The sequence below is a fragment of the Saccharothrix australiensis genome (assembly GCF_003634935.1).
GTDB classification, from domain to species: domain Bacteria; phylum Actinomycetota; class Actinomycetes; order Mycobacteriales; family Pseudonocardiaceae; genus Actinosynnema; species Actinosynnema australiense.
The window spans coordinates 5,405,192-5,520,534 of the sequence record NZ_RBXO01000001.1; the positions used below are offsets into that span (position 1 = coordinate 5,405,192).

The window sequence follows — 115,343 nt, forward strand, 5'->3', positions numbered from 1 at the left end:
TCCCAGGTCGCGCCGCCGCCCAGCGCGGGGTCGTACCGGGTGCCGTCCGCCGCGGTCGTCCGCCCCGCGAACGCGGCCCGCACCACGCGGAGGTCGCCGATCACGCCCGAGGCCAGCAGCTCCGCCACGCGCCGCTGCTGCGGGTGGCAGCGGTACATGTACGCCTCCATGACCGTGCGGTCGCCGGCCGCCCGCCCGATCCGCGCGACGTCCTCTTCGGACAACGCCAACGGCTTCTCGCACAGCACGTGCTTCCCCGCCGCCAGCGCCCGCAGCGTCCACGGCACGTGCTCCGAGTTCGGCAGCGCGATGTAGACGGCGTCGACCCCGTCGTCCGCCAGCAGGGCGTCGAAACCGTCGTGCGCGGTCGCGCCGAACGGCTCGGCGAACCGGGCCGACGCGGCGAGCCTGCCGGGCCGCGCGGCGACCGCCGTGACCGCGTTGCCGGGCGTGCGGTGGATCGCCGGCGCGACGCTGCCGCTGATGCGGGCCGTCGCGCCCAGCACGCCCCAGCGCAGTTCCAGGTCGGTCACGTGCCCTCCTCGTCGCGGCACAGCCTAACCGCGGGCCGGGGCGCGGACGACCGGGTCCGCGAGCCGCGCACCGACCCGGCACCCGGCGGCGGCCGACCACCCGATCCGGCGACCCACCGGAACGCGGGCCCGACGCCGGCCGGGACCACCGCGCCGATATCACGAGCGGGCGCGCGGCGGCAACGCGCCCGCGCACCCCCCTCACCGAGCGGTTCACGGGCGATCAGCGAGACTTGACACCATGACCGCCGATGCTCCCGACGACGACAGGACCAGCTTCGCAGACCTCGGGCTGCGCCCCGAACTGCTGCGGGCGCTCTCCGGACTCGGCTACGAAGAGCCCACCCCCATCCAGCGGGAGGCCATCCCGCCGCTGGCCGCCGGCCGGGACCTGCTCGGGCAGGCCGCCACCGGCACCGGCAAGACGGCGGCGTTCGCGCTGCCCGTGCTGGAGCGGATGGGCGAGGGGGGCCGGGCCGAGCGCGCGCCGTTCGCCCTGGTGCTGGTGCCCACGCGGGAACTGGCCGTGCAGGTGTCGGAGGCCGTGCACCGGTACGGGCGGGAACTCGGCGCGCGGGTGCTGCCGATCTACGGCGGTCAGCCCATCGGGCGACAGCTGCGGGTGCTGGAGCAGGGCGTGGACGTCGTCGTCGCCACGCCCGGCCGCGCGGTCGACCACCTCAACCGGGGCACCCTGAACCTGGACCAGCTCCAGGTCGTCGTGCTGGACGAGGCCGACGAGATGCTCGACATGGGCTTCGCGGAGGACCTGGACGCCATCCTCGCGGAAGCGCCGGCCGAGCGGCAGACCGTGCTGTTCTCCGCCACCATGCCGCCGCGCATCGACCGGCTGGCCCGCCGGCACCTCACCGACCCGGCGCGGATCACCATCGGCCGCGAGCAGACCGAGCCCGGCGAGGCGCCGCGCGTGCGGCAGAGCGCCTACGTCGTGCCCCGCGCGCACAAGCCCGCCGCGCTGGGCCGGGTGCTCGACGTGGAGGCGCCGACCGCCGCCATCGTGTTCTGCCGCACCCGCGACGAGGTGGACCAGCTCACCGAGACGCTGAACGGGCGCGGCTACCGCGCGGAGTCGCTGCACGGCGGCATCAGCCAGGAGCAGCGCGACCGGGTCATGGGCCGGTTGCGCAACGGCACCGCCGACCTGCTGGTGGCCACCGACGTGGCGGCCCGCGGCCTGGACGTGGAGCAGCTCACGCACGTCGTCAACTACAACGTGCCGTCCGCGCCGGAGTCCTACGTGCACCGCATCGGGCGGGTCGGGCGCGCGGGCCGCGAGGGCGTGGCCATCACGCTGGCCGAGCCCCGCGAGCACGGGATGCTCAAGACCATCGAGCGGGTCACCAAGCAGCGCATCCAGGTGGAGAAGGTGCCCACCATCGCGGACCTGCGGGCCCGCCGGCTCGAGCTGACCCGCGCGGCGCTGCACGAGAGCCTGCTGGAGGACGACCTGGAGGGCTTCCGGGTCGTCGTCGAGACGCTGGCCGACGAGTTCGACGTGATGGAGGTCGCGCTGGCGGCGGTGAAGCTCGCCCACGAGGCGAGCGGTGCGGCGGCCGACGAGGAGGAGATCCCCGAGGTCGTGCCGCGCGGCGACCGCCGCGGCGGCGAGCCGCGCCGGGAGCGCAAGCCCCGCCGGCCGACGGCGGGCATGACGCGGCTGTTCGTCGGCGCGGGCCGCAGCGCGGGCATCCGCCCGCAGGACCTGGTCGGCGCGATCGCGGGCGAGGCGCGGCTGCCCGGCCGGGAGATCGGCGCGATCGAGATCGCCGACCGGTTCTCGCTGGTGGAGGTGCCGGACGGGTCGGCGCAACAGGTGATCACGGCGCTGCGCGGCGCGACCATCAAGGGCCGCAAGGTGACCGTGCGCCGGGAGCGCGACGACCCGCGCTGACCCGACCAGCGCCGCCCCCTGCCCGCGCCGACCCCGGCCGCCGCATCCGGGCCACGCCGGCACCGGGCCGCGCGAATGCCGGCCGCGCGGACGCGCGTCACGGGCGCGGGTGCGGGGCCGCGCCGGCCGGCGTGCCGAACGCGAAGGGCACGTCGCCCGCGTGCCAGGCGGGCGGCCGGGTGAACCTGGCCGGCCGCGCGCCGTGCCGCTCGGCCGGCCTCGTGGTGGGCTCGGCCAGCACGTGGTCGCCGAGCAGCCGCACGTGGGCGTCGGCGACGGTCGGGAACAGCGCCCGGTAGCCGGCCGGGACGTGCGGCGGCAGCCCGGTCGCGCGGCCGAACCGCGCGTACTCGTCGGCGGCGCGCACGGGCCTCAGCGCGCCGACCCGCTCGAACAGCCGGTGCTCGTCGGCGGTGTGGCACAGCAGAGCGCGTCGACGCCGTCCGGCAGGGCGGGCAGCCGGTCCGCGACCGGGCCGAACAGCACCGGGTCGTAGGCGAGCGGGCCGCTGGTCTGCGCCCTGGCCGGCGCGTCGGCCGAGGCGACCGCCGAGGCGGGGCCGGTGGTGTCGACCCACCGCGCGACGCGGCGCGCGAAGCCCTCGGTGTAGCAGCGGTTCGGGACGCTGTGGGCGATCACCCGGCGCACCGCGCCCGGCGCGGCGGCGGCGAGGAACAGCGCCGAACCCGCGCCCGCCGACTGGCCCGCGACGGTGATCCGGTCCGGGTCGCCGCCGAACACGGCGATCTCGTCGCGCACCCAGTGCAGCGCGGCGAGCTGGTCGAGCAGCCCCCGGTTGCGCGGCCGTCCCCCGACGTGCCCGAACCCCTCGAACCCGAGCCGGTGGTTGCAGGTGACGACGACCAGCCCGGCGCGGGCCAGGGCCGTGCCGTCGTAGTCCGGTCGGGCGGACGAGCCGAACGCGTACGCCCCGCCGTGCAGGAAGAGCAGCACCGGGAGGCCGTCCGCCGCCGACGGCGCCCAGACGTCGAGGCTCAGCACGTCCTCGTCGCCCGGTCGCCAGACCGGCGCGCCGGGCAGTTCGGCGGACCGCGGCGCGACCGGTCCGAAGTCGAGGCAGTCGCCGACGTGGTCGACCCGCGTCAGCGCGTGGAGCCGGCGCGGGCCGAACGGCGGTTCCGCGTACCGGATGCCGAGGAACGCGTCGACACCGCCGGCCGTGGCCCTGCCCCGGAAACGCCCACGTCGTGCCATCGCCGACTACTCTGCCACGATGGGTGACCCGTTGATCTCACGTGACGACGCCGCCGAGGCGCTGGGGATGGTGGCGCGGGCGGCCGGCCCGTACCTGGACGCGTTGCCGCACCTGCCGGTGCGGGACCCCGCGCACGAGCACCTGTTGGAGCAGCTCGACGGTCCGCTGCCGGAGGACGGCGACGGGACGATCACGGCCGTGGCCGACCTGCTGCGCATCGGGACCAAGGCCGCCACGCACTCGTCGGGGCCGAGGTTCTTCCACTTCGTCGTGGGCGGCGCGACGCCTGCCGCGCAGGCGGGCGACTGGATCACGTCGCTGCTGGACCAGGCCGCCGGCCTGTGGCTGACGTCACCGCTGGCGGCGCGCGCCGAGACGGTGGTGCTGCGGTGGCTCAAGGAGATGTTCGGGCTGCCGGCGTCCTACGGCGGCGTGCTGACGCCGAGCGCGACGTTCGCGAACCTCACCGGGCTGGCGTGCGCGCGGCACTGGTGGGCGGCGGAGCACGGCGCGGACGTGACGGCGGACGGCCTGGCCGGGCTGCCCCGGATGCCGGTGTTCTCCAGCGGCTACGTGCACGCCAGCAGCCGGAAGGCGTTGCAGCTGCTGGGGTTGGGGCGCGACGGCGTCCGCACGCCCACTCGGGACGACGCGGGCAGGCTCGACCTGGACGCGCTGGACCGCGAGCTGGCGCGGTCCGGGCCTGCGGTGCTGATCGCGAACGCGGGCGAGGTCAACGGCGGGGACTTCGACCCCGTGGCCGAGATGGCGGACCTGGCGCGGCGGCACGGCGCGTGGCTGCACGTCGACGGCGCGTTCGGGTTGTTCGCCGCGCTGTCGCCGCGCACGGCGCACCTGGTGCGCGGGATCGAGCGGGCCGACTCGGTGGCCGCCGACGGGCACAAGTGGCTGAACGTGCCGTACGAGAGCGGGTTCGCGTTCGTGCGGGACGCGTCGGTGCTGGGGCGGGCGTTCGGGTCGTGGAACGCCGCCTACCTGCCGGCGCCGGACGAGGAGTTCGTGAACTACAACAACCTCGGCCCGGAGTCCTCGCGGCGGGCGCGGGCGCTGCCGATCTGGGCGACGCTGCGCGCGTACGGCCGGGACGGTCACCGGGCGATGGTGGAGCGGCACCGGAACCTGGCCGTCCACCTGGGACGGATCGTCGAGCGGTCGGCGAACCTCGAACTGCTCGCGCCGGTGACCCTGTTCGTCGTCTGCTTCCGCTACCGGCCGCCGGGCGTGCCGGAGGCGGAGTTGGACGGGTTGAACCGGCGGCTGGGCGAGGAGCTGGTGGCCGACGGCCGGGTCTACGCGGGCACCACCGTGTACCGGGGCGTGGTGGCGCTGCGGCCCGCGATCGTGAACTGGCGCACCACGACCGAGGACGTCGACCTGCTGGCGTCGGTGGTGGAGGAGATCGGCGCGCGGCTGACGGGCCGGTAGCATCCGGGACGTGCGCAACGCCGTCACCGACGTGACCGGGGTGCGGGTGGGGCACGCGACCCGCGTCGGCGGCGGCGCGCTCACCGGCACCACCGCCGTGCTGTTCCCACCGGGCACGCTGTCCACTGTGGACGTTCGGGGCGGTGGCCCGGCGACCCGCGACACCGCCGCGCTCGACCCCCGCTACGGCGGGCGCGTGGTGGCGGGCGTGGTGCTGACCGGCGGCAGCGCGTACGGGCTGGCGGCGGCCGACGGCGCGGCGCTCGAACTGGGTTCGCCGGTGCCCGCCGCCGCCCTGTTCGACCTGGGGCGGGGAGGCGCGTTCCACGCCCACCCGACGCCGGAGCTGGGCGTCGAGGCGGTGCGGGCGGCCGGGGTGGCGGTGGGCGAGGGCAACGTCGGCGCGGGCACGGGCGCGCTCAACGCCGGGCTGAAGGGCGGCATCGGCACCGCGAGCGCCGCGCTGGGCGGCGGTGTGGTGGTCGGCGCGATCGCGGCGCTCAACGCCGTGGGGCCGTCGGTCGACCCGGCGACCGGGCTGCCGATGGCGGCGTGGACGGGGTGGCCGGGCGAGTTCCCGGAGGCGGGCGGCGACGACCTCGGCGCTCCTCCGCGACCGTTCCGGGACCCGCCGGCCGGCCCGCCGGCCACGCCGCTCCGCGACCCGTCCGGCAAGCCGTTCGACGGGCCCGCCGGTGATCCGTTCAGCGCCGGTGGCCCGTTCGACGGCCCCGGTGGCGGCCAGTTCAACACGGTGATCGGCGTGGTCGTGACCAACGCGCGGGTGCCGCGACTGTTCGCGGTGGCCAACGCCGCCCACGACGGGTTGGCGCTGGCCGTGCGGCCCGCGCACGGGATGTACGACGGCGACGCGGTGTTCGCGGCCTCCACCGGGACGCACGAGGCGCCCGTGGAGGCCGTGCTGGACGCCGCGACGCGGGTCTTCGCGCGGGCGCTGGTGCACGGGCTCCTGGCCGCCGAGTCCGTGACGACACCGCGGGGCCACCTCACGGCCTACCGCGACCGATACCCGCGCACCGCCGCCCACTACCGGAAACCACTCGCGCCACCCGGCGACTGACGGCGCGCCGGACTCCCGCCTCGCACCCACCGGACCACCCGCGCCCACCGCGCCGCCTACTCCACCGCACCGGCCCACACCACCCGGACCGCTCCCGCCGCCCGTCAGGGGTGCCGAGGCCGCGAGCCGTGGCGGACGCGGTCGGCGACCGGCACCGAGATGTACCCCGACAGGTCCAGCACGCCTCCGGTGGTGCGGTCCAGCTCCTTGGCGAACCCCACGATCGCGGCGTCCACGCGGTCCATCAGCCAGGCCAGCAACACCACCACGACGTCCGCCAGCACCCCGACCGGGAACGGCATGTCGTCCCGCTGCCCGGCCGTCACGGCGTGCGCGAAGTCGGTCATGCCGCGCTCGGTCAGCTCGCGCGGCCCGGTCTCGATGGCGCGCTTCATCGAGTCGACCACCAGCGGCACCACGGACGCCCACGTCGCGCGGGGAGCGGTCTCGCAGATCAGCCCACCGCACAGCGCGGTCGTCCACAGCGCCTCCGGGTCGCGCGCCCGCACCGCGCCCACCGCGAGGTTCGGCAGCAGCACCGCGCCCTGCTCCCACTCCCCCTTGGCGACCAGCAGCTCGACCGCGTGCCGGTAGTGCTCCAGCGCCGCCGCGTGCTCGCCGCACGCGGTGAGCACGCGGCCCAGGTCGTCGTGGCAGCGCGCCAGCTCCACCGGCGACCCGAGCCGCTCCGCCAGCGCCACGCCGACCGTCGCGCAGTGCCGCGCGCCCGCCAGGTCGCCGAGGTCCCGGTGGCACGCGCCGAGTTCGCGCAGCGCCGCCAGCTCCGACCGGTCGTCGTGCCCGTCCCGGAACAGCTCCACCGCACGCACACCGGCCTCGACGGCGGCGGCCAGGTCGCCCGCCGCGCGGTGCCGCGCGCACTCGGCCAGCTCGGACGCGGCCTGCCGGGTCCGGTCCACCGGCTCGGCCGCGTCGTCATGGCCCTCCGCGTGGTCCTCCGCGGCGTACCGCGCCGCGGTCGCGTGGTCGTCACCGCTCAGCTCACCCAGCACGCCGATCGCCTCCATCAGCCGCGCCCGGCCACCACCGGCCCGCAGCGCGTCCCGTGCCTCCGGCGCGGCCTGCCGCGCCTCCTCCGGTCCGCCTCGGCGGGCCGACAGCCGCACCGTCCCCGGCCGCACGTCCGCCCGGTCCCGGCACGCGTCACCCCACCCCGCACACCCTGCGAAGTCCGCGAGCGCGGCGTCGTATTCCCCGCGCTCCCCGTGCCGCCGCCCGGTGGTCGCGCAGCGCCGCGCCCAGCGCCCACCCACCTCGGCGTCGGACGTGACATCCGGCGCGCCACCGCGCAACGCCCGCCACGCGGCGGCGGTCAGGTCGGTGCTCCGGGACAACCGCACCGCGGTCATCCCGTCGAACAGGCGTCCGCCGCCACAGCCGAGATCGGTGGGAGCCGGGTCGAGGGCTGCGGGACCGGGGGCGGCGAAAACGGACGCGGGCGTGCCCTCGGAGGGCCCGAACCTGTTTCCGGGTGGTGCACCGAGGCCCACCGACTCACACCCCTCGCGACGACGACTCCACCGGATGATGGTGGCGCGCAGAAACTACGCCACCGACTCCGCTCGACGGCACGACATCCCGCAGGTGGACGAGGTTGTTATCCGGTCGCCGCGCCCCGGCGCCGACGGACGCCGCCACGGACACCGACCGACACCGACACGACACGGACCGACACCGGCACCGGCATCGGCACTCGACAGCGCGCACGTGCACCGCGTGCCTAGGAGCAACTCCGATTCCCAGTGATGTCAGTGACTGACATCAGTCGGAAAAGCACACCCGGTCATGCACTAGGTGCCGGGGTGCTCGGAGCGCGCGGCGGGCAACCAGCGGTTCCGGCGGTGGCCGCCCGCCACCCGCACCTGGTCACGCCCCTGGCGCTTCGCCTCGTAGAGGGCCGCGTCCGCGGCGGCCAGCAGACCCTCCAGGGTGTCCTCCGCCACGTCCGGCCACACGGCGATGCCGATGCTGACGGTCAGGCCGCCCACCGTGCCGCCCTCGCCGTCGTCGGCCACCACCTCGTGCACCTGCCGCCGCATCCGCTCGGCGATGGCCAGCGCCTCGGCCCGCTCGACGGACGGCAGCAGCACCGCGAACTCCTCGCCGCCGAACCGGCCCAGCGCGTCACCCCGCCGCACCACCCCGCCCAGCGCGACGGCGATGCGGCGCAGCACCGCGTCGCCGATCTGGTGGCCGTGCGTGTCGTTGATGTCCTTGAAGTGGTCGACGTCGACCATGAACAGGCCGACGGTCGCGCCGGGCGGCTGCCGCCGGGTGCGGTCGAGTTCCACCCTCGCCTGGAGGTGCCACGCCTCCGCGTTGAGCAGCCCGGTCTTGGCGTCGGTGCGGGCGGCCAGTTCGAGCTGGTGGATCAGCACGGTGCGGTGCAGGGCGACGGCGGCGACGACCATCGGCACCGCGAAGCCCGGCCACGACGCGACCGCGAGCGCCACGAACGCGCCGAGCGCGAGCTGGCCCGCCTCCAGCAGGTTGTCCGAGGGGCTGCCGGCCGCGTCCTTCAGCGAGCGGGGCCGCACGGTGAGCAGGATGACCGCGCCGACCAGGGCGGTGTTCACCAGCCACTGGGCGGTGCCCGCGCCGACCAGGCCGACCAGGTCCAGCCAACCCTCCGGGCGGTGCGCGCCGAGGCGGTCGCGCAGGCCCGTGACGCCCGCCACGGCGCTCGCGGCCAGTGCCGCCAGCACCATCATCGACGTGGTGAACACGTTCCGGTGCGGTGGTCGGGACGCGTCCCAGCGGCCCACGACCCACCACCGGTGCGCGTAGATCGACACCACCAGCGCCACCGCGAGCGACGGCGGCAGGACGATCGCGCCCGCCACGATCCAGATGCTGCACAGGTCGACGTGCGGCAGGTGGCTGTGGTCGCGGCGGATGCGCTCGATCCAGCGGGAGCAGTGCAGGTGCAGGGCGGCGCACCCGGCCAGGACGGCGAACGGCGTCCACGCGTCGGCGGGCACCGGCCACGCGGCGGACGCGACGACCGCGACCACCGCCAGCAGGTCCACCGACAGCACGTACACCAGGGCCCGCCTCGGCAGGGACCATAGTGTCCAGCGTCGGTCACCCGACGACGCCGACCTCGCTCCGCCCATGCTTCTCCACGACTGTCTGATCCGGACTGTGAACGCGCCCGAACGGACCGTCACAGTAATTGTGACCTGCGCGGATGTCAGCCGCTAGCGGGGTGACGCGACACACAGGAGGTGCCGCCGTGCGCGACAAGATCTGGTGAACCCGACCGTACCCCCGGAACCCGCCGGAGACGAGGGAGGTGGCGGACGTGCGCGACAAGATCTGGTGACCGGCGAGCCCGACGCACGCGGACGACCGACGAGCCGGCGCGACCGGCCACGCGCGGAGGGGAGGTGCGCCGCCATGCGCGACAAGATCTGGTGATCTCCCGATCGGGACGGCGCGGTGGCCGCGACGAGCACGCGGCCCCGCGGCCCCGGCCGACCACCCCGGCGAGCGACGCGGTCCCGGCAACAGCGCCCCACCACCGCACCCGGCCACGCCGCCACCGCACCCGGCCACGCCGCCGCCCGCCCGGTCCACGCCGCCGCCCGCCCGGTCCGCGCACCGTCACCCGCCGGCCAACCCGCCACCACGCGGCCGGGTCACCACGCGGCCGGGTCAGCCCTCGCACCGGCACCACACCCGGCCGAGCCATCACCCCTGCCCCGCCACCGCACCGGCCACACCGTCACCCCGCCGAGACAGCCGCCGACACCCGCGACCAGGCGATCGCCACCACCACCGCCAGCAGCACGCCGGCCAGGCCCGACACCGCGATCGCCGCCGTCGCCGAACCGGTGGCCCCGGCCAGCAGCCCTCCCCCGGCGACACCGACGCCCTGCGCCGCCACCAGGCCGCTGCGCGCGAACCCGAGCGCCTGCCCGCGTTGGGCGTCGGGCACGAGGCGCACGAACGTCGCCCCCGCCGTGACCTGGTAGGCGCTGAACGCACCGCTCGACGCCAGCAGCGCCACCGCGCCCACCAGGTCGGGCGCGAGCAGGTAGCCCACCAGCGGCACGGCCGTCGCCACCGCCAGCAGCCCCAGCAGGCGGACCCGGCGCGTGGCGGGCAGGAACCGCAGCAGGACGGTCCCCAGCACCATCCCGGCCGGGTCGGCCGCGAGCAGCACGCCGACCCCCGCCGCGCCCGCGCCCGCCTCCGCCGAGAACGGCGCGGCCAGCCCTTCCGGCACCACGGTGAACAGCGCGAGCCACCCCAGCGCGACGAGCAGCCGCAGCCGCCGGTCGCGCCACACGAGCGCCGCGCCCTCCCGGATGCGCACGCGGGCCCGTTTCACCTCGCCGGGCGCGGGGCGGTGGCGCAGGCCGAACCGCAGCAGCAGCGCGGACGCCGCGAACGTCGCCGCGTCGACCGCCAGCGCGCCGGACGTGCCCAACCACGCCACGACCAGCCCGCCGCCCGCGAACCCGAGCAGCAGACCCGCCTGGTGGGTGATCAGGTGCACCGACTGGCCCGCCTCGTACCGGTCGCCGAGCACGGTCGGCAGCAGCGCGCCCTGGGCGGCGGCGAACGGCGGCTCCGCCAGCTGCGCGGCCACCAGCAGCGCCGCGAGCAGCGGCAACGGCACGCCGGGCACCGCCATGACGGCCAGCAGCGCGGCACGCAGCAGGTCGGCGGCGACCATGACCGCCCGCCGGGGGTACCGGTCGGCGAGCCCGGTCAGCAGGACGCCCGACACGAGGGCCGGGAGCATGGTCAACGCGTAGGTGAGCGCGGTCCACGCGGCCGAGCCGGTGCGCTGGAACACCAGCACCGACAGCGCCACGCGGGCGAGCTGGTCGCCCACGGTCGACAGGGCCGCCGCCGCCCACAGCACCCGGAACTCGGGCACGGTGAACGCGGCCCGGAAACCCGTGCCCACGGCACCTCCGGTGATCTCCGCGAGTGGCGCGGCGTGCGGTCAGGCACGTCACCGTACAAGCCGCGGGGGTGCGCCGAGCGGGCGGCGGTCGCCTTCACCCGGCAGGCCCATCGACCAGGCACACGCTCCCACAGGACCCGACACGGTCCGACACACGACGACACGACACCACACGGCCCGATCCGCACCGGCTCGACACACGCACCGCCCCACCCCGGCGCGGCACCGCCCCGCACACCCCGGCGCGGCATTCCGCACCACCCGACGAAGGCGTCGGCACGGCATCCCGCACCACCCCGCCAGGCGCACCGGCACGGCGCGCGGACCGCCGTGCCGGTGCCGTCCGCTCAGGTCGCGGAACCCGACAGCAGCGACCGCGCCAGCGTCACCAACTCGCCCGGAGCCGTCTCGGGCGACCCGGCGTCGTACGGCGGTCGCGGGTCGTACTCGATGCCGAGCTGGGTGAACATCGCCCGGTCGTCACCCCAGATCAGCCCCACCAGGGTGAGCGCCATGTCGATGCCCGCGGACACGCCCGCGCCGGTGACGACCGACCCGTCCCGCACCACCCGGTCGGTGCTGACCACGGCGCCCAGCTCGGCCAGCCGGTCGCGCACCGCCCAGTGGGTGGTGGCCGGTCGGCCGTCGAGGATGCCCGCCGCCGCCAGCAGCGTCGAGCCGGTGCACACCGACGTGGTCCAGGTGGCGGTCGGGTGCACCTTGCGCAGCCACGCCGCGACCGCCCCGTCCGCCAGCGCGGCCTCCCACACCCCGCTGCCGGGCACCACGATGATGTCGGCGCGGTCCAGCTCGTCGAACGTCACCGTCGGCGTGATCACCAGCCCCGCGTCGCACGTCACCGGGTCCGGCGTCGCCGCGACGAAGTGCGCCGTCACGCCCTCCTGGTGCCCCAGGACCTCGTAGGGGCCGATCAGGTCCAGCGCCGTCATCTTCGGGTAGAGCACGAAAGCCAGGTCCATCGGTGCCTCGCTCCTTCGGTACGGGGCGCGGACCTCACGCCGCGCCCGTGGTGCGGAACCTGTTGCGGTAGCCGCCCGGTGTCACGCCGAGCACCCGGCCGAACGCCCTGCGCAGGGTCTCCGCCGAGCCGAACCCGCTGCGGCGCGCCACGACGTCCAGCCCCTCGTCACCGGTCTCCAGCAGCGCCGCCGCCGCCTCCACCCGCGCCCGCTCCACGTACCGGGCGGGCGGCAGCCCGACCCGGCGCGGGAACACGCGGGCGAAGTGCCGCGTGCTCATCGCCGCGCAGCGGGCCATCTCCTCGACGGTCCACCGCGCGGCCGGGTTGTCGGCGATGGCGTCCAGCACGGCCCGCAGCCCCGGTTCGCGGACCGCGGGCACGCGCGAGCGGACGCTGAACTGCGACTGCCCGCCCGGCCGCTGCAGGAACACCACCAGCCAGCGGGCCACCAGCCTGGCCAGCGCCGCGTCGTGGTCGGTCTCCAGCAGCGCCAGCGCGAGGTCGATGCCCGCCGTGACGCCCGCCGAGGTGGCCAGCCGCCCGTCGCACACGAAGATCGCGTCCCGCACGACCCGCACCGACGGGTGCAGCGCGGCCAGCTCGTCGCAGTACGCCCAGTGCGTGGTGGCCCGCGCGCCGTCCAGCAGACCCGCCGCGGCCACCACGAACGCCCCCGTGCACACGGCGGCGACGCGGCGCGAGACCCCGGCCACCCGGCGCAGCTCCGCCAGCAGCTCGCGGTCGCGCGCCGCCTCCTCGAACCCGGCGCCGCCGACCACGACCACCGTGTCCACCGGACCGGTGACCGCACGCAGATCGTCGGCGCCCAGCGGGATCCCCGAAGCCGTGAACCCACCGCCCACGGCGGCCACCCGCACCCGGTACCCGCCGCGCAGGAGGGCCGCGGCCCGGAACACCTCGACGGGTCCGGCGATGTCCAGCAACGTCGCGTCGTGGTACCCGACGACGACCACTTCACGTTCCACACCGTCCACCTTTTCCACGGCGGGTGAGGGCGGCAACGACCCGTGACCCTCGATTCCCGCCACGCTACGGTCGGGGCGTGCTGAGGATGGAGATCGACGGCGGCACCGCGACCGCCGAGCAGCTCGCGCCCGCCCTGCTCGCCAATTACGGCCACTTCACGGCGATGCAGGTCCGCGACCGCCGCGTGCGCGGCCTCGACCTGCACCTGCGCCGGCTGGACGCGGCCCACCGCGAGCTGTACGGCACCGGCCTGGCCGGCGAGCGGGTCCGCGCGCTGGTCTCGCACGCGTTGGCCGACGACGTCCGCGACGCGGCGGTGCGGGTCGTCGCGTTCGGCCCCGCCGACCCGTCGGTGCTGGTGGCGGTGCGCCCGCCGGCCGCGCCGCCGACCCGGCCGCAGCGGCTGATGACCGTGTCGTACCAGCGGCCCCTGCCGCACGTGAAGCACCTGGGCGGGTTCGGGCAGTCGCACCACCGCAACCGCGCGCAGGCCGCCGGGTACGACGACGCGCTGCTGACCACCCCCGACGGCGTGGTCGTCGAGGGCGCGATCGCCAACATCGGCTTCCTGGACGACGCGGGGATCGTGTGGGCGGAGGCGGACTGGCTGCACGGCACGGCCATGCAACTGCTCGAACGGCGGATCCCGGCGCGGCGGGCCGTCGTGCGCCGGTCGGACCTGCGCTCCTACCGGGGCGCGTTCCTGGCCAACTCGATCGGCGTCGTGCCCGTGTCGGGCATCGACGACGTCGACTTCGCCGTGGACGACGCCGAGATGGCCCGCATCCGGGCCGCCTACGACGCCGGGCCGTGGGACGCGTTCGAGTAGAAACCCCGATGCCCGGCAGGCGGCGGGCGGGAGATCGTGTGCGGGTGATCGACAACCCGAGGGGGGCGCTCCCGGTCGTCCTCCAACTCGCCGCCGTGTGGCTGGTCGCCGTGCTGAGCTTCGCGACCGTCGGCTTCCTGGTGCTGCTGGGGTTCTGGGCGCGCGCCCTGCCGCTGGTCGGGCTCGGCATGGCCACGCCGTTCGTGCTGTTCCTGCTGGTCGGCGCGCTCACCAGGGCCGCGAGCCCGCTCACCGGGACCGCGTGGTGGCGGTCGCTGTGGGCGCTGCTGGTGACCGCGCTCGGGCTGTGCGGCGCGGTGTACTACGCCTGCGTGCTGGAGGCGTTCGGACCGGCCCACAAGCCGTCGCAGGTGCTCCTGCTCGCCGGGATCGGGCTGCCGTTCGCGCTGGTCGCGGGCATTCTGGCGCGCGGGCTGGTGCTGCCACTTGCCTCGGCCGCCGCGACGGTGGCTCTCATCGCGGTGGGCGCCACCGCGCCCAACGCCCTGTCGTCGGACACCCCGGCGGCGCGCGTCGCGCACGCCGGGCTGCCGGGCGGGAAGCTGCTCGTCGCCCGCCCCGCGGGCTACCACCCGCCCACCCTCGCCGTCGCGGACGGGCAGGCCGTCCTGGAGTACGCGGCGACCGGCCCGGACGCGCCGCTGACCGCCGAGGCCAGGCTCATCACCCGCGCCACCCTCGGCGAGGGCCCGCACCTGGCCTACCGCGAGGACCCGGCGCACCACGTCTGGGTCCGGCGCTTCGGCCGGATGGAGGTGATCGCCGTCGCGCGCAAGGAGGCGGACAAGGACGCCGTGCGCGAGTTCGCGCTGTCCGCCGACGAGGCCACCGACGCCGAGGTGATGCGGCTGCTGCCGCCCGCACCGCGGCGCGAGGTCGACGTCGTGGACCGCTTCACCCGCCTCATCGGCTGGTTGTTCCCCTGATCCCCGGCCGGCGGCGAAGGCACGGCCCGTCACGGCGGCGCGCGCACCCCGCGCGCCGACCGCACCCGGTGCGCCCGGTGCCGAACAGCGGCGGGCCGGGCGCGGGCCGACGCGTCAGACGGCGGGCGGACGGTCCTCGTACGGCGTCGACAGCACCACGGTGGTCCGGGTGGACACGTTCGCCACCTCCCGGATCTGCCGCAGCAGCTCCTCCAGCGCCGTCGGCGACGCCACCCGGACGCGGAGTACGTAGGAGGCGTCCCCCGCGACCGAGTAGCACGCTTCGATCTGCGGCAGGTGCTCCAACCGCTTGGGGTAGTCGTCCGGAGCCGACGGGTCGATCGGGGTGAGCGAGATGAACGCGGTCAGCGGCAGGCCGATCTCGTCGCCGTCCAGCCGCGCGGCGTACCCGCGCACCACACCGCGCTGCTCCAGCCGCCGCACCCGCTGGTGCACGGCCGACACGCTCAGGCCCACGCGCTCGGCGAGGTCGGTGAAGCTGCACCGGCCGTCGGCCGCCAGCTCGCGCAGGATCGCCCGGTCGATCGGCTCCAGGTTGGTCACGCCGGCAGCACCACCAGATCGTGGGGCCGGTGGTTGACGCTCTCGACGCCGTCCGCGGTCGCGACCACGATGTCCTCGATCCGCGCGCCCCAGCGGCCGGGCAGGTAGATTCCGGGCTCGACGCTGAACGCCATGCCCGCCTCCAGCGGCAGGTCGTTCCCGCGGACGATGTAGGGCTCCTCGTGCACGTCCAGCCCGATGCCGTGGCCGGTGCGGTGCACGAAGTACTCGCCGAACCCGGCGTCCGCGATGACCTCCCGCGCGGTGGCGTCCACGGCCTCGCACGTGACGCCCGGCCGGACCGCCTCCACGGCCGCCCGCTGCGCGGCCTGGAGCACCGCGTAGGTGTCCCACACGTCCTTGTCGCGCGGCTCGCCCAGCACGTAGCTCCGGGTGGAGTCCGAGTTGTAGCCCTCTGCGACGGGACCGCCGATGTCGACGACGACCACGTCACCGGCCTCGATGACCCGGTCGGACAGGCTGTGGTGCGGCGACGCGCCGTTCGGGCCGGACCCGACGATCACGAACTCGGCCAGCTCGTGCCCCTCGGCGACGATCGCGGCGGCGATGTCCGCGCCCACCTCGGCCTCCGTGCGGCCGGGCCGCAGCCACTCCTCCATCCGCTCGTGCACGCGGTCGATGGCCGCGCCCGCCTTGCGCAGCGCGGCGATCTCCGCCTCGTCCTTGCGCATCCGCAGCTCGCGCAGGACCGGACCGGCCAGCACCTGCTCGCCGCCGATCACCTCGCGCAGCCGCAGGGTGTGCAGCGCGGGCATCATGTCCGCGACCGCCACCCGGCCGGTGCCCTTCAACGCGCCCTTGACCAGGGCGTACGGGTCCTGGTCGTCCACCCACGTGGCGACCTCGACGCCCAGCTCGTCGGTCGGGACGGCCGCGTAGCCAGGCTGCTCCAGCTTCGGCACGACCAGCACCGGCGGACCGCCGACGGGCAGCACCAGGCAGGTCAGCCGCTCGAACGACGAGCCACCCGCGCCGATCAGGTACCGCAGGTCCGAACCGGGCGAGATCAGCAGGGCGTCCACTCCGGCGACGGTCGCCGCGGTGGCGGCCCGGTCCAGTCGCGCGCGGAGGGCTTCCACGTCAATGGGTCCAACATGGGTCGACATGTCTCGGCAGCCTAGTCCTGTCCCCCGGTCCTGTCCCCGTCGCGGCATGCGGGGCAGCCTGATCGACACGGCGGTCGGCGCCGTCTGGCAAGCTGTCCGGGGTGAGTAGCCCGCTCGTCCTCCTGGACGCCGCCAGCCTGTACTTCCGGGCCTTCTACGCGCTGCCCGAGTCGATGACCGCACCGGACGGCACACCGGTCAACGCGGTGCGCGGGTTCGTCGACACCATCACCAAGGTCGTCAACGAGCGCAAGGCGGGCCGGTTGATCGCCTGCCTGGACGCGGACTGGCGGCCGGCGTTCCGCGTCGCCGCGCTGCCCTCGTACAAGGCGCACCGGGTCGCCGCCGGCGGGGCCGACGGCGAGGAGGACGTGCCCGACACCCTCACGCCGCAGGTGCCGATCATCCTGGACGTGCTCGACGCGGTGGGCATCGCGACCGCCGAGGCGGTCGGCTACGAGGCGGACGACGTGATCGGCACCCTCGCGGCCCGCGAGCGGACCGACCCCGTCGAGGTGATCACCGGCGACCGCGACCTGTTCCAGGTCGTGCGCGACGAGCCGACCCCCGTCCGGGTGCTCTACCTGGGCCGGGGCTGGGCGAAGGCGGAGCTGATCGGACCGGCGGAGCTGGCCGCGAAGTACGCCCTGCCGGTCCGGGACGCCGGCCGCGCCTACGCCGGGATGGCGGTCCTGCGCGGCGACCCGTCCGACGGCCTGCCCGGCGTGGCCGGCATCGGCGAGAAGACGGCGGCCAAGCTGATCAGCGAGTTCGGCTCGCTGGACGCGGTGCTGGCCGCGGTGCACGACGGCCGGGACCGCAAGCTGACCACCCGCGCGCGGACCGCGCTGCTCAACGCGCAGGACTACCTGGCCGCGGCGCCGACGGTGGTCGACGTGGCGACCGACGCGGACCTCCTGATCGACCGCCCCGACCCGGTGCCCTCGGCGCCGGCCGACCCGGACCGGGTGACCGAACTCACCCGCCGGTGGGGCCTGGGCAGCTCCCTACCCAGGCTGGAGACCGCGCTGCGGAACCGCCACCCCTGACCCACACCCGACAGGCCCCGGCCCGCCCCCGCAGTGCCCTACACCGCCGTCCCTTCGCCCCCACGATCCGCGGTGTGGCCGCGCCGCGACGGAGTCGCGGCAATCAGAAAAAAGTCCCGCACCAAGGCGCCTGGTCCACCGCGAAGAGGGCGTCCGCTCGGGCCACCGCCTCGGGTGAGCCCGCGGCGAACCGGCCGGCCGCCGCCAGCGCGCCGAACGCCACGTCGCCCAGGTACGCCGCGCCGAGCACGTCGACGTCGACCACGAAGTCCGGCTCCCCCGTCGTCCGGGACGCGCCCGACGAGGTGATCAGGTAGGAGCCCTCGTTCTCCGGCAGGAACCGGTCGCGGACGCCGATCACGACCGACCCGCCGGGGCGGTAGGCGCGCGCGGACAGCGCCGCCTCCACGTCGACCAGCCGCAGCCACGTCTCGTCCATCACGTCCACGACGCGCAGCGCGCGCCGGTCGACCAGCAGCCACTCCAGCGGCTCGTCGACGGGCCGCCCCTCCGCGCCCACCTCGTCCACCAGGTCGATGCCCAGCAGGAACACCCACAGGTCGGCCCACGCGCGCGGCGTCGCCGCCCAGAGGTCCAGCACCGTCAGCACGGCCGGCTTCTCGACGCCGTTCTCGTACGAGTAGGCCGTGACCTTGTAGACCACGTACCCGTCGTCCCCGTCCGGGCCGGAGGCGATCGCGTACCGCTGGTGCGCGCCCTCCTCGTGCAGGACGTTCAGGTTCCACCACCCCTGCCACCGCGCGATGGTGCCCGCCCGACCGGGCGACACGCGCTCGAACAGCGACCCGACCAGGTCACCGGCCGCCGCGGGCTCCACCAGCCGCACCCGGCCCGCGATCGGCTGCCGCGACCGGGCGGTGGCGCGCTTGACGCGGACCTCCCGGACCCGCGTCGCCACCCCGTACCCGAACCGCTCGTAGATCGCGCCCTCCGACGCCCGCAGCGACGCCGCCACGTCGCCGGACTCCCGCATCGCCCGCAGTTGCGCCCGCTGCAACGCGGTGAGCACGCCGCGCCGCGTCCAGTCGGCCCGCACGCCGACCCGGCTGACGGCGGCCATCGGCACGACCGCGCCGCCGGGCACCGCCAGCCGGGACGGGAACGACTGCACCGTGCCGACCAGCTCGTCGCCCGCGAACGCGCCGAACGCGCGACCGGGGTCGTAGGACGTCCGCGCGATCTCCCACCGGTCGTCCGGTGCGGGCGGGTGGTGCAGGGCACCCCGGAACAGGGTGTGGGCAGCGCGGTAGTGGGCGTCGTCGAGAACACGGATGTCCAGATCGGTCACGCCCTCGATGCTCCCCCGCCGCCGACCCGCGCCGCCAGCGAGTTTCCCCTCGGCGCACCCGGCCTGACGGGCGCGCGTTCACCGCGGCGCGCACCGTCACCGCACCCGGACCGGGCACCGACGCCGCGCACGACGGGACCGCGACACGACGCGGCCACGACAGGACGCAGGCACGACACGACGCAGCCGTGACACGACGAGGCCACCCCATGCTCGGGGTGGCCTCGTCGGAGGTGTGCGCGGCGCGCGGTCAGCCCGTGGGCTGCCCGACCTCGTACTCGCCGTCCGCGGTCTTCACCGTGATCTTCACGTCCTTCTCCTTGCCGCCGACCTTCACCTTGCAGGTGAAGGTGCGGTTCGGTTCGACCGGGTGCTCCCCGGTGCAGGTCGCGCCCTCCACGTCGGAGATCTTGTAGTCGTCCTTGAGGATCTGCACGATGCCCGACTGCACGGACCCGTTGTCGAAGATCTTCTTCTTGAAGAAGCCGGGCGTCACGAACCCGGTGATGCCGACCGCCGCGACCACCAGCACGACCAGCGCCACGACGACCCACAGCACCGCGCCGGACTTCTTCGCGGGCGGCTGCTGCGGCCCGAAACCGGGCTGCCCGTAGGGGTTCGGCTGCTGGCCGTAGCCGGGCTGCCCGTACTGACCAGGCTGCTGGCCCCACTGCTGCTGCGCCGGGTCCGGCTGGCCGTAGGGGTTCTGCTGCTGTTGCTGGCTCGGGTCGTACCCGCCGGGGTACTGCTGCGGGTACTGCTGCTGCCCCGGCTGCTGCCCCCACTGCTGCTGTTGCTGCTGCTGCTGCGACGGGTCCGGCTGCCCATAACCGGGCTGCTGAGCGGGGAAACCACCCGACGGCGTGCCGGGGTACCCACCACCGTAGGGCTGCTGGCCCCACTGCTGCTGCGGGTCGTTCCCTCCGGACGGTCCGTACGGACTGGTCATGCTCGGCCTCCGACGGTCGGTCTGGGAAACAGGGTGCAAGGCTTGCGGGCGCGATCAAACCACAGGAGCGGGGGACGCACCCAGCCACCCCGCAAACCTTTCTCAGACCGTGGCCATCGCCACCACCCCGCGGCGCAGCGCGTCGACCGCCTTGCGGGCCGTCGCGCCCACCTGGTCGCCGCCGCCGACCACGTCCCTGATCTGGTCCAGGAAGTCGATCACCTGCCGGCACCAGCGCACGAAGTCGCCCGCGCCCAGCTCCGTGCCGCTCGCCTCCGCCGAGCTGAGCACCTTCTCCAGCGACTCGCCCCGCGCCCACCGGTACACCGGCCACGCGAAACCGGGGTCGGGCTGCCGCGTGCGGTCCAGCCGGTGCCGCCGCTCGTCGTCCTCCAGCTCGGCCCACAGCCGCGCGGTCGCCGTCATCGCGTCGGCGACCTTCCCCGGCGGCAGCCTGGTCTCCAGCGGGCCGTCCCGCCGCGCCTCGTACACCAGCGACGACACGACCGCCGCCAGCTCCGCCGGTTCGAGCCCGCGCCACACCCCGTGCCGCAGGCACTCCGCCGCCAGCAGGTCCGACTCGGAGTACAGGCGGGTCAGCCGCTTGCCGTGCTCGGTCACCTCCTCGCCCGGCCCGCTCTCCTCCTCGTGCAGGTAGCCGCGCTCCCGCAGCAGGCCCCGGATGCGGTCGAACTCCCGCGCCAGCGAGTGCGTCGTCGCCGCGACCTTCCGCTCCAGCTGCTCGGTCTCGGCCAGCAGCCGGTGGTACCGCTCACCCCACCGGGCGTGGTCCTCCCGCTTCTCGCAGCCGTGGCACGGGTGCGCGCGCAGCGCCCGGCGCAGCGTCGCCAGCTCCGCGTCGTCGTCGGCGTTCGACCGGCGCTTGCGCAGCGACGGCGCGACGATCCCCGTGTCGCGCAACGTCGACGCCAGGTCGCGCCGCGACTTCGGCGACCGCGTGTCGACCTGGCGCGGCAGCCGCACGCGGCCGAGCACCTCCACCGGCGCCGGGAAGTCCGCCGCGGACAGCCGGCCCGACCACCGGTCCTCCGTCACGACCAGCGGGCGCGCCTCGCCCAGCGGCTCCAGGCCGGGGTCGACCACCACCGCCAGCCCCGACCGGCGGCCCGACGGCACCGCGATCACGTCGCCCTTGCGCAGCCGCTCCAGCGACGCCGCCGCCTCCGCGCGCCGCGCCGACGAGTTCTGCCGCGCCAGCGCCTTCTCCCGCTCGACCACCCGGCGGCGCAGCGACGCGTACTCGGCGAAGTCGCCGAGGTGGCACGTCATCGCCTCGGAGTACCCGGCCAGCGCCTCCCGGTTGCGCTCGATCCGCCGCGCCAGGCCCACCACCGACCGGTCGGCCTGGAACTGCGCGAACGACTGCTCCAGGATCTCCCGCGCCGCCGCCGCGCCGAGCTGGTGCACCAGGTTGACCGCCATGTTGTAGCCGGGCCGGAACGACGACCGCAGCGGGTAGGTCCGCGTGGACGCCAGGCCCGCGACCGCCTTCGGGTCCACCCCCGGCTGCCACACGACGACCGCGTGGCCCTCCACGTCGATACCGCGCCGCCCCGCGCGCCCGGTGAGCTGCGTGTACTCGCCCGGCGTCAGGTCGACGTGCGCCTCGCCGTTGTACTTGACCAGCTTCTCCAGCACGACCGTCCGCGCCGGCATGTTGATGCCCAGCGCCAGCGTCTCGGTCGCGAACACCACCTTGACCAGGCCGCGGACGAACAGCTCCTCCACGGTCTCCTTGAACGCGGGCAGCAGCCCCGCGTGGTGGCTCGCGATGCCCCGTTCCAGCGCCTCGCGCCACTCCCAGTAGCCCAGCACCATCAGGTCGCCCTGCGGCAGGTCGCGCGTCTTCTCCTCGATGACGTCGCGGATCTCCTCGACCTCCGCCTCGGAGTTCAGCCGCAGCCCGGCCCGCACGCACTGGCCCACCGCCGCGTCGCAGCCCGCCCGGCTGAACACGAAGTCGATCGCGGGCAGCAGGCCCGCCGCGTCGAGCCGCTGCACCACGTCGACCCGCGACGGCGGCTTGAAACCCGACCCGCGCGGCGGGCGGCCCTTGTTGTTCCGGTTCCGGCTCCACGGCACGTGGAACCGCGCCAGGTCCTCGGTGTGGCGCAGCAGCTGCGGGTTGATCCGGGCGTGCCCGTCCGGCGTCTCGCCCGCGAACAGGTCGAGCATCCGGCCGCCGGCCAGCATGTGCTGCCACAGCGGCACCGGCCGGTGCTCGTCCACCACCACCGTGGTGTCGCCGCGCACCTCCACCAGCCACTCGCCGAACTCCTCCGCGTTGCTGACCGTGGCGGACAGGCCCACCAGCCGCACCGACTCCGGCAGGTGGAGGATGACCTCCTCCCACACCGGGCCGCGGAACCGGTCGGCCAGGTAATGCACCTCGTCCATCACCACGTAGGCGAGGCTGCCCAGCGTGGACGAGCCCGCGTAGAGCATGTTGCGCAGCACCTCGGTGGTCATGACGACCACGGGCGCGTCGCCGTTGACGGAGGTGTCGCCGGTCAGCAGGCCGACCTTGCCGGGGCCGTAGCGGGCGACCAGGTCGGCGTACTTCTGGTTCGACAGCGCCTTGATCGGCGTCGTGTAGAAGCACTTGCGGCCCTCGGACAGGGCCAGGTGGACGGCGAACTCGCCGACGACGGTCTTGCCCGCGCCGGTCGGCGCGCACACCAGCACGCCGTGCCCGTCCTCCAGCGCCTCGCAGGCGCGCTGCTGGAACGGGTCCAGCTCGAAGGAGAGCACCGAGAGGAAGTCGGCCAGCTGGGGCCGGGTGGAGCGGCGGCGGAAGTCCGCGTACTGGTCGGCCGGGGACCGCGAAGCTCGTGACACCCCACCAGGCTGTCACAGACCCCCGACAAAAGCGCTCCAGATCCCGGCCGGGCCCGCCGGCGGCGCGCCCGCCCTACGCCCGCGGCGCGGTGACCGCGGTGAGCGCGCCCGACCTGCTCTCCACCTCCACCGGCAGGCCGTGCACCCGCTCGCCGTCGGCGTAGGCGACCCAGGCCGGTCCGGACAGCCGCGCTGACTTGGCCCGCAGGGTGCGCACGGCCGGGTGGTCGACGTGCCGGCCGGTGCGCAGCGTGGGCAGCACCCGCAGCAGGGTCCGGCGCGGCGCGGCCGACACCACGGTGAGGTCGAACAGCCCGTCGGCCGCGTCCGCGTCCGGGCACACCGGGATGCCGCCGCCGTAGCTGGTGGTGTTGCCGACCGCGACCAGCAGGGCGTCCAGCTCCAACCGCTCGACCTCGGTCTCCACGGTCAGCCGCGCGGGCCGCAGCGAGGCCAGCTCGGCCAGGACGGCCAAGTCGTAGCGGCGGGGTCCGGCGGGCCACCGCAGCGCGTTCGCCCGCTCGTTCACCGCCGAGTCGAACCCGGCGCACAGCACCGTGGCGAACCACGTGCCGCCGGCGGTGCGGCCCAGGTCCAGCGACCGCGTCGACCCGGCGCACAGGCCGGCCACCACGTCGTCCACGGACGTGGTGCCCAGCGCGGTGGCGAGGTCGTTGCCGGTGCCCGCGGCCACCACGGCCAGCGCCGTGGGCGTCTCCGCGCACGCCTGGACCGCCAGGTGCGCGCCGCCGTCGCCGCCGAGCACGACCAGCACGTCGACGCCGGCGTCCACGGCCCGGCGCGCCGCCGCGGCCGTGCCCTCGGCCGAGGAGGCGACGTGCAGGTCCAGCGCGTCCACCGCGGTGCGCAGCCGGGCGGCCACCGTGCCCGCCACCCGCGCGGCACGCCCCTTGCCCGCGGCGGGGCAGACCAGCAGCGCGGCGCTCGTCACGTCGCGTCGTCGTAGCGGACCCGGTGCGGCTCCTTCGGCGCGACCGAGCCGGGCGCGGTCTCGGGCTCCTCCACCGCGGACGGCGTGTAGTCGAACGGCGCGGCCTCGTCGTCGGACAGGTCGTCCAGGCCCTGCGCCCTGCGCCGGCGCGCCTCCCGCCGGTCGTGCACCCTGGCGATCTGGATCGCCAGCTCGAACAGCAGGGTCAGCGCGATGGCCAGCGCGACCATCGAGATCGGGTCGGCGCCCGGCGTGGCGAACGCGGCGAAGACGAACAGCGCGAACACGATGCCGCGCCGCCACTTGCGCAGCTTGTCGTAGCTCACCACGCCGACCTGGTTGAGCATCACGACGATCAGCGGCAGCTCGAAGCTGACCCCGAAGATCAGCAGCAGGGCCAGCACGAAGTCGATGTAGTCACCACCGGACAACGCGGTCAGGAACTGGCTGTCGCCGAACCCGACCAGCACCACCAGGCCCTGCGGGACCACGTAGAACGCCAGGGCCGCGCCGATCGCGAACAGCACCGACGCGCAACCCACGAAGACCAGCGCGAACCTGCGCTCCTTGGCGTACAGGCCGGGCGCGATGAACCGCCACACCTGGAACAGCCACAGCGGCGCCGTGATCGCCATGCCCGCGGCGGCGCCCACCTTGAGCTGGATCATGAACGCTTCGAACGGCTTGGTCTGCAACAGCTGGCAGGAGCCCTGGTTGAACCGGTCGCTCTCCGGGATGCCGCAGTAGGGCGCGATGACGATGTCGCCCAGGCTCGGCAGGCCGAAGAGGTGCCACCCCCACCAGAAGAAGCCGAAGACCGCACCGACGGCGATGAACAGCATCGCCAGACCGAGGCGGTGCCGGAGTTCGTACAGGTGGTCCTTGAGCGACATGGTGCCGTCGGGGTTGCTCCGACGGCTCGTCAGCTTGCGGCGCTCCTGGCGCTGCGACCACCACCGGACGGGACTTGCCCCCACGGTGCGGACCGTCCTTCTGGTCTAGTTCTGCTTGTTCTGGAGGTTCTGCGCGGACTGCTCGATCGGCTGCGCCACCTGCGGCCGGGGCGCGGCCTGCGGCTGCTGGACGGCCTGCGGCTGCGCCACCTGCGGCTGCGCCACCTGCGGTTGGGCGGGCGGCAGCGGCTGCGGCGCGGGCTGCTGGGCGGCGGCGTTCTGCTGCGCGGCGGGCGACTGGTCGTCGTCGTCGCGCAGGCCCTTGGTCTCGGCCTTGAGGATCTTGGCCGAACGGCCGAGCGAGCGCGCCATGTCGGGCAGCTTCTTCGCCCCGAACAGCAGGATGATCACCACGGCGATGATGATCAGCTCAGTAGCTCCGAGGTTACCCACGGTAGTCCTCCTTCATCCCCCGGTCCGTCGATGGTACGCGGGGTCCGCCCTGTCGGGCCTGGTCCGGACGCCGTTCGGCGAAGGCCACCCCGAGCGCGGCGATCCGCGCCCGCAGCAAACCGACGCCGTCGCCGACCCTGTCGCCTACCAGAGTGCTTGCGGCGCGGAAACGACGCAAGGCTCCGATGACCTTGACCAGGACGACGATCGAAAACACCATCCCGACCAGCAACAACACCAGGCTCGGCAAGTACGGCACGGCATCACCGTAGCGGGCTCAGGTTGCCGGGAGGTGATCCGCCCGGCGCAACGCCGCCTCCGCCTGCCGGGCGACCGCGGACACCAGCTCGGCAGGCTGCTCCACGTGCGCCTCTCCGCCCAACCCGAGCAGCAGCCGGACCATCCAGGCGGTGTCGGCGTAGCGCATCAGGACCCGCGCGCGGCCCTCGTCCAGCTCGGTGACCGCGTCCACGGGGTAGTACTCGGCCACCCAGCGGGCGTCCGGCTCCAGCACCAGGACGGCGGTGCGCTGGGACGGGTCCGGGCGGAACAACCCCTCCGAGGTGTCCGTCGGTTCGGCGTGCGGCGGCGGGTTCGCCGGCTCCTCCAGCACGTCCACGGCGTCTATCCGGTCGAGCCGGAACAGCCGAACGCCGTCGGCGACCCGGCACCACGCCTCCAGGTAGCTTCGGCCTTCCACCAGCAGCAGCCGCATCGGGTCGACCACCCGGTCGGTGACCTCGTCCCGCGAGGGCGTGTAGTAGCGCAGGTGCAGCGCCCGGCCGCGCCGCACGCCGTCGGACACCGCGTCGCGCACCAGCGCCGTCTCCGGCGCCTCCCGCATGGCGAGCCCGACGGCGACCCCGGCGGGCCGCGCCTGGCCGACGGCGGCCTCGATCTTCGCCACGGCCCGGCGCACGGCGGCCTTGTCCGCCACGCCGGGCGTCTCGGCCAGCGCGCGCAGCGCGACCAGCAGGGCCGTCGCCTCGGCCGCGGTCAGCCGCAGCGGGCGGCTCATGCCCGCGTCGAAGGTGACCGTGACCGTGTCGCCCTCGAACGACAGGTCGATCAGGTCGCCCGGCCCGTAGCCGGGCAGGCCGCACATCCACAGCAGCTCCAGGTCGCGCCGCAGCTGCCGGGGCGTGACCTCGAAGTCGGCGGCGGCCTCCTCGATGGGGATGCCGGGCCGCGCCAGCAGGTACGGCACCAGGGCGAGCAGCCGGGGCAGCCGGTCGGCGGAGCCGTTCACGCGCGCACCCCCGCCCCGCGCAGCGCGCCGACGAGCTTCTCCCGCACCGTCTTGGCCAGCACCTCGGGCTCCAGCACCAGCACGTCCGCGCCGAAACCGGCGAGCCAGCTCGCCGCCGAGTCCGGGAAGCGCAGGTCGATCTCCAGCAGGTCGCCCGGCACGCCGTCGACCTCCTGCCGCCCCACCGGCCTGGCCCGCCGCCGCACGCCCTGCGCCCGGCCCTCGGCCACCCACACCCGCGCCACCGCCACGGGCTGCGCGGACGGCTCGCTGCGGGCGACGAAGCTGAGCAGGTCGACGTCGTCCGGCCGCTGCACGACGCCCGCCCGGCCCTGCGGCCGGACGTCGCCGACGATCCGCGACAGCCGGAAGCAGCGCGGCGCGCGCCGATCGCGGTCGTGGCCCACGAGGTACCAGCGCCCGCGCCAGGCCACCACGCCCCACGGCTCGACGGTGCGCGTGCGCACCTCGACCGGCACCGGGCGGCGGTAGTCGAACTCGACCACGCGGCCCTCCTGCACGGCCGCCAGCAGCGGCGGGAACGCGGGCTCGCTGGTGCGCACCTTGGGCTCGACCGCCACGTGCACGTCCTGGTCGACGTCCACGCCCGCCGCGCGCAGCTTGATCAGCGCGCCGTGCGCGGCCCCGGTGAGCTGCGGCGAGTCCCACAGGCGGGCGGCCAGCGCGACGGCCGCCGCCTCGTCGGGCTCCAGGTCGATGTCACCCAGCTCGTAGTCGCGCCGGGCGATGCGGTACCCGTCCGGGCCCTCGACGCCCGGGTTGCGGCCGATCTCCAGCGGCACGCCGAGATCGCGCAGCTCCGTCTTGTCGCGTTCGAACATGCGGGAGAACGCCTCGTCCGTCGCGGCGTCGGAATAGCCGGGGACGATGGCGCGGATGCGCTCGGCGCTCAGGTACTGCCGGGTGGAGAGCAGACACAGCACCAGGTTGACGAGCCGTTCGGCACGTGCGATGGCCACCCCGGAACCCTAACCCCGAGCGGGCCCGCCGCGGCGGGCATCCCCACCCCGGTCCGACCGGGTGGTCCACTCAGCCGCCACCGGCCAGGAACTCCCGGATCTCGGCGGCCAGCTCGTCGGGGGCGTCCTCGGCGAGGTGGTGGCCCGACGCCAGGCCGCGACCGCGCGGCTCGGGCGTCCAGTCCCGCCACACGTCGAGCACGTCGCCGTAGAGCGCGGGCAGGTCGTCGCCCTCGGCCCACAGCACGAGCACGGGGCAGCCGATCCGCACGCCCGCCGCGAGGTCGGCGTCGTCGTGCGCGCGGTCGACGCCCAGGCCGGCGCGGTAGTCCTCGACCATCGCGTGGACGGTGTCCGGGTCGTGCATCGCCTTGAGCGTGTCGTCGTCCACCGGCCGCTCCGCCGTGTGGTACCAGGCGTCGGGGTCGGCGTTGATCACGCGTTCGGGCACGTCCGGCTGGGCGAGGAAGAACCAGTGCCACCAGCTGCGCGCGAACTCCGGCCCGCACCGGGCCAGGGCGGACCCGATCGGCACCACGTCCAGCGCGACCAGGTGCGTGACGCGGTCCGGGTGGTCGAGCGCGAGCCGGGTGGCGACGTAGCCGCCGCGGTCGTGCCCGACCACCGCGAACCGCTCGTGGCCGAGTTCGCGCATGAGGGCGGCGAGGTGGCGCGCCATCGCCCGCTTCGAGTGCGGCGCGTGGTCGGGCGCGGTGGGCGGCTTGCCGGACTCGCCGTAGCCGGGCAGGTCGGGGCACACGACGGTGTGGTCGCGGGCGAGCAGCGGCGCGACGTGCCGCCAGGTGGTGTGCGTGCGCGGGTGGCCGTGCAGCAGCAGCACGGCCGGCCCGGAGCCACCGGACCGGACCCGCAGCTCGACCCCGTCGGCGTCGACCCTGGTCAGTGCGAAGTCGGAGAACGCGAATTCGGAGGGCACACCGTCTGCTACCCCGCCCGGCCGCGGGGGAAACGATCAGGGCGGCCGGCCTCTCCCGCGCCACGCGTCCCCCGACCGCTCCCCCTCCCCCCCGGTCCCCGTGGTCCCCCGGTCCTGCGGGTCCACGGCCCGGCCCCGCTTCGACCACCGCTCGGCCGGGCCCGCCCCCGCTCGGCCGCCTCAGTGGCCCGTGAGCATCTCCTCGGGCAGGCCCGGCACCTCCGGCTGGAGCCAGATCGGCCGCCAGTCCGGCACCTCGTGGTAGCGCCGCAGCTCCGCGACGCCGGACAACCAGCCCAGCCACGCGGCGTACGCGGCGTGCCCGTCGACGAACCCGCTCTGCACGAACGTCAGCCGCGTGCGGCCGGCGGACTCGGCCAGCTCCCAGCTCGTCACGACCCCGTCGCCCCAGTCGACGCCCATCCGCTCGCCCTCGACGAGGTCGAGCACCCTGCCCGGCCGCGGGTTCGCGTCGAACCCGCCCATCGCGACCCGGCCGCCGACCCACGGCTCGATGTCGATCTTCGCGCCGAACCACTCCGCGTACACCTCGGAGTCCACCAGCGAGGTGTAGACGGCCTGCCGCGGGGCGGCGATCTCGACCGACGCCCGCTGCTCCGCCGCCGTGAAGTCGCACTTCGGCGTCAGCTCGCGGCCTTCGAGGTGCTCGGCCAGGTTGGCCAGCGCGAGCGCCCAGAACGTGTATAGCGAGCCGAGCACGCCCTGCTCCGCCACGGCCGACGCCCAGCCGGGGAAGTGGCTCTGCGACACCGACACGACGGTGCCGTCGCCGTCGGGGGCGAGCGCGAACTCGACGGTGGTGTCCTCCCCGCCGACGTGCCAGGTGAACCGCAGGGTGGTGTCGTCCAGGTGGTCGAGCCGCTGGCGCGGCGCGTCGCCCTCCGGGGTGTGCCTGCCCCAGAACTCGTACCGGTGCGGCAGCTCGACGGCGGCGTGCTCGGCCAGCCAGGTCGCCAGCTCGTCCGCCGAGGTCAGCGCCTGGCGCACGCGGGGAAGGGGCGCGGCGACGCGCGCGCGGACGGTCACGGTCTCACTCATGGTCTTCTTCCTCCGGTCGGGTCGGGTAGCAGGCCACCGCCAGCCGGAAGGCGTCGCCCTCGGCTCCCCCGTAGCGGCTGAACAGGTCCTGCAGCGCGGTCTTGAGGTCGGTGAAGAACTGCTGCCGCTGCTCGGGGCGCAGCCGGATGTCGCCGGACACGCCCAGCGAGGGCAGCTCGGGACGGGTGCGGTCGAGCGCGGCGATGTCGGACTGGACCTGCTCCACCAGGTCCAGCAGGTAGCCCAGGCTCAGCTCGTCCTGCGCGCGCCGCAGCCCGAGCCGCCCCACCAGGCGTGGCGAGAGCCAGTAGGCGCGGGCGGTCGCCTGGTACACGCCCTCGTGGACGCCGCGCACCCGGCGCTCGGCCACCTGCGCGACCAGACCGGCCTCGACCAGGCGTTTCACGTGGTAGTAGACCCGCTGCGGGGTCTGGTCGAGCGCCGCCGCCACCTCGGTGCACGAGTGCGGCTCGGCCAGCCGCCGCAGCACCTCGATGCGCTGCGGCTTGAGCAGTGCCTCGGCCTGCTCGATCTGCTCCAGGTACAGGACGTCTCTCATCGCAAAAACAAGTTTGAACGTACAAAACCATTTTGTCAATGGGCCGTGCGACGGCCGCACACCACCCGCTCGCGTGGCGCTACCGCCCGGTCAGCACCCCGACCCGGCCCCGCTCACCGGCCGCCCAGCAGGTCGCCGTCCCGGCCGGGCAGTCCACGGTGTCGAACCCGGTCGCGTCGAACCGGCGCCAGTGCCGCCCGCCGTCCCGGCTCACGTCGCTGCCGGTCGGGCCGACCGCCACGACCGACGACCCGCGCCACGCCACGCCCGACCGGTAACCCTCCGGCGGTCGCGCCGCCGACGCCCAGGACCGGCCGCCGTCGCGGCTGAGCGCCAGGTTCGCCACCGGGCCGGCCGGGTTCGCGTGGTCGCCGCCGACCGCGACACCGCGGCGCGGCGTCCGGAACGCCACCGCGAACACGCCCGCCGACGCGGAGCTGAGCAGCGGCGTGTCGGCGACCGCCCAGTGCCGCCCGCCGTCCGCCGAGTGCAGCACCCGCGCGGTCGCGCCGCCACCGGTGGCGATCCAGGCGTCCTCCGGGCCCGCGGTGGCCACGCACTGGCCGCTCGCGGCGAACCCCGCCTCACCCGGCAGCGCGGGCGGGAAGTTCTCCGGCGGCACCGGTCGCCACGACCGGCCGCCGTCCCGCGTGGCGAGCACCCGGAACCGCCCGTCCACCGGGTCGCTCATCGCCAGGCCCCGGAACCGGTCGAAGAACGCCACGCAGTCGTAGAACGCCTTCGGGTCGGTGTTGCGGAACGACTCGACCCAGGTCCGGCCGCCGTCGGAGGTCCGGTAGACCCGCGACGACTCCCCCGGACCGATCGACAGCACCACGGCGGTGCGGGCGTCGAACGCCTCGACGTCCCGGAAGTCCAGCCCGGCGGCGCCCGGCGGCGACACGGAGGCCCAGGTCCGGCCGCCGTCGACGGTCCGCAGCACGACGCCGCCGCTGCCGCCGGCCCACGCCACGCGGGCGTCCACCGCCGACAGGCCGCGCAGCCGGGCGTCCACCCCGGTCGGGCGCGGCTCCCAGGCGGGTCCGCGCGCGTCGGCGGCGGGTGGGGCCACGAGCAGGGACGCCGTCGTGGCCGCGACGAGGAGAAGGCTCTTCACGGGGTGTGAGCCTCACGAAGGGCCTTCCGCCGCCGCTACCGCTAGAGGGAGGAGATCAGCCGCTCCACGCGCTCGTCCACCGCGCGGAACGGGTCCTTGCACAGCACGGTGCGCTGCGCCTGGTCGTTAAGCTTGAGGTGGACCCAGTCGACGGTGAAGTCGCGCCCGGCGGCCTGCGCGGCGGCGATGAAGTCGCCGCGCAGCTTGGCGCGCGTGGTCTGCGGCGGGGTGTCCTTGGCGGCCTCGATCTCGCCGTCGTCGGTCACCCGGTCCACCTGGCCCTTGCGCTGGAGCAGGTCGAAGACGCCCCGGCCCCGGCGGATGTCGTGGTAGGCGAGGTCGAGCTGCGCGATCCGCGGGTTGGACAGGTCCATGTCGTGCTTGGCCTGGTAGCGCTCCATCAGCCGGTACTTGATGGCCCAGTCGATCTCGCGGTCGATCTTGGACAGGTCCTCGGCCTCGACCGCGTCCAGCGTGCGGCCCCACAGCTCCAGCACCCGCTCCGCCATCGGGTCCGGCGCGCGCTTGCCCACGTGCTCCACGGCCCGCTCGTAGTACTCGCGCTGGATGTCCAGCGCCGACGCCTCCTTGCCGCCCGCCAGCCGGACCGTGCGCCGCCCGGTCAGGTCGTGGCTGATCTCGCGGATCGCGCGGATCGGGTTGTCCAGGCTGAAGTCGCGGAACTGGACGCCCTGCTCGATCATCTCCAGCACCAGGTTGGCGCTGCCCACCTTGAGCAGCGTCGTCACCTCGGACATGTTCGAGTCGCCGACGATCACGTGCAGCCTGCGGTAGCGCTCGGCGTCGGCGTGCGGCTCGTCGCGGGTGTTGATGATCGGGCGCGACCGGGTGGTGGCGCTCGACACGCCCTCCCAGATGTGCTCGGCCCGCTGGGACAGGCAGTACACCGCGCCGCGCGGCGTCTGGAGCACCTTGCCCGCGCCGCAGATCAGCTGCCTGGTCACCAGGAACGGCAGCAGCACGTCGGCGATGCGGGAGAACTCGCCCGCCCGCGCGACCAGGTAGTTCTCGTGGCAGCCGTAGGAGTTGCCCGCCGAGTCGGTGTTGTTCTTGAACAGGAAGATGTCACCCCCGATGCCCTCGTCGGCGAGCCTGCGCTCGGCGTCGACGAGCAGGTCCTCGAGGATGCGCTCGCCCGCCTTGTCGTGCGTCACGAGCTGGGCGAGGTCGTCGCACTCCGCGGTCGCGTACTCGGGGTGCGACCCCACGTCCAGGTAGAGCCGAGAGCCGTTGCGCAGGAACACGTTCGAGGAACGGCCCCACGAGACGACCCGGCGGAACAGATACCGCGCGACCTCATCCGGGGACAGCCTGCGCTGCCCGTGGAAGGTGCAGGTCACCCCGAACTCAGTCTCAATGCCGAAGATCCGCCGCTGCATCCCTCAACAGTAGGCGCATCCGGCGCTTTCCTCAGTGATCCAATCGGGCGGCACGCGGTTTTCGCGGATAACGTTCCAGTGTGCTCCGACGAGTGAACCGCCTGGACGAGGCCCTGATGAGGCGGTGCGGGCGGCTGCCCGCGACCCCTCTCGACCAGGGCCTGAAAAACCTTTCGAAAGCCGCCAACCACAGCGTGTTGTGGCTGGCCGCCGCCGGTGTGCTGGCCCTGCGCCGGGGCAGGCCCCGCCGGGGTGCGCTGCGCGGCGTGGCGGCCATCGCGGGCGCCAGCGCCAGCGCCAGCCTGGTCGCGAAGCGCCTGTTCCCGCGCCGCCGGCCGGCCGCCGAGCTGCTGGCGGTGCCGCGCCGGCTGACCAGGCGGCCCACGTCGTCGTCGTTCCCGTCCGGTCACGCGGCGTCGGCGGCGGCGTTCACCACGGCCGTGGCGATGGAGTCGCCCGCCCTGGCCGCCGCGGTCGCCCCGGTCGCCGCCGCGGTGGCGTACTCGCGGGTGCACACCGGCGTGCACTGGCCCTCGGACGTGGCGGCGGGCGCGCTGATCGGCGTCGGCGCGGGCCTGCTGACCAGGCGCTGGTGGCCGGTCGGCCGCGAGGACGCGGCGAGCGCCCGCGAGCACCGGCACCTGGAGGCCCTGCCGGACGGCGAGGGCCTGGTGGTCGTGGTGAACACCGGCTCGGGCCTGGGCGGCGACCCGTCCGAGGAGATCGCCCGCGCGTGGCCCAAGGCGCGGATCGTGTCGATCGACGACCTGGACACGGTGGTCGCCGACCACCAGCCGCGCGCGCTGGGCGTGGCGGGCGGCGACGGCTCGGTGGCGGCCGTCGCGGCGCTCGCGGCGGCCAACCGGCTGCCGCTGGTGCTGGTGCCGGCCGGGACGCTGAACCACTTCGCGCGCGACGTGGGCGTGAGCGGGCTGGCGGACGCGGCTCGGGCGGTCGAGGCCGGTGACGGCGCGCTGGTGGACCTGGCCGCGGTGACGGTGGACGGCGAGGGACCGCGCTGGTTCGTCAACACGGCGTCGCTGGGCGGCTACCCGGACATGGTGCGGCTGCGCGAGAAGCTCCAGGACCGGTGGGGCAAGTGGCCGGCGGCGGCGCTGGCGATGGCGCGGGTGCTGCGCACGTCCCGCCCGCTGCGCGTGGAGCTGAACGGCGAGCCGCACCTGGTGTGGATGCTGTTCGTCGGCAACGGGCCGTACCGGCCGAAGGGCTTCGCGCCGACCATGCGCCCGGCGCTGGACGCGGGCCTGCTGGACGTCCGGTACATCCGCGCCGACACCCGGTTCTCCCGCGCCCGGTTCTTCCTCTCGGCGGTGCTGGGCTCCCTGCACCGCAGCCGGACCTACCGGCACCTGGAGACGCGCCGGCTGGACGTGACGGTGCGCGACGCGGCGGTGGCGATCGCGACGGACGGCGAGGTCGGACCGACGGGCACGGCGTTCGAGTTCCGGTCGCGCCCGGCGGCGCTGGCGATCTACCGGCCCTGACGCCGTCATGATCGGCTACTGTTGACCGAGTCAATGATTCTGTTGAAAGGGTCAACCATGACGGTCGCGGAGGTCCGCGCGTTCAACCGCTTCTACACCGGCGTGATCGGCGTGCTCGACAACGCCTACCTCAGCTCGCCGTACTCGCTGACCGAGGTCAGGGTGCTGTTCGAGCTGGTCTCGGGCACGGTCGACGTCAAGGGCGCGCTCGGGCTGGACGCGGGCTACCTCAGCCGCATCCTGGGCCGGTTCGAGCGGGACGGGCTGATCACGCGCACGCCGTCGCCCACCGACGCGCGGCGGCACGTCGTGGCGGTGACCGACGCGGGCCGCGAGGTGTTCGCCGACCTGGACCGTCGGTCCACCGCCGAGGTGGCCGCGCTGCTCGACCGGGTGCCCGAGTCCGACCGGGAGGCGCTGGTCGCGGCGATGGGCCGGGTCCGCCGCATCCTCGGCGGCCTGCCGCGCGCGTACCTCCTGCGGCCCCTCCGACCCGGCGACCTCGGCTGGGTCGTGCACCGGCACGGCGTCCGCTACGCCGAGGAGTACGGCTACGACGACACGTTCGAGGCGCTGGTCGCGCGGGTGGTGGCCGACTACGTCGAGCGGCACGACCCGGCGCGCGAGGCGGCGTGGATCGCGGAGGTCGACGGCGAGCCGGTCGGGTCGGTGTTCTGCGTCCGCGCCGACGAGCACACCGCGCAACTGCGCCTGCTGCTGGTCGAGCCCGCCGCGCGCGGCCTGGGCATCGGGAAGCGCCTGGTCGAGGAGTGCGTCCGGTTCGCGACCCGCGCGGGGTACCGGCGGATGGCGCTGGAGACGGTGTCCGAGGTCGAGGCGGCCAGGGGCATCTACCGGCGGGCCGGGTTCGAGCCGGTGGCGAGCGCGCCGACGCGCAAGTGGGGCAGGGACCTCGTGGAGGAGACCTGGGCGATGGCGCTGGGGTCGACCCGGTCGGACGACCGCGTGCCGGCGTGACGCGGGAGCCGAGCGGGGTGCGCCCGGACGTCCTCCACCCCCGCTGCCCGTGGGTGCTCCCGGACGAGCGCGTGCCACGAGCCGAAGTCGGATGGCGTGAGGTCCGGGTCGAGCAGCTGCGTCACCTGGTCGAGTTGGCCGCGAGGGACACCGTCCGGCACGCTCCCGCCCCGCGCCCGGCACCGATCCGAGCCGGCAGAGGCTCCGGCGCGACGAGGACCCCGTCCTCGGCGAAGGCCCCCGGAACGACGAAGGCTCCCGGAACGACGAAGGCCCCCGGCCGGGCAGCCGGGGGCCGATCGCTCGTCGCGCGCTACTTCTCGTCGTCGTTCGGCGGCAGGTCCACGTCCACCGTCGGCTTCTTCCGCCCGCCCTTCGCGGACGGCTCGGCCGGGGCGCCGCTCTCGGCCGGGGTGTCGCCCTCGGCCGGGGTGTCGCCCTCGGCAGGCGTCGCCAGCAGCGGCGTCAGCGCGGCGCCCGTGATGCGGCGGAACGCCCGGAGGGGCCGCGCCCGCTCCAGCACCGCCACCTCCAGCTTGCCCTGGTCGAGCAGTTCCGGCTTGCCGTTGCCGGTGCTGGTGCTGCCTGCGCTCAACGCCTGCACCGCGACCCGCACGGCGTCGGCCAGCGGCAGGTTCTCGGCGAACGCGTCCTTCAGGGCGTTGCCGGTCGCCTCGGCCTGCCCGCCCATCACCACGTACTGCGGCTCCTCCACGATGGAGCCGTCGTAGGTCAGGCGGTACAGGGTGTCCTGCTCGGGCTCGCGCCCGACCTCCGCGACGCAGATCTCGACCTCCAACGGCTTGATCTGCTCGCTGAACACCGAGCCGAGCGTCTGCGCGTAGACGTTGGCCAGCGACCGGCCCGTCACGTCGCGCGGGTCGTTCTGGTAGCCCCGGATGTCGGCGAACCGGATGCCGGCCTGCCGCAGGTTCTCGAACTCGCTGTAGCGGCCGACGGCGGCGAACCCGATGCGGTCGTAGATCTCCGAGACCTTGTGCAGCGTCGCGGAGGGGTTTTCCGCCACGAACAGCACGCCGTCGGCGTAGCGCAGCACGACGACGCTGCGGCCTCGGGCGATGCCCTTCCTGGCGTACTCCGAACGGTCCCGGAGGATCTGCTCGGGTGAGGCGTACAACGGCATCGTCACTGGTGCGGCTCCTGGAGTCGGCGGGTGGGGGAGGAGGGGTCAGCCGGTGGGGCTGGTCCGGCGGGCTTCGACGACGGCCTCGGCCAGCGCGGCGGTCCGCTCTTCGGGCACGTGCACCGCGCCCTCGGCGGCCGTGATGGTCACGACGACGGGGTAGATCCGCCGGGCGATGTCCGGCCCGCCGGTGCCCGTGTCGTCGTCCGCGGCGTCGTAGAGCGCCTCGATCGCCGCGCGGGTGGCCGCCTCGGCGTCCGCGTCCGGGTCGTAGAGCTTCTTCAGCGCCGACTTGGCGAACAGGGAGCCCGAGCCGACGGCCTGGTAGCCCAGCGACTCCTCGTACCGGCCGCCCGTGACGTCGTAGGAGACGATGCGCCCGGCGCGGTCCGGGTCGGGCGCGTCGGTGTCGAACCCGGCGAACAGCGGCACCACGGCGAGGCCGGACAGCGCGGCGTCCAGGTTGCCCTTGATCATCGCCGACAGCCGGTTCGCCTTGCCGTCCAACGACAGCGAGACGCCCTCGATCTTCTCGTAGTGGCGCAGGTCGACGGCGAACAGCCGGACGATCTCGATCGCGATCCCCGCCGTGCCCGCGATGCCCACCGCCGAGTAGTCGTCGGTGATGAAGACCTTCTTCATGTCGCGCTGGGCGATGACGTTGCCCATCGTGGCCCGCCGGTCGCCCGCGATCACCACGCCGCCCTTGAACGTCAGCGCCACGACCGTGGTGCCGTGGGGCGCCTGCACGACCGAGCCCTCGGGGTACCGCCGGGCCGACGGCAGGAGCTCCGGCGCCTGGGCGCGGAGGAAATCGGTGAACGACGACGACCCCGGCCGCAGGTAGGCCGGGGGCAGCGACGCGGCCGGGTAGTACCCGGTCGAGCTGTGGTCCATGGGTGAGCTTTCTCCTACTCCGCCGGTGGCAGCGTGCTACTCGCCGCCCTTTTGGACGTACGCGCGGACGAAGTCCTCGGCGTTCTCCTCCAGCACGTCGTCGATCTCGTCGAGGATCGCGTCGACGTCCTCGCCGAGCTTCTCCCGGCGCTCCTGACCCGCGCCGGCCGCGCCGTCGCCGTTCTCGTCGCCGTCACCGCCGCCCTGCCGCTGGACCTGTTCCTGGGACATGTCGACCTCCCGCTTCTCCGGTCCTCGCGTTCAACATTACCCATCGGGACCGACATTTGGCGTCGGCCACCCGTCCGGGTCGATCAACCCCTGGTCAGCGCCTCGACCAGTTGCTCGGCCGTGTCCGACGCCTCCAGCAGCGCGCCCACGTGGGCCTTCGTGCCGCGCAGCGGCTCCAGCGTCGGGATGCGGACCAGCGACTCGCGGCCCAGGTCGAAGATCACCGAGTCCCACGACGCCGCCGCCACCGAGGCGGGGTAGCGCTCCAGGCACCGGCCGCGGAAGTAGGCGCGGGTGTCCTCCGGCGGCGCGAGGACCGCCGCCCGCACCTCGTCCTCGCCGACCAGCCGCTTCATCGAGCCGCGCGCCACCAGCCGGTTGTACAGGCCCTTGTCCAGCCGCACGTCGGCGTACTGGAGGTCGACCAGGTGCAGCCGGGGCGAGCCCCAGGCGAGGCCGTCGCGCGCCCGGTAGCCCTCCAGCAGGCGCAGCTTGGCGGGCCAGTCGAGCCGGTCCGCGCACTCCTGCGGGTCGCGCGCCAGCGCGTCGAGCACCTCGCCCCACACCCGCAGCACCTCGCGGTCGCCGACGCCCTCCTGCTCCACGAACTCGGACGCCCGCTCGAAGTAGGCGTGCTGGATGTCCAGGCCGGTGAACTTGCGCCCGCCGGCCAGCTCCACCCTGGTCTTGAGGGTCGGGTCGTGGCTGATCTGGTGCACGGCGCGCACCGGGTCGAGCAGCCGCAGGTCGTCGAACCGGCGGCCCGCCTCGATCATGTCCAGCACCAGCGAGGTGGTGCCGACCTTCAGGTACGTCGAGTACTCGGCGAGGTTCGCGTCGCCGATGATCACGTGCAGCCTGCGGTACTTGTCGGCGTCGGCGTGCGGCTCGTCGCGGGTGTTGATGATGCCCCGCTTGAGCGTGGTCTCCAGCCCGACCTCGACCTCGATGTAGTCCGAGCGCTGGGACAGCTGGAAGCCCGCCTCCTCGCCGGACGCGCCGATGCCGACCCGGCCGGAGCCCACCACGACCTGCCGCGAGGCGAAGAACGGCGTGAGGCCCGCGATCACCGCCGTGAACGGGGTGCTCCGCTGCATCAGGTAGTTCTCGTGGGTGCCGTAGCTGGCGCCCTTGCCGTCGACGTTGTTCTTGTAGAGCTGCAGGCGCGGCTGGCCCGGCACGGTGGCGGCGCGCATGGCCGCCTCCTCCATCACCCGCTCGCCCGCCTTGTCCCAGATCACCGCGTCGCGGGCGTTGGTGACCTCGGGCGCGGAGTACTCGGGGTGCGCGTGGTCGACGTACAGGCGGGCGCCGTTGGTGAGGATGACGTTGGCCGCGCCCAGGTCCTCCACGTCGCCGTCGCCGGGGTGGCCGCCGGGCGCGCCGAGGTCGAACCCCCGCGCGTCGCGCAGGGGCGATTCGACCTCGTAGTCCCAGCGGGCGCGCCGGGCGCGCGGCACGTCGGCGGCGGCCGCGTACGCGAGCACCACCTGTGTCGAGGTGAGCACCGGGTTGGCCGTGGCGTCACCCGGCACCGCGATCCCGTACTCGACTTCGGTTCCCATGATCCGCCGCATACGTCGCAGCCTACGGCGTGCCACCGACGTTCCGGGGAAAGCCGGGCCACGTTTCACCCGGCGGCCAGTCCGGCGGCGGGCCGGATGCGGGCCGCGCCGCGCGCCGGTACGAACGCCGCGAGCACCGCCAGGACGACCACGCCCGCCCCGCCGAGCAGCAGCGAGAGCAGCGACGCGGTGGGCAGGGCGTACACGCCGACCGCCAGCAGCGTCAGCTCCGCGTACACCAGGCCGAACACCCCGCCGCCGAGCACGCCGACCAGCGCGAGCAGCACCGCCTCGGCCACCACGCCGCCCTGGATGCCGCCCCTGGTCACGCCCAGCGCGCGGCGCAGCGCCAGCTCCTTGCGGCGCTCCTGCACCGAGATGGCCAGCGCGGTGCCGATGCCGGTCACCGCGACCGCGACGGACAGGCCCAGCAGCACCGTCAACAGCAGGATGCCCAGGTCGAGGTAGTGCTGGTTCCGCGCCGCCTCCTCGTTCCTGGTGCCCACCAGCACGGTCGGCGCGGAGGCCAGCGAGGCCCGCACGGCCTCCTGGAACGCGGCCGGGTCCGCGCCCGGTTCGAGCGACACCAGGACCTTGGTCGCCGGCGCGAGCGACTCGTCGGCGAGGACCGCGTCGGCGTACCCGACCAGGGTGGGCGGCACGGTGCCGACGAACGTCGCCGTGCGCGCGCCGCCGGGCAGGCCCTCCAGGGTGACCGGCTGCCCGACGACGGCGTCGAAGGACTGCGCGGTGTACTCGGACAACAGCACCGTGCCGGGTCGGAAGTCCGGCCGGTCGACGTCCCGCGAGGCGAGCCAGGTCCGCATCCGGTCGGCGTCGACGCCCTCGACGGTGGTCGGGCCGGTACCGCCGGTCGACAGGGCGCGCGTGCCCCGCGCGGTGTGCAGGACGACGCTGGAGGTCACCTCGGGCCGGTCGAGGGCCGCCGGCACGTCCGGGGGGAGCGCCCGGCCACCCGCGTCGGAGACGACGGCGTCCGGGCGCGGCTCGTTGCCGACCTCGTCCTCCAGCCGCTGGGCGGACCCGACGGTCGCCGTGAAGTAGGTGACCATCGCGGCGGCCAGCAGCAGCGGCATGGCCACGGACGCGGACCGCTGCGGCACCCGGCGCACCTCGGCGGCGGCGAGCTTCCACTGCGCGCCGCCGAAGCGGGCGGCGACCGAGCCGAAGACCCGGCCCAGCGCGGGCACCACGACCGGGCCGAGCACGCCGAACAGGCCGGCGACGGCGGCGATGCCGGAGAACAGGACCAGGAAGATCGCCACGACGGCGCCCTGCGCGAGCACGCCGAGCGCCGCCAGCCCGGCCGCCGCGACGACCAGGAGCAGGCCGAGGACGCGGCGGCGTCGGCGCACGGCGGCGTCCGGCGTCGCGCCTTCGGAGGTGCGCAGCGCCGCGAGCGGCGAGATGCGCGCGGCGGCCAGCGACGGGCGCACGGCGGCGAACGCGCTGAGCACCGCGGCCACGCCCACGCCGAGCGCCACGTGCCAGGCGGAGGGCAGCAGCGGCGGGTCGAGTTCGACCGCGCCCAGCAGCGCCGACAGCCCGGTGGCGTCGAACAGCCGGGACAGCAGCCACGCCAGCGGTCCGCCGAGCGCCGCGCCCACGAGGCCCGCGACCGCGCCGGACACCAGCGCCTCCAGCAGGTTCGCCCACACCAGCGGCCCGCGGTGCGCGCCGAGGCACCGCAGCAGCGCGGTGTGCCGCTGCCGCTGCGCGTACACGGCGCGGAACGTCGCCGACGCCACGAACACCGACGTGGCCAGCGCGAGGATGCTGAACGGCAGCAGCACCACCAGCAGGTCGCCGCTCCTCGGCTCGGCCCGCACCGCCGACGCCGTGTCGACGCGCAGGCCCGCGCCCGCCGCCTGCGCGACGGCCGCCGCGTCGCCGCCCATGACGTGCAGCGCGACGACTTGGGGTTCGCCGCCGAGCTTGGCGGCGAGCCCCTCGCCGACCACGATCGAGGGTTCCTCGCCCCGCCCGCCCCGCTTGGTGATCCCCCGGACCACGACGTCGAGCGGCTCGCCCCGCGCGTCGGCCACCCGGACCGGGGAGCCGGGCGCGAGCCGGTGCTGGAAGGCGGTCACCCGGTCGACGGCGATCTCGCCGTCGCGGCCCGGCGAGCGGCCCTCCAGGATCGGCACGCGGCGCAGCCCGTCGCGGTCGACCTCGACGTCGGCGCTCGCCCGGCGCTCGCCCGCCCGGCCGTCGGCGAGCAGGAGGTCGGCCTCCACCACGCGGGCGGGCGCGACCTCGCGCACGCCGTCGACCGCCGCGACCCGGTCGACCACCGCCTGGTCCAGGACGGCGTCGGAGAGCGGGACCAGGCGGACCACGAGGTCCGCGTCGGACGGCACGACCGGCGCGCCCTCGCTGGTCGCGCGGTGCATGGCGTCGCTCATCACCAGGGCCGCCAGCAGGCAGGCGACGCCGACGACGAGCGCGACTCCGGGCAGCACGGCGCGGCCAGGCCGGTTGCGGAACTCGGCCAGGGCCAGCCGCAGGGATGTGGGCACGACTCCTCCTCGTGACGCGAACGCCACGACGCTAGGGAGGGTGCTCGTCGGCGGGCGTCGGTCCGGGGTATCACGGACGGGTACGACCCGAGGAGGATCATGTGGAACACGTGCAGGTGGTGACGCCCGACGGCACGCCGGTCGGGTCGGCGACGCGGGAGCGGATGCGGGCCGAGGGCCTGTGGCACGCGTGCGCGGCGATCGTCGTGCGGTCCGCGGACGGCGGCCGGCTGTTCGTGCACCGCCGCACCGACACCAAGGACGTCTACCCCGGCCTGTACGACCCGACGTGCGGCGGCGTGGTCGCGGCGGGCGAGACGCCGGACGAGTGCGCGGCGCGGGAACTGGCCGAGGAGCTGGGCGTGCGGGCCGTGCCGGAATTCCGCTTCCGGACGCCGTTCGTCGACGGAACCATCCGCTACATCGCCCACGTTTACGAGGTGCGCGACGACGGTCCGTTCACCCTGCAACCGGAGGAGGTCGCCTGGGGCGGGTGGGTGGACCTGGCCGAGGTGCGCGCGAAGGTGGACGATTCCGGGTGGCCGGCGGTGCCGGACGGTCGGGCGCTGATCCGGGAGTGGTTCTCGTGGGCGTGATGTTCGCGATGTCGATACCCGGCCTCGCCGTGCTGCTGTTCGGGCTGGCCGCGGGCGAGCGGGTCTGGCGGTGGGCGCGCCGGCGCAAGGGCCACGCGGTGGTGAGCCAGGCCGGCCTGGACGAGTTCACCCTCATCCTCTACGGCACCAAGATGGCGGAGCTGGACCAGCGGCGCACCGAGCTGATGCTGCGCGACGAGGAGGCGGACGGCGGCCCGCCGCGCGGACCGGTCGACCTGGACTCGGGCACGGTGCGGCTCAGTCCCAGGCCAGCGACGAACGGGTAGCCCAGTACCGGTCGGGCTCCTCGGCGAGGTCGAACGCGTCGGGCGGGAGGTCGACGTCGCGCGCCCGCAGGTTCGCGCGCAGCTGGTCGGCGCTCGCCGCGCCGGACAGCACGACGTCCGCCCACGGCTGCGCCCCGGCGGCGGCCAGCGCGATCGCGTCCGGTCCGACGCCGTGCGCCGCCGCCCGCGCGCGGACCTCCGGCGGCGGGTCGACGGCGAGGCGGCCGTTGGCCAGGGCCTCCTTCACGAACACCTCCGCGCCGGACTCGCGCGCCCACGCGAGCGCCGGTCCGACGGAGGTCTCCAGGACGTTCCAGGTGGACTGCACGGCGTCGAACAGCCGCCGTCCCCCGACCTCCAGCTCCAGCGCGCGCCGCACGGTCCGGGCCTGGCGCGGCCCGGAGGTGGAGAAGCCCAGCCGCACGCCCGAGTCGCGCAGCTCGCCGAGCGCGGCGAGCAGCTCCGGGTCGCCGAACAGCGGGCTGTCGTCGGTCAGGGAGTGCACCTGGTACAGCTCGACCGCGGTCCCGAGCAGCCCGCGGGTTTCGCCCCACTGCCGGGTGAACCGGGCCAGGGAGTGCTCCTTGACCTCGTGGGTGCCCGCGTCGCGCCGCCAGCCGCCCACGTACGCGTAGCCCCACTTGCTGGAGACGCGCACGTCGCGGTGGCCCCGGTCGGCCAGCCAGCCCGCGAGGAACTCCTCGGCCCGGCCGTAGGAGCGGGCCGCGTCGACGCGCCGCACGCCCGCCGCGTAGGCCGCGTCGAGCACGGCGTGGCACGCCGCGCGCATGGCGTCGACGTCGCGGTGGGCGGGCAGCGCGCCGGCGCGGCCCAGGTTGAGGTAGGCGGGCCGGCCGAGCGCGGCGAGGCCGAGGGCGAAGTCGGGCACGCCGACACGGTAACCGGCGGCCCGTGGTGGCCGCCGGTCACGCGTCGCGCGGTCAGCTCGTCGGGAAGTCGTCCGCGGTGCGGATGCGGTCGCGGACCCAGACACCGGCGGGCTTGAGCTTGCCGGTGCCGCTGAACGAGGTTCCGGAGCAGGTGCCGGTCTTGAACACCGCGCCGGAGCGGTGGTCGTCGGAGAAGTTCCAGTTCACCCAGCTGATCTTCTTGGCGTTCATCAGGTCGATGTACTTCTGCGCCTGCTTGAAGTCGTTCGGCCCGTCACCGGACGCCTCCTGGGTGCCGAACTCGGTGACGAACACCGGCACCTGGTCGGAGACCTTCGACAGCACGCCGAGGTAGTCGCTGCCGTGGTCCGCCGCGTAGAAGTGGAAGGTGTACATGATGTTCTGCGCGGACACCGGGTTCTTGACGACTTCCTGCGGGTCCTTGCCGTCGGAGTAGCCGAACGTGGACCAGCCGTGCGTGCCGACCAGCACCAGGCTGTCGGAGTCCTCGGCGCGGATGACCGGGATGACCTTCTCGGCGTAGGACTTCACGCGCGACCAGGACACCTCGTTGGGCTCGTTGGCGATGTCGTAGATGATGTTGGTCTTGTCCTTGTGCCGCCGGGCGATCTCCTTGAAGAACGTCTTGGCGTGCGACAGGTTGTGGTTGGGGTCGCCGGGGTCGAGCTGGTGCCAGTCGACCAGCGCGTACATGCCGCGCTTGGTGGCCTCCTCGATGTAGCTGTGCACCAGGTCGGTGAACTTGCGCGGGTCTTCCTCGTAGCCGTCGTCCTGGATGTACATCGAGATGCGCAGCACGTCGGCCTTCCAGTCCTCGGCCAACGCGTCCAACGACTGGCTCTTGACGCACTTCGCGTACCACTGGATGCCGTGGGTGCTCATGCCGCGAAGCTGGATCGGCTTGCCGTGCTTGTTGCACAGCTTCACGCCGCACACCCTGAGCTGACCGTTGACCTCGGCGGGCGAGCCGGCCGGCAGCGCGGCGGCGGTCGTCTCCGGTGCGGGCGCGGCCTGGGCGGGCGACGCGCCCACCAGGACACCGGGTAGCACGAGCGTGGCCGCCAAGGCCAGCGCGGTGCGGAGCTTTGCCATGCGGCGCTCTCCTCTCATCGAGGCGGCGGAATTAGGCAGGAAACTTTCCTTACTACTGCGCCCGGACCATAACGACCACGCTCCGCGCCCGTCAAGGCACTCAGGAGTCACGACCTGGCGAACACCCGGCACCGGGCCGGGGTCGGTCACACCGGGCAGTCGACGGTGACCGTCGGTCGCGGATGGACGGTCGCGAGAGGAGCGCCACGACCGCGACCGCCCCGACGGTTCTCAGCTTCGGCGCGCCGAAATGTCGGCACCTCGTGGGACAATCGAACCGGGGGCAGGAGGCCACGCCCGAAGCCCCGCCACGGCCTCCTGCGCGCGACTGCCCGGCACGTCATCCCGCACGTGCCTCCCCACACCGCGCTCCCCCTCGCGAGCCCGCCCCCGCCGCCGCGCCACCCCGACGCGCGGCACCACCCCGACGCGCGGCACACCCCGCGCGGCACACCCCCGCGTAGCACCACCGCGTAGCACCACCCCGCGTAGCACCACCGCGCCACCTCACGCACCAGCCGCAGCCCGAACGAACCCGGCCCCGACCCGAAAACCCCCGGAACGAGCCGGAGCCCGCCCACACCGCGTGTGGACGGGCTCCCGGCGACGGGGACCGGTCAGAGGTACTGGCCGGTGTTGGTCGCGGTGTCTATGGCGCGACCCGACTCCTGGTTCTTGCCGGTCACCAGGGTCCGGATGTAGACGATCCGCTCGCCCTTCTTGCCGGAGATGCGCGCCCAGTCGTCCGGGTTCGTCGTGTTCGGCAGGTCCTCGTTCTCCGCGAACTCGTCCACGATCGCGTCGAGCAGGTGCCGCACCGACAGACCCGGCTGCTTGGTGTCCAGCAGGCTCTTGATCGCCGCCTTCTTGGCCCGGTCCACGATGTTCTGGATCATCGCGCCCGAGTTGAAGTCCCGGAAGTACAGGACCTCCTTGTCACCGTTGGCGTAGGTGACCTCCAGGAAGCGGTTCTCCTCCGACTCCTCGTACATGCGCTCGACGGTGTGCTGCACCATGCCGTCGATGCACGCCGCCGGGTCGCCGCCGAACTCCGCCAGGTCGTCGGCGTGGATCGGCAGGTCCGGGGTCAGGTACTTGTTGAAGATGTCCTTCGCGCCCTCGGCGTCCGGGCGCTCGATCTTGATCTTCACGTCCAGCCGGCCGGGGCGCAGGATCGCCGGGTCGATCATGTCCTCGCGGTTGGACGCGCCGATCACGATCACGTTCTCCAGGCCCTCGACGCCGTCGATCTCGCTGAGGAGCTGCGGGACGATCGTGGTCTCCACGTCCGACGAGACGCCGCTGCCGCGGGTGCGGAAGATCGAGTCCATCTCGTCGAAGAACACGATCACCGGGGTGCCCTCGGACGCCTTCTCGCGGGCCCGCTGGAAGATCAGCCGGATGTGCCGCTCGGTCTCGCCGACGAACTTGTTGAGCAGCTCCGGGCCCTTGATGTTGAGGAAGTAGCTCTTCGCCTCGCGGTGGTCGTCACCGCGCGCGGCGGCGACCTGCTTGGCCAACGAGTTCGCCACCGCCTTCGCGATGAGCGTCTTGCCGCAGCCGGGAGGGCCGTAGAGCAGCACGCCCTTGGGCGGGCGCAGCTTGTACTCGCGGAACAGGTCGGCGTGCAGGAACGGCAGCTCCACGGCGTCGCGGATCTGCTCGATCTGCCTGCCCAGGCCGCCGATGTCGCCGTACCTGACGTCCGGCACCTCCTCCAGCACGAGGTCCTCGACCTCGGCCTTCGGCACCCGCTCGTAGGCGAACCCGGCCTTCGAGTCCACCAGCAGCGAGTCGCCCGCCTTCAGCGGGGCGTCCAGCAGCGGCTGCGCCAACCACACGACGCGCTCCTCGTCGGCGTGGCCGACCACCAGCGCGCGGCCGATCGCGGCGTCCTCCTCGGACTCCAGGATCTCGCGCAGCGTGCACACCTCGCCGGTCCGCTCGAAGGCGCCGCCCTCGACGACCGTCAGCGCCTCGTTGAGCCGCACGGACTGGCCCAGGACCAGCGACGCCGTCTCGACCGCCGGTGACACCGAGACCCGCATCCGACGGCCGGAGGTGAACACGTCCACCGTGCCGTCCTCGAACCGCGCCAGGAACACGCCGTACCCGCTGGGTGGCTGGGCCAGGCGGTCCACCTCCTCGCGCAGCGCGAGGAGCTGGCTCCGTGCCTCTCGAAGGGTGTCGATGAGCTTCGTGTTGCGCTCGGTCAGCTGGCTGACGCGCTCCGTCGCCTCCGCCAACCTCTGCTCCAGCAGGCGGACGTGTCGTGGGGATTCCGTCAACTTGCGGCGCAGCAACGCGATCTCGTCCTCCAGGAACCTGATCTGCGCTGCCAGCTCACCAGAGTTGTTGCCCTTGTTCAGCTCGCCGCCCTCGTCGGGCTGGCTGCCGGGATGACCGTGCTGCATGTCGGCACCCTCCTCCCGTGTTCGTACGACAACGGTACCGGCGATCACCGACAAAAGCGGCCACCCGCCGGGTTCCCGAGGGTCGCGTGATCACACATTCCCCCCGGTCGGCGGGTCCAACTGCTCCATCTCGGTGTCTGGCGAGACCTCCCACCCGCTACCGTGCGTCCCAGTACGGAGTACCACTCGCGTGTTTCGGGCAGTGTCCACTGCCACCAGCGGAAAGTTCTAGGAGAACGTGATGTCCGTCCCGCCGCAGCAGCCGGACCCCTACGGGCAGCAGCCGGGCCAACCTGGCGAACAACCAGGTCGATTCGGCGGGCAGCCGGGGTACGGCCGGCAGCCCGGCGGATTCCCGCCGCCGCCCCAGGATTTCCCACAGGGTGGGCAGCAGCAACCGGGGTACGGCCCGCCCTCGGGCGGTTTCCCGCCGCCCGGACAGCCGGGTCAGCCCTACGGCCAACCGCAGCCGGGCCAGCCCTACGGCCAGCCCGGTCCCGGTCAGCCCTACGGCCAGCCGGGCCCCGGCCAGCCCTACGGCCAGCCCGGCCAGTTCAGCCAGCAGTTCAACCAGCCCGGTCACGGCCAGCCGGGCCCTTACGGTCCGCAGCCGGGCGGCTACGGCGACCCCTACGGCGCGCCCCGCCGGAAGAGCCCCCTGCCCTGGCTGCTCGCGGGTGGCGGTGTGCTCGTCATCGGCCTCGTCGTCGTGCTGGTGCTCACGCTCGGTGGCGGCTCCAACGGCACGCCCAAGGACGCGGCGGACAGCTTCGCGGCGGCCATGTCGAGCAAGGACTACGACAAGCTGCGGTCGCTGACCTGCGCCGAGGACAAGAAGGAGATCGACGACCTGAAGAAGGCGTTCGACCCCGACTCGATCAGCAGCGAGATCGGCAAGAACCTCGACAACATGCCGCCGGAGCTGCGGGACAAGGCCAAGCGGATGCAGGAGGCGGCGAAGAACGTCAAGATCGTCGCCACCGTCAAGGGCGTCGAGGAGAAGGACGCCACGCACGCCGAGGCCGACATCTCGATCAAGCTGGAGGGCCTGCCCGAGGAGCTGAAGGAACTGGTCAACGGCGACACGAGCAACAAGATCCCGTTCATCAAGACCGACGACGGCTGGGTCGCCTGCGAGAAGAAGTGACCCGGCCCCGGCGCAACGGCCCGTGTCGCACCGCGGCACGGGCCGCTTCCGCTGGTCAGCCCTTCGACGGGCGGCGCTGGGGCCGCGGCGGGACGACACCGTCGGCGAGGCGGCGGGTGGTCAGCAGGAACGCCGTGTGACCGATCATCCGGTGCTCCGGCCGCACCGCGAGGCCCACGACGTGCCACGGGCGCACGAGCGTCTCCCACGCGTGCGGCTCGGTCCAGTGCTGCTGCTCGCGGATCGCCTCGGTGACCCTCGACAGCTGCGTGGTGGTCGCCACGTACACCACGAGCACGCCGCCGGGGACGAGGTTGCGCGCCACGGCGGGCAGCACGTCCCACGGCGCGAGCATGTCCAGGACGACCCGGTCGACCTCACCCTCGTGGTCGACCACGTCACCGACGGTGAGCGACCAGTTGCCGGGGCGTTCGCCGAAGAACTGCTCGACGTTGCGGATCGCGTGGTCGGCGTGGTCCTGGCGGACCTCGTACGACGTCACGCTGCCCTTCTCGCCAACGGCTCGCAGCAGCGAACACGTCAGCGCGCCCGAACCCGCGCCCGCCTCCAGCACCCGCGCGCCGGGGAACACGTCGCCGTACATCACGATCTGCGCCGCGTCCTTGGGGTAGATGACCTGCGCGCCGCGCGGCATCGACAGCACGTAGTCCGACAGCAGGGGCCGCAGCGCCAGGAACGACGTGCCGCCGACCGACGTGACCACGGAGCCCTCGGGCTGCCCGATGAGCTTGTCGTGCGGCAGCGCGCCGCGGTGGGTGTGGTACTCCTTGCCCGGTTCGAGCACGATCGTGTAGTGCCGTCCCTTCGGGTCGGTCAACTGCACCCGGTCTCCGGGCTGGAACGGACCACTGGCGGTGCTCACCGCGGGGAACCTCCTGTGCGAACCTGCGTACAACGGCGCACGATGGTCGCAGAAGGCCCCGCGGCCCAGCTCAGCGGCCTCGCCGCACGCGCACGCCGGACACCGTCAGCAGCGTGCCCAGGGCGACGAACGCGAGCGCGGCGGGCAGCTGCGCCCACGCCGGCAGGTGCATCGCGACGAACCAGCTCCTGGCGTCGACGTCCAGCCCCATCAGCACCAGCGGGACCAACCCCTGCGGGACCAGCAGGATGATCCCCAGCACCTCACGCATCACGCTCCCCCTTCCCGGCGAGCACCCCACCGGCTTCCTTGACCGAGTAGTAGACGGGCCACCCCACCAGCCAGATCGCGCCCACCACCGACATCGTCCCCATCTGCCCCCAGAGGACCTGCGTGCGCTCCGGGGTGGCCACCACGTACATCAGCAGCAGCATCACCGCGCAGGCGATGCCCCAGGCGAGCAGGAACTTGAACCACTCGCGCCACTCGTGGCGCACTCGTGCGACCCCGTGCTTGGGCGGCTTGACCGGCGGCGGACCGCCGGCGAACCGGTGGGCGAACCGCTGGTCGGCCCAGCGCAGCATGCTGTGCCCGAACGCGACGCTGACGCCCAGGTAGATCGCCGCGAGCCCGTGCGCGGTCTTCGCCTCACCCCCCGACCGCAAGTCGAAGACCGTCGCCACCAGCAGCACCACGTCCACCAGCGGCGTGCACACCAGGAGCGCCGTGCCGACCTTCGGCAGGCGCAGCACGTACCGTGCGAGCAGGCCCGCGCCGAGCACCACCCAGAAACCGATCTCACACGCCACGATGAGTACGACCAGCGGTTCAGTCACGAGGGGAATACTGCTGCTCGGAGGGGGCCCGACGCGTCGGTGGTCGGGCCGACGACGGGTCATCACTTCGTATGACGCCGGGCGCGCCGACCGTGTGCTGTGATGCGGGGGTGTGGACCCGCCCGAGGAACCGCGAGCTGCTGGTCGCGGCCGGCTTGTTCGCCATCGGTGTGCTGATCTACGGGCTTGAGCTGGACCTGGTGTTCGGCGACGAGCAGCCGACGACCACCACGGCACGCCTGGCTGTCCTGGCGGTGGCGTGCCTCGGTACGGCGCTGCGCCGCGCCGCGCCGGTGGTCGCGCTGGTGATCGCCACGGCGGCGGCGCTGGTGGACCTGACGCGGGGGCTCAGCCTGCCGGTGATCATGGCGTTCGTCGACGTGCTGTTCGTGGTGTCGCTGGACGGGCCGCGGCGCCTGCACCGGGTGCTGATCGGCGTAGTCGCGGTCGCCACGCTCGGGCTGACGCTGACCGTGGCGGTGCTGGGCGACTGGCGGGAGTCCTTCTACGCCGGGTTGCAGGTGTTCTCGCTGGTGTGCGTGCCGGTGTGGTGGGCGACGAACATCCGCCAGCACCGGGAGAACGCCGAGCAGGTGGCCCGCATCGCGGAGCTGGACCGGCGGGCGGCGGTCGCCTCGGAACGCACGCGGATGGCCCGCGACCTGCACGACGTCATCGCGGGGCACCTGTCGGCGATCGCGATCCAGTCCGAGGCGGTGCTGTCCATGCAGGCCGACTCGGAGACCGTGCGGACGGTGCTGAAGTCGGTGCGGGAGAACAGCGTGCGGTCGCTGGCGGAGATGCGCACCATGATCGACGTGCTGCGGGCGGACGACCCGGTGGACGAGCCGGCCATCGCGCGGCTCGCCGACGCCGACCTGCTGGTCGACTCGGCGCGGGCGGGCGGGCTGGCGGTGGAGTGCGCGCTGGACGACGTGGACGGGCTGCCCGCCGCGGTGGACCTCGCGGCGTACCGCATCCTCCAGGAGGCGCTGACGAACGCGTTGAAGCACGGCTCGTCGGCCTCGGTGCGGGTGGAACGGCAGGTCAGGCGGTTGGTGGTGGTCGTGCGCAACACGGCGCGCGACACGGCGGCGGAAGGGTCGGGGACGGGATTGGTGAGCATGGCGGAACGCGCGCACGCGGTCGGCGGGACGTTCTCCGCGGGCCGGGACGGCCGCGACTGGCTGGTCCGGGCGGAGCTGCCGCTGTGACGACGGTGCTGGTGGCCGACGACCACGCCGCGATCCGCGCGGGCCTGGTGATGATCCTGGGCGGCGCCGAGGGCATCGAGGTGGTGGGCGAGGCGGCGGACGGCGCGACGGCCGTGCGGCTGGCCGACGAGCTGCGGCCGGACGTGGTGCTGATGGACATCCGGATGCCCGGCGTGGACGGCATCGAGGCGACCCGGCGGCTCGCCGGCGTGTGCGAGGTGCTGGTGCTGACCACGTTCGACCTGGACGAGTACGTGCACGGGGCGTTGCGGGCGGGCGCGGCGGGCTTCCTGCTCAAGTCGGTGGAGGCGCCCGCGCTGGTGGAGGCCGTGCGGCAGGTCGCGGCGGGTGACGGCGTGCTCGCGCCGAGCGTGACGCGGCGGCTGATGCGCGAGTTCGCCTCGGCCGCGCCCCGCGGCCGCCCGCCGGCGCTCGACGCGCTGACCGACCGCGAGGTCGAGGTGCTGCGGTGCCTCGGCGAAGGTCTGTCGAATCACCAGATCGGGCGAAAGCTGCACATCGGCGAGACGACCGTGAAGACGCACGTGTCCCGCGTGCTGACCAAGCTGGACCTGCGGTCGCGCGTGCAGGCGGCGATCCTGGCGCAGGACGCCGGGCTGCTCAGCGACGGTCCAAAGCGGCTTTGAGGTCCTCCCGCCGCAGCACGCCGGCGGGCCGTCCCTCCAGGTCGACCACCAGGTACTCCCAGGCGGCGGTGCCGTGGACGCGTTCGACGACCTCGTCGCCGTGCTCGTTCTCCAGCAGCACGGTCTCCGGCCGGATCGGCACGGCGGCCTGCTCGGCGGGCGCGTGCGGCGACGTGGCCGCGAGCCGCCGCGCCAAGTCCCGGTCCAGCAGGCCGGCCGCGACGCCGTCCGCGCGCACCAGCACCACACCGCGGCCCGCCGACGCCGTCAACGCGCCCGACACGGGGCTCTCCGCGGGCAGTTGCAGCACCGGGCGCACCAGCTCGCCCAGGGTCAGGCCGTCGGGCCAGGCGCGGTGGCGCTCGGCGGCCGACTCGCCGCGCGCGCCCGCCACCACGAACCACGCGGTGAGCAGGCACACGCCGAACCGGAGCCAGCGGTCCTCGCTGCCCTCCAGCACGCCCCAGACGGCCCACACGACCAGCAGCGCGGCCACGACCCCGCCGCCGACCACGGCGGCCCTGGTGCCCGCCGCGCGCCGCCCCGTGGCCGCCCACACGCCGGCGCGGAGGATGCGACCGCCGTCCAGTGGCAGGCCGGGCAGCAGGTTGAACACCGCCACGGCGATGTTCGCGAACGCCGTCTGCGCGACCAGCAGCCACACGGCGTCGTGGTGCGGCATCGCCAGCGCGCCCAGCGCGAACGCGCCCGCCAGCACGATCGACACGACCGGCCCGGCCGCCGCGATCAGCCCTTCGTGGGCGGGTTTGGCGGGGGTGCGCATCACCTCGGACACGCCGCCGAGCAGGAACAGCCGCAGCCGCCGCACCGGCAGCCCCAGGCGCAGCGCCACCAGGCTGTGGCCGAGCTCGTGGGCGAGCACCGACAACCCGAGGAAGACCGCGAACGTGGCCGCGAGCACCACCCCGGCGAGACCACCGGTCCCCGGCGCGATCCGCTCGACCAACGGGGCGTAAAGCACCACGATCGCAGCCGAACCAAGCCACCACGAGGGCGCGAGCAACACCGGAATCCCGGCAGCGCGAAACAGGGGCAACCCCCCATCCCGCCCAACCCGCCGCCGCCAACTCTGCCCCGTCACCACGCCCGAAGCCTAGGCCCCACCACGTATCACCGCTGTGACCCAACTCCCCCACCCCAACTCCCTTGCCCCTCCTCCCCCTCCCCTTCCCCTCCCCTCGATGTCGCGCAGCGACGAGCCCCGCCCCGCGAGGCCGCGTCGGCTTGTCGCGCCTCATTTCCCGCCGATCACGCTTTTCGATCGGCGGGAAATCAGGCGCGATGAGCCGACCACAAGGCGGCCGAGCCGCCGCGACGAAGTCGCGGCCATCCAACACTGTCGGTCCCCTGCCCTATCGTTCTGACCATGGCAGTGCCGACGATCACCGACCGCCCTGTTCGCAGGCCAGCGCTGTCGCCCTCCCGCGCGGGCGACTTCAAGCAGTGCCCGCTGCTGTACCGCTTCCGCGCGGTCGACCGGCTGCCGGAAAAGCCGACGAGAGCGCAGGTCAGGGGCACGGTCGTCCACGCCGTCCTGGAGGACCTGTTCGGCCTGCCCGCCGCCGAGCGCCTGCCCGAGCGCGCCCGCGAGCTGGTGGGCCCGGCGTGGGAGCGGGTCCGCGCCGAGCGGCCCGAGTTCGCGGACCTGTTCGAGGGCGCCGAGGAGGGCGAGCAGGCGGAGTGGCTGGCGTCGGCCGAGAGCCTGCTGGACGGCTACTTCGGGTTGGAGGACCCGCGCCGCTTCGACGCGGACGCCCGTGAGCTGCTGGTCGAGTGGGAGCTGCCGTCGGGCGTGCTGCTGCGCGGCTTCGTCGACCGCGTGGACGTGGCCCCGACCGGCGAGATCCGGGTGGTGGACTACAAGACGGGCGCCGCGCCGCGCGAGGTCGGCGAGGCGAAGGCGCTGTTCCAGATGAAGTTCTACGCGCTGGTGCTGTGGCGGTTGCGCGGTGTGGTGCCGCGCCAGCTGCGGCTGATGTACCTGGCCGACCGGCAGGCGTTGGCGTACACCCCGGACGAGGCGGAGCTGAGCCGGTTCGAGCGGACGCTGGAGGCGATCTGGGACGCGATCCTGCGCGCGGCGAAGTCGGGCGACTTCCGGCCGAACCCGAGCAGGCTGTGCGACTACTGCGACCACAAGGCGCGGTGCCCGGCGTTCGACGGCACGCCGCCGCCGTACCCGGGTTGGCCGGAGCCGGACGCGAGCGAGTCGGTGTTGGACCGGGCGGACTGACGGAGGCTCCCACGGACCGGCGTCGGCGCGGCGATGCGCCGTGACCACCGCGCGACGCACTCCCCGCCGGTTCGCCGTCCCGGCGAGGAACCGGCGCACCCGCCCCGGCGGGGTGCCTGGCGAACCCGACCCGGCGGGAAGCCCGACGACCGCTTCCCTCGCACGGTCGCCTTAGTGCGTGCGCGCCGAGGCGGGGCCACCATGAGGTCGTGAGGTTCGAGGACCGGGCGGAGGCCGGCCGGGCGCTCGCGCAGGCGCTGCGGCGGGCAGGCTCGTGGTCCGACCCGCTGGTCCTGGGCCTGACGCGCGGCGGCGTCCCGGTGGCCCACGAGGTCGCGGTGGCGCTGGGCGCGGAGCTGGACGTGGCGGTGGCGCGCAAGATCGGCGCGCCGGGCCGGCCGGAGTTCGGCGTCGGCGCCGTCACGGCGGGCGGCGAGCCGATCTTCGACCCGGCCACGCTCCGGGCGCTGGGCCTGACGCCGCGCGACCTGGCCGTGTCCTGCGCGGCGGAGCAGCAGGAGGCCCGGCGTCGGCTCGACGCGTACCGGTCGGGCCGCGCCGTCCGGGTGGCCGGCCGGGACGTGCTGGTGGTGGACGACGGCCTGGCGACCGGGGTCACCGCCCGCGCGGCGCTGCGGGAGGTCCGGGCGGCCGGTCCGGCGCGGCTGGTGCTGGCCGTCCCGGTGGGCGCGACGCAGTCGGTCCGCGCGCTGCGCGCCGAGGCCGACCTGGTGGTGTGCCCGCACGAGCGGCACGACTTCCGGTCGGTGGGCCGGTTCTACCGGCGGTTCGACCAGACCACGGACGCCGAGGTGCTCACGCTGCTGGAGCAGCACCACCGCGAGTGACACGGCCGCCACCGACAGCCCACTCCGGAAGCCGGGCATTCGAGCGGCGAACCCCGCACAGGCTCACACCGATCGTGCTCACCACGAACGTCGCTATCACAAAAGTGAGCACCCCGCGCATCGACACGGGGCGGCACCCGACGGGGTGTGAGCACCCGGACCGGCACCAGCCGAGCGCCCCGCCACGGGTCACAGGCGCTTGTAGACGTCTTCGAGGGTGAGGCCGCGGCCGAGCATGAGCACCTGCACGCGGTACAGCAGTTGGGAGACCTCTTCGGCCAGTCGCTCGTCGGACTCGTGCTCCGCGGCGATCCAGACCTCGCCCGCCTCCTCCAACACCTTCTTGCCCTGCGCATGGACCCCCGCCTCCAGGGCCGCTGCGGTGGCGGAGCCCTCGGGGCGGGTGCGGGCGCGTTCGCTCAGCTCGGCGAACAGCTCGTCGAAGGTCTTCACGGGTCCTGATCCTCGCATCCCCCGGACGGGCGCCGGCACCCGCCCCGAAAGTGCGTGCCCCGAAAACTTGCGGGAACCGCACTTTTCCAGTACCTTGATCGCATGGACGACCGAATGGGCTTGCGCGAGCGCAAGAAGCTGGAGACCCGCCAGGCGTTGAGCTGGGCGGCCCTCCGGCTGGCGGTCGAGCGCGGCCTGGAGAACGTCCTGGTGGAGGACATCGCCGCCGCGGCGGGCGTGTCACCACGCACCTTCAACAACTACTTCTCCAGCAAGGCCGAGGCGATCGCCTCCCGCCACGTCGACCGAGGGCGGGAGCTGGCGGAGCACGTCCGCCGGCGTCCCCGCACGGAGTCGTTGTGGGAGTCGATCCTGGAGGCGGCGCTGGCCCAGTACGACCAGGGCAGCCAGGTCCCGGACCCGGACTGGACCGCCGGCGTCCGGCTCATGACGAGCGAGCCCGCGCTGATCGGCGAGTTCCTCCGGGCCAGTTCGATGATGGAGGACGAGCTGGCCAGGGTGATCGCCGAGCGCACGGGCACCGACGTCACCACCGACATCTACCCGAAGCTGGTCGCGGCCTCCGTCGGCGCGGCCATCGGGGTGGCCACCGACCGCTGGCTCGCGGCCGACCCACCGGTCCCCCTCGGCCCCCTGGTGCAGGACGCGCTGACCCGCGTGGCCGCCGGGCTGCCGGAGCCATCGAGAGCCTGACCACCGACCGCACCCGCCACAGCACCACCGACCCGCCCGGCACGACCGGCCTGACACACCGGCCCTGATCCACGGCCCCGACACACCCAGCTCCCCACCCACCCAGCTCTCGACACACCAGATCCCGACACACCCGGCCCCGAACACAGGGGCTTGTTCGGCCGCGCCCGAAATCGATCCATTCCGGCACCGCACACGCGGGGCCTATTCGGTCACGCCCCGAGCACCACCCGCCCGTCCGCACGGGCTCGGGCGTGCCCACCCACCAGTCCCACCCACGACCGCCCCGCCACCGGGGCTGGTTCCGCCATGCCCGAGGAGGATTCATGGACACCGACGTCGTCATCGTCGGAGCAGGGCCGAACGGCCTGATGCTCGCCAACGAGCTGCTGCTCGCGGGCGTCCGCCCGACCGTGCTGGAAGCCCTGCCGGAACGCCACCCGCTCCCGAAGGCCAACGGCCTCGTCGGCAGAGTCGTCCAGGCGCTGGACTACCGGGGGCTGCACGACACCATCACCGGCAGTCCGGCGCCACCGCGCCCCGTGCCGTTCTTCCAGTTCGGCGCGCTCCCGCTGGAGATGTCCGGCCTGACCGACCACGCCCTGTTCACCCTGCCGGTGCCCCAGCGCCGGCTGGAGGAGGTGCTGGAGCAGCACGGCGGCGTCGAGGTCCGGCGCGGCCACGAGGTGCGGGACGTCGTCCAGGACGACGACCACGTGACCCTCGACGTGTCCGGCCCCGACGGCGAGTACCGGCTCACCGCCCGCTACGTCGTGGGCGCGGACGGCGGCCACAGCGTGATCCGCAAACGCGCCGGCATCGGGTTCCCCGGCGTCACCGACGACGGCTTCACCCACCGCACCGGCCAGGTGGTGATCCACGAGCCGGTCGCCGACCACGCCACGGGCCGGCTCGACGTGCCCGGCCTGGGCGTCCTGTGGCCCGGCACCTTCCACCGCACCGAGCGCGGCGTCTTCGCGTTCGCCATGTTCCAGCCGGGCATCTACCGCATCGCCATGATCGAGCGGGGCGGCACCGGCCTGACCAACACCGACGAGATGCCGCTGGACGAGCTGCGCGCGGCCGCGCGGCGGGTGCTGGGTGTCGAGCTGCCGATGAGCGAACCGCGCGGCGGCCACCCGTCGGCGCTCAACCGCCGGGCCGAGGGCACGAACTCCCGCCTGGCCGACCGCTACCGCGTGGGCCGGGTGCTCCTGGTGGGCGACTCGGCCCACGTCCACTCCGGGGTCGGCGGCCCCGGTCTCAACCTGGGCCTCCAGGACGCGCTCAACCTGGGGTGGAAACTGGCGGCCGAGATCGACGGCTGGGCGCCGCCGGGCCTGCTCGACACCTACGAGTCGGAGCGCAGGCCGGTGGGCCAACGCGTCATCACCCACAGCCGGGCCCAGATGGCCCTGCTCGCGGAAGGCCCGAACATCACCGCGCTGCGCGACGTCCTCACCGAACTCCTCCAGGACGAGCCCGCGATCCGCCGCCTCTCCGACCTGATGTCGGGCGCGGACACCGTCTACGACATGGGCACGTCGACGCACCCGCTGATCGGGCGCTGGATGCCCGACCTCCCGCTGTCCGGCACCACGCGCGTCGCGCACGTGTGCCGAACGGGCCGCCCGCTGCTCTTCGACTTCGCCGATCGCGCCGACCTGCGTGCGCGAGCCACCCCGTGGACGGACCGCGTGGACGTCGTCACCACCACGACACCCGCGCCACCCGCCGAGGCGGTGCTCGTCAGACCGGACGGCTACGTGGCCTGGGCGGGCGGAGACCCCGAGGAGCTGGTCAAGGCCCTGGGGAGGTGGTTCGGCGACCCGCGCGAGGTTCCCGCGCCGTCGTACGGGTGAGCGCTCAGAGCCCGAACCGGGGTCGGGTGAAAGGCCAGTCGCGCGCGATCCACCGCGGGACGAAGGCGTCCAGCGCCCGTTCGAGGTCGGTGCCGACGTACTCGTCCACGACCCACCACGCGATGAGCGCGTCCTCCACCAACCCAACCCCCGCCGAACCACTGCCTGCCGAACCGCTACCCACCGAACCACTGCTGCCCACCGACCCGCTCCCCGGCGGGTCGAGGTAGACACAGCCGAGCAGGGCCGTCTCGTCGTTGTCGAACAGGGCGTAGTTGAACGACTGGTGCGCCTCGGCTTCCCGCTCGTGGCGGGCGAGGTCGGCGCGGTCCTGCTCGTAGGTCATCGTCGCGGGCGGCCAGTGCCACTGCTCGCCGAACAACGACCACAACCGCTCCCTCGACCCCATGACGGCCGGGTAGTCGAGGTCCACATCGGACTCCCGGATCGGCCTGAGGTGGTGGCCCGTGCCGAGGTCGACGCGGGTGGGGTGGGTGTAGTCGGACGGCAGCCAGGACATGGGCGGGATTCTGCGTCAGCCGTGTCCGAGCCACCAAACGAGTTCGCCGCCGGCCCGTCTCCCGACAGGCCGGCGGCGATGTCCACCGAAAACCAGTGGCACGACGAAAGGAGGACCTCGACACTGCACCGATGACCCTGTCCGATGGACTGGTGCTGCGCACCGCGGAGCCACGTGACCTCGACCAGATCGGCGCGCTGCTGACCGAGCGCGGCGAGCCGGCCGACGCGGTGGACCACCGGCTCGTCGTCGAGGACCCGGACGCCGGGTGGGAGGCGTGCGCGGTCGTCGTGGACGGTGACCGCGTGGTGTCCACCGCCACCCTCCTGGACGAGACGCTCGTCCTGGGCGGTGTGGAGATCCCGGCCGGGCAGGTCGAACTGGTCGCCACCCACCGCGACTACGAGGGGCGCGGGCTGGTCCGGGCGTTGATGGGGTGGGCGCACGAGCGTTCGGCGGCGCGCGGGCAGTTGGTGAACGTGATGCTCGGCATCCCGTACTTCTACCGGCAGTTCGGCTACACCTACGCGATCCCGATCGCGCCGGAACGGCCGGTGGTCGGCGCACCGCCGCCCTCACCCGCCGCGACGGGGAAGGCCGCGCCCGACACGGAACGGGAAACCGCCCGCGGCGCGGCACAGGACGACGCGGCACAGGACGGCGCTGCACAGGGCACGACATCCGACACGATGCGGGCAGCCGCCCCGCGTGACACCGTGCGGGAGGCCACAGCGGACGACATCCCCGCGATGGCGCGGCTCCAAGCCGCCGAGCAGGCACGCGCCGACCTGTGGATGCCGCACTCGGCTCCGTTGTGGCGCTGGCTCGTGGCCCGTGACGGCAGCACGCAGTGGCTCGTGGAGCGCGACGGCGTGCCGGTCGGCACCGCTCGGTCGACGCCTCCGCACGAGGGCGTGCGGCTGTGCGACGTGGCTGCGGTGGACGCCGCTGCCGTGCACGCGCTGCTCGCGCACACCGGGGCGACGAGTGCGAACGAGCGTCCCGGCACGGTGGGTGGGGACGCGTTGGAGCCGTTCCTCGGGCCGGCGCCGGAAGACGCGCAGTCGTACTACGTGCGCGTCGCCGATCCGGTGGCGCTGCTGGAACACCTGCGCCCGGTGTTCGGGCGGAGGTTGGCCGGGTCGCCGTTCGCCGACGCGGAGGGCGAGGCGGTCGTGTCGTTCTACCGCTCCCACGTCCGCCTGCCCTACCGGGCCGGCGAGGTGGGTCCGGTCGTCGCCGGCGGCACCATGCAGGCCCCCGGCGCGGCGGGTGGCGCGGGCGTGGCCCCGGACCTCCTGCCGTCGCTGCTGTTCGGCCCGCACGGGCTGCGCGGTCTGACGGCGAGGTTCGCCGACGTCTACCCCGGCCCGAACGCGGACCTGATGCACACCCTCTTCCCACCCGTGCGCAGCGACCTGCTGACCTTCTACATGCCGTGACCGGGAGCCGCGCGCTCCGATTACAGACCCATGCCACACGCGGACAACCCGGCGTCCGGTGCGGCACCACACCACCCCGCGCAGTCGGTGCCACTCGCCCGCGCCGGTTCGTTCCGCGCCGGTTCGGTCCGCGCCGGTTCGGTCGCCGCCGGTTCGCTCCACACCGGCTCACCGGCTCCTCACGCACCGATTCGCCCTGTGCGCGTGCACGCCGCCCGAATGAAGGGTCCGCCCCGCCCCTCGCAGGCCCACGGCGGCAGACTGGCCACGTGACCGACTACGCCTCCGTGCTGTCCACCCTGCGCCAGGTCCGCGGCCTCAGCCCGTTCTTCGCCCTGGACGTCGGTCGGCCACCCGGGACCGGTCCAGGCGGTGATGGTTGGCTGCCCGGCGACGCGTTGCTCGACGGGTCGGCGTTGCCGCGCACGGTGGAGGCCATCGCCGAGCGGTACCGGACCGGGGAGGACCGGGTCGCCGCGTCGTTGTTCTTCCTCAGCTTCACGGCTCGGCTGCTGTGCCCGACGGTGGCCGCCCACGCCGTCGGCGGGGTGGCCCCGGACATCCGGCCCGGCAACCTGTGGTGGCGCTACGGGCCGGACGGGCTGCGCGTGCGGATCGCGGAGCCGGTCGCCGGCGTGGGTGTCGTCGAGTCGTTGGAGCCGGTGGTGGCGGCGATCCGCGAGGTCGTGCCGGTCGCCCGCGGGTTGTTGTGGGGCAACGCGGCGTCCTCCATCGCCGGCGCGTTGCGGACGGTCGGGCGCAGCGGTGTCGCGTCGGTCGAGGACTGCCTCGCTTTGGGTGCCCGGCTGTTGGGCGATCCGCCGTTGCGCGGTTCGGGCGAGTTCATCCCGTTCCCCGGCGAGGTCGTGTTCCGGCGGCGCAGCTGCTGCCTCTACTACCGCGTCGACGGCGGTGGGACGTGCGGCGACTGCCCTCTGCCCGCGCGGTGAGCCCGACGAGGTAGGGAACGTCGCCCGGTTCCGGCGAGGCCGGGAGCGGCACTCGGTTTCCGCTGGGGTCGGGAGCGCGCTCGGTTGCCGGCCGGTGTGTTCCGGTCGGGGCTTCAGCGCAGTGCTCCGGGCACTGGACACCGGCGTCGATCCCACTGGGGTCCCGAGCCGCGCCGACGGTGGGCCGAGACACCCTCGAACGCACTGCCGCGCGCCCCCGAACGCGGTGCCGGGCGCGGTGCCGCGCGTCCTCGAACGCGGTACCGGGCGCGGTTGCCCGCGCGCCCCTAACGCGGTGCCGGGTGCGCTGTCGGGTGCCCTCGAACTCGGTGCCGGGCGCGGGTGTCCGGCTCGTTTTCCGAGGCAGGTTCGCCTGCGGGTGGTAGTCGGGGCCGGGTGGATGACAACTCGTCTGGCCGGTTGTGCCGGACGGTCGCGGGCACTTACGGTTCCAGCGCCGCGGTGGACGGGAAGCCGGTGGGAATCCGGCGCGGTCCTCGCCACTGTGACCGGGAAGCCAACTCGCCGAGCACGTCACTGGCCGCGCCTGCGGCTGGGAAGACGCGGGGACGGTGTCGATCCGGGAGTCAGGAGACCGGCCGCGGCGCGCGTTGTTGTTGACCTTCCACGAGGTATGGAGGAGGCCGTCATGACGAGCCCCGCACATCCCCTTCGCTTACCCCGGTGGGCCTACGCCGTCGCGCTGGTCGCACTGGTCGTCACCTGGCTGGTCCTCCAGGAGAACGGCCTGGCGCTCGGCCACTCCGCCGAGGCGCTGCACGAGTTCTTCCACGACGGGCGGCACGCGCTCGGCGTCCCGTGCCACTAGGGCCTGCCGTGAACAGCCACGTGGACGACTATCGGAGCGTGTTGCTGCGCGGCATCGGCGCGGGTGGTGTCGCCGGTCTGCTCGCGGGCCTGGTCGGACTCGTCGTCGTGGAGGTGCCGATCCGCGCGGCGCTGGCGGTCGAGGAGGCCCGTGCCGCGGCCGAACCGGCCGGGTCGGGCGGGCACGACCACGGTGAACTGGTCGGTCGGGGCGCGCAGCTCGTCGGTGGCGTCCTGGCGGCGGTGATCGTCGGGTTGGCGGTGGGCGCGCTGTTCGCCACCGCGTACGCCGGGTCCCGCCGGTGGTTCGCCGGTCGGCCGCCGTTCAGCCGCAGCGTGTCCCTGGCGGCGGCGGTGTTCGGGGCGGCGGCGCTGCTGCCGGCGGTCAAGTACCCGGCCAACCCGCCAGCGGTGGGCGACCCGGCGACGGTCGGGTACCGGACGGTGCTCTACCTGGGGCTGATCGCGGCCGGTCTGCTGGTGGTGGCCGGGGCGAGCCTGCTGGCGTCCCGGTTGGGCCACCTGAGCGGGCCGGTGCGGTCGACGGTGGTGGCGCTGGCGGTGGTCGCGGCGGGCACGCTGCTCCTGCTGGTGTTCCCCGCGCCGCCGGACGCGATACCGGCGGACATGCCGAGCGCCGTCCTGTGGGAGTTCCGGCTCGCGTCGCTCGCCGAGACGGCCACGCTGTGGCTCGGGCTGGGCGTGGTGTTCGGGTTGCTGGTCGACCCGGCGGTGCGCGCGGACAAGGTGCGGGAGGGCGCTGTCCCGGCCTGACCGGGACGCGCGCCGGGCTGGTCTTGCCCTGGACCGGACGCGCGCCAGGCTCGTCGTGCCCTGGGCGGGATCGCACCCGCCGGGGCACGACAACGCCTTCCGGCACGACGACACCATTCCGCCGCCCAAGGCAGGCCGGCGCGGCGGCACGGCAACACCTCGGCACGGCAACACCTCGGCACGGCAACACCTCGGCACGGCACGGCACGCCTCGCGGCACCCGCTCCGGGGCCGGCATCGGGCCACGGGCGTGCCGGGGTCAGGCGCGCAGCGCGGTCAGCACGTCGAGGTCGACCCCGACCAGGGACTCGCGGAAGACCCGCCGCTCCCCCGACGGCACCGGCACGTCGCACGGCACGACCAGGACGGTGCACCCGGCCGCGACCGCCGACGCGACACCGGTCGGCGAGTCCTCGACCGCCACGCACGCCGAGGCGTCCACCCCCAGCAGCCGCGCCGCCTTGAGGTACGGGTCGGGCAGGGGCTTGTTGCGGCCCTCCACCTCGTCACCGCACACGGTCACGTCGAACAGGTCCCGCCCGATGGTGTCCAGGGCGACCTCGGTCAGCCCCCGCTCGGTGGACGTCACCAGCGCCATCGGCACGCCCGACGCGCGGACGGCCCGCAGTGCGTCCCGCGCGCCCGGCCGCCACGGCAGCCCCTCGCGGAACACCTCCTCGGTGCGGCGCATGATCCAGGCCGCGCCGTCCGCCGTCTCCTCCTCGGTCGGCGTGACGCCCACCTCGGCGAACAGCAGCGCCATCGTGGTCGGCACGTTCGACCCGACCATCGCCTGCCGCGTCGCCAACGACAGCGTGCCGCCCAGCTTCTCCGCGAACTCGTAGAGCGGGATGTCCCACAGCTTCTCCGAGTCCAGCAGCGTGCCGTCCATGTCCCACAGCACCGCTTCGACGTTCACCGCGCACCTCTCCACGTCCACCACCCGTACTTGCCGGTCGATCCGCGCGGCGCACGCCCGGTCACCCCGCCGCGAGGGCGGGGCCGGGCGTGCGCGGTCACGCGTTGAAGTACTTCGCCTCGGGGTGGTGCGCCACGAAGGCGTCGGTGGACTGCTCGGGGTGCAGCTGCAACTCCTCCGACAGCCGCACGCCGATCCGCTCCGGCTCCAGCAGCTCCACGACCTTGACCCGGTCCTCCATGTCCGGGCACGCGCCGTAGCCCAGCGAGTAGCGGGCGCCCCGGTAACCGAGCTTGAAGAACTCCTCGACGTCGTCCGGGTCCTCGCTCGCCACCGGCGAGCCGTCGGACCAGCGCAGCTCCTCGCGGATGCGCCGGTGCCAGTACTCGGCCAGCGCCTCGGTCAGCTGCACGCCGAGTCCGTGCACCTCCAGGTACTCCCGGTAGGCGTCCTTGGCGAACAGCTCGTTGGCGTGGTCGGCGATCGCCTGCCCCATCGTGACCAGGTGGAACGCGACGACGTCCACCTCGCCGGACTCGCGCGGCCGCCAGAAGTCGGCCAGGCACAGCCTGCGGTCGCGCTTCTGGCGGGGGAAGGTGAACCGCAGCCGCTCGGGCGCGTCGGGCCTCGGTTCGGTCAGCACCACCAGCGAGTCGCCCTCGGAGACGCACGGGAAGTACCCGTAGACGACCGCCGCGTGCGCCAGCACGCCCTCGGTGGCCAGCCGGTCCAGCCAGTACCGCAGGCGGGGCCTGCCCTCGGTCTCGACCAGCTCCTCGTAGGTGGGTCCGCCGCCGCGCGAGCCCTTGAGCCCCCACTGGCCCATGAACGTGGCCCGCTCGTCGAGCATCGCCGAGTAGTCGGCCAGCGGCACGCCCTTGACCACGCGGGTGCCCCAGAAGGGCGGCGTCGGGATCGGCACGTCCACGGCCACGTCCGAGCGCCCCACCTCGGGCGGCTCCTCCCGCGCGGCCTTGCGCTCGGCGGCGATGCGCAGCGACCGGGCGCGCCGCGCCTTGCGCTCGGCGGCCTTGCGCTCGGCCTCGGGGTCGGGCGCGGGCGACTCGCCGCGCTTGGCGGCCATGATCGCGTCCATCAGCCGCAGGCCCTCGAACGCGTCCCGCGCGTAGCGCACCTCGCCCAGGTACAGGTCGGTCAGGTCGTTCTCGACGTACGCCCTGGTCAGCGCCGCGCCGCCGAGCAGGACCGGCCACCGCGCGGAGACGCCGCGCGAGTTCATCTCCTCCAGGTTCTCCTTCATGATCACCGTGGACTTGACCAGCAGGCCGGACATGCCGATGGCGTCGGCGCGGTGCTCCTCGGCGGCGTCGAGGATCGCGTTGATGGGCTGCTTGATGCCGATGTTGACGACTTCGTAGCCGTTGTTGGACAGGATGATGTCCACCAGGTTCTTGCCGATGTCGTGCACGTCGCCCTTGACCGTGGCGAGCACGATGCGGCCCTTGCCGCCGTCGTCGGACCGCTCCATGTGCGGTTCCAGGTAGGCGACGGCGGACTTCATGACCTCGGCGGACTGGAGCACGAACGGCAGCTGCATCTGGCCGGAGCCGAACAGCTCGCCGACCGTCTTCATGCCCGACAGCAGGGTGTCGTTGATGATCTGCAGCGCCGGGCGCTCCCGGAGCGCCTCCTCCAGGTCGGCTTCCAGGCCGTTGCGCTCGCCGTCGACGATCCGGCGCTCCAGCCGCGCGAACAGCGGCAGGGCCGCCAGCTCCTCGGCCCGCGACGCCCGGCTGGAGGACGTGCTGACGCCCTCGAACAGGCTCATCAGCTTCTGCAGCGGGTCGTAGCCCTCGCGGCGGCGGTCGTAGACGAGGTCCAGCGCCACCGCGCGCTGCTCGTCGGGGATGCGCGCCATCGGGATGATCTTCGACGCGTGCACGATGGCCGTGTCCAGGCCCGCCTGCACGCACTCGTGCAGGAACACCGAGTTCAGCACCTGCCGGGCGGCCGGGTTCAGGCCGAACGACACGTTCGAGATGCCCAGCGTCGTCTGCACCTCGGGGTAGCGGCGCTTGAGCTCGCGGATGGCCTCGATCGTCTCCAGGGCGTCCCTGCGCACCTCCTCCTGACCGGTGGAGATGGGGAAGGTGAGCGTGTCGATGACGATGTCGCCGGTGCGCACGCCCCAGTTGCGCGTCAGGTCCTCGATCAGGCGGACGGCGACGCGCACCTTCCACTCGGCGGTGCGGGCCTGGCCCTCCTCGTCGATGCACAGGCCGACGACGGCCGCGCCGTGCTCGGACACCAGCCGCATGATCCGCTGGAACCGGGAGTCGGGGCCGTCGCCGTCCTCGTAGTTGACCGAGTTGACGGCGCAGCGCCCGCCCAGGCACTCCAGGCCGGCGCGCAGCACCTCGGGCTCGGTCGAGTCGAGCATGATCGGCAGCGTGGACGCGGTGGCGAGCCTGCTCGCGAGCTGCCGCATGTCGTCGGCGCCGTCGCGGCCCACGTAGTCGACGTTGAGGTCGAGCAGGTGCGCGCCGTCGCGGGTCTGGTCGCGGGCGATCTCCAGGCAGTCGTCGAACCGGCCGGCGAGCATCGCCTCGCGGAACGCCTTGGAGCCGTTGGCGTTGGTGCGCTCGCCGATCATCAGCACGGACGCGTCCTGGCGGAACGGGACGGCCTGGTAGAGCGACGACACGCCGGGTTCGGGGCGCGGGCGGCGGGCGGCGGGCCGGAGGTCGCGCACGGCGTCGACGACCTGGCGGACGTGCTCGGTGGTGGTGCCGCAGCAGCCGCCGACCAGCCGCGCGCCGAACTCGGTGACGAACCCGGTCAGCGCCGCCGCCAGCTCCTCGGGCGTGAGCGGGTAGACCGCGCCGCGCGGGCCCAGCTCGGGCAGGCCCGCGTTGGGCATCACCGACAGCGGGACGCGGGCGTGCTTGGCGAGCTGGCGCAGGTGCTCGCTCATCTCGGCGGGACCCGTGGCGCAGTTCAGGCCGATCAGGTCGATGCCGAGCGGTTCCAGCGCGGTCAGCGCGGCCCCGATCTCCGAGCCGAGCAGCATCGTCCCGGTGGTCTCGACGGTGACCTGGGCGATGATCGGCACCCGGACGCCCTCGGCGGCCATCGCGCGCTTGGCGCCGACGACGGCCGCCTTGGTCTGGAGCAGGTCCTGGGAGGTCTCGACGATCACCGCGTCGACGCCGCCGAGCAGCAGGCCGCGCACCTGCTCGACGTAGGCGTCGCGGAGCGTGGCGTAGGGTGCGTGGCCGAGGGTGGGCAGCTTGGTGCCGGGGCCGACGGAACCGAGCACGAACCGGGGCCTGCCCGGTTCGGCGAACTCGTCGGCGACCTCGCGGGCCAGGGCCGCGCCGCGCCGCGAGAGGTCGAAGATCCGGTCCTGGATGCCGTACTCGGCGAGGTTGGCGAGGTTCGCGCCGAAGGTGTTGGTCTCCACGGCGTCCGCGCCTACCGACAGGTAGCCGCGGTGCACCTGCCGGACGACGTCGGGCCGGGTGACGTTCAGGATCTCGTTGCAGCCCTCGTGACCTGCGAAATCGTCGAGGCTCAGATCCACTGCCTGGAGCATGGTGCCCATCGCGCCGTCCGCCACGACGACACGGTCGGCGAGGGCGTCCAACAGGGGTGAGGAGACACGATCCGGCATGGGCCAAGCCTACGGCGTCGGGTGTGCGGCGGTGGTCGTAGTCTGACCCGGTGACCGATCCGGACCAGGCCGCCAAGACCCCCTTCGACCCCAGCAAACCGCTCACCAACCCGATCATGGTGGCGGCGTTCGAGGGGTGGAACGACGCTGGAGACGCTGCCAGCACGGCGATCGAGCACCTGCAACTGACCTGGGACGCCACGCCGCTGGCGGAGATCGATCCGGACGACTACTACGACTTCCAGGTGACGCGCCCCACAGTCCGCATGGTGGACGGGATCACGCGGCGGGTGGAGTTCCCCACGACGCGCCTGGCGGTCTGCCGCCCGCCCGGCTCGTCGACCGACGTCGTCCTCGTGCACGGCATCGAGCCGAACATGCGGTGGCGGAAGTTCGCCGGCGAACTGCTCGGCCACATCGAGGACCTGGGCATCACCACCGTGGTCACGCTCGGCGCGCTGCTCATGGACACCCCGCACACCCGGCCGGTGCCGGTGACGGGCACGGCCTACGACGCCGCCGCGGCCTCGAAGTTCGGCCTGGAGCGGTCGCGCTACGAGGGCCCGACGGGCATCGTCGGCGTGTTCCAGGACCTGTGCGTGCAGGCGGGGGTGCCCGCGATCTCGTTCTGGGCGGCCGTGCCGCACTACGTGTCGCAGCCCCCGTCGCCCAAGGCGACGCTGGCGCTCCTGCACCGGGTGGAGGAGGTGCTGGACGTGGAGGTGCCGCTGGGCGCGCTGCCCGAGCAGGCCGAGGAGTGGGAGCGCACGGTCAGCGAGATGGCCGACGAGGACGAGGACGTCCGCAACTACGTCCGGGCGCTGGAGGAGCGCGGCGACGCGGAGATCCAGATCACCGAGGCCAGCGGTGACGCCATCGCGGCGGAGTTCGAGCGCTACCTGCGGCGGCGCGGGCGCGGTCCCGGCCGCGGTCCGGCGGGGATCTGACCGGGCTGACCGGGGCACCGCCGCGCGGCGGCGGTGGCACGCGCCCGGACGGGGTTCACCGGGGAGCGCGGGTGTTCACCGGGTAGCGCGGGGCCGGGGCGGCGCGCGGGTGGGGGAGGTGCGGATGGGCGGGCGAAGGCTGTCGGTGCTCGCCCTGTACGCCGGCGGCTTCCTGGGGCCCTTCGGCGGGGCGGTGACCTCGTCGGTGCTGCCCGAGATCGGGGCGGACTTCCGGGTGTCGGCCGGGACGGCGGCGGTCACGCTCACCGGGTACCTCCTGCCGTTCGCCGCGTTCATGCTGTTCTCCGGGACGCTGGGCGAGCGCTGGGGCGCGCGGCGGACGGTGCGCACGGCGTACGTCGTCTACGTGGCCGCGTCGGCGCTGTGCGCCGTGTCGTGGTCGTTCCCGGTGCTGATCGGCGGCCGGGCGGTCCAGGGCGCGGCCAACGCGTTCACCACCCCCCTGCTGCTGGCGGCCGTGGCCGCCGCGACGCCGCGGGAGCGGCTGGGCCGCGCGCTGGGCGTGTTCGCCTCGATGCAGGCCGCCGGGCAGACCTCCGCGCCGCTGGTCGGCGGGCTGGCGGCGGAGGCGTCGTGGCGGTGGGCGTTCGTCGGCGCGGCCGTCGTGGCGGGGCTGCTCGCGGTCGGCGGGCTGCCCGCCGACCCGCCGAAGGCGGAGCGGCCACCCCGGCTGCGCAGCGCGTGGCGGCCGAGGACCCTGCGGCTCGCGGCCGTCGGGTTCGTCGGCTGGGGCTGCCTGGGCGGGATGTCGTTCCTGGTGGCGCTGCGGCTCGGCGACGACTTCGGGCTCGGCTCGGGCGAGCGGGGGCTGGTGCTGACCGGGTTCGGCGTGGTCGGCATCGGCACGGCGCGGCTGACCGGGTGGCTGATCGACCGCTTCGGCCCGCGCCGGTGCGTGCTGCTCGGCACGACGGTCGGCGCGGTGGTGTTCGCCCTGGTCGGGGTGCTGCCGAGCCTGGTCGCGGCGGGTGTGCTGTGGTCGCTGGCGGGCGCGTTGTCCCAGGCGGTGCTGGTCGGCCTGAACGCCCTGGTGCTGCGCGACGACGGCGGCAACCGGGGCGGGTCGGTGTCGGTGTTGCAGTCGTTCCGGTTCCTCGGCGGCGCGCTGTCGCCGATGGCGTTCGTGCCGCTGTACCACCTGCACCCGGTGACGGCGTTCCTGACGCCCGCCGCCCTGGTGCTGCTCCTGCCGCCGGGTCTGCTGTGGCGGGCGGCGGGGCGGCGCGGGGACGGCGGGCCGGCGGGCTAGGGCAGGCCCGGCGCCACCCAGTCGTCGAAGCCGGCCGTGCCGCCGGCGGCCCGCTGGCGGCGGACCAGGAGCCCGCCGCGGTCGTCCAGCGCGAACAGCACCACGCGGCCGGCCGGGTCGGTCAGCGCCGCCGGCTGGCCGACGAGGAAGCCGCCCAGGTCGGCCCACCGCGTGCCGTACGAGGCGTTGGGCGCGACCTGCCGGGTGGTGCTGACCCCGCCGCCCCGGTTGGTGGTGAACACGACGACGCGGGAGTCGGCGACCCCCTCGGGCGCGTCGACGACGGCGGGCGCGCCGACGCCGCCCTGGCTGGAGATGTCCTCGCGGGCGGAGGTCCAGGTGCCGTCGGGCAGCTGCCAGGTGTGGCCGACCCGCGCGGCCCGGTCGCCCGCCAGCCGGTAGAACACGTCCTGCCTGCCGTCCTCGTTCAGCGCCACCGACGGCGGGCCGGACGGCTCGAACCCGGCCAGGTCGGGGCGGAGGGCGAACGCGCCGCCGGGCCCGGCCGACCAGTGCCTGACGCGGCCGACGCCGTCCACCACGGCGAACCCGAACACGTCCGTGCCGCCGGCGCGGTCGACGCCCACCGCCAGGCCGTCCTGGAGGCCGGTGCCGCCCGCGTCCTGCCACCCGTCCGGGGTGCGCACGCTCAGCCCGCCGCCGCCGTTCTTGACGAACACCCGGAGCACGCCGTCGGCACCGCGCTTGGCGACCGGTGTGCCGACCTGCGCGGCCGCCGCCCCGGTGTTGGGCGAGCCCAGGCCGCGCCAGTCGCCGAAGCCGGCGTCGGGCGCCTGCTGCGCGAGGGTGATGACCTCGTGGGTGTCCAGCCGCCGGGCGAACACGTGCAGCCTGCCGTCCCGGTCCTGCTCGACCGACACGCCGGGCGCGAGCGGGCCCGGCGTCGCGAGCGTCGTGGACGACCAGCCGCCGGCGCTCTGCCACCAGGTGGCGAGCCGCCCACCCTGCACGGCGAACGCCTGGAGCCTGCCGTCGCGGTTGCGGCCGGCCCACGTGGTGCCGGTGGTGTGCCGGTGGATCATGCGCTGCGGCCACGTGGCGTAGCCACCGGTGTCGTCGGAGTGGGCGTCCCACAGGTCGTAGGCCGCGTAGTCGGCGGCCTTCTCGGCGCGTTGGCCCGCGTCGAGGTTCACCGGCGACGTGGCGATGTTGTAGTTGCGGTGCGACACGATCCGCACGGCGGCCCGCCCGCCCGGCCCGGCGTAGCCGCGTGCCGCCTCGTGCGCGAACCGCGCGCCGATGACGTGGTCGCTGTGGTCGTGCAGCCACGCGGGGTCCTGGTAGCGCGGGTCGGGGTCCGGGTCCTGGGTGCGGATCACCGTGGGCTGGTACCGCTCGTAGAGGGCGCGCAGCACCGCGACCAGGAAGGCCCGGTCGGGAAGGGCGTTGCGCACGTCGTCACGCCACAGCACGGTGCCGCTGGGCACCATCGAGCAGGTGCCGCGCTGGTCGAACCACAGGTGGTACAGGCTCGCGCCGTGCAGGCGGGGCGTGCCCGCGCACGGGCGGGCGGCGTCGTCGCTGCCGTCGCCCCACTCCGGGATGTTCAGGAACACCAGCCGCAGCTCCGGCCGGGCGGTCAGCGCGTGCACCTCCAGCCAGTACCGGCCGGCCGGGGTGTCCACGGCGGACTTGGCCTGGGTCCACGCGTCGGCGACGCCGGCCATCCGCGCGTACGCCGCCCGCGCGCCGAGCTGGCGGCAGCGGGCGTAGTCCTCGCGGTCCAGCGTCAGGTCGTCACGGCACGCCGCCAGGGGCGGGTCGCCCGGCCGGCCGGGCCCGACCTGGCGGAACGCCTCGCCCGCGGTCAGGAACACCGTGGTGTTGGGTCGCCGGGCGGCGATGGAGTTGCGCACGTCCGGGTTCATGAACAGGACGTCGTCGTCCTGGTGCGCGACGACGTTGAGGTAGGCCGCGGCCGGCGCGGCGGCGACGGCGGGTGGCGACAGCGCACCCAGCAGCAAGGTCACGACGGACAACGCCACACCGATTCGCATCGATCCCCCTGAGAACGCGTTCGGCAACTCCCCGTAGCACTACCACCCCCCGGAAGGATGGTCAGCCACCGGAAGGGCATGAAGAATCCGGAGGAGTGGCCCGTGCCTGGTGGGGCGACGGGCGACACGGTCGCCTGACCCACCACTCGCACGGGTGACGCAATCATCGCCGCGCAGGCAATTTACACGAACTTCACAAACTCGTGAAGTTAAGGAAGCGTATAAACTCCCCCCGTGCCGAGGGCCGAAGGGGATGATGCGGCGGTGACCCAGGTGACGGAGCGGGACGAGCACGCGGTGCTGCGGTTCATCGAACGCGTCGCCTCGGCCTTCACGGAGTCCGGGATGCCGCGGATGCCGTCGCGGGTGTTCGTGGCGCTGCTGGCCGAGGACACCGGCACCATGACCGCCGCCGAGCTGGCCGACCTGCTTCAGGTCTCCCCCGCCGCGATCTCCGGTGCGATCCGGTACCTCACCCAGGTCAGCATGGTCAGCCGCGAGCGCGAGACCGGCTCCCGCCGCGACGTGTACCGGGTGTACGACGACGTCTGGTACGAGGCCGTCTTCCGCCGCGAGCGGCTGATGTCCCGCTGGGACGGCCCGCTCCGCGAGGGCATCGCCGTGCTGGGGCCCGACACGCCCGCCGGGCGGCGCATCGCCGAGACCCTGGCGTTCTTCGAGTTCATCCACCGCGAGCTGCCCAACCTGCTGGAGCGGTGGCGGGAGTACCGGGACGAGCGCTTTAACTCCTGACTGAATCGCCCGTGACCTGCGGTCGCGGTACCCGGATCGTGACCGGCGCCACCTGATTACGCCCAACGGCCCTACTCGCCGCCGGGTTTTGTCCGGACTATGCAGAGGACCAGGTCGGCACCACCCGTTCGCGCGAACGTCCCCATCCCTGCACGCTCACCCGTCCGGCGCACGCGCCGGGTACGGGCGGGCGACCCTGCCTTCGAGGGAGTTACCCCGTCATGGGACACGTCCGCTTCATCAGAAGGACGGCCGTACTCGGCCTGGCCGCGGTGTCCGCGGCAGGCTTGGCGTTCACCAACGTCGGAGTGGCCGCGGCCGAGGGACAGGTGCTCAGCGCCGACAGCGCCGACGCCGTGCCCGGCTCCTACATCGTCGCCCTGCGCGACTCGGCCTCGCCCAGAGCGCTGTCGGCGTCGGCCGCCGACTCGCTGGTCGGCAAGTACGGCGGCGCGGTCCGCACGACCTGGCAGCACGCGCTCAACGGCTTCCACGCCTCGCTCTCGCCCACCCAGGCCCGCCGCATGGCCGCCGACCCGCGGGTCGACTTCGTGCAGGCCGACCTGCGCGTGCAGGTGGAAGGCGTGCAGCCCAACCCGCCGTCGTGGGGCCTGGACCGCATCGACCAGCCGAACCTGCCGCTGGACAACAGCTACACCTACCCCAACGGGGCGAGCGACGTCCGGGCCTACGTCATCGACACCGGCATCCGGACCACCCACTCCGACTTCGGCGGGCGCGCCAGCTGGGGCACCAACACGGTCGACAGCAACAACACCGACTGCCACGGCCACGGCACGCACGTCGCGGGCACGGTCGGCGGCACCCGGCACGGCGTGGCCAAGGAGGTCAAGCTGGTCGCGGTGAAGGTCCTGAACTGCCAGGGCCAGGGCACCTCGGCGGGCGTCGTCAACGGCGTCAACTGGGTCGCCCGCAACGCCGTCAAGCCGGCCGTGGCGAACATGAGCCTCGGCGGCAGCGCGGACACCGCCACCGACACCGCGGTGCGCAACCTGGTCGCGGCGGGCGTCACCACGGCGGTGGCGTCGGGCAACGACAACCAGAACGCGTGCAACTACTCGCCGGCCCGCGTGCGCGAGGCGATCAGCACCAACGCCTCCACCCGGTCCGACGGCCGCGCCTCGTTCTCCAACTACGGCACCTGCACCGACCTGTTCGCGCCCGGCCAGGACATCACCTCGGCCTGGCACACCAGCGACAGCGCCACCAACACCATCAGCGGAACCTCGATGGCGTCACCGCACGTGGCGGGCGCGGCGGCGATGTACGTCTCGGCCAACCCGACGGCCACCCCGGCCCAGGTCGAGTCGGCGCTGGTGGCCGCGGCCACCTCGGGCAAGATCACCAACCCCGGCGCCGGCTCGGCCAACAAGCTGCTGTTCGTCGGCGGCGCCACCCCGGACAACCCGGTCGTGAAGAACCCCGGCGACCAGGCCGGCACCGCGGGCACTCCGGTCAACCTCCAGGTCACGGCCACCGGCGGCACCGCGCCGTACACGTTCTCGTTCACCGGCCTGCCGACCGGCGTGAACGGCAGCTCCGCCGGCCAGGTCACCGGCACGCCCACCGCTGCGGGCACCTACACGGTGACCGTGACGGTGACCGACGCGAACAGCCGCACCGGCACCGCGACGTTCAAGTGGACGATCCGCGAGCGCGGCGACGGCTGTGACCCGGTGACCAACGACACCGACGTGGCGATCGGCGACAACAGCGACGTCAACAGCACGATCGAGCTGACGTGCCAGGGCACCGCCTCGGCCACCGCGCAGGTCACCGTCAACATCGTCCACTCCTACATCGGCGACCTGGTCGTCGACCTGGTGGCCCCGGACGGCTCGGTCTACAACCTGCACAACCGGGCGGGCGGCAGCGCGGACAACCTCAACCGCACGTTCACCGTGAACACGTCCTCGGAGACGGCCGCCGGCACGTGGAAGCTGCGCGTCCGCGACCTGGCGACGGTCGACACGGGCCGGATCGACAGCTGGACGCTCGACGCGTGACCCGGACCGGCCGCTGACCGGACCGGCCACTGACCGGATCGGCGACTGAGGCGAGCCTTCCCGAGTGGGGCCACCCGTTCGCGGGTGGCCCCACCGCCATTGCGGCACGGGGCGGTGCGACCGAACGACGCGCGGGGCCCGCGGCGGGCCGGCCGGTCCGCCGCGCCGAACGACGGCGGACCGGCGGCGGTCTCAGAGCTCGACGCCCAGCAGGGCGTCCACGGCGTCGCGGAAGAGCTTCGGCGCGGCGGCGTCCCGGCCGCCGGTCGACAGCGCCTCGGCCGCCCACGCGTCCAGGGCCGCCAGCGCGCCAGGGGTGTCGAGGTCGTCGCCCAGGTGGTCGCGCAGCCTGGCCACGGTGTCCGCCGCGGCCGGACCGGTCTCCAGGGCGGCGGCCCGCCGCCACCTCGCCAGCCGGTCCAGCGCCTCCGCCAGCAGGGCGTCGGTCCACGGCCGGTCCGCGCGGTAGTGGCCGGCGAGCAGGGCCAGGCGCACCGCGTTCGGGTCGACCTTCTGGGCCCGCAGCTTCGACACGAAGACCAGGTTGCCCCGCGACTTCGACATCTTCTCGCCGTCCAGGCCGATCATGCCCGCGTGCACGTAGTGCCGGGCGAACGGGTGCTCGCCGGTCAGCGCCTCGGCGTGCGCCGCGCTGAACTCGTGGTGCGGGAACACCAGGTCGGAGCCGCCGCCCTGGACGTCGAAACCCGAGCCGAGGCGGTTGAGGGCGATGGCGCTGCACTCGATGTGCCAGCCGGGGCGGCCCTCGCCCAGCTCCGACGGCCACGCCGGCTCGCCGGGCCGGGCCATCCGCCACAGCAGGGCGTCCAGCGGGTGGCGCTTGCCCGCGCGGTCCGGGTCGCCGCCCCGCTCGCCGAAGTAGCGGGTCATGGTGGCCTCGTCGTAGTGCGACTCGTACCCGAAGCGGCCGGTGGCGGTGTGGTCGAAGTACACGTCCGGGTACTCGGGGTCGTCCACCCGGTACGCGGCGCCGTCGGCCAGCAGCTTCGCCACGGCCTCCACCACCTCCGGGATGGCCTCCACCGCGCCCACGTACTGGCGCGGCGGCAGGACGCGCAGCGCGACCATGTCCTCCCGGAACAGGGCGGTCTCGCGCATGGCGAGGACCTCCCAGTCGTCCTGGTCGCGTTCGGCGCGCTCCAGCAGCGGGTCGTCCACGTCGGTCACGTTCTGGACGTAGTGGACCTCGTGACCGTTGTCCAACCACACCCGGTGCACCAGGTCGAACGCCAGGTAGGTCGCGGCGTGCCCGAGGTGGGTGGCGTCGTAGGGCGTGATGCCGCAGACGTACAGCCTGGCGGTGTCGCCGGGGGCCGTGGGTCGCACCTCGCCGGTGGACGTGTCGAACAGCCGCAACGGCCGGGGCTCGCCCGCTACCCGCGGGACTGGGATGGATGACCAGGTCTGCATGAAACCGACCCTAACTCGCGAGTACAAGGGTCGGTCCGCCTGGCGGGACGCCGGGGTGCGGACTCGCGCCGGCGATGAGGCACAGGTCATGGCACCGGGGGCGGTGTCGTGGTGGTTCGGGCGGGCACCGCGAACGGACTGATGTCAGTCACTGACATCAGCGGGAATCGTCTCCGAGCCGCCATCGACCGCGGCGCGCACGCCCGCGACCGTCGCGCCCGGCCGACGACGTCGAAGGCGATTACGACCGCGGCGCGACGGCCGCTACCGCGACCACCGCTCTGGCGACCACGCGGACGAGTTCGAGCGGGGCCGGGACTCGTCCCCGCTGCTCCCGGCAGGGCCGCCGGGAGTTCCCCCAACGGGCGATCCGACAGCTCCGCCGCAGGTCAACGCCCTGGACCGGGGAACCGTCGACCCCGGTCCGCGATCCGTGCGATTGCCGCCACCCGCCAGTGGGTAGACGATGTGATCGTTGCCACGTCGTCAGGACGAGGGAGGCGGTCATGACCGCGCTCAAGCCGGAACCCGTGATCACCCATCCGGGTGCGGCCCGGCGACGGCCGAAGGGCGCCGTGCTGCTCGGCCTGCTGAAGACCACCGATCCCAAGCAGATCGGCATGCTCTACCTCACCTCGTCGTTCGTGTTCTTCATGATCGGCGGCCTGATGGCGCTGCTGATCCGCGGCGAGCTGGCCCGACCGGGGCTCCAGTTCCTGTCGAACGAGCAGTACAACCAGCTGTTCACCATGCACGGCACGATCATGTTGCTGCTGTACGCGACGCCGATCCTGTTCGGGTTCGCGAACTACGTCCTGCCGCTCCAGATCGGCGCGCCGGACGTGGCGTTCCCCCGGCTCAACGCGTTCTCGTACTGGCTGTACCTGTTCGGCGGCCTCACGGTGGTCGCGAGCTTCCTGACGCCCGGCGGCGCGGCCGACTTCGGCTGGACCGCCTACACGCCGCTGTCGAGCGCCGTGCACGCGCCCGGCGTCGGGCCCGACCTCTGGATCATGGGCCTGGCGGTCAGCGGCCTGGGCACCATCCTCGGCGGCGTCAACATGGTGACGACGGTGTGCTGCCTGCGCGCGCCCGGCATGACGATGTTCCGGATGCCGATCTTCACCTGGAACATCTTCGTCACCAGCCTGCTGATCCTGATCGCGTTCCCGATCCTGACCGCCGCGCTGATGGGCCTGGCGGCGGACCGGCACCTGGGCGCGCACGTGTTCGACCCCGCCAACGGCGGCGTGATCCTGTGGCAGCACCTGTTCTGGTTCTTCGGGCACCCCGAGGTCTACATCGTGGCGCTGCCGTTCTTCGGCATCGTCAGCGAGATCTTCCCGGTGTTCAGCCGGAAGCCGCTGTTCGGGTACAAGGGCCTGGTCTTCGCGACGTTCGCGATCGCGGCGCTGTCGGTGGCGGTGTGGGCGCACCACATGTTCGCCACGGGCGCGGTGCTGCTGCCGTTCTTCTCGCTGATGACGTTCCTGATCGCGGTGCCGACGGGCATCAAGTTCTTCAACTGGATCGGCACGATGTGGCGCGGCTCGATCACGATGGAGACGCCGATGCTGTTCAGCATCGGCTTCCTGATCACGTTCCTGCTGGGCGGCCTGACGGGCATCATCCTCGCGTCGCCGCCGCTGGACTTCCACGTCCACGACACGTACTTCGTGGTGGCGCACTTCCACTACGTGCTGTTCGGGACGATCGTGTTCGCCACCTACGCCGGCATCTACTTCTGGTTCCCCAAGATGACCGGGCGGATGCTGAACGAGCCGCTGGGGAAGCTGCACTTCTGGACGACGTTCCTGGGCTTCCACCTGACGTTCCTGATCCAGCACTGGCTGGGCAACGAGGGCTTCCCGCGCCGGTACGCGGACTACCTGCCCTCCGACGGCTTCACCACGCTGAACACCATCTCGACGATCGGGGCGTTCCTGCTCGGCGCGTCGGTGCTGCCGTTCGTGTGGAACGTGTTCCGCAGCTACCGGTTCGGCGACCCGGCCGAGCGGGACGACCCCTGGGGCTTCGGGAACTCGCTGGAGTGGGCGACGTCCAGCCCGCCGCCCCGGCACAACTTCACCGAGCTGCCCCGCATCCGGTCGGAGCGCCCGGCGTTCGAGCTGCACTACCCGCACATGGTGGAGCGGATGCGCGAGGAGTCGAACTTCTCGCTCACCAAGCCGGGTAAGCGGGTGGACCCGGACAGCGCGACGGAGAGCGCGCTGGCGTCGACCAACCGGGACACCAGGACGACCGACCGGGGCGAGGAGAGCGCCGGCTCGGAGGACACCGGGTCGAAGGGCACCGGCCGGGACGACGAGTAGCCGCGCCGGGCGGGCGGGCCTCGTCGGCGGTGCAGGAGTCCACGTAGCCGCGCCGGGCGGGCCTCCTCGGCGGTGCCGGTGTCGGCGCGCCGCCCAGCGTCAACGCGGATGACGCCCTCGCCGCACCGCCCGGCTCCCCCGGCGCCTCAGCGCCGGCGGCGGGCCCGCAGGTAGTCGCTCACCACCGCCGCGCCCAGGCCGTCCTCGTCGGGCGCGACCACGCGCCCACCGCCCCGCCGGGCCACCAGGTCGACGAACTGCGCCAGCCTCGGGTCGTCGCCCAGCCGGAACACGGTGATCGCCGCGCCCAGCCTGGCCAGCCCGTCCACCTCGACGATGGTCTTCGCGATCGTGCGCGGCAGCGGCGGGTAGTTGAACTCGGCCGTCCCGTCGGCCTCCAGGTGCGCGGTCGGCTCGCCGTCGGTCACCACCAGCACCACCGGCTGGGCGTCGGGGTGGCGGCGCACGTGCCGCCCGGCCAGCAGCAGGGCGTGGTGCAGGTTCGTCCCCTGCTCCCACACCCCCTCCAACGCCGTGAGCTGCCCGATGTCGACCGCCTCGGCGTGCCGGCCGAACGTGATGAGCTCCAGCGAGTCCGTCCGGAACCGGGTGCGCACCAGGTGGTGCAGGGCCAGCGCGGTGCGCTTCATCGGCACCCAGCGGCCGTCCTGCACCATCGACCACGACGTGTCCACGCACAGCGCGACGGCCGCGCGCGACCGGTGCTCGGTCTCGCTGACCTCCACGTCCGACACGTCCAGCCGGATCTCCCCGGTGCCGCCCCGCAGCACGGCGTTGGCGACCGTCCGCGGCACGTTCCACGGCTCCGTGTCGCCGAACCGCCACGGCCGGGTGCTGCCGACCAGCTCGCCCGCCGCGCCCGCCCGCGTGTCCTCCCGCCTGCCCTGCGCCCGGACGCTGTCCAGCACGCCGCGCAGCGCCGCCTCGCCCAGCCGCCGCAACGCCTTCGGCGTCAGCCGCAGCGAGCCGTCCGGCGCGCGTTCGAGCAGGTTCTGGGCCCGCAGCTCGCGTTCCAGCTCGGCCAGCCTGCGCGCGTCGACGCCCGCCTCGGCGCCGAGCTGGCGCACCAGGGCCTCCACGTCGACGTCCTCCAGGCGCGCACCGGGGTAGGACTGGGCGAGCTGCTCGGCCAGCGCGTCCAGTTCCGCGAGGTCCGCCATCGCCTGCGCGCCCTCGCCGAGCCCCAGCGGCTGGTCGCCCCGGAAGCGCGCCGAGCCGTCCCAGTCCTCGCCCGGCCGCAGCCCCTGGAGCAGCGAGTCGAGCGCGGCCAGCCGCGCGCCGACACCCGAGTCGCCGAACGCCTGCCGGGACAGCGCGGCCAGCTCCTCGCGCTGCTCGTCGGTCAGCGAGTTCATCATCCGGCGCGCCGCCGCCGACCGGGCCGCCAGCGCGTCGACCAGTTCGTCGACGGTCGTCGGGCGCTCCGGGAAGAACTCGCCGTGCTCGCGCATGAAGTCCCGGAACGCCTGCCCGGTGTCCTCGCCCCGCGCGTGGGCGGCGAGCAGCGCGTTCAGGTCGTCCAGCATCCGCCGGATGCGCCGCACGTCCTCCTGGTCGACGTCGCGCATCGCCTGCTTCATGCCCTGGAACCGCTGGTCGAGCAGCTCCTGCCCGAGCAGGGTGCGGATGCGCTCGTAGGACTCGCGGGCCCGGTCCGAGCGCCAGTCGTACGCGGCCAGTTCGCGGACCGCCGCCGCGGTGCCCGCGGGCAGGGCGTCGAGCAGCGCCTCGCGGAACCGCGCCGCGTCGTCCGGGTCGGGGAACAGCGCCGCCCGCTCGGCCTCCAGCGCCTCGTCCAGCAGCCGGCGGACCTCCTGGAGCGTCCCGTCGAGCCGGTGCCGCCGCTGGATCGCCGACCGCCGCCGCCACAGCCGCGACGTCAGGTCGTCCAGGCCGGGTGTGCCCGGCAGGCCGCGGCGCAGCAGCTCGCGCAGCGCGGACGCGGGCGACGCGCCCTCCATGACCTCGCGCCCCAGCTCGTCCATCGCCGCCCGCAGGTCCGCGGGCGGCGCGAGCGGGTCGGGCCCGTCGACGTACCGGCCGTAGCGGTAGGTGCTCATCCGTAGACCGTCCGATCCTCGTCGGCGTCCTTGGACAGCTGCCGGGTCAGGTAGAGCGACTCCAGCGCCAGCTCCACGATCGACGCGATGCGCCCCACCGGGTCCTTCGGTCCCGCGCCGGCCCGCTGCGCGACCTCGTGCAGCACCGGCATCTCGGGCAGCGCGGCGAGCAGGTCGCCCGCGTGCACCCGTTCGCCGGTCGCGACCGGGTGCCCGTCGGAGACCAGCTCCGCCAGCGGGCGCAGGTTCAGCCCGGCGAACGCGGACCGGGCGGTGTCGGCCACCGCGCGGCGCAGCAGGTGGGTCAGGACCTCCTGCTCGCGCCCCTCCTCGCCCGCCTCGAACTCCAGCTTGCCGCGCAGGACCGCGGGCACCGAGTCCAGGTCGACCGGGCGGGCGATCGGCGGGTGCTCGCCGATCAGCGCGCCGCGCCGCAGCGCCGACGCGGCCACCGTCTCGGCCGCCGCCACCGCGAACCGCGCCGACACGCCCGACCGCTGGTCGATGGCGGACGACTCGCGCAGGTGCCGCACGAACCGGGCGATGACCTCCAGCAGGTGGTCGCCCACCTCGGCGACCAGGTCGGCCTCCTGCCGGACCAGGGCCACCTCGGCGGCCACCTCCAGCGGGTAGTGCGTGCGGATCTCCGCGCCGAACCGGTCCTTGAGCGGCGTGATGATCCGGCCGCGGTTGGTGTAGTCCTCGGGGTTGGCGGTCGCGACCAGCAGCACGTCCAGCGGCAGGCGGAGGGTGTAGCCGCGGATCTGGATGTCGCGCTCCTCCATCACGTTCAGCAGCGACACCTGGATGCGCTCGGCGAGGTCGGGCAGCTCGTTGACGGCGATGATGCCGCGGTGCGAGCGCGGCAGCAGGCCGTAGTGGATGGTCTCGGGGTCGCCGAGGCTGCGGCCCTGGGCGACCTTCACCGGGTCCACGTCGCCGACCAGGTCGCCGACGCTGGTGTCCGGCGTGGCGAGCTTCTCGGCGAACCGCTCGTCGCGGTGCTTCCAGGCCACCGGCAGGTCGTCGCCCAGCTCGGCGGCCCGCCGCTTCGACTCGGGCGTGATCGGGTCGAGCGGGTGCTCGTTCAGCTCGGCGCCCGCGATCACCGGCGTCCACTCGTCGAGCAGGCCGACCAGGGTCCGCAGCAGCCGCGTCTTGCCCTGGCCGCGCTCGCCGAGCAGCACGACGTCGTGGCCCGCCAGGATGGCCCGCTCCAGCTGCGGCAGCACCGTCCGGTCGAACCCGACGATGCCCGGCCACGGGTCGCGCTTCTCGCGCAGCGCGGCGAGCAGGTTGTCCCGCAGCTCGGCCTTGACGCCACGCGGGGTGTGCCCGGCGGCCCGCAGCCCGCCGACGGTGGTGGGGAGTCCAGAGGTCACCTACTCGAAGTTACGCATCTCGCGGCGTCCGGTCGACGTGGAGCGGTCCCAACCCTGCGCGACCGGGCACGGGTGCCTGCGTGGCCGCGTGCCGCTCCGACGGCGGTTTCACGGCGTCGGCGGCGCGGGAACCTCTTCCGCCGCGTCCGACCCGATGGCGGTGACGCGGACCGCCAACTGCTCGTTGTCGGCGGTGAAGCACAGGTACTCGAAGGCGACGTCGTGGCGGGCCACGAACTCCCGCCACGCCCGGTGCTCGTGGGCCTCCCAGCCGGGGTAGTTGAAGTACTCGTCGAACAGCACGACGCTACCGGGCCGCAGCCGGGGTCCGGCGTGCTCCAGGGCCGTGACGGTGGACGAGTACAGGTCCGCGTCGAGGTGCAGGAACGCCACGTCGCCGGGGTGCTCGGCGAAGAAGCCCGGCAGCGTCTCGTCGAACCAGCCGGGCACGATCCCCGCGCCGGGCACCTCGGGCACCAGGTCCGCCCGGAAGTACCCGGCGGGCCGGTTCGGGCGCCAGTCCTCCGGCAGGCCCTCGAAGGAGTCGAAGCCGTGGACGTCGCCACCGCGCTCCTCGACGATGATCTTCAACGTGGTGCCCCGGAAGACGCCGAACTCCAGCGCCATGCCGTGCTCGGGGGCGTGCGCCAGGGCGTGGCGCAGGGTGTCGAACCGGTTCGGGAACGCGGGCGCGGTCAGCAGGTTGTCCCGCACGAACCGCTCGGTCGTGCGCAGCGCGTACCGGTCGGCCTCGGCGTGGACGTCGCGCCGCGCCCGGTGCTCGACCTCCCGCACGACGGCGATGATCCGGTCCGCCTCCTCACGGGCGACCTCCTCGAACTCGCGGCGCAACCGCCGGACGAGATCGTCGCGCTCCGCCGCGGCGCGCTGGGCGCGGGTAGGTGGGAGGCGCAACGCCTGGCGCAGTCTGGGCAACACGGGCCCTCCTCTCGGGCGGCCCCCGTTCCCTACCCCACGCACACCGGCGTTGGGAAGGCGCCACACCCGAATGCCCGGCACCCCAAGGCGACGCCCCTCCCCCGTCCGGCCGAAATCCGCCTCCCGGCAACCGCCCCCACGAGCCACCGACTCAACGCCAGCCGAGCCACCCGACGGAGTCGGGCAAATCCAACCCCGCGAGGCCGCGTCGGCGGTTCACGGCGCGGGTTTCGCCGATCACGCTCTTCGATCGGCGCAACCCGCCCCGCGAGCCGCCGACTCAACGGCGGCCGAGCCGCCCGACGGAGTCGGGCCATCCAACACAGCGAGGCCGCGTCGGCGGTTCACGGCGCGCTTCTTGTCGATCACGCTTTTCGATCGACAAGAAACGCCCCGCGAGCCGCCGACTAACAGGCGGCCGAGCCGCCCGACGAAGGAGGGCAAATCCAACACAGCCCAAAAATCACACCCGTCCCGCCCCCTGGTCCGACAGCACCCGCACGGCCTCGTCCACGGCGGCGACGCGGGCCCGCCGCACCGCCTCCGACAGCGGGCGCAGCGCCTCGTCCCGTGCCGCCTGCGCCGAGGCCGACACCGCTCCACCCGGCGCGTCCGACGCGGCCACGGTGAGGATCGCCGCCACCTCCGCGGCCCGCTGGAGCACCCGCAGCGCGCGCGGCGGCATCCCGGCGGGCCAGGTCAGCTTGGTGTGCTCCGCGGCCAGCTCCGCGATCTCGGCGCGCACGTTCGGCCGGTGCCGCGCCACGTCCAGCGTCACCAGCGCGGTCGCGGCCTCGCGCATCGCCGACGCCAGGCCGTGCTCGGCCTCGCCGATCGGCACGTGCTCCACCGCCGTCACCGTCGGCAGGTCGAACACCGTCCACCGCAGCACGCCGTCCGCCACCAGCCGGGGCACCAGGCCGACACCGACGTCGGGCAGCACCGCGGCCTGCCCGACGCGCAGCGCGCACTGGCTCAGCGGGCCGCGCCCGCCCAGGCCGCGGACGTCACCGGGCACCGGCAGCACCAGCCGCGCGGTGGACGCCGACGCCCGCCGCAGCGCGGCCAGCAGCAGCGCCGAACCCACCGCCCGCTCGTCGGGGCCCGGCAGGTCGAGCGCGGTGGCGGTGCCGTCGTCGTCGGCCACCACCTCGTGCAGCTCGGCCCAGGACCCCAGGGCGTCGAGGACGTCGTCGGCCGCGGCCGAACCATGCAGCCAGGCGGACGTCCACACGACCAGCGTCGCACTCGCACAGGACACGATGCCCAAGGTTACGCGTGCTCCGGAACGGCTCAGGCGGCCGGACCGACGTGCGCCACCAGCAGGGAGCGGAACCGCTCGACGTCCTCCGCCCCGGCGAACGCCCGGTGCGGCACGGCGAACATCGCGGCCGTCCCGGTGCGCAGCACGAACACCCGCGACGTCTCCGACCAGCCCGGCAGCTCCGCCCAGGCCAGCTCGCTGCGCGCCGCGTCGCCGACCGACATCCGCAGCGAGTGCGCGTCCGCCGACCCGGTCACGGGCTTGGCCGCGAGCGGGTGGTTGTGGAAGTTCACGGCGGTGCCGACGGGCACGAGTGCGACGATGATCACAGCGAGCGCGATCCCGAACACCCCGGCCCACGTCATGCCGAGGAACAGCACGACCACCCCGAGCGCGCCCAGCACCGCGCCGAACCACGGCGCCCACCGGTAGAGCGGCACGGCCGTCCGCAACGCGTCCCGCCAGTCACCCGGCCGGGGCGACCAGCTGAAATCGACACTCACCGCGCGGGCCTCCTCGTGGTCTCGTCGCCGGTGCGGCACCTGCTCCCACCGCCGGTCGCGCGATCGGGACCGCGACCGGTGGAGCGGCGGATGCCACGCAGCGGTGCTCGGATCACCGCCCGGACTCCCCCGCCCGCTCGCGGCACACCACCGACGTCACCGCGCGGGTCGTTTCGCGGGCTCGCAGCACAGCGGGGCGCACGGCGCGCCGTTCACGGTGCACCCCGCGGCGGGGAACTCCGACAGCTTGCGCACCGGCGCGCCGGACAGGTGCTCGGCGACGAGTTCGGCGACCAGCCGCGCGAACCGGGGATCGCCGTTGGGCGTGGCGGCGCGGGCGAAGCCCATGCCCAGCTCGGCGGCCCGGTCCCTGGCCTCCGTGTCCAGGTCCCACACCACCTCCAGGTGGTCGCTGACGAACCCGATCGGGCACACCACGACGTTGGCCACCCCCCACTCGCGCAGGGCCTCGACGTGGTCCACGACGTCCGGCTCCAGCCACGGGATCTCCGGCGGCCCGGACCGCGACTGCCACACCACGTCGTACTCGGCCGCGCCGACCTCCCGCGCCACCAGCCGGGACGCCTCCGCCACCTGCCGGGAGTAGCGGTGGCCGCCCTCCTCCGGCGGCCCGGCGGCCCGGTCGGCGGACAGCGGCACCGAGTGGGCGGTGAACACCAGGCGGTAGTCGGCGAAGTCGGCCGCCGCGGTGCGCACCGCGTCGGCGAAGGACTCGACGAACAGCGGGTGGTCGAAGAACTGCCGCAGCTTGACCAGCTCGGGCGCGTCCGGCACGGCGGCGCGGGCGCGCAGCACGTCCTCGTCGTACTGGCGGCACGCGGAGTACCCGCCGTAGGCGCTGGTCGGGAACACCAGGGCGCGCCGGACGCCGTCGGCCTTCATCCGGGCCACGGTGTCCTCGACCATCGGGTGCCAGTTGCGGTTGCCGAAGTAGACCGGCAGGTCGACCAGCTCCTCGACGGCGGCGATCGCGGCGCGGTTGAGCGCGTTGATCGGCGACACGCCGCCGAAGTGCCGGTAGTGCTGCTCGACCTCGTCGAGGCGTTCGGGCGGCACACCCCGGCCCCGGGTCACGTTCTCCAGGAACGGGCGGACGTCGTCGGGTCCCTCCGGTCCCCCGAAGGACAACCAGAGCAGCGCGTCGTAACTCACCCGGACATCCTCGCGCCGCCCCTCCGGCGGCGCACAACCGGGTCGGCGTGATCGGCGGCACGCCGACCCGGCGGGCGGCTCACAGGCCCAGGAAGTGCACACCGCCGTCGACGAACACCATCGAGCCGGTGGTCGCCGGGAACCAGTCGGACAGCAGGCCGCACACCGACTTCGCCACCGGCGCGGGGTCGTTCACGTCCCAGCCCAGCGGCGCCTTGTCGCCCCACATGGACTCCAGCTCCGCGAAGCCGGGGATCGACTTGGCGGCCATCGTGCGCACCGGGCCGGCCGAGACCAGGTTCACCCGGATGCCCTGCGGCCCGAGGTCGCGCGCCAGGTAGCGGTTGATCGACTCGAAGGCCGCCTTCGCCGCGCCCATCCAGTTGTAGGCGGGCCACGCCTGGCGCGCGTCGAAGTCCAGGCCGACGACCGACGCGCCCCGGTCCATCAGCGGCAGCGTCGCCCGCACCAGCGCCTTGTACGAGTACGCGGAGACGTGCATCGCCGTGGCCACGTCCTCCCACGGCGCGTCCATGAACGGCGCGCCCAGGCACGACGGCGGCGCGTAGCCGATGGCGTGCACCACGCCGTCGAGGCCGTCGACGTGCTCGCGCACGCGGTCCGCGAGCGTGTCCAGGTGCTCCTGGTTCTGCACGTCCAGCTCCACCACGGGTGCGGGCCGCGGCAGCCGCTTGGCGATCCGCTCCACGAGGCTCAGCCGGCCGAACCCGGTGAGCACCACCCGGGCGCCCTGCTCCTGGGCGACCTTGGCCACGTGGAAGGCGATCGACGCGTCCGTGATCACCCCGGTGATCAACAGTCGCTTGCCCTCGAGCAGACCCGTCACGTGTGTTCCCTCCGAGAGTTGTGGGTGGGGTTCCGGCAACCCGTCGTCCGGGCTGCCCCGGGCGCGCGGTGGCGGCCGGTGTCCCGGCCGCCGGGTGTGGTGGTGGCTCCGCCTCGGCGGCCCGTCCAGCGGCCGTTCAGCGGCTCGTTCAGCTTCCGGGGCCCGTTCAGGGGCCCGTTCAGCTCCAGGGGCCCGTTCAGTGGCCCATGCCGAGGCCGCCGTCGACCGGCAGCACCGCGCCGGTGATGTAGGCGGCGGCGTCGGAGGCGAGGAACGTCACGGCCGCGGCGATCTCCTCGGTGGTGCCGTACCGGCCGGCGGGCACCTGGGCGAGGATCTGCTTGCGGCGCTCCTCGGGCAGCGCGTCGGTCATGTCGGTGGTGATGAAGCCGGGCGCGACGACGTTCGCGGTGATGTTGCGCGTGCCCAGCTCGCGGGCGATGGACCGGGCGACGCCCACCATGCCCGCCTTGCTGGCGGCGTAGTTGACCTGCCCCGCGCCGCCGGCCAGGCCGACCACGGAGGAGATGAACACGATCCGGCCGTACCGCTTGCGCAGCATCCCCTTGGACGCGCGCTGCGCGACCCGGAACGCGCCGGTCAGGTTCGCGTCCAGCACGCGGGAGAACTGCTCGTCGGTCATGCGCAGCAGCAGGGTGTCGTCGGTGATGCCGGCGTTGGCGACCAGCACCTCCACCGGCCCCTGCGCGGCCTCGACCTCGGCGAACGCCGCGTCGACGGCGGCGGGGTCGGTGACGTCGCACTCGACGCCCAGCAGGCCGTCGGGCGCGCCCGAGCCGCGGTGGGTCACGGCCACCCGGTCGCCCTGGGCGGCGAACGCCCGCGCGATCGCCAGACCGATACCCCGGTTGCCGCCCGTGACCAGTACGGACCTCGACACGCCCTGCTCCCATCGCCACTGGTTGATGCGGGCCGAGGCTATCCCCTGCGCCCTCGTGCGCCACCACGGGCCGGTGGTGGATCACAATGGGCCGGGTGACCGGATTCGTCGATCAGCTGCGCGCCGCCGTGGACGGCGACGTGCTCGCCGACCCCGCGAGCCGCGCCCTGTACTCCGCGGACGCCTCGAACTACCGGCACGTGCCGCTGGTCGTCGTGCGGCCCCGGTCGACGGACGCGGTGGTGTCGGCCGTGCAGGTGGCGGCGGCGTTCGACGTGCCGGTGACGAGCCGGGGCGCGGGCACGAGCGTGGCGGGCAACGCGGCGGGGCCGGGTCTCGTGATCGACTACGCCCGGTACCTCGACCGGGTGATCTCGATCGACCCGGTCGAGCGGATCGCGGTCGTGCAGCCCGGCGTGGTGCTGGACCGGCTCAACGACGCCGCCCGCCCGCACGGCCTGCTGTTCGGGCCCGACCCGTCGACGCACTCGCGGTGCACGGTCGGCGGCATGGTCGGCAACGACGCGTGCGGCGCGCACTCCGTCGCGTGGGGCAAGACCAGCGACAACGTGGCGGCGCTCGACGTGCTGCTGCCGGACGGCAGGCGGTTCGACACGCGCACGCCGCCGCCGCTGCCGCTGCCCGACGTGGACCCGGCGTGGTTCCCGGCGCTGGACCGCCGGGTCTCGGGGTACCGGCTGGACGCGCTGCCGGACCTGACGCGGGCGCTGGTCGGCACCGAGGGCACGTGCGTGGCCGTGCTGGGCGCGGCGCTGCGGCTGGTGGCCGCGCCCGAGCGGCGCGTGCTGGCCGTGCTGGGCTTCCCCGGGCGGTACGACGCCGCCGACCACGCCGCGGCGCTGCGGGAGCTGGACGTGCTGGCGGTCGAGGGCGTCGACGCGGCGCTGGCCGACACCGCCGGCGCGCGGCACCTGCTGCCGCCCGGCCTGAGCTGGCTGTTCGTCGAGACCGCCGAGGAGTCGGTGGCGCGCGCGGCCGCGTCGGTCGCGCCGCGCTCGGTGGTGGTGACCGACCCGGCGCGGCAGCGGGCGCTGTGGCGGGTGCGGGAGGACGGCGCCGGGTTGGCGACGCGGATGGCCGACGGCGGCGAGGCGTGGTCGGGGTGGGAGGACGCGGCCGTGCCGCCGGAGCGGCTGGGCGCGTACCTGCGGGAGTTCGACGCGCTGCTGGCCGGGCACGGGCGGCGCGGGGTGACCTACGGGCACTTCGGCGAGGGCTGCCTGCACGTGCGGATCGACTTCGACCTGCGGTCCGGCTACCGGGAGTTCCTCCAGGACGCCGCGGACCTGGTGGTGGCGCACGGCGGTTCGCTGTCGGGCGAGCACGGCGACGGGCAGGCGCGGTCGGAGCTGCTGCCCCGGATGTACCCGCCGGCGGCGCTCGCCGCGTTCCGGCGGTTCAAGGCCGCGTTCGACCCCGGCAACCGGATGAACCCCGGCCGGATCGTGGACCCGCTGCCGCTGGACGCGGACCTGCGCGTCGTGGTCGCGCCGCCGGTGATCCCGACCAGGGCGGCGCTGGCGCTGCGCGCCGACGGCGGCGACCTGGCGGCGGCGACCCGGCGGTGCGTGGGCGTCGGGAAGTGCCTGAACACGTCCGGCGGCGTGATGTGCCCGAGCTACCGGGTGACGCGCGAGGAGCAGCACTCGACGCGGGGCCGGGCGCGGCTGCTGTTCGAGATGCTCAACGGGCAGGTGGTGCGCGGCGGGTGGCGGTCCACCGAGGTGCGCGACGCGCTGGACCTGTGCCTGGCGTGCAAGGGCTGCAAGCGGGACTGCCCGGTGGACGTCGACATGGCCGCCTACAAGGCGGAGTTCCTGCACCACCACTACCGGCGGCGGCTGCGCCCGCCCGCGCACTACTCGATGGGCTGGCTGCCGCTGTGGTTGCGGCTGCGGCTGGTGAACCGGGTGACGGCCCGGTTCGCGCGGTTCGCCGGGGTGGCGGCGGAACGGCCGCTGCCGACGCCCGCGCCGAGGACGTTCCAGCGGGTGTTCGCCGGCGGTGGCGAGGGCGATCGGGTGCTGCTGTTCCCCGACACCTTCACCAACCACTTCGAGCCGGGGGTCGGCGAGGACGCGGCGGCGGTGCTCGCCGCCACCGGGCACCGGGTCGAGGTGCCGGGCGACGCCGTCTGCTGCGGGCTGACGTGGTTCTCCACCGGGCAGCTCGGCGTGGCGCGGCGGGTGGTCCGGCGGACGGCGCGGCGGCTGCGGCCGTGGACGTCGGCCGGGGTGCCCGTGGTGGGGCTGGAGCCGAGCTGCGCGGCGTTCCTGCGTTCGGACGCGCTGGAGGTGGCGGGCGACGACCCGGACGTGGCGCGGCTCGCCGGGTCGGTGCGGACCTTCGCCGAGCAGGTGGCGCCGCGGCTGCCGCAACTGCCGCCCGGCGGTTCGGCGGTCGTGCAGCCGCACTGCCACCAGTACGCCGAGGGCGGCACGGACGCCGACCGCGCGCTGCTGGAGCGGGCCGGGGTGACGGCGTCGGTGCTGGCGGGCTGCTGCGGGCTGGCGGGGAACTTCGGGTTCGAGAAGGGCCACCACGCCGTGTCGATGGCGGTGGCGGAGCAGTCGCTGCTGCCCGCCGTGCGCGGCGCGGCGCCGGGCACGGCGGTGGTCGCGGACGGGTTCAGCTGCCGGACCCAGGTGCGGCACGGGTCGTCCGCCGCGCCCGTGCACACGGCGACGCTGGTCGCGCGTGCGCTCGGCCTGGGTTCGGGCGCGGCCGGGGGCGACCGGCGGACCGGCACGGCCGGACGCGGTGACCCGGGGCGGACGCACGCGGACCCGCCCGAACGGTGAGAACGGCCGGCTCCGCCGGACCGGCGGCGCACCGGCCGGGCAGGGCCGCTGAGTCCGGTAGGGCTTCGGGGCCCCTGCCGCAGGGTCCGGACCCTGCGGGATCCGGGCTGCGAGGTCCGGGCCCTGCGGGATCCGGGCGCTGCGAGGTCCGGCCGCTGCGGGCGGGGTGGGGCTACGGGGTCCGGTGCGGCGGGGTCGGGCGGGTCTCCTCCGTGAGCCACGCCAGGTAGTCCGGGTTGCCGCCGAGCACCGGCAGGACCAGCACCTCGGGCGTGTCGTAGGAGTGCCGGGCGGTGAGGAAGTCGGTCAGCTCGGCCGCGCGGTCGTAGGCGGTCTTGATCCAGAGCTGCCACTCCCGGTCGTCCCGGACCTCGCCGTCCCAGCGGTAGACGCTCCGCACCGGGGCCCCGACCTGCACGCACGCCGCCAGGCGCGCCTCGACGACGGCGCGGGCCAGCTCGCCTGCCGCCTCCTCGCTGTCGGTGGTCGTGATCACCACGACGTGGTTGTCGCTCACGCGCGCAGCGTACGCACCGGCGGTCGCGCTGCGCCGACGAAGCGGTGTTCCTATCCTGGACCCGTGGACACCGACGACGCCGTGGCGCTGCTGACCGACGAGGCCGCCCCGCCGGACGCCCGCTACCAGGCGCACGCCGACCTGGTGGCCGCGGCGGCGGCCGGTGACGCGGCCGCCGAGGCGGCCCTGCGGTGGCTGCGCTGGAACCGCTCGGGCCGCTCGGCCTGTGACGCCGGGTGACGGCCTGCCCCTGCGGCTCGGGCGAGCCGTACGAGACCTGCTGCGGCGTGTTCCACTCCGGGGCGCGCGTCGCGCCGACGGCGGAGGCGGTGATGCGGTCGCGGTACGCGGCGTACGCCCTGTCCGACGAGGCGTACCTGCTGACGACGTGGCACCCGGCGACCCGGCCCCGGCGCGTCGACTTCGACCCCGACCACCGGTGGGTGCGCCTGGAGGTGCTCGACCGCACCGGCGGCGGCCTGCTCCAGACCACGGGCACGGTCGAGTTCCGCGCGCACTACCGGTGGCGCGGCCGGCGTGACGTGCTGCACGAGAACAGCCTCTTCCAGCGCGAGGACGGCCGCTGGCTCTACGTCGAGCCGGTCGAGTCCGTCGCACCGGGCCGACCGCCCACGCGTGCCTGATCCGCGTGCTCAGGGTCTGCGCGCCCAGGATCTGGGCGCCTAGGGTCTGCGCACCGAGTCGAGCAGGTTGCGCGCGACCACCCGCAGCTTGGTGTTGTGCGTCTGCGACTCGTCCACCAGCCGCTGGAACGCCTCGTCGGCGCTGATCCCGTGGGCCGCCATGAGCACGCCCTTCGCCTGGTCGATCTCCGCCCGCGACCCCAGCGCCGCCTCCAGGTGCGCGACCAGCGACCGGGACCGCTCGTAGCGCTGGAACCCGGTGATCGAGGCGGACGCGGCCGTGGTGAACAGCCGCAGCAGCGCCTCGTCGAACGGGTCGAACGCCGACTCGACGCCGCTGTAGAGGTTCAGCGCGCCCAGCACCGAGCCCTCGACCACGAGCGGCGCGGACAGGTACGCCCGCACGCCCGCACGCTGCGCCGCGGCCGTGAACTCCGGCCACTTCGCCCGCGCGCCCTCGACCGTCACCCGGACCGGGCGCTGCGTGCGCGACGCCTCCAGGCACGGCCCCTGGCCGGCGGCGTACTGCTCGGCGTCGATCGAGACCACCTTCCGGTCGGTCGACGCGGCGGTCGACGCGCCGTCCGGGCCGACGACGGTGACCGACACGTTCTCCGCGTCCGGGATGACCCGCGAGGCCGACTCGGCGAGTTGCTGCAGCACCTCGTCCAGCGACTGCTCGTCGGCCAGCACGCCGGCCAGTTCCTCCAGCGCCTCGCTGGCCTCGTCCAGTTGGGAGGCGGGCACGCGGTCTTCGATGCTCACCTGCACTGTCTACACCGCGCACGCCATAATCGCCGCTACCGGAAGGGAGGCGGCCCGTGCGCGTGCTGCTGGTCGAGGACGACGACGGTGTCGCCGATGCCCTGGTGGAGGCGCTCGGCGCCAACGGCCACCGCCCACACCGGGTCGCGCGCGGCGCGGACGCCCTGCGCCAACACCGGGACTACGACCTGCTGTTATTGGACTTGAAGCTGCCCGACGCGCACGGGCTGGAGGTGCTGCGCAAGATCCGCCGGGTGGCGCGGACCCCGGTGCTGGTGCTGACCGCGAGCGGCGACGAGCGCTCCCTCGTCCGCGGGCTGCGGCTGGGCGCGGACGACTACCTGGTCAAGCCGGTGCGGCTGGCCGAGCTGCTGGCCCGGATGGACGCGGTCGCCCGGCGCGCCACGCGGGTCGACCGCGCCGACCGCACCGTCCGGGTCCGCGACGTGGTGGTCGACCTGGAGGGGCGGCGGGTGACCGCCGGCGGCGTCGAGGTGCCGCTGACCACCACGGAGTTCGACGTGCTCGCGGCGCTGGCGAGCCGGCCGGGCACCGCGGTCAGCCGCCAGCAGCTGATGGACGAGGTGTGGGGCGACGCCTACCTGGCGGTGTCGCGGGCGCTGGACGTGCACCTGGCGGGGCTGCGGGCCAAGCTCGCCCGGCCGGGCCTGGTGACCACCATCCGCGGGTTCGGCTACCGGCTGGACACCGGCGACGAGACCGGGGCGTGAATGCGTCGCCGCCTGCTGCTGGTGCTGCTGCTGTTCTCCGCCGCCGCGGTGGCGGCGTTCGCCGTGCCGCTGCTGTCGGCCACCGCCGCCGAGCGCACCCAGCGGTTCGCGCTCGGCCGCACCGGTGACCTGGACCGGTTCGCGGCGCTCGCGCAGCAGGCGGCGAGCACGGGCGACGACACCGCGCTGGTGACGGAGGTGGCGGCCTACGCCGAGCTGTACGGCGAGGCGGTCGTCGTGGTGGACGCGCGGCGGCGGGCGGTGGCGCGGGCCGGGCTGGCCGCCGACGACCCGGCGCTGGCCGGCGTGCTGGACGCGGCGCTGCGCGACCAGCCCGCGCCGCCCGTGCCGACGGTCACGCCGTGGTCGTCGGGGACGGTGGTGTTCGCCCGGCCGGTCGGCACCGGCACGCGGGTGGCGGGCGCGGTGGTGCTGCGGGCGTCGGTGGACCGGGCGGCGGCGGACGTGGCGCTGCGGTGGCTGTGGGTGCTCGGCGGCGCGCTGGCGGCCGGGCTCGGCTCGGTGCTGCTGGTGCTGGCCGTCGCGCGGTGGCTGCTCAGGCCGCTGGCGGAGCTCGCGGCGGGCGTGCGGGCGGTGGCGGCGGGCGAGCGGCGGGCGCACGTGCCCGAGCGCAGCGGCCCGCCCGAGGTGCGCGAGCTGTCGGAGCAGTTCAACCGGATGTCCGACGCGGTGACCGAGGCCGCCGACCAGCAGCGGCGGCTGGTCGCGGACGCGTCGCACCAGCTGCGCAACCCGATGGCGGCGCTGCGGCTGCGCCTGGACACCCTGGGCGGCCACGTGGCGCCCGGTGGCGCGCGGTCCTACGCCGCGGCGGTGGCGGAGGTCGAGCGGCTGGAGTCGCTGCTGGACGGGCTGTTGGCGCTCGCGTCGGCGGAGAGCACGGCGACGGAGGTCGCGGCGGGCGGCCGGGAGCCCGGCCTGGCCGACGCGGGCGCGGTGGCGGTGGACCGGGCCGACTTCTGGCAGGTGCCGTCACCGGTCGTGCCCGCGCTGCCGGTGCTGGTGCGGTGCCCGGAGTCGGAGCTGTCGCAGGTGCTGGACGTGGTGCTGGACAACGCCGTCAAGTACGGCGGCGGGCGCGTGGAGGTGTCCGTGGGCGCGGACCGGGCGGCGGGCGTGGGCTGGGTGCGGGTGGCCGACGACGGCCCCGGCCTGACCGACGCCGAGCTGGCCCTGGCCACCGACCGGTTCTGGCGGGGCCGGTCCGACCGGCCGGGCACCGGGCTCGGGCTGGCCATCGCGGACCGGCTCGTCCGGGCGCACGGCGGCGCGCTGGAGCTGTCCTCGACGGGCGGGCTGGTGGCGCGGGTCGTGCTGCCGCTGGAGCCGGCGCTGTGAACCGCCGGGTGTTCCTGCTGGGGCTGCTGGCCGCCGGGTGCACGTCCGGCGGGCCGTCCGACGAGCTGCTCATCGCCTCGGGCGAGCGTGGCGGCATGTACTACGACTTCGCCGCCCTGCTCGCGGCGCAGCTCGAACCCGGCCTGCGCGGCCGGGCCGTCGAGACGCAGGGCAGCCTGGAGAACCTGGAGCGGCTGCGGTCCGGGTCGGTGCGGGTGGCGCTGAGCCTCGCCGACGCGGCCCACGTCGCCGATCCCGCGCTGGAGCTGCGCGCCCTGGGTCGGGTGTACGAGAACTACCTGCAACTCGTCGTGCGCGCCGACGACCCGGCGCGGCGCGTCGCGGACCTGGCCGGCCGGGTGGTCTCGCTGGGCGCGGCGGGTTCGGGCGCGTCGCTGTCGGGCGAGCGGATGCTGGCGGCGGCCGGGCTGGGCGGCTCGGTGCGGGTGACGCACCTGCGGCTGGCGGAGGCCGCGCGGGCGTTGGCGGACCGCCGGGTCGACGCGCTGCTGTGGTCGGGCGGGGTGCCGACGCCGGTGCTGGAGGGGCTGCCCGGTATCCGGCTGCTGCCGCTGGCGGACCTGCTCGCCGGGCTGCGGGTGGCGCACGGCTCGGTGTACGAGCAGGTCTCGGTGCCCGTCGGGGTGTACGGGTCGACGCGCGAGGTCGCCACCATCGGCGTGGCGAACCTGCTGGTGTGCCGGGCGGAGCTGCCGGACGAGCCGGCCGCGTCGATCGCCCGGACGCTGGTGTCGAGGGCGGCGGCGCTCGTGCCCGACCAGGCGCTGGGCACCCAGTTCCTGGACGTCCGCAGCCTCATCGGCACCGCGCGGCTGCCGCTGCACCCCGGTGCCGCGGCGGTCTACCGCGACCTGCACGGCTAGCGGTTGCCGGTGTAGGCGTCCCGCAGCCAGGACAGCGTCTCGCCGTCGATGGCGTCGGCGCTGGTGAGGGCGATCCGGACGGTGATCGCGCCGTTCCCGAGGGACGGCGCGGCCTCCAGCCGCCCGCCCGGCGCGCGTCCCGCCAGGCGCAGGCCGAGGTCGACGCGCGTGCGGGTGCCCGCCTTGACGACGGCGAAGGTGCGGCGCGGCGACACCAGGGCCACGTGGGTCTTGCGGGCCCGCACGCGCATCGGGCCCAGCAGCGCGGCTTCGGCGAGGACGCGGTCGAGGATGGGCCGCAGCTCGGCCCGGTCGGCGTACTGCCGGTCCACGAGGTCGCCGGCACCGGCCAGGGGGTCGTCGGGACCGGCCCACACGAAGTCGGGGTAGCCGAACCGCTCCATCAGCAGCAGCAGCTGCGGGTACCCGGTGACCGCGCGCTCGTCGAGCCACGCGCGCAGCTCGCGCTCGCCGTCGATGCCGGACGCCAGCACCCGCCGGTTCCACTCCGGCACGCCCTCCCCGGTGGTGCGCCGGAGCAGGCACGCCGACCAGTCGACCATCTCGCGCCAGTGCTCCGCCGGGGGCATGGGGTCATCCTGCCGCGTCGCGACGCCGGCCGCGCGGGCAGCGCCGGGCCCGCCGGGGCGGGGTCGCGGCACGGACGGGTCGGTCGAAGCGCTGCGCCGGCACCGTGGGCGCGGAGGCTGTACCGCCGGCACGAGCCGGGCACCCCAGGACAGGGCACTGCGCACACGGCCCACCGGCTCCGTCACGGTCTGCCCGAGCGGCGCCCGCCTCGTGGGGCATGAGGGCGTTCCCTAGTACTCCAGTTCGAAGTCGCGGTGGTCGTCGGGGTCGACCACCGCGACGAGCTTGTTCCCCGGCTTCAGGCCGGGGCCGTACCTGGTGTCGTGGTCGATCAGGAACTCGGGCACGTCCGGGCCCTTGATCAGGAGCCGGACGCGGACCGTGGCGTCCTCGCTGATCGGCTCCACGGACAGCACCACGGCGGTCGCGGGCAGACCCACCTCGTCCAGGCGCAGCAGCCGCCGCTTGGCGCGCGCGATACCGCGCCACACGGCGATGCCCAGCGGTAGCAGCAGCGCGGTGAGCACGATGCCGAGGGTGCCGCCGTCGTTGGCCGCGTAGACGATCGGTCCGGTGACCATCAACGCCGCGGCGAACAGGTGCAGGACCACGTTGTTGCCCCGGTTGGCCCCGTGTACTTCGACGAACCCGTCCTCCGCCATTCCGGCACTTTAAGCAGGTCGTGGGGTGCCGTGGGCCGAGTTGCGCGAATGCGGCCGGACGGCGGCCGCTCACCGGGACGCGATGAGGGCCTGGGGCGCGGCCTGCTTGATGCGGGTGCGGAGCCAGGTCAGCAGGCGGGCCGTGTCCTGCTCGCAGGAGGTGACGACGTCGAGCAGTTCGCGGTCGCGCAGCCCTTGGGCGGCCTGGCCGACGACGGTCCAGGTGATGTCGGTCAGGGTGGCCAGGGTGTACAGGTCCTGGAGGTCGCGGAGCAGCCCGACCGGTCCGCCGCGGGTGGTCTCCAGGCCGGCGGCGTGCAGCCGCTCGGGTTCGTCCTCGCGCTGCTCGCCGTAGCGCTCCACCACCGGCGCCAGGGCCTCGGCCTGGCGATCGGTCCTGGCGGCGAGGACCTGGCAGGTGTGCCGCACGTCGGGCTCCTCGCCGTGTCCCCGGCCGACCTCGCGGAAGGCGTCGGCGAGCGTGGTCAGGGAGGTGTGCAGCAGTCCCAGGTAGGTGGCCAGGTGCATGGTTCAGCCCTTCGGCGGGGTGTGCGGGCGGACGTTCGGCGTGCGGTCGGGGGTCGGGGGCGGCGGGGGCGGGTCGGTGGTCGCCACGTCCTCGTGCACGTCGTCCTCGCCCTCCGTCGCCGGGACGCCCGCCGGGTCGTGCGGCGCGGACGCCGCGGTGGTGGGCGCGGGTGCCGGGCCGTCGGCCTCGGCCTGCTTGCCCACCCGCGCGGTGCCGATCTTGAACAGCGGCTGCTTGGACACCGGGTCCCACTCGGTGGGGGTCAGCTCGTTGGCCGCCCGCACGTGCCGGTCGTCCTCGGTGTCCCAGTAGCCGTAGTGGAAGGGCACGAACACCACGCCGTCGCGGCCCCGGCCGATCCTGGCCCGCGCCTCGACCCGGCCGCGCGGCGACTCCACCCGGACCAGGTCCCCCTCGGACACGCCCAGCGCGGCGGCGTCACGGGCAGACAGCTCCACCCACGGCTCGGGGGCGGCGCGGCGGAGCTGCCGGGAGCGGCCGGTCTTGGTGCGGGTGTGGAAGTGGTAGGCGGTGCGGCCGGTCGTCACCACGAACGGGTGGTCCTCGCTCGGTTGCTCCGGCGGCGGCGAGTACTCGGCGGCCTTGAGGAACGCGCGGCCGTCCGGGCGTTGTGCCCGGTACTGCTCGGGCGAGGTGGTGCCGCCGGTGAGCAGGTCGTGTCCGTAGTCCTCGCACACGTCCGGGTGAGTCGGGAACACACCGTCGGCGTAGAGCCGGTCGCAGCCGTCGGGGTGCTCGTCGGTGCACGGCCAGGGGATGCCGCTGCCGCCGCGCAGCCGGTCGTAGGACAGGCCGGTGTAGTCGCACAGCCGGCCCCGGCTGCACTCCTGCCACGCGCGGAACGCGCCCTCCGGGTCGGACCACTTGACCAGGGGCGCGCCGTCGCGGTCGCGGAAGTCCATGCGGCGGGCGTAGTCGAGGAAGACGTCCAGGTCCGAGCGCGCCTCGCCGGGCGGCTCGACCGCCCGGTCCGACAGGTGCACGGTGCGGTTGGCGTTGGTGAACGTGCCCTGCTTCTCGCCCCACAACGCCGCCGGGAGCACCACGTCGGCGTACTCGGCGGTCTCGGTGCGGAACCCGTCCTGCACCACCACGAACAGGTCGTCCTTGGCGAGGACGTCCCGGACGCGCCGCAGCTCGGGCAGCGACACGGCGGGGTTCGTCGCCGAGATCCACAGGAACCGGATCGAGCCCTGCTCGGCGTAGCGCCAGATCTGCATGGCGTGCGTGGGCGGCGCCCAGTGCGGGATGGTCAGCGGGTCGACGTTCCACAGCTCCGCCAACTGCTCGACGTGCCGGGGGTTGTCCCAGTTGCGGAAGCCCGGCAGGTCGCCGTCCGCGCCGGTCTCGCGGGTGTTCTGCGCGGTGGGCTGACCGTTCATCTGGAGGATGCCGCAGCCCGGCCTGCCGATCAGGCCGCGCAGCAGGTGCAGGTTGTTGACCTGGCAGGAGGCCGCCGTGGCCTGGTGGGACTGGTAGAAGCCCTGCAACACCGTGGACAGCACCCGCTCGGCGGTGCCGAAGATCCGGGCGGCCCGGCGCAGGTCGTCCGGATCGATCCGGCAGATGCCCGCGACGTGCTCGGGCGTGTACGGCTCCACCGTGGCCGCGAGGTCGTCGTAGCCGAGGGTGTGCGCGGCGACCCAGTCGTGGTCCACCCGGTCGTTGGTGATCAGCTCGCGGACCAGGCCGTTCATCAGCGCCTGGTTGGTGCCGGGCAGCGGGGCCAGGTGCACTCCCCCGGACCCCACCGCAGCCTCGGCCACCTTCGTGCGCCGCGGGTCCACCGCGACCACCACGGGCCGGTCGGGGCCGTGCAGCCGGTCCAGCACCCGCGCCCACAGCACGGTCTGCGTCTCGGCCATGTTGTGGCCGAACAGGAACAGCGCGTCGCAGGAGTCGATGTCGGTGTAGCTGCCGGGCTGGCCGTCGGAGCCGAAGCTCTCCTTCATCGCGGCCGCCGCCGTCGCCGTGCACAGCCGGGTGTTGCCGTCCATGTGCGGCGTGCCCACACCGGCCTTGCCGATCACGCCGAGCGTGTAGTACTCCTCCAGGAACAGCTGCCCGCTGGTGTAGAAGCCGTGCGACAGCGGCCCCACCTCCGCCAGCAGCTCCTTCGACCGCCGCACGACCAGGCCCATCGCGGTGTCCCAGTCGGACTCCACCAGCACGCCGCCGCGCCGCACCAGTGGACGGGTCAGCCGGTCGCGGCCGTTCCACTGCCACGAGCCGTACAGGCCCTTCGGCCCCAACCGCCCGTGGTTGACCACGTCGCCGGCCCGGCCCCGGACGCCGACCATCCGGCCGTCCTTGACCGCGATGTCGCAGCCGCAGCCGTTGCTGCACAGCACGCACGCCGACGGCACCCACCGGTCCACGTCCGACTCCGCCACGCCCGCCGCCAGGTGCAGGTCCACCCGCACCGGCCACGGCGCGTCTTTCGCGTGCGGCGTCCGCGTGCCCCAGATGTCCGCGATCCGGTCCGCCATGCGCCCTCCACCGATCGATCAGGGGACCACCGTGTCGGCTACCCGCCACGACGACCGCCAACCGCGTCGTCCGAATGGAGCCCGGCGCGTGGGGTGCCGGCCGGACGACGCGGTGGCCGGGTGGCCCGGCGGCCGGGGTGGGTGGTCCGGGTCCGGTCGGGTCGGCGGGGCGAGGTCCGTGCCGAGCGGTGCGCGACGCGGCCCCTCCGGCGGCGTTTCGCCCTCCACCTCGCGGGAAGCCGTCGTCAGGACGACGAATCGGAGGAGGCGGCATGAAGGCTGTGGTGCGGCACGGGACCGGGGACGTCCCCGTGGACGAGGTGCCCGACCCGAGGAACCTGGAGCCGGGTGACGCGATCGTGCGCGGCACGCGCGGCGGCGTTCGCGGTGCCGGCCTCCGCCCGGTGCGCGGCGTGGTGGAGGGCGCCGTCCTCGCCCACGAGGGCGGCGGCACCGGGGGCGTCGGCGTCCACCCGCGCCCCGACAGGCCCGAGACCGTCCTGGACGCCGCATGAGCGGCACCGTCGCGGACGCGCTCGTCCGACGCCTGCGGACGTGGGGCGTGCCCAGGGTGTTCGGCTACGCGGGCGACGGGATCGACCCGGTCCTCGCCGCCCTGCACCGGGCCGGTGGCGACCCGGGGTTCGTGCCGGTGCGGCACGAGGAGATGTCCGCGTTCATGGCGTCGGGCCACGCCAAGTACACCGGCGAGGTCGGCGTGTGCCTGGCCACGCAGGGCCCTGGCGCGATCCACCTGCTCAACGGGCTGTACGACGCGAAGCTCGACCGCCGCCCGGTGGTGGCGATCGTGGGGCAGGTCGTGTCGACCGCGCTGGGCACCGGCTACCTGCAGGAGGTGGACCTGCACGCGTTGTTCAAGGACGTGTGCGGCCAGTACCTCCAGACGGTGTTCGCGCCCGAGCAGCTACCGGTGCTGTTGGACAACGCGATGCGCACCGCGATCTCCGAGCGGGTACCGACGTGCTTGATCGTGCCGCACGACGTGCAGCGCGCCGACGCCGCGGAGGAGTTGCCGCACACCCACGGCGTCGTGCCCTCCTCCGCGGTCGTGGCCCGGCCACGCGTGCTGCCGCCCGCCGACGACCTGCACCGCGCCGCCGACGTGCTCAACGCGGGTCGGCAGGTCGCGCTGCTGGTCGGGCGCGGCGCGGCCGGCGCGGAGCGCTGGATCGCCCAGGCGGTCGAGGCGCTGGGCGCGGGCGTGACCGCGTCGCTGGTGGGCAAGCCGGTGATCCCCGAGGACGCCCCGTGGCACACCGGCGTCATGGGCCACCTGGGCACCACCGCCTCGGCCGAGCTGATGGCGGGGTGCGACACGCTGCTCATCGTCGGCAGCAACGACCCGTGGACCGAGTTCTACCCCGAACCGGGGCAGGCGCGGGCCGTGCAGATCGACATCGAGGCCCGCGTGGTCGGCAGCAAGTACCCCGTCGAGGTCCCGCTGGTGGGGGACACCACCGAGACGCTGCGGGCACTGCTGCCGCTGCTGCGCCGCAACCCCGACCGCCGGTGGGAGCAGCGGGTGTTCACCTCGGTGGCCCGGTGGCGGCGGATCGCCGGTGAACGCGCCCGCACCCCGGCCGACCCGCTCAACCCGGAGCTGGTGGTGCACGAGCTGTCCGGCCACCTGCCACCCGACGTGCGGGTCGCGGTGGACGTCGGCTCGGCCACCTACTGGTACGCCCGCCACCTGGCCCTGCCGGTCGGCGCGCCCGCGCACACCTCCGGCTACCTGGCGTCGATGGGCTGCGCGCTGCCCTACGGCCTGGCCGCCAAGCTGGACGCCCCGGACCGGCCGGTCGTCGCCCTGGTGGGTGACGGCGCGATGCAGATGAACGGCCTGCTGGAGCTGATCACCGTCGCGGACCGGTGGCGCGGCTGGGCCGACCCGCGGTTCGTCGTGCTGGTGCTGCACAACCGCGACCTCAACGAGGTCACCTGGGAGCAGCGCGAGATGGAGGGCGACCCGCGCTTCCCCACCTCGCAGCGCGTCCCGGACTTCCCCTACGCCGCCTACGCCGAGCTGCTCGGGCTGCGCGGCATCCGCGTCGACTCACCCGACCGGGTGAGCGGGGCGTGGCACGAGGCGTTCCACGCCGACCGGCCGGTGCTCGTCGAGGCGGTCGTGGACCCGGCCGTGCCGCTGCTGCCCCCGCACCTGCCCGACGAGAAGATGGACATGATCCGCCAAGGCTTGGACCAAGAGCCCGACGGCGACGCGGAACGGGAACACCTGCGGCGGCAACGCGCCGAAGAAGGACACCGGTAGCGGTGGCGGTCGGGCACCCGGCCCGCCACCGCCCCACCGGAACCCCGGACGGTGCCCGCCCGCGGTCCCGCCCGCGGTGCCGGGTGCCGCACCTCGCCGACCGGCCCGCCCTCGCGAACGCGTCGGCCCGCCCTACGGCAGGCGCTGACCCAGCGCCAGCGCGCCCGCCACCGCGATCAGCGCGGTCAGCGTGCCCAGCAGCACCCAGGGCCGGCTGGCGTCGGCCTGCTTCTTCTCGTAGCCGATCTGCTCGCCCAGCGTGTCGTACACCCGCCGCAGCTCCTCGGCGCTGGCCGCCTTGAAGAACTCGCCGCCGGACAGCTTCGCGATCTCCTTCATCGAGTCGTCGTCCACCGGCACCTCCTGCCGGCGGCCCTCGATCTCGACCACGCCGTCCTCCGTGCCGAAGGAGATCGTGGAGATCGGGATGCCCGACTTCTTGGCGTCCTCCGCCGCGTCGAACGCCCGCCGCGTCCCGACCGTCTCCTTGCCGTCGGTCATCAGCACGACCCGCGCGGGCGGTGGGCCGTCCGCGCCGCCGACGACCTTGCCGAACGAGTCGATCGCCGCCAGGGCCGCCACGATCGCGTCACCGGTCGCGGTCGACTGCGCCAGCTTCAGGCCGTCGATGTTCTGCGTCACGGCCGCCCGGTCGGTCGTCGGCGCGACCAGCACCGTCGCCGAGCCCGCGAACGAGATCAGGCCCAGGTTGATGCCCGGCGTCAGGCCGTCCGCGAACGACTTCGCCGCGACCTGCGCCGCCTCCAGCCGGGACGGCCGCACGTCGGTCGCCTTCATCGACAGCGACGTGTCGATCACCAGCATCACGGTCGCCCGGTTGCGCGGCACCTTCTGCTCGGCCGTCGGACCGGCCAGCGCCACCGTCAGCACGATGAACGCCACCAGCAGCAGCGCAGGTGGCGCGTGCCGCCACCACCGCTGCCGCTTCGGCGCGACCTTCTCCAGCATGGACAGGTTCGCGAACCGCAACATCCGCTTGCGCAGGGCGCGCTGGACCAGCACGTAGAACACCGCGACCGCCGCCACGGCGATCAGCAGCAGGAACCACCACGGCGCGGTGAAACCCGACAGGCTCATCAGGCCACCCCTCCCGACCAGCGGCGCTTGCGGGCGACCACGAACCGGACGGTGTCGGCGATCCAGTCCGAGTCGGTGCGCAGCACCAAGTGCCCCGCGCCGGCCCGGCGCAGCCCGGCCGCCACCGCCGCCCGGTGCCCGGCCGCCGCCGCCGCGAACTCGCGGCGCAGCAGCGGGGACGCCGTCACCTCGCGCTGCCGCCCGGTCTCCGGGTCGGCCAGCACGACCGTCCCGATCTCCGGCAGGTCGATGTCGCGCGGGTCGACGACCTCGACCGCCACCAGGTCGTGCCGGGCCGCCAGGGCGCGCAGCGGGCGCTGCCAGTCGGTCTCGCCGAGGAAGTCGGACAGCACCACGACCAGGCCGCGGCGGCGCGGCGGGCGGCGCAGCTGCTCGACCAGCCCGGCCAGCGAGCCGCGGGTGCCCTCCGGCGCGCGGGGCGTCTCGGCGACCTTGCGGATCAGGCCGCGCGCGTGGGCGAGGCCGCCGCGCGCGGGCACCCGGACCACCTGCTCGCCGGTGGACACCAGCGCGCCGATCCGGTTGCCGCCGCCACCGGTCAGGTGCGCGACGGCGGCCGTCGCGGCGACCACGAGGTCGCGCTTCTCGCACGCCGCCGTGCCGAAGTCCAGCGACGGCGACAGGTCGATCGCCAGCCACGTCTCCAGCTCGCGGTCCGCGACGGTCTCCCGGATGTGCGGGACGGTGGTGCGCGCGGTGACCGCCCAGTCCATCCGGCGCACGTCGTCGCCCGGCTGGTAGGGCCGCGCCTCGCCCGGCTCGGAGCCCGGTCCGGGCACCAGCCCGAGGTGGTTGCCCTGGAGCAGGCCGTCCAGCCGGCGGCGGACCTCCAGCTCCAGCGTGCGCAGCGCGGCCTCCAGCCGGCCGCCGTGCAGCTCCGGTGGCGCCCAGTGCGGACGCCCGGTGGGTCGTTCGGCGGTCACGGCCTGCCCGCGGGCTGCGGCTGCGGGACCTGGGGACGCGCGGAGACCTGCGGCAGCGGCACGGTCTGGAGCACGCGCGTGATGATGTGGTCCAGCGGCACGCCGTCGGCCAGCGCGTCGTAGGACAGCACCAGCCGGTGCCGCAGCACGTCCGGCACCACGTCCACGATGTCCTGCGGCAGCACGTAGTCGCGGCCCCGGACCAGGGCCAGCGCCCGCGCGGCGGCGATGATGCCGAGGCTCGCGCGCGGCGACGCGCCGTAGGCGACCCAGCCGGCGACGTCGGTGAGCTGGTGCTCCTTGGGCGCGCGGGTCGCGATGACCAGCCGCACCACGTAGTCGACCAGCGCGTGGTGCACGAACACCTTCGACGCCACGCCCTGGAGGCGGACCAGCTCCTCGGGGCTGAGCACCTGGCTCGGCACGGGCGCCTCGACGCCCATCCGGTAGACGATCTCCCGCTCCTCCTCGGCCGACGGGTACTCGACCTGGATCTTGAACAGGAAGCGGTCGCGCTGGGCCTCCGGCAGCGGGTAGACGCCCTCGTTCTCGATCGGGTTCTGGGTGGCCAGCACCAGGAACGGGTCGGGCATCGGGAAGGTCCGGCCGCCGATCGACACGTGCCGCTCGGCCATGACCTCCAGCATCGCGCTCTGCACCTTGGCGGGCGCGCGGTTGATCTCGTCGGCCAGCACGAAGTTCGCCACGACGGGGCCGAGTTCCACGTCGAAGGACTCGGTGGCCTGCCGGTAGATCCGGGTGCCGAGGATGTCCGCGGGCACCAGGTCGGGCGTGAACTGCACGCGCGAGAACGAGCCGCCGACGACGGTCGCGAACGTCTCGACGGCCAGGGTCTTCGCCACACCGGGCACGCCTTCGAGCAGCAGGTGCCCCTTGGCCAGCAGACCGACGAGCATCCGCTCGACCAGCCGGTCCTGGCCCACGATCACCCGCTTGACCTCGAACACCGTGCGTTCGAGCAACTGGGCGTCACGAGCCGGCGTGTTGGGAGCCTCGGCGGCGGGCTCGGACAACGGTCCTCCTACGGCAGGGTTGTGCGACGGTGCCCAAGTCTTCCCTGTCACCGGTGTGGCTCTTGTGAAGGGGTCCACCGGAGGTCCGACGGGGTGTCGACGTCCCGCGCCTCGCCGGGCAGGGCGGGCACCGCGACGGGGTCGAGGGGCCCCAGCACCGACCGCAGGGCGACGCCGCGCGGCTCGGCGGGCAGCGCGGACCGCAGCGCGCCGGTCGGCCACAGCCCGGCCAGCCACTGGCGGTGGCCGCCGTCGTCGACCAGCACGGCGGGCGCGCCGGTCGCGAGCAGCCGCCCGACCGTGGCGCGGGTCACGCCGGGCTGGTCGACCGCGAGCACCACCACGAGCCCGGCCGCCACGTGCGCCAGGCCGGCCGCCAGCCCCGCGACCGGTCCGCCGCCGGGCGGCTCCTCGCGCGCCCACGCGACGCCGGGGACGTCCTTGGCCGGGCCCACGACGACGACCCGCCCGGCGTCGCGCACCGCGCCCAGCGCGTGGTCCAGCAGGGTGCGGCCGGCGATCTCGACGGCGGCCTTGTCGACGCCGCCCAGCCTGCTGCCGCGACCGCCGGCGAGGATGACGGCGTCCCAGTCACGGTGTTCCACGCGACCAGGGTGCTCCACGCGACCGCGGTGCCCCACTCGACCCGCCCCGGCCACGGGTTCGGCCCGGTCCGCCGGCACGGTGACGCCCTGCCCGGTACGACCGCGGTCGGCGCGGGACCCGCCGGGCCGCCCCAGCGCCTTGGCGAGGTCGAGGTGTCCCGCGCCGGCGGTGTCGCACAGCGCGAGGGCGTCGTCCAGGCGGCCCTGGCGCTGGTGGACCACCACGAGGTCGCCCGTCGCGAGGGACGCCTCCGCGAGGTCGCCGGCGGCGACGGTCTCGGCGAGCAGCCCGCGCAGCAGCTCCTCCGCCCGGTCCAGGTCGACGGTGCGCGGCGCGTGGGCGCAGGCGCGAACGGCGCGGGGGCGGGCGACAGCGGGTCTGACCGGCGCAGTCCAGCGCCTCCGGCCGCAGCACGCCCGCATGTCGCGGCCGGCCGACGGACCGCTACCGCCCGCGCGGGGACGCGCGCCGCCCGGTCACGCCGACGGGACCCCGGCCGGCGCGGGACCACCCGCACCAGCCGACCACGCCCGAACCGCTCGCGGGACCCGCCGCGCCGAACCGCGCCGCGACGCGCGACCACGCGGCGCCGCTGGCGGGACCCGCCGCGCCGAACCTCCGACCCACCGGGCCACTCGCGGGTGCGCGGCGTCGTCAAGAGGCGATGTTCGCGGGGGTGTTCCGGGGACGGTGTTCCCCCGGGGCGGCGTTCCCCAGGGGGAGCGTCCTCCGAGTGGGCGGCGTCGTCGGGAGCTGCGGACGCTCCCGACGACGCCCCTCGACCCCCCGAGGTGACGCGATCGCGCGGCATCCCCACCCCCCGCGGATGCCCCGCGATGCCGCCGCCCCGCTTCCCCGCGGCGGCGACCGCAGGGACGAGGATGCCCGGCGAGGGCGACGCGTTTGTTGACTGATTCTTGAATCCCCTGGTCAAGGGGATCTTCACCGGGCCGCCACGCGGGCGCGCCGGGCACCGCGGCGGCGGTCAGAGCAGGCGCGTGGCGTACGGCATGATCCCGCCGTACCGGACGGGCGCGATGCGGACCGACGAGCCCGAGTACGGCGCCTCGATCATCATCCCGCCGCCGAGGTAGAGCGCGACGTGCGTGCCGCCGCCGGGTCCCCAGAACAGCATGTCGCCGCGCCGGGCCTCCCCGAGCGGCACCTTGCGGCCCGCGTTGTACTGGTAGCCGCTGTAGTGCGGCAGGAAGATCCCGACGCCCGCGAACGCGTGCATCATCAGGCCCGAGCAGTCGAACCCGACGCTGTAGTAGTCCCCGAACGAGTCGGCCACGCCGCCGTCGGGGATGCCGACCGTCGGCCCGTCGTAGTTCCCGCCGCCCCACGAGTAGCGCACACCGAGGTGCTGCATCGCGCGGGCGACGACGGTCTCCACGCCGCCGTCGCCGACGACGACGGCGGGCGGGGCCGCGACCGGGCGGTCCGGGGCGGGCGCGGGCGCGGCGCTCAACGCGGCCTGCCGGGCGGCCTCCTCGTCCTCGCGGCGCTTGTCGTCCAGCCACCGCCGGTACTGGGCGCGCTGGCCCTCCAGCCCCTCGACGGCCTCCAGCGCCCGCGCCAGCTCGCCCTCGACCCCGGTCTTCTCGTCCCGGATCGCCGCCGCCTGCCCGGCCTGCTCGGACCGCGCCCGCGCGGCCGCCGCGCGGGCCGCCTCGGCGTCGGCCTCGGCCTGCTCGGCCGCGTCCTCCTCGCGGTCGGCGAGGTCCAGCGCGGCGCGGGCGGCGGAGTCGGTGTTGGCCTGCTCCGCCCTGGCGCGCTCCACCTCGTCGAGCACGTCCAGGCCCGCGCCGCCGACCGCGGCCAGCAGCTGCGCGCGGGCCAGCAGGTCCTCCGGGCCGGTCGCGCCGAAGTACGCCGACAGCGACCCGATGGTGCTGCCCTGCTCGAAGCTCGCGGCGGCGAACCGGTCCAGCGCCTGGCGCGCCTCCTCCACCGCGCGGCCGGCGGCGTCGGCCGCGGCGCGCGTCGCGTCGGCGTCCCGCCTGGCCCGCGCGGCCACGTCGCGCGCCGCCTCCAGGTCCACGCGGGCCTTGTTCGCGAGTTCCAGCTTGAACGCCACGTCGTCGTCGAGGCGCCGCAACCGGGCCTCCGCCTCGGTGAGCCGCCCGGTCAGCTCGCCGACCAGCGCGGCCTTCGCGTCGACCTGCTCCCGACCCGCCTCGATCGCGTCGTCACCGGGGTTGGGCGGCGGTGGCGGCACCGCCGCGGCCGCGCCGGGGAGCAGCAGTGCCGCCGCGACCACCATGATCACCCAACGAGCCACGAACACCCGCCTCCCCACCCGCTCGGCCCATCCCGGATTGCACCGAATGGCGTCATCCGATCACGTTCCGCACTGTGCCACTCGTGCACCAGGGTTTCCAATTGACCCTGCAAGAACTTCAGCCACATGGGTCACAGGGGAGGTTTCAAACCCACTCTTAGTTGACTTTCCGCGCCCGTCCCGACCAGTAGGGCTCGCGCAGCCGGAACTTCTGGACCTTGCCCGTGGCGGTGCGCGGGATGGCGTCGCGGAACTCGACCGACGTGGGCGCCTTGAAGCCGGCCAGCCGGGCCTTGCAGTGGGCCACCAGCTCGGCCTCCCCGGCCGCCGCGCCGTCGGCGAGCACGACCAGCGCCTTGACCGTCTCGCCCCACCGGTCGTGCGGCACGCCGATCACCGCCGCCTCGGCCACGGCGGGGTGGGCGCACAGGACGTCCTCCACCTCGATCGACGAGACGTTCTCGCCGCCGGTGATGATCACGTCCTTGCGGCGGTCGGAGATCGTGAGGTGCCCCTCGTCGTCGAGCGCGCCGCCGTCGCCGGTGTGGAACCAGCCGTCCCGGACCGCCGCGGCGGTGGCCTCCGGGTCGTCCCAGTAGCCGGCCATGACGACGTTCGAGCGGGCCAGCACCTCGCCGTCGGCGTCGACCCGCAGCCGCACGCCGAGACCGGGCGCGCCCGCGCGCGACAGCTTGCGCGCCCGCTCCTCCGGGGGCAGGTCGTCGTCGCCCGGCCGGGTCCGGTTGAAGGTGAGCAGCGGCGACGTCTCGGTCAGCCCGTAGAGCTGGGTGAACTCCCAGCCCAGTTCGGCGGTCACGCGGGCGATGGTGCGGCTGGGCGGCGGCGCGCCCGCGCACACGACCCGCACCCGGCCGCGGCCGGGGATCTCGCCGTCCCAGGTCCGCGCGGCGTCGAGCACGGCGTTCCACACGGCGGGCGCGCCGCACAGCAGCGTGACGCCGTGGTCGCGGACCCGGCGCAGGATCTCCGCGCCGTCGACCTTGCGCAGCACCACCTGGGGCGCGCCGACACCGGCCAGCGCGAACGGCATCCCCCAGCCGTTGCAGTGGAACATGGGCAGCACGTGCAGGTAGACGTCGCGCTCCCAGGCGCGGGTGTGCATGGCGAAGGTGACGGCGTTGAGCCAGAGGTTGCGGTGCGTCAGCCGGACGCCCTTGGGCCGCGCCGTCGTGCCGGACGTGTAGTTGACGGTGGCGGTGGCGTCCTCGTCCGGCGCGGACCACGGCCGGGGCTCGGTGTCGAACCGCAGCAGCCCGTCGCTCTCCGCGCCGAGCGTGAAGCGGTGGCGGGCGGTGACGCCGTCGAGGTCCAGCCCCGGATCGACCAGCAGGACCGACGCGCCGCTGTGCTCGACGATGTAGGACACCTCGTCGGGCCGCAGGCGGAAGTTCACCGGCACGCAGATCCGCCCCGACGCGGGGACGGCGTGCAGGAGTTCGAGCAGCCGCGCCGAGTTGGGGCTGACGACGGCGACCCGTTCGCCCTCGCCGACGCCCAGCGCGTCGAGCCCGGCCTGCCACGCGCGGACGCGGTCGGCGAGCTGCCCGTAGGTGGTGGTGGGCACCGGGACGGCGGGCTGGTCCGGCTCGTCCACGGTGGCGGTGGTGTCGGCGAAGACCTGCGCGGCGCGGTCGAGGAAGTCGGCGACGGTGAGGGGTACCCGCATGCGCGTCGACGTTATCGACCGAAGCCGACCTCGGCTACTCACCGCGACCCGACGACTCCGAACAGGTCACCTCGCGGCGGCGGGGTCCACCCCGATCACCCCACCGGTCATCGGATGTCCGGCGGGATCTCCGGGTCGTCCGCTGGTCGCCGGGTACCCAACGTGCCCCTCGTGCGCGTCGGGTCACCAGGTGCTGGGGTCGCCCCACGTGCGCACCGGCCCGGACGCGACCACCGGCACCGCCACCAGTTCCGGCAGCGACTCGCCCACCGGGCCGCGCACGACCGCCGTCGCCACCCCGTCGTACGGCGTGGGCTCCCGGTTGCAGATCACCACGGCCGCGCCCGCCCGCGCCGCCAGCCCGACCAGGCCCGCCGCCGGTTCCACCAGCAGCGACGTCCCGGCCACCAGCATCAGGTCGCAGTCCACCGCCGCCGACCGCGCCGACCGCACCACGCCGGGGTCCAACTCCTGCCCGAACGCGACCGTCGTCGCGCACAGCACCCCGCCGCACACCGGGCAGGCCGGGTCGTCCTCGCCCGCGCGCACGCGGTCCAGCGCCGCGCTCATCGCGCCCGGCGCGCCGCAGTCCGCGCACACCGTCCCGGCCAGCGACCCGTGCAGCTCGACCACGGGCGACGAGCCGGCCCGCTGGTGCAGCCCGTCCACGTTCTGCGTCAGCAGCGCCCGCACGCGCCCGGCGCGCTGGAGGTCCACCAGGGCGAAGTGCGCGGCGTTCGGCTCGGCCGTCCACATCGGGTGCCGCAGCCTCGCCCGCCACACCACCCGCCGCACGGCCGCGTCGGTCAGGTAGTCGGCCACCGCGAACTCCCGCCCGAGCGACGTCCGCGGGCCCTCGGGCCCCCGGAAGTCCGGGATGCCCGACTCCGTCGACACGCCCGCGCCGGTGAGCACCGTGACGCGCCGCGCGCCCGCCATCGCCTCCCGCGCGTCCATGCACCCACCATCGCACGGCGCCCGTTTGCGAGCATGGCCGCGTGCGCAGGACATGGGGTGCCGGGATCGGCGTTGTCGGCTTGATCACAGCGGTGGTGGGCGCGTTCCTGCCGTGGCTGCGTTCCGGATCGGTCACGAGGGACAGTTACGAGGTGCTCGCGCTGCGTGGTTTCGCGGGGTTGGACGGGCTGTCCGGCGAGGTGGTGCGGGGTGTCTGGGTCGCGCTCACCCCGTTGGCCGTGTGCTGCGTGGTGCTGTGGCTGGTGCGACTTCCGCGGATCGCCTCCTGCGCCGCGCTCCTCTTTGGCACGATTGCGGGAACGGTGGCGGCCCTTGCCGCCGTCCAAGGGGGCAACGAGGGGTCGCTCGTCGGGATCAACCCGACCGGGCCGGTGGTAACCCTCGGTGGTGCCGTGCTGGGGATCGCGGGTGCGATCACCGTGCTCACCGCGAAACCCGCACCGTGATCAGTCCAGGAGGAGCACCGTGAGTCACCCAGGTGGCGGCGGAGGCGAATGGCCGCCGCAGCACAACCCGTACGGTCAGCCCCAGCAGGGCGGGCCCCAGCAGGGCTTCCCGCAGCAGGGCTACCCGCAGACCGGCCCGCAGCCCCAGCAGGGCCACCCGCAGACCGGCCCGCAGGGGTTCCCGCAGACCGGCGGGCAGCCCCAGCAGGGCTTCCCGCAGACGGGGCCGCAGGGCTTCCAGCAGCAGGGCCAGCAGTTCGGCGGCCAGCAGTTCGGCGGCCAGCCGCCGTTCGGCCAGCCGCCCTACGGCTACGCGGGCGGCGAGCCGCCCAAGAAGAAGCGCACCGGCCTGGTGATCACGGCGATCGTGGCCGTCCTCGTGCTGGCGGCGGGCACGTTCTTCACCGTGCGCGCGCTGCGCAGCTCCGACTCGGTCGCGGCCGGCTCGGACACCCCGCAGACCGCGGCGAACAACCTGCTCAGCGCGTTGGGCAGCGGTGACGTCCTCGGCATCATGAACGGCCTGGCGCCCGCCGAGGCGAAGCTGAGCAAGGACTACACCGAGGCCACCGTCAACGAGGCCAAGCGGCTGGAGATCCTGAAGAAGGACGCCGACCCGCAGAAGATCAGCGGCGTCCAGATCAAGAGCGAGGGCATCAAGTTCGACGAGGCCGCCGCCGAGAAGGTCAACGACCGCCTCACCATCAACAAGGTGGTCGAGGGCAGGATCACGGTCACCTCCGACGTCAAGCAGATCCCGCTGACCGACAAGCTGGTCAAGGCGCTGGGCGCGAAGCTGGACCAGGCGCCGGAGACCGAGACGCTGGACTTCGCCAAGGAGAAGGACAAGCGCAAGGGCAAGCCGATCGGCATCGCGACGATCAAGATCGGCGACGAGTGGTACCCGTCGCTGTTCTACACGCTCGCGCACGCCGCGTTGGAGGAAGAGGACCTCAAGTGGCCCGCGCAGGGCATCGCGCCGGCCGGCGCGGACTCGCCGGAGGCCGCGGCCAAGGGCCTCGTGGACAAGGCGCTCTCCGGTGACCTCAAGGGCGTCATCGCCCTGCTGCCGCCGGACGAGATGGGCGTGCTCCAGGACGTCGGCCCGGTGATCCTCGACCAGGTCGGCCGGGTGCCCGCGACCGGCGCGAAGGTGCTGGAGCTGGCGACCGACACCAAGGACGTGCAGGGCGGCAAGCAGCTCACCATCCGCAAGCTGGTCCTGGAGGTCCAGGGCGACAAGGTCGAGCTCGGCCGCGACGGCGACTGCTACAACGTCAAGGTCCAGGGCGGCTCGCAGCGGCTGTGCGCGGACGAGATCGCGCAGCTGGCGGAGCAGCAGGGCGGCCGGGCCGTCCCGCCCGCCGCCGTGGACGTGATCGGCCGGATCGGCGCGCAGGTGCTCAAGGACGGCATCGGCGTCGTCGCCACCGAGGTGGACGGCAAGTGGTACGTGAGCCCGATCCGCAGCTACAGCGAGATCTTCCTGACGCTGCTGCGCGGTCTCCAGCCGAAGGACATCGACGAGCTGCTCAAGCTCGCGAAGTAGGTCGCGCCGGAACTCCTCCACCGTGACCACCGAACCCCGCCGGACTCCTTCCGGCGGGGTTCGGCGCAGGTCGGTCACCGACACCACCTGGAAATCGGGATGCCGGACACGACCGACGCGGTCGACCCGGCACGGTGTCGGGGGCACACCGGGCGGCAAGCGGCACCCCGCCCCCTCATGGCACCGCACGCCCCGCACGGTGCCGCACTACGGCGGGGATCGCCGGTCAGTTCCGCCGGGCCCCGACGACCCGCGCCACCAGCGTCGCGCCCACCACCAGCACGACCGCGCAGACGCCGGACACCACCAGGTCGCCGCCGAGACCGGTGTCGTGGCCGAGCGCGCCCAGCACGTTGCCGATCGGCGGCGTCCGGCCGAACAGGTACGCGGGCAGCAGCAGCGCCGCGGCGGCGGGCACGGACCAGCCCGGCCGGGTGACGACGGGTCGGCCGCACAGCACGCCCACACCCACCCCGACGAGCCCGCAGACCAGCAGCGCGGCGAACCCGAGCGCGACCACGGCCGGCGGGTGCGGCCGGGACTGGGTCAGCACGGGCACGAAGGTCGCCATCAGCGCCACGGCGGTCACCACCAGGCAGGACAGCGCGGTCACCGCCGCCTGCGCCGGGCCCCAGCCGCCCGCCGCCACGACGGTGACCTCCCGCCGCACCGGGTCCTCGGCGGTCGTGACGACGATGGTCAGCCACGCCGCCACCGGGCAGAGGAACGCGCACGACCCGGCGTAGGAGGACGGCGGCGGACCGGCGTCGCCCGCGTTGAACAGGGCCAACACCACCGCGTACACCAGCAGCGGGGGCAGGTGGCGCTGGGTGCGCAGCAGGTCGGCCAGCAGGTACCGCACCAGCGCCGTCACGACCGCACGCTCCGCACCGAGCAGCCCAGCCGCAGCGCCTCGGCCAGCACCAGGTCGCTGAACGCCGGCTCGACCTCCACCCGCGCGCCGCCGCCGACGGCCCGCGCCGCGAGCACGCCGTCCAGCGAGCGCACGTCGTCGAACCGCCCGCCCACCCGGTCCAGCTCGATCACCACACCGCCGCGCGCCGCGCCGAGCGGGAACTCGCGCGCGCCGGGCAGGTCGTGGCCGTGGTGGTCGGTGAGCAGCGCGGCCACCCCGCCCGCGGTGACCAGGTCGGCGAGCACCGCGCCCGCGGCGGCGTCGAGGCCGGACCACGGCTCGTCGAGCACCAGCAGGTCCCGCGCCGCCAGCGCCTGCGCCAGCGCGACCTTCTGCGTGTTGCCCTTGGACAGGGTCGTCATCGGCGCGTCCGGGTCGCCGACGAAGCCCAGCGCCTCGACCAGGTCCCACCGCGCGGGGACGCCGCGCACGGCCGCCAGGTGGCGCAGGTAGCCGCGCGCCGACAGCCGGACGTCCGGCGGGAACCGCTCGGGCACGTAGCCGACGGACGCCGGCCGGTCGACCCGCCCGGACGTGGGTCGGGTCAACCCGGCCGCGATGCGCAGCAGGGTGGACTTCCCCGCCCCGTTGCCGCCGCTCGCCACCACGACCTCGCCGGGCGCGACGGTCAGCGAGACGTCCCTCAGCACCCACGGACCGCGGCCGTACCGCTTGCCGATTCGATCAAGTCGCACCACGGGTGTGATGATGCCCGGTACCCGGTGGGGCCGGGTTGAAGCGGAATACAGGACACGCGTACTGTTTAGGTCGAGAGGGCGCCGCACCGCAGGGTGCGGAAGACTCACCAGCAGTTCCCAACCGACTCTGCGCGTCACCAGATGGAGTTTCACGTGACTGGACCAGGGATGCCCGTGCCTGCCGGCACCGGAGGCACCAGCAAGGACAGCTTCGGCGCCCGCGGCACGCTCACCGTGGGGGACGCCTCGTACGAGGTGTTCCGCCTGGGCGCCGTCGAGGGCGCCGAGCGTCTGCCGTACAGCTTGAAGATCCTGCTGGAGAACCTGCTGCGCACCGAGGACGGCGTGAACATCACCGCCGACCACGTGCGCGCGCTGGGCGGCTGGAACCCGTCCGCCGAGCCGGACACGGAGATCCAGTTCACGCCCGGCCGCGTCGTGATGCAGGACTTCACCGGCGTGCCCTGCGTGGTCGACCTGGCCACCATGCGCGAAGCCGTCACCCAGCTGGGCGGCGACCCGACGAAGGTCAACCCGCTCGCGCCCGCCGAGCTGGTCATCGACCACTCCGTGATCGCCGACATCTTCGGCCGCCCGGACGCGTTCGAGCTGAACGTCGACCTGGAGTACGAGCGCAACAAGGAGCGCTACCAGTTCCTGCGCTGGGGCCAGACCGCGTTCGACGAGTTCAAGGTCGTCCCGCCGGGCACCGGCATCGTGCACCAGGTGAACATCGAGCACCTGGCGCGGGTCGTGATGGTCCGCAACGGCCAGGCGTACCCGGACACGCTGGTCGGCACCGACTCGCACACCACCATGGTCAACGGCATCGGCGTCCTGGGCTGGGGCGTCGGCGGCATCGAGGCCGAGGCCGCCATGCTCGGCCAGCCGGTGTCCATGCTGATCCCGCGCGTCGTCGGCTTCAAGCTGCACGGCGAGCTGCCCGCCGGCGCGACCGCCACCGACCTCGTGCTGACCATCACCGAGATGCTGCGGCAGCACGGCGTGGTCGGCAAGTTCGTCGAGTTCTACGGCTCCGGCGTGGGCGCGGTGCCGCTGGCCAACCGCGCCACCATCGGCAACATGAGCCCCGAGTTCGGCTCCACCTGCGCGATCTTCCCGATCGACGCCGAGACCATCGACTACCTGAAGCTGACCGGCCGCTCCGCCGACCAGCTCGCGCTGGTCGAGGCGTACGCCAAGGAGCAGGGCCTCTGGCACGACCCGGCGCGCGAGCCGGCCTACTCGGAGACGCTGGAGCTGGACCTGTCGACGGTCGTGCCGTCGATCGCCGGCCCCAAGCGCCCCCAGGACCGCATCGAGCTGACCGCGGCCAAGGCCGCGTTCCGCCAGGCGCTGGGCGCGTACGTGTCGCACACCGAGGACAGCACCAAGTCCAACGTGGACAAGGCCGTCGAGGAGACCTTCCCGGCCAGCGACCCGGTGTCGGTGGCCGACGGCGACGCGGGCGGCGCGCCGCGCGTCTTCCACTCCGCCGCCGAGGGCGCGGAGGGCCGCCCGTCCAACCCGGTGAAGGTCACCGTGGACGGCGCGGAGTTCGAGCTGGACCACGGCGCGGTCGCGATCGCGGCGATCACCTCGTGCACCAACACGTCCAACCCGTCGGTGATGATCGGCGCGGCGCTGCTGGCGAAGAAGGCCGTGGAGAAGGGCCTGGAGCGCAAGCCGTGGGTGAAGACCACCCTCGCGCCGGGCTCCAAGGTCGTCATGGACTACTACGAGCGCGCGGGCCTGCTGCCGTACCTGGAGAAGCTGGGCTTCCACCTGGTCGGCTACGGCTGCACCACGTGCATCGGCAACTCCGGTCCGCTCCAGGACGAGATCTCGGCGGGCATCGCCCAGGGCGACCTCGCCGCGGTGTCCGTGCTGTCGGGCAACCGGAACTTCGAGGGCCGGATCAACCCGGACATCAAGATGAACTACCTGGCGTCGCCGCCGCTGGTGGTGGCCTACGCGCTGGCCGGTTCGATGGACAAGGACATCACCACCGAGCCGCTGGGCACCGACCAGGACGGCAAGCCGGTGTACCTGTCCGACATCTGGCCGTCGCCGCAGGAGATCTCCGAGGTCGTCGCGTCGGCGATCTCGCCGGAGGGCTTCACCAAGGGCTACGCGGACGTGTTCGCGGGCGACCAGCGCTGGCAGTCGCTGCCCACCCCGACCGGCAAGACCTTCGAGTGGGACGCGCAGTCCACCTACGTGCGCAAGCCCCCGTACTTCGAGGGCATGGAGATGGAGCCCAAGCCGGTCACCGAGATCTCCGGCGCGCGCGTGCTGGCCCTGCTGGGCGACTCGGTCACCACCGACCACATCTCGCCGGCCGGCGCGATCAAGGTCGACTCGCCCGCGGGCAAGTACCTCACCGAGCACGGCGTGGAGCGCAAGGACTTCAACTCCTACGGCTCGCGGCGCGGCAACCACGAGGTGATGATCCGCGGCACGTTCGCGAACATCCGCCTGCGCAACCTGCTCCTGGCCGACGAGAACAACGGC

102 protein-coding genes and 1 riboswitch (2 of these 103 running past the window's edge) are annotated in these 115,343 nt (G+C 74.3%); of the genes, 37 read left to right on the top strand and 65 right to left on the bottom strand.

What is annotated here, in order from left to right:
• Positions 1–533: the 5' portion of a Gfo/Idh/MocA family protein gene (locus C8E97_RS22790; RefSeq protein WP_211347115.1), read on the bottom strand. The gene continues 466 nt to the left of window position 1, outside the view; 533 of the gene's 999 nt are visible here — the first part of the coding sequence; its start codon is at positions 531–533; its stop codon lies off the left edge, out of view.
• 241 nt (positions 534–774) lie between these two features.
• Here C8E97_RS22790 and C8E97_RS22795 point away from each other — a divergent pair, with 241 nt between their 5' ends.
• Positions 775–2,445, top strand: coding sequence for a DEAD/DEAH box helicase (locus C8E97_RS22795; protein WP_121007533.1), 1,671 nt, complete (start codon positions 775–777; stop codon positions 2,443–2,445).
• A 97-nt stretch (positions 2,446–2,542) separates the two neighbouring features.
• Here C8E97_RS22795 and C8E97_RS22800 read toward each other — a convergent pair whose 3' ends face one another.
• On the bottom strand, positions 2,543–2,812 hold the full coding sequence (locus tag C8E97_RS22800) for a hypothetical protein (protein ID WP_121007534.1): 270 nt from the start codon (positions 2,810–2,812) through the stop codon (positions 2,543–2,545).
• Positions 2,813–2,817: 5 nt separating this feature from the next.
• Complete coding sequence (locus C8E97_RS22805) at positions 2,818–3,660, bottom strand: carboxylesterase family protein (protein ID WP_121007535.1); 843 nt, start codon at positions 3,658–3,660, stop codon at positions 2,818–2,820.
• Between the two features lie 19 nt (positions 3,661–3,679).
• On the opposite strand from C8E97_RS22805, the gene C8E97_RS22810 reads away from it, so the two are divergent.
• Positions 3,680–5,107 carry a pyridoxal phosphate-dependent decarboxylase family protein gene (locus C8E97_RS22810; RefSeq protein ID WP_121007536.1) on the top strand — a complete coding sequence of 476 codons (1,428 nt, stop codon included), beginning with the start codon at positions 3,680–3,682 and terminating at the stop codon, positions 5,105–5,107.
• A gap of 10 nt (positions 5,108–5,117) precedes the next feature.
• Positions 5,118–6,188, top strand: coding sequence for a P1 family peptidase (locus tag C8E97_RS22815; RefSeq protein WP_121007537.1), 1,071 nt, complete (start codon positions 5,118–5,120; stop codon positions 6,186–6,188).
• A 104-nt stretch (positions 6,189–6,292) separates the two neighbouring features.
• Here C8E97_RS22815 and C8E97_RS22820 read toward each other — a convergent pair whose 3' ends face one another.
• The 5 genes from C8E97_RS22820 to C8E97_RS22840 form a co-directional block, all read right to left on the bottom strand.
• Complete coding sequence (locus C8E97_RS22820) at positions 6,293–7,558, bottom strand: tetratricopeptide repeat protein (RefSeq protein WP_121007538.1); 1,266 nt, start codon at positions 7,556–7,558, stop codon at positions 6,293–6,295.
• A 441-nt stretch (positions 7,559–7,999) separates the two neighbouring features.
• Positions 8,000–9,253 carry a GGDEF domain-containing protein gene (locus tag C8E97_RS22825; protein WP_246019091.1) on the bottom strand — a complete coding sequence of 418 codons (1,254 nt, stop codon included), beginning with the start codon at positions 9,251–9,253 and terminating at the stop codon, positions 8,000–8,002.
• Between the two features lie 683 nt (positions 9,254–9,936).
• Positions 9,937–11,130, bottom strand: coding sequence for an MFS transporter (locus tag C8E97_RS22830; RefSeq protein ID WP_121007540.1), 1,194 nt, complete (start codon positions 11,128–11,130; stop codon positions 9,937–9,939).
• Positions 11,131–11,477: 347 nt separating this feature from the next.
• Entirely contained in the window at positions 11,478–12,110 is a 633-nt protein-coding gene (locus C8E97_RS22835; RefSeq protein WP_121007541.1) for a DJ-1/PfpI family protein, read from the bottom strand.
• Between the two features lie 34 nt (positions 12,111–12,144).
• On the bottom strand, positions 12,145–13,098 hold the full coding sequence (locus C8E97_RS22840; protein ID WP_121012154.1) for a GlxA family transcriptional regulator: 954 nt from the start codon (positions 13,096–13,098) through the stop codon (positions 12,145–12,147).
• Between the two features lie 86 nt (positions 13,099–13,184).
• Between C8E97_RS22840 and C8E97_RS22845 the strand changes: the two genes are divergently transcribed.
• Both C8E97_RS22845 and C8E97_RS22850 read left to right on the top strand, forming a co-directional pair.
• Positions 13,185–13,928: an aminotransferase class IV gene (locus C8E97_RS22845; RefSeq protein WP_121007542.1), complete on the top strand. Its 744-nt coding sequence runs from the start codon at positions 13,185–13,187 to the stop codon at positions 13,926–13,928.
• 44 nt (positions 13,929–13,972) lie between these two features.
• On the top strand, positions 13,973–14,875 hold the full coding sequence (locus tag C8E97_RS22850; RefSeq protein ID WP_147455207.1) for a hypothetical protein: 903 nt from the start codon (positions 13,973–13,975) through the stop codon (positions 14,873–14,875).
• A gap of 114 nt (positions 14,876–14,989) precedes the next feature.
• Here C8E97_RS22850 and C8E97_RS22855 read toward each other — a convergent pair whose 3' ends face one another.
• Together C8E97_RS22855 and C8E97_RS22860 are read right to left on the bottom strand one after the other, a co-directional pair.
• Positions 14,990–15,439 (bottom strand): Lrp/AsnC family transcriptional regulator, encoded by a 450-nt coding sequence (locus C8E97_RS22855; protein ID WP_211347116.1) that lies wholly within the window; start codon positions 15,437–15,439, stop codon positions 14,990–14,992.
• Positions 15,436–16,566, bottom strand: a complete 1,131-nt coding sequence (locus C8E97_RS22860) for a M24 family metallopeptidase (RefSeq protein ID WP_121007544.1) — start codon at positions 16,564–16,566, stop codon at positions 15,436–15,438. Before C8E97_RS22860 ends, C8E97_RS22855 begins: the two co-directional genes overlap by 4 nt.
• A gap of 101 nt (positions 16,567–16,667) precedes the next feature.
• On the opposite strand from C8E97_RS22860, the gene C8E97_RS22865 reads away from it, so the two are divergent.
• Positions 16,668–17,615 (top strand): 5'-3' exonuclease, encoded by a 948-nt coding sequence (locus tag C8E97_RS22865; protein ID WP_121007545.1) that lies wholly within the window; start codon positions 16,668–16,670, stop codon positions 17,613–17,615.
• Positions 17,616–17,718: 103 nt separating this feature from the next.
• Here the strand turns inward: C8E97_RS22865 and C8E97_RS22870 are convergent, their stop codons facing one another.
• The 14 genes from C8E97_RS22870 to pafA form a co-directional block, all read right to left on the bottom strand.
• The gene (locus tag C8E97_RS22870) at positions 17,719–18,924 is read right to left on the bottom strand and encodes a GNAT family N-acetyltransferase (protein ID WP_121007546.1); all 1,206 of its coding nucleotides are present in this window, start codon (positions 18,922–18,924) and stop codon (positions 17,719–17,721) included.
• A 250-nt stretch (positions 18,925–19,174) separates the two neighbouring features.
• Entirely contained in the window at positions 19,175–19,873 is a 699-nt protein-coding gene (locus C8E97_RS22875; protein ID WP_121007547.1) for a DUF4333 domain-containing protein, read from the bottom strand.
• A 102-nt stretch (positions 19,874–19,975) separates the two neighbouring features.
• Positions 19,976–22,732 carry a DEAD/DEAH box helicase gene (locus C8E97_RS22880; RefSeq protein ID WP_121007548.1) on the bottom strand — a complete coding sequence of 919 codons (2,757 nt, stop codon included), beginning with the start codon at positions 22,730–22,732 and terminating at the stop codon, positions 19,976–19,978.
• 73 nt (positions 22,733–22,805) lie between these two features.
• Positions 22,806–23,684: a diacylglycerol/lipid kinase family protein gene (locus tag C8E97_RS22885; protein WP_121007549.1), complete on the bottom strand. Its 879-nt coding sequence runs from the start codon at positions 23,682–23,684 to the stop codon at positions 22,806–22,808.
• Positions 23,681–24,577, bottom strand: a complete 897-nt coding sequence (tatC, locus tag C8E97_RS22890; protein WP_121007550.1) for a twin-arginine translocase subunit TatC — start codon at positions 24,575–24,577, stop codon at positions 23,681–23,683. Before tatC ends, C8E97_RS22885 begins: the two co-directional genes overlap by 4 nt.
• Before the next feature lie 105 nt (positions 24,578–24,682).
• Positions 24,683–25,030 (bottom strand): Sec-independent protein translocase subunit TatA, encoded by a 348-nt coding sequence (gene tatA / locus C8E97_RS22895; RefSeq protein WP_121007551.1) that lies wholly within the window; start codon positions 25,028–25,030, stop codon positions 24,683–24,685.
• The gene (locus tag C8E97_RS22900; RefSeq protein ID WP_121007552.1) at positions 25,023–25,289 is read right to left on the bottom strand and encodes a bacteriophage holin; all 267 of its coding nucleotides are present in this window, start codon (positions 25,287–25,289) and stop codon (positions 25,023–25,025) included. The genes tatA and C8E97_RS22900 overlap by 8 nt, the downstream gene beginning before the upstream one ends.
• 18 nt (positions 25,290–25,307) lie before the next feature.
• Positions 25,308–26,279 carry a helix-turn-helix transcriptional regulator gene (locus C8E97_RS22905; RefSeq protein ID WP_121007553.1) on the bottom strand — a complete coding sequence of 324 codons (972 nt, stop codon included), beginning with the start codon at positions 26,277–26,279 and terminating at the stop codon, positions 25,308–25,310.
• Positions 26,276–27,259: a helix-turn-helix transcriptional regulator gene (locus C8E97_RS22910; RefSeq protein ID WP_121007554.1), complete on the bottom strand. Its 984-nt coding sequence runs from the start codon at positions 27,257–27,259 to the stop codon at positions 26,276–26,278. The genes C8E97_RS22905 and C8E97_RS22910 overlap by 4 nt, the downstream gene beginning before the upstream one ends.
• 70 nt (positions 27,260–27,329) lie before the next feature.
• On the bottom strand, positions 27,330–28,196 hold the full coding sequence (locus C8E97_RS22915; RefSeq protein WP_246019092.1) for an alpha/beta fold hydrolase: 867 nt from the start codon (positions 28,194–28,196) through the stop codon (positions 27,330–27,332).
• 180 nt (positions 28,197–28,376) lie between these two features.
• On the bottom strand, positions 28,377–29,255 hold the full coding sequence (locus C8E97_RS22920; protein WP_121007555.1) for an SRPBCC family protein: 879 nt from the start codon (positions 29,253–29,255) through the stop codon (positions 28,377–28,379).
• Entirely contained in the window at positions 29,248–29,814 is a 567-nt protein-coding gene (locus C8E97_RS22925; protein WP_121007556.1) for an ArsR/SmtB family transcription factor, read from the bottom strand. The genes C8E97_RS22920 and C8E97_RS22925 overlap by 8 nt, the downstream gene beginning before the upstream one ends.
• Before the next feature lie 79 nt (positions 29,815–29,893).
• The gene (locus C8E97_RS22930; RefSeq protein ID WP_121007557.1) at positions 29,894–30,931 is read right to left on the bottom strand and encodes a WD40/YVTN/BNR-like repeat-containing protein; all 1,038 of its coding nucleotides are present in this window, start codon (positions 30,929–30,931) and stop codon (positions 29,894–29,896) included.
• 41 nt (positions 30,932–30,972) lie between these two features.
• Entirely contained in the window at positions 30,973–32,331 is a 1,359-nt protein-coding gene (pafA, locus tag C8E97_RS22935) for a Pup--protein ligase (protein ID WP_121007558.1), read from the bottom strand.
• Between the two features lie 80 nt (positions 32,332–32,411).
• Here pafA and C8E97_RS22940 point away from each other — a divergent pair, with 80 nt between their 5' ends.
• Both C8E97_RS22940 and C8E97_RS22945 read left to right on the top strand, forming a co-directional pair.
• The gene (locus tag C8E97_RS22940) at positions 32,412–33,836 is read left to right on the top strand and encodes a bifunctional phosphatase PAP2/diacylglycerol kinase family protein (protein ID WP_121007559.1); all 1,425 of its coding nucleotides are present in this window, start codon (positions 32,412–32,414) and stop codon (positions 33,834–33,836) included.
• Positions 33,837–33,893: 57 nt separating this feature from the next.
• Entirely contained in the window at positions 33,894–34,814 is a 921-nt protein-coding gene (locus C8E97_RS22945; protein ID WP_121007560.1) for a bifunctional helix-turn-helix transcriptional regulator/GNAT family N-acetyltransferase, read from the top strand.
• A 313-nt stretch (positions 34,815–35,127) separates the two neighbouring features.
• Here the strand turns inward: C8E97_RS22945 and prcA are convergent, their stop codons facing one another.
• The 5 genes from prcA to C8E97_RS22970 all read right to left on the bottom strand — a co-directional run bounded on the left by prcA (position 35,128) and on the right by C8E97_RS22970 (position 41,191).
• Positions 35,128–35,964: a proteasome subunit alpha gene (gene prcA / locus C8E97_RS22950; RefSeq protein ID WP_121007561.1), complete on the bottom strand. Its 837-nt coding sequence runs from the start codon at positions 35,962–35,964 to the stop codon at positions 35,128–35,130.
• A 39-nt stretch (positions 35,965–36,003) separates the two neighbouring features.
• The gene (gene prcB / locus C8E97_RS22955) at positions 36,004–36,855 is read right to left on the bottom strand and encodes a proteasome subunit beta (RefSeq protein WP_121007562.1); all 852 of its coding nucleotides are present in this window, start codon (positions 36,853–36,855) and stop codon (positions 36,004–36,006) included.
• A gap of 36 nt (positions 36,856–36,891) precedes the next feature.
• Entirely contained in the window at positions 36,892–37,086 is a 195-nt protein-coding gene (locus C8E97_RS22960; protein WP_121007563.1) for a ubiquitin-like protein Pup, read from the bottom strand.
• 83 nt (positions 37,087–37,169) lie between these two features.
• The gene (dop, locus tag C8E97_RS22965; protein ID WP_121007564.1) at positions 37,170–38,663 is read right to left on the bottom strand and encodes a depupylase/deamidase Dop; all 1,494 of its coding nucleotides are present in this window, start codon (positions 38,661–38,663) and stop codon (positions 37,170–37,172) included.
• A 53-nt stretch (positions 38,664–38,716) separates the two neighbouring features.
• A complete protein-coding gene (locus C8E97_RS22970; RefSeq protein ID WP_121007565.1) occupies positions 38,717–41,191 on the bottom strand; it encodes an FtsX-like permease family protein in 2,475 nt (824 codons plus the stop codon).
• A 101-nt stretch (positions 41,192–41,292) separates the two neighbouring features.
• Between C8E97_RS22970 and C8E97_RS22975 the strand changes: the two genes are divergently transcribed.
• Both C8E97_RS22975 and C8E97_RS22980 read left to right on the top strand, forming a co-directional pair.
• On the top strand, positions 41,293–41,787 hold the full coding sequence (locus tag C8E97_RS22975) for an NUDIX hydrolase (RefSeq protein ID WP_121007566.1): 495 nt from the start codon (positions 41,293–41,295) through the stop codon (positions 41,785–41,787).
• Positions 41,787–42,074 (top strand): DUF6191 domain-containing protein, encoded by a 288-nt coding sequence (locus C8E97_RS22980; protein ID WP_246019401.1) that lies wholly within the window; start codon positions 41,787–41,789, stop codon positions 42,072–42,074. Before C8E97_RS22975 ends, C8E97_RS22980 begins: the two co-directional genes overlap by 1 nt.
• Here C8E97_RS22980 and C8E97_RS22985 read toward each other — a convergent pair.
• The 3 genes from C8E97_RS22985 to arc form a co-directional block, all read right to left on the bottom strand.
• Positions 42,046–42,963 (bottom strand): aldo/keto reductase, encoded by a 918-nt coding sequence (locus tag C8E97_RS22985; protein WP_121007568.1) that lies wholly within the window; start codon positions 42,961–42,963, stop codon positions 42,046–42,048. The genes C8E97_RS22980 and C8E97_RS22985 overlap by 29 nt on opposite strands.
• A 52-nt stretch (positions 42,964–43,015) precedes the next feature.
• Positions 43,016–44,077: a glycoside hydrolase family 5 protein gene (locus tag C8E97_RS22990; RefSeq protein ID WP_246019094.1), complete on the bottom strand. Its 1,062-nt coding sequence runs from the start codon at positions 44,075–44,077 to the stop codon at positions 43,016–43,018.
• A 617-nt stretch (positions 44,078–44,694) separates the two neighbouring features.
• Positions 44,695–46,491 carry a proteasome ATPase gene (arc, locus tag C8E97_RS22995; RefSeq protein ID WP_121007570.1) on the bottom strand — a complete coding sequence of 599 codons (1,797 nt, stop codon included), beginning with the start codon at positions 46,489–46,491 and terminating at the stop codon, positions 44,695–44,697.
• Positions 46,492–46,732: 241 nt separating this feature from the next.
• On the opposite strand from arc, the gene C8E97_RS23000 reads away from it, so the two are divergent.
• Complete coding sequence (locus tag C8E97_RS23000; protein WP_121007571.1) at positions 46,733–47,638, top strand: hypothetical protein; 906 nt, start codon at positions 46,733–46,735, stop codon at positions 47,636–47,638.
• A 55-nt stretch (positions 47,639–47,693) separates the two neighbouring features.
• Here C8E97_RS23000 and C8E97_RS23005 read toward each other — a convergent pair whose 3' ends face one another.
• The 3 genes from C8E97_RS23005 to C8E97_RS23015 form a co-directional block, all read right to left on the bottom strand.
• Positions 47,694–48,521 (bottom strand): tRNA (adenine-N1)-methyltransferase, encoded by an 828-nt coding sequence (locus C8E97_RS23005; protein ID WP_121007572.1) that lies wholly within the window; start codon positions 48,519–48,521, stop codon positions 47,694–47,696.
• Between the two features lie 70 nt (positions 48,522–48,591).
• Entirely contained in the window at positions 48,592–48,792 is a 201-nt protein-coding gene (locus C8E97_RS23010) for a hypothetical protein (protein WP_121007573.1), read from the bottom strand.
• Positions 48,785–49,357 carry a hypothetical protein gene (locus tag C8E97_RS23015; protein WP_121007574.1) on the bottom strand — a complete coding sequence of 191 codons (573 nt, stop codon included), beginning with the start codon at positions 49,355–49,357 and terminating at the stop codon, positions 48,785–48,787. Before C8E97_RS23015 ends, C8E97_RS23010 begins: the two co-directional genes overlap by 8 nt.
• A gap of 110 nt (positions 49,358–49,467) precedes the next feature.
• Between C8E97_RS23015 and C8E97_RS23020 the strand changes: the two genes are divergently transcribed.
• Together C8E97_RS23020 and C8E97_RS23025 are read left to right on the top strand one after the other, a co-directional pair.
• Complete coding sequence (locus tag C8E97_RS23020) at positions 49,468–50,571, top strand: sensor histidine kinase (protein ID WP_246019096.1); 1,104 nt, start codon at positions 49,468–49,470, stop codon at positions 50,569–50,571.
• The gene (locus C8E97_RS23025) at positions 50,568–51,218 is read left to right on the top strand and encodes a response regulator (RefSeq protein WP_170211967.1); all 651 of its coding nucleotides are present in this window, start codon (positions 50,568–50,570) and stop codon (positions 51,216–51,218) included. Before C8E97_RS23020 ends, C8E97_RS23025 begins: the two co-directional genes overlap by 4 nt.
• Here the strand turns inward: C8E97_RS23025 and C8E97_RS23030 are convergent.
• Positions 51,193–52,323, bottom strand: a complete 1,131-nt coding sequence (locus tag C8E97_RS23030; RefSeq protein ID WP_121007576.1) for a site-2 protease family protein — start codon at positions 52,321–52,323, stop codon at positions 51,193–51,195. The two genes, C8E97_RS23025 and C8E97_RS23030, sit on opposite strands and share 26 nt — an antisense overlap.
• 282 nt (positions 52,324–52,605) lie before the next feature.
• Between C8E97_RS23030 and C8E97_RS23035 the strand changes: the two genes are divergently transcribed.
• Positions 52,606–53,472: a RecB family exonuclease gene (locus C8E97_RS23035; protein WP_121007577.1), complete on the top strand. Its 867-nt coding sequence runs from the start codon at positions 52,606–52,608 to the stop codon at positions 53,470–53,472.
• Positions 53,473–53,681: 209 nt separating this feature from the next.
• Entirely contained in the window at positions 53,682–54,320 is a 639-nt protein-coding gene (locus C8E97_RS23040; RefSeq protein ID WP_121007578.1) for a phosphoribosyltransferase, read from the top strand.
• A 189-nt stretch (positions 54,321–54,509) separates the two neighbouring features.
• On the opposite strand, the gene C8E97_RS23045 is transcribed toward C8E97_RS23040, so the two are convergent.
• Positions 54,510–54,773: a phosphoribosyl-ATP diphosphatase gene (locus C8E97_RS23045; protein ID WP_121007579.1), complete on the bottom strand. Its 264-nt coding sequence runs from the start codon at positions 54,771–54,773 to the stop codon at positions 54,510–54,512.
• A 102-nt stretch (positions 54,774–54,875) separates the two neighbouring features.
• Between C8E97_RS23045 and C8E97_RS23050 the strand changes: the two genes are divergently transcribed.
• Both C8E97_RS23050 and C8E97_RS23055 read left to right on the top strand, forming a co-directional pair.
• The gene (locus C8E97_RS23050; RefSeq protein WP_121007580.1) at positions 54,876–55,487 is read left to right on the top strand and encodes a TetR/AcrR family transcriptional regulator; all 612 of its coding nucleotides are present in this window, start codon (positions 54,876–54,878) and stop codon (positions 55,485–55,487) included.
• Positions 55,488–55,813: 326 nt separating this feature from the next.
• Positions 55,814–57,349, top strand: coding sequence for an FAD-dependent monooxygenase (locus C8E97_RS23055; protein WP_121007581.1), 1,536 nt, complete (start codon positions 55,814–55,816; stop codon positions 57,347–57,349).
• A 4-nt stretch (positions 57,350–57,353) separates the two neighbouring features.
• Here the strand turns inward: C8E97_RS23055 and C8E97_RS23060 are convergent, their stop codons facing one another.
• Positions 57,354–57,869 carry an N-acetyltransferase gene (locus C8E97_RS23060; protein ID WP_121007582.1) on the bottom strand — a complete coding sequence of 172 codons (516 nt, stop codon included), beginning with the start codon at positions 57,867–57,869 and terminating at the stop codon, positions 57,354–57,356.
• A 131-nt stretch (positions 57,870–58,000) separates the two neighbouring features.
• Here C8E97_RS23060 and C8E97_RS23065 point away from each other — a divergent pair, with 131 nt between their 5' ends.
• The 4 genes from C8E97_RS23065 to C8E97_RS23080 all read left to right on the top strand — a co-directional run bounded on the left by C8E97_RS23065 (position 58,001) and on the right by C8E97_RS23080 (position 61,863).
• Positions 58,001–59,311: a GNAT family N-acetyltransferase gene (locus C8E97_RS23065; protein ID WP_121007583.1), complete on the top strand. Its 1,311-nt coding sequence runs from the start codon at positions 58,001–58,003 to the stop codon at positions 59,309–59,311.
• Positions 59,312–59,580: 269 nt separating this feature from the next.
• Complete coding sequence (locus C8E97_RS23070) at positions 59,581–60,261, top strand: (2Fe-2S)-binding protein (protein ID WP_121007584.1); 681 nt, start codon at positions 59,581–59,583, stop codon at positions 60,259–60,261.
• A 443-nt stretch (positions 60,262–60,704) separates the two neighbouring features.
• Positions 60,705–60,879, top strand: a riboswitch (cobalamin riboswitch).
• Between the two features lie 31 nt (positions 60,880–60,910).
• Positions 60,911–61,090, top strand: a complete 180-nt coding sequence (locus C8E97_RS23075) for a CbtB domain-containing protein (RefSeq protein WP_121012166.1) — start codon at positions 60,911–60,913, stop codon at positions 61,088–61,090.
• Between the two features lie 20 nt (positions 61,091–61,110).
• Positions 61,111–61,863: a CbtA family protein gene (locus C8E97_RS23080; protein ID WP_121012169.1), complete on the top strand. Its 753-nt coding sequence runs from the start codon at positions 61,111–61,113 to the stop codon at positions 61,861–61,863.
• 259 nt (positions 61,864–62,122) lie between these two features.
• Here the strand turns inward: C8E97_RS23080 and C8E97_RS23085 are convergent, their stop codons facing one another.
• Both C8E97_RS23085 and metH read right to left on the bottom strand, forming a co-directional pair.
• Positions 62,123–62,755: an HAD family hydrolase gene (locus C8E97_RS23085; protein ID WP_246019403.1), complete on the bottom strand. Its 633-nt coding sequence runs from the start codon at positions 62,753–62,755 to the stop codon at positions 62,123–62,125.
• Between the two features lie 124 nt (positions 62,756–62,879).
• The gene (gene metH / locus C8E97_RS23090; RefSeq protein WP_121007585.1) at positions 62,880–66,416 is read right to left on the bottom strand and encodes a methionine synthase; all 3,537 of its coding nucleotides are present in this window, start codon (positions 66,414–66,416) and stop codon (positions 62,880–62,882) included.
• 50 nt (positions 66,417–66,466) lie between these two features.
• Between metH and C8E97_RS23095 the strand changes: the two genes are divergently transcribed.
• Together C8E97_RS23095 and C8E97_RS23100 are read left to right on the top strand one after the other, a co-directional pair.
• On the top strand, positions 66,467–67,363 hold the full coding sequence (locus C8E97_RS23095) for a PAC2 family protein (protein WP_121007586.1): 897 nt from the start codon (positions 66,467–66,469) through the stop codon (positions 67,361–67,363).
• Between the two features lie 124 nt (positions 67,364–67,487).
• Positions 67,488–68,633, top strand: coding sequence for an MFS transporter (locus C8E97_RS23100; protein ID WP_121007587.1), 1,146 nt, complete (start codon positions 67,488–67,490; stop codon positions 68,631–68,633).
• Here the strand turns inward: C8E97_RS23100 and C8E97_RS23105 are convergent.
• Positions 68,630–70,651 carry a DUF8189 domain-containing protein gene (locus C8E97_RS23105; protein WP_121007588.1) on the bottom strand — a complete coding sequence of 674 codons (2,022 nt, stop codon included), beginning with the start codon at positions 70,649–70,651 and terminating at the stop codon, positions 68,630–68,632. The genes C8E97_RS23100 and C8E97_RS23105 overlap by 4 nt on opposite strands.
• A gap of 264 nt (positions 70,652–70,915) precedes the next feature.
• Here C8E97_RS23105 and C8E97_RS23110 point away from each other — a divergent pair, with 264 nt between their 5' ends.
• Together C8E97_RS23110 and C8E97_RS23115 are read left to right on the top strand one after the other, a co-directional pair.
• The gene (locus C8E97_RS23110) at positions 70,916–71,404 is read left to right on the top strand and encodes a GbsR/MarR family transcriptional regulator (RefSeq protein WP_121007589.1); all 489 of its coding nucleotides are present in this window, start codon (positions 70,916–70,918) and stop codon (positions 71,402–71,404) included.
• Between the two features lie 221 nt (positions 71,405–71,625).
• Positions 71,626–73,431 carry a S8 family peptidase gene (locus C8E97_RS23115; protein WP_121007590.1) on the top strand — a complete coding sequence of 602 codons (1,806 nt, stop codon included), beginning with the start codon at positions 71,626–71,628 and terminating at the stop codon, positions 73,429–73,431.
• A gap of 192 nt (positions 73,432–73,623) precedes the next feature.
• On the opposite strand, the gene mshC is transcribed toward C8E97_RS23115, so the two are convergent.
• Positions 73,624–74,862 (bottom strand): cysteine--1-D-myo-inosityl 2-amino-2-deoxy-alpha-D-glucopyranoside ligase, encoded by a 1,239-nt coding sequence (gene mshC, locus C8E97_RS23120; protein WP_121007591.1) that lies wholly within the window; start codon positions 74,860–74,862, stop codon positions 73,624–73,626.
• Positions 74,863–75,368: 506 nt separating this feature from the next.
• Here mshC and ctaD point away from each other — a divergent pair.
• Positions 75,369–77,195 carry an aa3-type cytochrome oxidase subunit I gene (ctaD, locus tag C8E97_RS23125; protein ID WP_170211968.1) on the top strand — a complete coding sequence of 609 codons (1,827 nt, stop codon included), beginning with the start codon at positions 75,369–75,371 and terminating at the stop codon, positions 77,193–77,195.
• Positions 77,196–77,341: 146 nt separating this feature from the next.
• Here ctaD and C8E97_RS23130 read toward each other — a convergent pair whose 3' ends face one another.
• From C8E97_RS23130 to fabG, 8 genes are all read right to left on the bottom strand, one after another.
• Positions 77,342–79,276: a vWA domain-containing protein gene (locus tag C8E97_RS23130; protein WP_121007592.1), complete on the bottom strand. Its 1,935-nt coding sequence runs from the start codon at positions 79,274–79,276 to the stop codon at positions 77,342–77,344.
• Positions 79,273–80,658: a sigma 54-interacting transcriptional regulator gene (locus C8E97_RS23135; protein ID WP_121007593.1), complete on the bottom strand. Its 1,386-nt coding sequence runs from the start codon at positions 80,656–80,658 to the stop codon at positions 79,273–79,275. Before C8E97_RS23135 ends, C8E97_RS23130 begins: the two co-directional genes overlap by 4 nt.
• A gap of 108 nt (positions 80,659–80,766) precedes the next feature.
• The gene (locus C8E97_RS23140; RefSeq protein WP_121007594.1) at positions 80,767–81,597 is read right to left on the bottom strand and encodes a TylF/MycF/NovP-related O-methyltransferase; all 831 of its coding nucleotides are present in this window, start codon (positions 81,595–81,597) and stop codon (positions 80,767–80,769) included.
• 463 nt (positions 81,598–82,060) lie between these two features.
• Positions 82,061–82,858 carry a hypothetical protein gene (locus C8E97_RS23145; RefSeq protein WP_121012177.1) on the bottom strand — a complete coding sequence of 266 codons (798 nt, stop codon included), beginning with the start codon at positions 82,856–82,858 and terminating at the stop codon, positions 82,061–82,063.
• Between the two features lie 32 nt (positions 82,859–82,890).
• The gene (locus C8E97_RS23150) at positions 82,891–83,364 is read right to left on the bottom strand and encodes a YcxB family protein (RefSeq protein WP_121007595.1); all 474 of its coding nucleotides are present in this window, start codon (positions 83,362–83,364) and stop codon (positions 82,891–82,893) included.
• Positions 83,365–83,520: 156 nt separating this feature from the next.
• A complete protein-coding gene (locus C8E97_RS23155; protein ID WP_121007596.1) occupies positions 83,521–84,537 on the bottom strand; it encodes a ferrochelatase in 1,017 nt (338 codons plus the stop codon).
• Between the two features lie 79 nt (positions 84,538–84,616).
• Positions 84,617–85,384 carry an enoyl-ACP reductase FabI gene (fabI, locus tag C8E97_RS23160; protein WP_121007597.1) on the bottom strand — a complete coding sequence of 256 codons (768 nt, stop codon included), beginning with the start codon at positions 85,382–85,384 and terminating at the stop codon, positions 84,617–84,619.
• A gap of 196 nt (positions 85,385–85,580) precedes the next feature.
• A complete protein-coding gene (fabG, locus tag C8E97_RS23165) occupies positions 85,581–86,285 on the bottom strand; it encodes a 3-oxoacyl-[acyl-carrier-protein] reductase (protein ID WP_121007598.1) in 705 nt (234 codons plus the stop codon).
• An 86-nt stretch (positions 86,286–86,371) separates the two neighbouring features.
• On the opposite strand from fabG, the gene C8E97_RS23170 reads away from it, so the two are divergent.
• Positions 86,372–89,107 carry an FAD-binding and (Fe-S)-binding domain-containing protein gene (locus tag C8E97_RS23170; protein WP_121007599.1) on the top strand — a complete coding sequence of 912 codons (2,736 nt, stop codon included), beginning with the start codon at positions 86,372–86,374 and terminating at the stop codon, positions 89,105–89,107.
• Positions 89,108–89,279: 172 nt separating this feature from the next.
• On the opposite strand, the gene cutA is transcribed toward C8E97_RS23170, so the two are convergent.
• A complete protein-coding gene (gene cutA, locus C8E97_RS23175; RefSeq protein ID WP_121007600.1) occupies positions 89,280–89,624 on the bottom strand; it encodes a divalent-cation tolerance protein CutA in 345 nt (114 codons plus the stop codon).
• Between the two features lie 63 nt (positions 89,625–89,687).
• Here cutA and C8E97_RS34850 point away from each other — a divergent pair, with 63 nt between their 5' ends.
• Together C8E97_RS34850 and C8E97_RS23180 are read left to right on the top strand one after the other, a co-directional pair.
• A complete protein-coding gene (locus C8E97_RS34850) occupies positions 89,688–89,864 on the top strand; it encodes a hypothetical protein (RefSeq protein ID WP_170211969.1) in 177 nt (58 codons plus the stop codon).
• Entirely contained in the window at positions 89,861–90,268 is a 408-nt protein-coding gene (locus C8E97_RS23180) for a YchJ family protein (protein ID WP_121007601.1), read from the top strand. Before C8E97_RS34850 ends, C8E97_RS23180 begins: the two co-directional genes overlap by 4 nt.
• Before the next feature lie 39 nt (positions 90,269–90,307).
• Here C8E97_RS23180 and C8E97_RS23185 read toward each other — a convergent pair whose 3' ends face one another.
• Entirely contained in the window at positions 90,308–91,033 is a 726-nt protein-coding gene (locus tag C8E97_RS23185; RefSeq protein ID WP_342776250.1) for an ANTAR domain-containing protein, read from the bottom strand.
• Positions 91,034–91,089: 56 nt separating this feature from the next.
• Here C8E97_RS23185 and C8E97_RS23190 point away from each other — a divergent pair, with 56 nt between their 5' ends.
• Genes C8E97_RS23190 through C8E97_RS23200 form a run of 3 tightly spaced genes read left to right on the top strand, consistent with a single transcriptional unit; the run spans position 91,090 to position 94,007 of the window.
• The gene (locus C8E97_RS23190; RefSeq protein WP_121007603.1) at positions 91,090–91,764 is read left to right on the top strand and encodes a response regulator transcription factor; all 675 of its coding nucleotides are present in this window, start codon (positions 91,090–91,092) and stop codon (positions 91,762–91,764) included.
• Positions 91,765–93,123: a sensor histidine kinase gene (locus tag C8E97_RS23195; protein ID WP_121007604.1), complete on the top strand. Its 1,359-nt coding sequence runs from the start codon at positions 91,765–91,767 to the stop codon at positions 93,121–93,123.
• On the top strand, positions 93,120–94,007 hold the full coding sequence (locus tag C8E97_RS23200; RefSeq protein ID WP_121007605.1) for a TAXI family TRAP transporter solute-binding subunit: 888 nt from the start codon (positions 93,120–93,122) through the stop codon (positions 94,005–94,007). Before C8E97_RS23195 ends, C8E97_RS23200 begins: the two co-directional genes overlap by 4 nt.
• On the opposite strand, the gene C8E97_RS23205 is transcribed toward C8E97_RS23200, so the two are convergent.
• The 4 genes from C8E97_RS23205 to C8E97_RS23220 all read right to left on the bottom strand — a co-directional run bounded on the left by C8E97_RS23205 (position 94,004) and on the right by C8E97_RS23220 (position 98,299).
• Complete coding sequence (locus tag C8E97_RS23205) at positions 94,004–94,597, bottom strand: DUF5655 domain-containing protein (RefSeq protein ID WP_121007606.1); 594 nt, start codon at positions 94,595–94,597, stop codon at positions 94,004–94,006. The two genes, C8E97_RS23200 and C8E97_RS23205, sit on opposite strands and share 4 nt — an antisense overlap.
• A gap of 231 nt (positions 94,598–94,828) precedes the next feature.
• Positions 94,829–95,260 carry a hypothetical protein gene (locus tag C8E97_RS23210; protein ID WP_121007607.1) on the bottom strand — a complete coding sequence of 144 codons (432 nt, stop codon included), beginning with the start codon at positions 95,258–95,260 and terminating at the stop codon, positions 94,829–94,831.
• 69 nt (positions 95,261–95,329) lie between these two features.
• Entirely contained in the window at positions 95,330–95,788 is a 459-nt protein-coding gene (locus tag C8E97_RS23215) for a hypothetical protein (RefSeq protein ID WP_121007608.1), read from the bottom strand.
• Between the two features lie 3 nt (positions 95,789–95,791).
• On the bottom strand, positions 95,792–98,299 hold the full coding sequence (locus C8E97_RS23220; RefSeq protein ID WP_121007609.1) for a molybdopterin oxidoreductase family protein: 2,508 nt from the start codon (positions 98,297–98,299) through the stop codon (positions 95,792–95,794).
• 272 nt (positions 98,300–98,571) lie between these two features.
• Between C8E97_RS23220 and C8E97_RS23225 the strand changes: the two genes are divergently transcribed.
• Both C8E97_RS23225 and C8E97_RS23230 read left to right on the top strand, forming a co-directional pair.
• On the top strand, positions 98,572–98,814 hold the full coding sequence (locus tag C8E97_RS23225) for a hypothetical protein (RefSeq protein ID WP_121007610.1): 243 nt from the start codon (positions 98,572–98,574) through the stop codon (positions 98,812–98,814).
• Positions 98,811–100,589 carry a thiamine pyrophosphate-requiring protein gene (locus C8E97_RS23230; protein WP_121007611.1) on the top strand — a complete coding sequence of 593 codons (1,779 nt, stop codon included), beginning with the start codon at positions 98,811–98,813 and terminating at the stop codon, positions 100,587–100,589. Before C8E97_RS23225 ends, C8E97_RS23230 begins: the two co-directional genes overlap by 4 nt.
• A 132-nt stretch (positions 100,590–100,721) precedes the next feature.
• On the opposite strand, the gene C8E97_RS23235 is transcribed toward C8E97_RS23230, so the two are convergent.
• From C8E97_RS23235 to C8E97_RS23270, 7 genes are all read right to left on the bottom strand, one after another.
• Entirely contained in the window at positions 100,722–101,687 is a 966-nt protein-coding gene (locus C8E97_RS23235; protein ID WP_121007612.1) for a VWA domain-containing protein, read from the bottom strand.
• Complete coding sequence (locus C8E97_RS23240; RefSeq protein WP_121007613.1) at positions 101,687–102,631, bottom strand: DUF58 domain-containing protein; 945 nt, start codon at positions 102,629–102,631, stop codon at positions 101,687–101,689. The genes C8E97_RS23235 and C8E97_RS23240 overlap by 1 nt, the downstream gene beginning before the upstream one ends.
• Complete coding sequence (locus tag C8E97_RS23245; protein ID WP_121007614.1) at positions 102,628–103,665, bottom strand: AAA family ATPase; 1,038 nt, start codon at positions 103,663–103,665, stop codon at positions 102,628–102,630. The genes C8E97_RS23240 and C8E97_RS23245 overlap by 4 nt, the downstream gene beginning before the upstream one ends.
• 47 nt (positions 103,666–103,712) lie before the next feature.
• Positions 103,713–104,693 carry a molybdenum cofactor guanylyltransferase gene (mobA, locus tag C8E97_RS36705; protein WP_211347117.1) on the bottom strand — a complete coding sequence of 327 codons (981 nt, stop codon included), beginning with the start codon at positions 104,691–104,693 and terminating at the stop codon, positions 103,713–103,715.
• Between the two features lie 563 nt (positions 104,694–105,256).
• Positions 105,257–106,555 carry an NlpC/P60 family protein gene (locus C8E97_RS23260; RefSeq protein ID WP_121012183.1) on the bottom strand — a complete coding sequence of 433 codons (1,299 nt, stop codon included), beginning with the start codon at positions 106,553–106,555 and terminating at the stop codon, positions 105,257–105,259.
• Positions 106,556–106,712: 157 nt separating this feature from the next.
• A complete protein-coding gene (locus C8E97_RS23265; RefSeq protein ID WP_121007616.1) occupies positions 106,713–108,242 on the bottom strand; it encodes an AMP-binding protein in 1,530 nt (509 codons plus the stop codon).
• A 183-nt stretch (positions 108,243–108,425) separates the two neighbouring features.
• Positions 108,426–109,199, bottom strand: a complete 774-nt coding sequence (locus tag C8E97_RS23270) for an SIR2 family NAD-dependent protein deacylase (protein WP_121007617.1) — start codon at positions 109,197–109,199, stop codon at positions 108,426–108,428.
• 41 nt (positions 109,200–109,240) lie between these two features.
• Between C8E97_RS23270 and C8E97_RS23275 the strand changes: the two genes are divergently transcribed.
• Both C8E97_RS23275 and C8E97_RS23280 read left to right on the top strand, forming a co-directional pair.
• Complete coding sequence (locus C8E97_RS23275) at positions 109,241–109,666, top strand: hypothetical protein (protein WP_147455208.1); 426 nt, start codon at positions 109,241–109,243, stop codon at positions 109,664–109,666.
• Positions 109,667–109,685: 19 nt separating this feature from the next.
• Positions 109,686–111,215 carry a flagellar basal body protein FliL gene (locus C8E97_RS23280; RefSeq protein ID WP_121007619.1) on the top strand — a complete coding sequence of 510 codons (1,530 nt, stop codon included), beginning with the start codon at positions 109,686–109,688 and terminating at the stop codon, positions 111,213–111,215.
• Positions 111,216–111,441: 226 nt separating this feature from the next.
• Here C8E97_RS23280 and C8E97_RS23285 read toward each other — a convergent pair whose 3' ends face one another.
• Both C8E97_RS23285 and C8E97_RS23290 read right to left on the bottom strand, forming a co-directional pair.
• Positions 111,442–112,089, bottom strand: a complete 648-nt coding sequence (locus C8E97_RS23285) for a hypothetical protein (RefSeq protein ID WP_121007620.1) — start codon at positions 112,087–112,089, stop codon at positions 111,442–111,444.
• Positions 112,086–112,829: an ABC transporter ATP-binding protein gene (locus tag C8E97_RS23290; RefSeq protein ID WP_246019098.1), complete on the bottom strand. Its 744-nt coding sequence runs from the start codon at positions 112,827–112,829 to the stop codon at positions 112,086–112,088. The genes C8E97_RS23285 and C8E97_RS23290 overlap by 4 nt, the downstream gene beginning before the upstream one ends.
• A 168-nt stretch (positions 112,830–112,997) precedes the next feature.
• Between C8E97_RS23290 and C8E97_RS23295 the strand changes: the two genes are divergently transcribed.
• Positions 112,998–115,343, top strand: partial view of an aconitate hydratase gene (locus C8E97_RS23295; protein ID WP_121007621.1) — the 5' portion only. It continues 501 nt past the right edge of the window; 2,346 of the gene's 2,847 nt are visible here — the first part of the coding sequence; its start codon is at positions 112,998–113,000; its stop codon lies beyond the right edge, outside the window.

What these genes read in the sequence shown, in the direction of transcription:
- C8E97_RS23115 (WP_121007590.1), top strand. Translation starts at nt 71,626, where the DNA reads ATGGGACACGTCCGCTTCATCAGAAGGACGGCCGTACTCGGCCTGGCC.
- C8E97_RS22860 (WP_121007544.1), bottom strand. Translation starts at nt 16,566, where the DNA reads ATGTCGACCCATGTTGGACCCATTGACGTGGAAGCCCTCCGCGCGCGA.
- C8E97_RS22875 (WP_121007547.1), bottom strand. Translation starts at nt 19,873, where the DNA reads ATGACCAGTCCGTACGGACCGTCCGGAGGGAACGACCCGCAGCAGCAG.
- C8E97_RS22795 (WP_121007533.1), top strand. Translation starts at nt 775, where the DNA reads ATGACCGCCGATGCTCCCGACGACGACAGGACCAGCTTCGCAGACCTC.
- C8E97_RS23215 (WP_121007608.1), bottom strand. Translation starts at nt 95,788, where the DNA reads ATGCACCTGGCCACCTACCTGGGACTGCTGCACACCTCCCTGACCACG.
- metH (WP_121007585.1), bottom strand. Translation starts at nt 66,416, where the DNA reads ATGCCGGATCGTGTCTCCTCACCCCTGTTGGACGCCCTCGCCGACCGT.
- pafA (WP_121007558.1), bottom strand. Translation starts at nt 32,331, where the DNA reads ATGCAGCGGCGGATCTTCGGCATTGAGACTGAGTTCGGGGTGACCTGC.
- C8E97_RS23105 (WP_121007588.1), bottom strand. Translation starts at nt 70,651, where the DNA reads ATGCGAATCGGTGTGGCGTTGTCCGTCGTGACCTTGCTGCTGGGTGCG.
- C8E97_RS23055 (WP_121007581.1), top strand. Translation starts at nt 55,814, where the DNA reads ATGGACACCGACGTCGTCATCGTCGGAGCAGGGCCGAACGGCCTGATG.
- mshC (WP_121007591.1), bottom strand. Translation starts at nt 74,862, where the DNA reads ATGCAGACCTGGTCATCCATCCCAGTCCCGCGGGTAGCGGGCGAGCCC.
- ctaD (WP_170211968.1), top strand. Translation starts at nt 75,369, where the DNA reads ATGACCGCGCTCAAGCCGGAACCCGTGATCACCCATCCGGGTGCGGCC.
- C8E97_RS23220 (WP_121007609.1), bottom strand. Translation starts at nt 98,299, where the DNA reads ATGGCGGACCGGATCGCGGACATCTGGGGCACGCGGACGCCGCACGCG.
- mobA (WP_211347117.1), bottom strand. Translation starts at nt 104,693, where the DNA reads ATGCGGGCGTGCTGCGGCCGGAGGCGCTGGACTGCGCCGGTCAGACCC.
- C8E97_RS22820 (WP_121007538.1), bottom strand. Translation starts at nt 7,558, where the DNA reads ATGACCGCGGTGCGGTTGTCCCGGAGCACCGACCTGACCGCCGCCGCG.
- C8E97_RS23225 (WP_121007610.1), top strand. Translation starts at nt 98,572, where the DNA reads ATGAAGGCTGTGGTGCGGCACGGGACCGGGGACGTCCCCGTGGACGAG.
- C8E97_RS22980 (WP_246019401.1), top strand. Translation starts at nt 41,787, where the DNA reads ATGTTCGCGATGTCGATACCCGGCCTCGCCGTGCTGCTGTTCGGGCTG.
- C8E97_RS22920 (WP_121007555.1), bottom strand. Translation starts at nt 29,255, where the DNA reads ATGAGTGAGACCGTGACCGTCCGCGCGCGCGTCGCCGCGCCCCTTCCC.
- C8E97_RS22805 (WP_121007535.1), bottom strand. Translation starts at nt 3,660, where the DNA reads ATGGCACGACGTGGGCGTTTCCGGGGCAGGGCCACGGCCGGCGGTGTC.
- C8E97_RS22925 (WP_121007556.1), bottom strand. Translation starts at nt 29,814, where the DNA reads ATGAGAGACGTCCTGTACCTGGAGCAGATCGAGCAGGCCGAGGCACTG.
- C8E97_RS23170 (WP_121007599.1), top strand. Translation starts at nt 86,372, where the DNA reads ATGGGCCGGGTGACCGGATTCGTCGATCAGCTGCGCGCCGCCGTGGAC.
- C8E97_RS23205 (WP_121007606.1), bottom strand. Translation starts at nt 94,597, where the DNA reads ATGCCCCCGGCGGAGCACTGGCGCGAGATGGTCGACTGGTCGGCGTGC.
- C8E97_RS23100 (WP_121007587.1), top strand. Translation starts at nt 67,488, where the DNA reads ATGGGCGGGCGAAGGCTGTCGGTGCTCGCCCTGTACGCCGGCGGCTTC.
- C8E97_RS23000 (WP_121007571.1), top strand. Translation starts at nt 46,733, where the DNA reads ATGTCCGTCCCGCCGCAGCAGCCGGACCCCTACGGGCAGCAGCCGGGC.
- C8E97_RS23010 (WP_121007573.1), bottom strand. Translation starts at nt 48,792, where the DNA reads ATGCGTGAGGTGCTGGGGATCATCCTGCTGGTCCCGCAGGGGTTGGTC.
- prcB (WP_121007562.1), bottom strand. Translation starts at nt 36,855, where the DNA reads ATGGACCACAGCTCGACCGGGTACTACCCGGCCGCGTCGCTGCCCCCG.
- C8E97_RS22845 (WP_121007542.1), top strand. Translation starts at nt 13,185, where the DNA reads ATGGAGATCGACGGCGGCACCGCGACCGCCGAGCAGCTCGCGCCCGCC.
- dop (WP_121007564.1), bottom strand. Translation starts at nt 38,663, where the DNA reads ATGCGGCGGATCATGGGAACCGAAGTCGAGTACGGGATCGCGGTGCCG.
- C8E97_RS23130 (WP_121007592.1), bottom strand. Translation starts at nt 79,276, where the DNA reads ATGAGCACCTACCGCTACGGCCGGTACGTCGACGGGCCCGACCCGCTC.
- C8E97_RS23050 (WP_121007580.1), top strand. Translation starts at nt 54,876, where the DNA reads ATGGACGACCGAATGGGCTTGCGCGAGCGCAAGAAGCTGGAGACCCGC.
- C8E97_RS23265 (WP_121007616.1), bottom strand. Translation starts at nt 108,242, where the DNA reads ATGCGGGTACCCCTCACCGTCGCCGACTTCCTCGACCGCGCCGCGCAG.
- C8E97_RS23085 (WP_246019403.1), bottom strand. Translation starts at nt 62,755, where the DNA reads ATGGACGGCACGCTGCTGGACTCGGAGAAGCTGTGGGACATCCCGCTC.
- tatC (WP_121007550.1), bottom strand. Translation starts at nt 24,577, where the DNA reads ATGTCGCTCAAGGACCACCTGTACGAACTCCGGCACCGCCTCGGTCTG.
- C8E97_RS23065 (WP_121007583.1), top strand. Translation starts at nt 58,001, where the DNA reads ATGACCCTGTCCGATGGACTGGTGCTGCGCACCGCGGAGCCACGTGAC.
- C8E97_RS23060 (WP_121007582.1), bottom strand. Translation starts at nt 57,869, where the DNA reads ATGTCCTGGCTGCCGTCCGACTACACCCACCCCACCCGCGTCGACCTC.
- C8E97_RS22945 (WP_121007560.1), top strand. Translation starts at nt 33,894, where the DNA reads ATGACGGTCGCGGAGGTCCGCGCGTTCAACCGCTTCTACACCGGCGTG.
- C8E97_RS23235 (WP_121007612.1), bottom strand. Translation starts at nt 101,687, where the DNA reads ATGAGCCTGTCGGGTTTCACCGCGCCGTGGTGGTTCCTGCTGCTGATC.
- C8E97_RS22810 (WP_121007536.1), top strand. Translation starts at nt 3,680, where the DNA reads ATGGGTGACCCGTTGATCTCACGTGACGACGCCGCCGAGGCGCTGGGG.
- C8E97_RS22990 (WP_246019094.1), bottom strand. Translation starts at nt 44,077, where the DNA reads ATGGCAAAGCTCCGCACCGCGCTGGCCTTGGCGGCCACGCTCGTGCTA.
- C8E97_RS23230 (WP_121007611.1), top strand. Translation starts at nt 98,811, where the DNA reads ATGAGCGGCACCGTCGCGGACGCGCTCGTCCGACGCCTGCGGACGTGG.
- C8E97_RS23210 (WP_121007607.1), bottom strand. Translation starts at nt 95,260, where the DNA reads ATGGCGGAGGACGGGTTCGTCGAAGTACACGGGGCCAACCGGGGCAAC.
- arc (WP_121007570.1), bottom strand. Translation starts at nt 46,491, where the DNA reads ATGCAGCACGGTCATCCCGGCAGCCAGCCCGACGAGGGCGGCGAGCTG.
- C8E97_RS22835 (WP_121007541.1), bottom strand. Translation starts at nt 12,110, where the DNA reads ATGGACCTGGCTTTCGTGCTCTACCCGAAGATGACGGCGCTGGACCTG.
- C8E97_RS23035 (WP_121007577.1), top strand. Translation starts at nt 52,606, where the DNA reads ATGGCAGTGCCGACGATCACCGACCGCCCTGTTCGCAGGCCAGCGCTG.
- C8E97_RS23195 (WP_121007604.1), top strand. Translation starts at nt 91,765, where the DNA reads ATGCGTCGCCGCCTGCTGCTGGTGCTGCTGCTGTTCTCCGCCGCCGCG.
- C8E97_RS23270 (WP_121007617.1), bottom strand. Translation starts at nt 109,199, where the DNA reads ATGGACGCGCGGGAGGCGATGGCGGGCGCGCGGCGCGTCACGGTGCTC.
- C8E97_RS22960 (WP_121007563.1), bottom strand. Translation starts at nt 37,086, where the DNA reads ATGTCCCAGGAACAGGTCCAGCGGCAGGGCGGCGGTGACGGCGACGAG.
- C8E97_RS23075 (WP_121012166.1), top strand. Translation starts at nt 60,911, where the DNA reads ATGACGAGCCCCGCACATCCCCTTCGCTTACCCCGGTGGGCCTACGCC.